Source organism: Cupriavidus sp. GW823-FHT07A04, from assembly GCF_058794615.1.
Map to the genome: position 1 here is coordinate 1 of NZ_JBXAHA010000031.1, position 92,194 is coordinate 92,194.

Below are 92,194 nucleotides of genomic sequence, written 5' to 3' on the forward strand. Positions count from 1 at the left end.
CCCGAGGAGGTAGTCGCCCCATCCGGCGCGCCTTTTTTGCCTACTTTTTTGGCAAGACAAAAAAGTAGGTCGCCGCCCCGCAGGGGCGGTGAAACTGCAGTTGCCTTTGTATTCAAGTAGTTGAAGTTGATTTTGACTTTAGACTTTAGAACCGATCAACCACTAACACCTCCTGAAAGGCCCGCCCCCAGCCCCACCCAATCATGACCACCCTCCCCACCCCCCTGGCCACCCCCCCGATCACCGCCCTGAACCACCTGCTGGAACAGGAGCCCTGGGCAACCACCATGCTCCAGCCCTTCGCCGGGCGCATCATCCGCTTTGACGCGGCCGCGTTCACGCTCGCCTTGAAGGTGACGGGACAGGGCCTGACGGAGCTGGCCGCGGTGGATGAAACCCCGGCGGTCACGCTGACCGTGCCGCTGCAGCTGTGGCCGCTGGTGGCTTCGGATGTGGCGGGCGGCGGCCAGGCGGCGGCGATGAGGCATGTGCGCATCGAGGGAGATGCCGAGCTGGCCAACACGGTCTCCACGCTGGCCCGCAACCTGCGCTGGGATGCGGCCGAGGACCTGTCGCGCGCATTGCGCGGCATCCTGGGCGGCCCGGTGAGCGACAGCGTGGCGCAGCGGGTGGTGGACGGCGTGCAGCAGGTGCATGCCCAGGCCACGCGGGTGGGCCGCGCGCTGGTCGATAACGTGACCGAATACCTGCTCGACGAGCAGCCGACCCTGGTGCGCCACGCGGCGCTCGACGAGTTCGGCGCCGGCGTGAGCGCGCTGCGCGACGACCTCGCCCGGCTGGAAAAGCGGCTGGAAAAGCTGGAGCAGCGCACCCGCTCCGAGCGTGGCGCCGGCACGCTGCCGTCCGCCCATCGCTGATCGCCCGCGGCCTGCCGCCGCCAGAACCCTGCTCAATTGCGCATCCACGGCTTTATCCATTGCCAGACCGGCCAAGCAGCACGGCCCCAACACTGAAGAACCTGCATGACCCGCTTCCTGCGCCTTTGCAAGATCGTTTTCGTCATCCTCTACTACGGCCTCGACGAGCTCGTGCTGTCTGGTTTCAAGAGCCGCCGCATCCGATTCCTGGTGCGTGTCATTACCATTGGCCGCAAGCTCGACATGCCCCGGGGCGAACGCCTGCGCCTGGCGCTGACGCGCCTGGGGCCGATCTTCGTCAAGTTTGGCCAGGTGCTCTCCACCCGGCGCGACCTGATGCCCGAGGACATCGCCGACGAGCTCGCCAAGCTGCAGGACCAGGTGCCGCCGTTCGATTCAGTCGTGGCGGTCAAGATCATCGAGCGCTCGCTGGGCCGGAAGCTGGCGACGCTGTTCGAGAGCTTCGACCACAAGCCGGTGGCCAGCGCGTCCATCGCCCAGGTTCACTTCGCCATCCTGAAGGGCGGTCCCAACCACGGCCGCGAAGTCGCCGTGAAGGTCCTGCGCCCGGGCATGCTGCCGGTCATCGACAGCGACCTGGCGCTGATGCGGGACCTCGCCGCCTGGCTTGAGCGTTTCTGGGCTGACGGCAAGCGCCTGAAGCCGCGCGAGGTCGTCGCCGAGTTCGACAAATACCTGCACGACGAACTCGACCTGATGATCGAGGCCGCCAACGCCAGCCAGCTGCGCCGCAACTTTGCCGACACCAAGCTGCTGCTGGTGCCAGAGGTGTTCTGGGACTGGTGCAGCAGCGAGGTCTTCGTGATGGAGCGCATGCATGGGATCCCCATCTCGCGCACCGAGTCGCTCAGGGCGGCTGGCGTCGACATGCACCTGCTGGCGGAGGAGGGCGTGGAGATCTTCTTCACGCAGGTGTTCCGCGACGGGTTCTTCCATGCCGACATGCACCCGGGCAACATCCTGGTGTCGGTGGCGCCGCAGAGTTTTGGGCGCTACATCGCGTTGGACTTCGGCATCGTCGGCGCGCTGTCCGAGTTCGACAAGAACTACCTGGCGCAGAACTTCATCGCCTTCTTCCGCCGCGACTACCATCGCGTGGCGCTGCTGCACGTGGAGTCGGGCTGGGTGCCGGCCCATACGCGGGTGGAGGAACTGGAGAGCGCGGTACGGGCGTGCTGCGAGCCCTATTTCGACAAGCCGCTCAAGGAGATCTCGCTGGGCATGGTGCTGATGCGCCTGTTCCAGACCTCGCGCCGCTTCAATGTCGAGATCCAGCCGCAACTGGTCCTGTTGCAGAAGACCTTGCTCAATATCGAAGGGCTGGGGCGCCAGCTCGATCCGGACCTGGACCTGTGGAAGACCGCCAAGCCCTTCCTCGAGAAATGGATGCACGAGCAGGTCGGCTGGAAGGGTGCCTGGGAGCGCATCCAGGTGGAGGCCCCGCAATGGGCCAAGATGCTGCCCGACTTCCCGCGCCTGGCGCACCAGTTCCTCGAGCGCCGCGCCCTGGTCGACAATGGCCAGCAGGAGAAGCTGCTGGCCGCCCTGGTCGCCGAGCAGCGCCGCACCAACCGCCTGGTCGGCACGGCCTTGTTGCTGGTTGGCGGATTCATCGCCGGGGTGGTGCTGACCGAGCTGCTGGCCTGGGTTGGCTACTGGTAGCGCACGGGATCGTGCCCCGAATCGCCTGGGTGGCGAGTGCAAAGTTGATGAAATGCAATGCAGTGGAGGCCAGCTTGACCAAATCCGATAACGCGCCGATCAAGGCCGCAGCCCCGCCAGTCTTTGCCACGCGCAACGCGGGGGACCCGGCTTTCTGGGATGAGCGCTTCGAGAAGGGCTTCATGCCCTGGGACCTGGGCGGCGTGCCGGCCGATTTCGAGGCCTTCGCCAGCGCGATGGCACCGTGCCCAACGCTAATCCCTGGCTGTGGCAACGGCTGGGAAGCGGGGTGGCTCCATGCGCGCGGCTGGCCGGTGACCGCCATCGATTTCTCACCCGAGGCCGTAGCCAGCGCGCGCCGCGCGCTGGGGCCGGCCGGGGCTGTCGTGCACGAAGCGGATTTCTTTGCCTTCGCGCCCGAGCCTGCCTGCCAGTGGATCTACGAGCGGGCTTTCCTGTGCGCCTTGCCGCCAGCCATGCGGGCCGGCTACGCCGCTCGTGTGGCGCAACTGCTGCCGCCGGGCGGGCTGCTGGCCGGCTACTTCTTCCTGGACGAGACGCGCGGCGGGCCGCCTTTTGCCATCCCCGAGGCAGAACTGCGCGCGCTGCTTGAGCCGGCCTTCGAGCTGGTGGAGGCGCGGGCCGCCACTGGCTCGCTGCCGATATTTGCCGGCCGCGAGCAGTGGCAGGTCTGGCGCCGCAGGGCTTAGGTTTCAGGATTCAGCGTTCAGCCGCAGGCGCCAGCCTTTGCGTCAGCCGCGCACGCGGGCGTTGTGCTTGTCGTGGTAGATCGCCCGGCTGTCGCGGTTTTCGGCACGCTGGATTCCACGCTGCGCGCCCGCACCAACATGGCCGTTGGCGCCGGCGCGCGCTTCGCGCCGATCCACGTGAGCCTGGCCGCGTTCGAGGCTGCCGGCCTCGCGGTTGGTGAGCGAGCCATTGGCCACGCCGTTCTTGATGCGCTGCTCTTGGTTGATATTGCGCTGCACGTCGGCCTGCATGCGCTGCGATGAGGCGCTGGCGGGGTTGCCGGTGATGCCGTTGTGCGTGTCATGCGCGATGTCGCGGCTCACGTTGTTCTCGGCACGCTGGATGGACGCCTGCTCGCGCGGCGAGACCGAGCCGTTGGCCAGGGCGTGCGCTTCCATGTGGTCCACGCGGGCGGTCTGCTTTTCCAGGCTGGCCGCTTCGCGCGTGCTCAGGCTGCCGGATTTCAGGCCGTTCTCGATGCGCTGTTCCTGGTTGACGTTGCGCTGCACATCCTGCGAGACCGCCGCAGTCTGGGCGCTAGCCAGGCCGGCGCCGAGCAGGCCTGCGGCAATCATCAGGGTCTTGAGCATCTTGGTTTGGCGGTTCGACATGGTGTTCTCCTTTTCCTCATTGGGCCGTGTGCGGCAGCGTGGCTCGTGGGCGCGGCGCCCGATGTTGCTGCCTTGGCTTCCTTAATGCGCGCCGGGCACGGCGCGCTGACGCAGGGTTTGTAAGCTGTGTAACCGCGCGTAAGCCCACGCGTAAGCCGCAAGCCTTGCGCACCACGGCGGGGCGCCGCGGCCGTTGCGGGCATCCACGGCGCAGTCCACGTCACCTGTGGCGCCGGGGCTGCACCGTCCCGGGCAATTTCCGCGTGGTGGCGGGTTTTTTTCTCGCCGCGCGGCAGGCGTCGCTATAATCCGCGTTTTGATTCGGCTACGACCGCAGGCTAGCTCAGCCACCCATGCGGCCCCGACCGATGAATTGGACTCCGGGCAAGGCTGGCCGCAAATCCCGCCTCACCGGCAACCGGTTTCTCGCCGCAAGGGCACTTTGGGATAGGGCAGCAGCATGCTGATCTGGTTCGTCATCATCTATTGGGTAATCTCCGTCGGCATTGGCCTGTGGGCCGCGCTGCGCGTGCGCAACGCCACCGACTTCGCGGTCGCCGGCCGCAGCCTGCCGTTCTACATCGTCACCGCCACCGTGTTCGCGACATGGTTCGGCTCGGAGACGGTGCTGGGCATCCCCGCGGTTTTCCTCAAGGAAGGCTTGTCCGGGGTGGTGTCCGATCCTTTCGGTTCCTCGCTTTGCCTGATCCTGGTCGGCCTGTTCTTCGCGCGCCCGCTGTACCGGATGAACCTGCTCACCATCGGCGATTACTATCACAATCGCTACGGGCGGCTGGCCGAGGTGCTGACCACGCTGTGTATCGTGATGTCCTACCTGGGCTGGGTTGCCGCGCAGATCAAGGCGCTCGGGCTGGTGTTCTTCACCGTCTCGGACGGCGCGCTGTCGCAGGAAACCGGCATGATGATCGGAGCCGCCAGCGTGCTGGTGTACACCCTGTTCGGCGGCATGTGGGCCGTGGCGGTGACCGACTTCATCCAGATGATCATCATCGTGATCGGGATGCTGTATATCGGCTATGAAGTCAGCGGCCAGGCCGGCGGCGTGGCCGCGGTGGTGTCGCATGCGGCGGCGGCCGGCAAGTTCGAATTCCTGCCCTCGCTGGACCTGATCCAGATCATCGGCTTCGCGGCCGCGCTGTTCACCATGATGCTGGGATCGATCCCGCAGCAGGATGTGTTCCAGCGCGTGACCTCGTCGCGCACCGAGAAGATTGCCGGGCGCGCTTCGGTGCTGGGCGGCGTGCTTTACTTCTGCTTTGCCTTCATCCCGATGTTCCTGGCCTATTCGGCCACCATGATCGACCCGGAGATGGTGCAGAAGTACATCAACACCGATTCGCAGCTGATCCTGCCCAAGCTGATCCTGACGCACGCGCCCATGTTCGCCCAGGTGATGTTCTTCGGCGCGCTGCTGTCCGCCATCAAGAGCTGTGCCTCGGCGACGCTGCTGGCACCGTCGGTCACCTTTGCCGAGAATATCCTGCGGCCCTATTTCCGCCATCTCGACGACCGCCGCTTCCTGCGCGTGATGCAGGCTGTGGTGCTGGTGTTCGCCGTGCTGGTGACGCTGTTCGCGCTGAACTCGCATCTGTCCATTTTCCATATGGTGGAAAATGCATATAAGGTCACTTTGGTCTCGTCATTCGTCCCGCTGGCCTTTGGCATGTTCTGGAAGCCGGCCACGCGCCAGGGCGGCCTTGCCGCGATCATCCTCGGGTTGGTTTCCTGGCTGTGCTGCGAAATCGCCTTCGCCGACGCGGCGGTGCCGCCGCAGATGGTCGGCCTGCTGGTCTCCATCGGCGGCATGGTGTTCGGCTCGCTGCTGCCGCAGTGGATCAACGACCATCCGCGTGTCAAGGAAGTCCATCTGGCCTGAGCGTTGCGGGCATCCGGCGGGTCACGCGTGGCTTCGAAGGCACCCCGGCCTCTTTTTCCGCCGGCCCGGCGTTCTCAGAACGGTTTATAATTCAAGGCTTTGCACCGCAAGGTGCGCGCACGGGAGTGGCAACTTCCCGCTCAGCGCGGCCTCGCGGTTCCACCAATTTCCGTTCCAGACTCCTTGCGGAGATCCACTATGCCGATCTATGCCTATCGTTGCGACGCCTGCGGCCACGGGCGCGATGTGCTGCAGAAAATGAGCGATGCCCCGCTCACCGACTGCACATCCTGCGGCGCGAAGGGCACGTTCAAGAAACAACTGACCGCCGCGGGCTTCCAGCTCAAGGGGTCGGGCTGGTACGTCACCGATTTCCGCGGTGGCAACAGTGCCACGTCCGCTGCGCCCGCCACGGCGGCCGCCGGCAGCGCCACCGAGGGCAAGAGCGAAGCAGCGGCACCGGCCTCGTCCGGCGCAGCCACGGAATCCTCCAGCACCGTCAGCACGGCGCCGACCAGTACTGCCGGCGGTTCCGGCAGTGCCGTCGCCAGCCATTGAAGGCAGAACGCATCGTGCCGGCGAAGAAGACTTCCGCCCTCAAGACCTGGTTCCTCACCGGGCTATTGGTGCTGGTGCCGCTGGGCATCACGCTGTGGGTGTTGAACCTGGTCATCAGCACCATGGACCAGAGCCTGGCGCTGCTGCCTGAAGCCTGGCAGCCGGTCCAGCTGTTCAAGGTGCGCATCCCGGGCCTGGGCGCCATCCTGACGGTGGTGTTCATCCTGCTGGTCGGCCTGCTGACCCACAACTTCATCGGCCAGCGCCTGGTGCGCTGGTGGGAAGCGCTGCTGCGCCATATCCCGGTGGTCGGGCCGATCTACACCAGCGTCAAGCAGGTCTCGGATACGCTGCTCTCCTCGTCCGGCAATGCCTTTCGCAAGGCGCTGCTGGTGCAGTACCCGCGTGAGGGTTCGTGGACCATCGCATTCCTCACCGGCCGTCCCGGCGGCGATGTGCAGAATCATCTGCAGGGCGAGTATGTCAGCGTCTACGTGCCGACCACGCCGAATCCGACCTCGGGCTTCTTCCTGATGATGCCCAAGGCCGATACCATCGAACTCGACATGACCGTCGACGCCGCGCTGAAGTACATCGTCTCGATGGGCGTGGTGGCGCCGACCGAGCTGCCGCGCAAGAGCGGCTCCGTGCGCGCCGGCGAGGCGGAGGCAGAAGCCCTCGCCGAGTCCACCGGCTCATCGCATTCAAATTGATCGCCGGCCGCATCGGCGGCCGCGTTATTCCGGGAATTCCCTTATGTCCTCCATGCGTACTCACTATTGCGGTCTCGTGACCGAACAACTGTCGGGCCAAGAAGTGGCTCTCACCGGCTGGGTGCAGCGTCGCCGCGATCACGGTGGCGTGATCTTCATCGACCTGCGCGACCGCGAAGGCCTGGTGCAGGTGGTGTGCGACCCCGATCGTCCCGAGATGTTCAAGGCTGCCGAAGAGATCCGCAACGAGTTCTGCGTGCGCATCACCGGCAAGGTGCGCCCGCGTCCGGCGGGCACCGAGAACGCCAACCTGACCTCCGGCAAGATCGAGGTGCTGTGCCATGAGCTGACCGTGCTCAACCCGTCGGTCACACCCCCGTTCCAGCTCGATGACGACAACCTGTCCGAGACCACCCGCCTGACGCACCGCGTGCTGGACCTGCGCCGCCCGCAGATGCAGTACAACCTGCGCCTGCGCTACAAGGTGGCCATGGAAGTGCGCAAGTACCTGGACGCGCAAGGCTTCATCGACATCGAGACCCCGATGCTGGGCAAGAGCACGCCCGAAGGCGCGCGGGACTACCTGGTGCCGTCGCGGACCAACCCGGGCCACTTCTTCGCGCTGCCGCAATCGCCGCAGATCTTCAAGCAGATGCTGATGGTGTCGGGCTTCGACCGCTACTACCAGATCACCAAGTGCTTCCGCGACGAGGACCTGCGTGCCGACCGCCAGCCCGAGTTCACGCAGATCGACTGCGAGACCTCGTTCCTGAACGAGCAGGAAATCCGCGACCTGTTCGAGGACATGATGCGCACGGTGTTCAAGAACGCCATCGACGTCGACCTGGACGCCAGCTTCCCCGTGATGGAATTCCGCGAGGCCATGGCCCGCTTCGGTTCGGACAAGCCTGACCTGCGCGTCAAGCTCGAGTTCACCGAACTGACCGACGCCATGAAGGACGTCGACTTCAAGGTGTTCTCCGGCCCCGCCAACAGCGAGAACGGCCGCGTGGTCGGCCTGTGCGTGCCGGGCGGCGCCGCCATCTCGCGCAGCGAGATCGATGCCTACACCCAGTTCGTCGCCATCTATGGCGCCAAGGGCCTGGCCTGGATCAAGGTCAACGAAGTGGCCAAGGGCCGCGACGGCCTGCAATCGCCGATCGTCAAGAACCTGCACGACGCAGCCATCGCCGAGATCCTGAAGCGCACCGGCGCCAAGGACGGCGACATCATCTTCTTCGGCGCGGACAAGGCCAAGGTCGTCAACGACGCCATCGGCGGCCTGCGCCTGAAGATTGGCCACTCCGAGTTCGGCAAGACCCACGGCCTGTTCGAGGACGTGTGGAAGCCGCTGTGGGTGATCGACTTCCCGATGTTCGAGTACGACGAGGAAGATGCCCGCTGGGTCGCCATGCACCACCCGTTCACCAGCCCCAAGGACGAGCACCTGCAATACCTGGAAACCGATCCGGGCAAGTGCATCGCCAAGGCCTACGACATGGTCCTGAACGGCTGGGAAATGGGCGGTGGCTCGGTGCGGATCTTCCGCGAGGACGTGCAAAGCAAGGTGTTCCGCGCCCTGAAGATCGGCGAGGAAGAAGCCCGTGCCAAGTTCGGCTACCTGCTGGACGCGCTGCAATATGGCGCGCCCCCGCACGGCGGCCTGGCCTTCGGCCTGGATCGCATCGTCACCATGATGGCCGGCGCCGATTCGATCCGCGACGTGATCGCCTTCCCCAAGACCCAGCGCGCGCAAGACTTGCTCACGCAAGCGCCGAGCTCGGTCGATGAGAAGCAACTGCGCGAGCTGCATATCCGCCTGCGTGCTGCGGAGCCGAAGACGGCCTGAGCCGGGGTTCGGACTGCTTGAAAAGGCCGCGCGACAGCGCGGCCTTTTTGCATTGGCGGCCGCGATGCATGCCAAGTGCCACAGCCGGCACCCAATCCCTGGTTTCCAATTGTTACATCGCGGAACGAAGCCCCCTCCCGTCCAGTCTTCTCCCTTTATAGCGCCAAGCCGCAAGCCCAATTCGAAGGCACGACGGCCGCGCGGGAGGAATTTGCCGTGCACCTGGATGTAGAACTGATTCGCCAGTTTTTACTGGCCCATGCCGAGACCATCCTCACCTGGCTGGCGGCCGGGCTGGTGATGATGCTGCTGGCGCGTTTCGAGCTGCGGCGCGCGGTGCGCCGCTCGGCGGTGGCCATGTCGGAGTCCGTGGCCACCACGGTGGCGGCTTGTGTGCCGGATATCGCGCATGCTGCGAAGACCGGCGGTGGGGGCGTGCCAATGCTGGAGCCGGTGGAGATGCAGCGCGCCGAAGCCCTGCGCCGGGTGGCGCTGGATACGGTGGGCACCGTCATGGCGCGTGGGCGCTGGCTGGAGGACCTTGGCAACCTGAGGCTGCCCGATGACGCTTTGCTGCAGGGCAGCCGCGCGGGCGGCGCGGATCCGTTGCTGGTGGTGGCGCCGCAGCCGGTGGTGCAGTCTTACCTGACGGCCCAGCGCAGCTTCGATGAGTACGTCGTGAAGCTGCGCGACGAGCGTCGCGAAGCGCTGCGGCTGCAGGACGGCTTGCAGGCGCTGGCCGCGGAGGCCATGCATATCGAGCAGGAGACTGGCAGCATCGTGATGCGCTTCGAGCAGGTCAACGCACAGGCCGCCCAAGGTGTCGAAGCCGGTGACTACCAGCGCTTCCTGATCCAGAAGTACAACACGCTGGGCGTGCGCGAAAAAGAGATCGCGCACGAGCGCGCGCAGCTGCAGGCGCAGGTCCAGCAATGCGCGGACCGCCTGGCCGCCCATGCGCAGGTGGCTTCGCGCGAGTACACACGCGCGCTGACGCCGTTGATGCAGCAACTACGCGCTGCGTGGGGCCACGGCGACTCGCCTGGCGTATTCGAGACCTGGTTGCGAGAAACGCCGGCTCAGTCCAGCGTCCACGCAGCATGAAGGGGCCTGGGCGGCAAGGCCGCCGCATCCGTCATTTCCGCCATGTTTCCCATGGTGCCCGGGCGCATCTGCGGTAAGCTTGGGGACGCCGTTTGTCCTATCCCCATGCCCTACAAAATCCCTGAATCCGTCCTGGTTGTGATCCACACGCCAGACCTGCAAGTGCTGTTGATCGAGCGCGCCGACCGGCCGGGCTACTGGCAGTCGGTCACCGGCAGCCTGGACACGCCCGACGAGCCGCTGGCGCTGACAGCCGCGCGCGAGGTGGCCGAGGAAACCGGCCTGGTCGCCGCCGAGCACCGGCTGGACGACTGGAACCACACTATCGAGTACGAAATCTACCCGCAGTGGCGCCACCGCTACGCGCCGGGCGTGACGCGCAACACCGAGCACTGGTTTGGCCTGCGTGTCGCGCAGCCGCTGCCGGTGACGCTGGCGCCGCGCGAGCACTTGCAGTATCAGTGGCTGCCGTGGCGGGAGGCCGCCGCGCTCTGCTTCTCGACCAGCAACGCCGAGGCGGTGCTGCAGTTGGGCTGGCGGGTGCGGGGGCAGCGTGCGGCTTGCGGAGCGGACCTATGAGGCTGCGCGTCGTCACCTACAACATTCACAAGGGCGTGACCGGCATCAAGGGCAAGTCGCGTATCCATAACGTGCGCGATGGCCTGCACGTGGTGAATGCCGACATCGTCTTCCTGCAGGAGGTGCAGGATCGCAATGACCGCCTGGTGGCGGCGGCCTTGTTCGACCCGGATTACACCCAGCTCAACTATTTGGCGACCGACGCGTATCCGCATTCGGTCTACGGCCGCAATGCGGTGTACGACCATGGGCACCACGGCAATGCCATCCTGTCGCGCCATCCGATCCTGATGTCGGAAAACCTCGACATCTCTGACCATCGCTTCGAGCAGCGCGGCCTGCTGCACGCGGTAGCGGATATGAACGGGGTCGAGGCCCACCTGATCTGCGTGCATTTCGGCTTGTTCGCGCGCAGCCGCGCGCGCCAGGCGGAGGCGCTGGTCAAGCGCGTGCAGGACGTGGTGCCAGCCGAGGCGCCGCTGTTGATCGCGGGGGATTTCAACGACTGGAACCACCGGCTCGACAACCTGATCTGCACCACGCTTGGCGCGACGGAGGTGTCCTCCGCCGGTGGCGCGCGGCTGCACACCTTTCCCAGCCACATGCCCTGGTGGCAACTCGACCGCATCTATGTGCGGGGCTTCGAGATCGAGCACGCCAGCGCGCTGACCGGCCGCGACTGGGCCCAGCGCTCGGACCATGTGCCATTGATGGCGGAGCTTGCCCGCATTGCCGTGCCGGAGCGGCCGGTTGTCCACAAGGCCAAGGCAGGCACGACTTCCTGAGGCCCATCCTCAGGCCCCCATTTTCTCCAGCATGACGTCAACAAAGCAGGCCTGCTTGGGCAGCGGCCGCGGGTCGCGCGGATAGAGCAGGTGGACCGGCCTTGGCGCTGGCATGGCGTCTTCCAGCAACGGGACCAGCAGCCCGGCGGCGATGTCCGCCGCCAGCAGCACTTCCGGCTGCATCACCACGCCACAGCCAGCCAGTGCCGCGCGCCGCAGCGCCTGGCCGTTGTTGGCCGCCAGTGGCGCCGATGCCTTGGGCGCCCCGTCATCCTCGGGGGCCGGCCACCCCATGCCTGGCGGCCACAACAGATGGTTCAGGCAGCGGTGCCCGGCCAGCTCCGCGAGCGTGCGCGGATGGCCCGCTTGCGCGAGGTAGGCCGGCGCCGCGCAGATCGCCATGCGATACGGCCGCAACGGCCGCGCCACCAGATGGTCGGAGCTGGCCAGCGTGCCGATGCGCACGGCGGCGTCGAAACCATCGGCAATCAGGTCGGTGAAAGCGTCGTCGAGCACCAGTTCCACCGTGACTTCCGGGTAGCGCAGCAGGTAGGCCGATACCGCTTCGGCGACCGCCGTCTCCCCCAACGTCACCGGCGCGGTCACGCGCAGGCGGCCGCGTGGCTGGCTGTGCAGACGTTCTGCCACGGTCTCCGCTTTGCGCACGCGCTCCAGGATCTGCCGGCATTCCTCCAGGAACAGGTGGCCGGCTTCGGTCAGGCTTTGGCGGCGCGTGCTGCGTTGCAGCAGACGCACGCCCAGATGCCGTTCCAGCTGGACGACATGCTTGCCTACCATCACCGCCGACAGGCCCAGTGCATCGGCGCAGGCGCTGAAGCTGCCGGCTTCGGCAGCGGCGGCAAACACTTCCATGCTGCGCAGCTTGTCCATGGATTGCTAATTAAAAATTAGGGATATGCAAAATCCTAGCCCATTTATCCATCCCGAATCCACTTTCACAATGCATTCCTGATGGCGGTGGAAGGAATGCCGTCTTCCTAGACAACCAGAACCATGGGGAATGCGATGAAGATTGTTGTGATCGGAGCCAGCGGAACGCTCGGCCAGGCGGTAGTAGAGAACCTGTCGGCTCGCCACGACGTGGTGCGGGTCGGCAAGTCGCGCGGCGAACATCGGGTCGACCTGACCCGGCCGGAATCCGTGCAGGCCTTGTTCGATGCGACCGGCCGGGTGGACGCCATCGTCGCCACGACCGGAAGCCTGTTTTTCGGGCCGCTCGCGCTGATGCGGGCCGAGGACTTCGAAATCGGGCTGCAGGACAAGTTGCTCGGGCAGGTGCGGCTGGCGCTGGTTGGCCAGCATTTCCTGAACGATGGCGGCTCGATCACGCTCACCAGCGGCATTGTCGGCAGCGAGCCGATCCGCATGGGCGCCAATGCCGGCAGCGTCAATGCGGCGCTGGAGGGGTTCGTGCGTAGCGCGGCGCCCGAGCTGGAGCGCGGCCTGCGCATCAATGTGGTCAGCCCCACGGTAGTGCAGGAGTCATGGCCCGCGTATGGCGATTACTTCCCCGGCTTTGAGCCGGTGCCGGCGGCGCGCGTCGCGCTGGCCTTCCAGCGCAGCGTGGAAGGGCCGCGCAGCGGGCATGTCTATCGGGTCTGGTGAGGCTGCGCCAAGGCGGCGGCTAGCGCGGGCGTGAGTTCGAGCGCGCTGTCGCGGATGATCTGGCAGATCGCGTCAAGGTCCGCCAGGTCCAGCACGGGCAAGGCGGTGAGCGCGGCCACAGCCTGCGGCTGGTCGCTGGCGACGGCCATGATGCTCGGCACTTCCGGCCATAGCGGCGGCCTGCCCAGGTCAGGGCGGAACACTTCCAGCTTGGGGAAATCGCTGCGCTTGTAACCTTCCACCAGCACCAGGTCCGTGTCGGCGGGCAGCACGGCCAGCGCATCGGCCAGCTCAGGCGAGGCCTCGGCTTCGGGATAGTGGCGCATCAGCGTGAGGTGCCGCGCACCCACCAGCACGACGTTGGCGCAGCCGGCCTGGCGCATACGCCAGGAGTCCTTGCCCGGGGTATCCGGGTCAAAGCCATGGTGGGTGTGCTTGACGCCGGCCACGCGCAGGCCGGCGGCGGCGAAGCGCGGGATCACTTGATCCAGCAACGTGGTCTTGCCGCTGCCGGACGCACCGGAGATGCCGAAAACCTTCACGATGTCGGGGGTTGCGAGGGGATGAAGCGGCGACGATAGCAGAGAACGGCCGCCGCGGCGCGCATGGCCCCACACGCTGTGTGCGCCGCGCGCGTCGCCTGGCGCACGCACAGGACATCGGCGTGCCTGATAATGTGGCTCATGTCATCGATTCCGCCCCCACGCCCGCCCCGCGCGCCGCCTCCCGCGCTTACCGCAAGCCGCGACGATGCCCCCGCACGCGCGCCGCGGCATGCCGGCCCACTGCGCTCCGAATGGCGCCGCGGCAGGCCTCTGGGCGGCAACGCGGTCCGTTTGCTGCGCGGCGGCAATGAGTTCTTCCCGGCCTTGGTTGCCGCGATCGACCAGGCTGTATTCTCGGTTTCGCTCGAGACCTACATTTACGCCGATGATGCGGTCGGCGCAGCGGTGAGCGATGCGCTGATCCGTGCCGCCGCACGGGGCGTGGCCGTGCACCTGGTGGTGGACGGTTTCGGCGCTGGCGACATGCCGGCCGGGCTTGCCGAGCGGCTGCGCGAGGGCGGGGCTTGCCTCAAGATCTTCCGTCCGCTGCGCCGCTTCAGCCTGGCACGGCGCAACCTGCGCCGGCTGCACCGCAAGCTGGCCGTGATCGACCAGCAGATCGGCTTTGTTGGCGGCATCAACATCATCGACGACTACAACCATGGGCCCTTCGAGAGCGCCGGGCTCGGCCCCCGCTACGACTTCGCGGTGGAGGTGCGGGGCCCGCTGGTCAACCAGATCGCGCTGACCGCCGAACGCCTGTGGTGGCAGCTATCGCTGCGTGGCGAAATGCGCAGCGTTGGCCTGGCGGGGGTGGCGGCGGATTTTCCGCTGATCACCGACCTGCCGCTGCCGCGCCAGGACCAGGCCGGCGGCATGCGCGCCGTGCTGCTGCTGCGCGACAACCTGCGCAACCGCCGCGCCATCGAACGCCAGTACCTGCAGGCGTTGGGCGGCGCGCGGCGGGAAGTGATCATTGCCAACGCCTACTTCCTGCCTGGGCACAAGATGCGCCGCGCCCTGCTGGCATGCCGCAAGCGCGGCGTGCGCGTGCGGCTGTTGCTCCAGGGCAGGGTGGAGTACCGTTTGCAGCACTATGCAACCCATTCGCTTTATGCGACCTTGCTCGGCGCCGGCGTGGAAATCTTCGAATACGCCGATAGTTTCCTGCACGCCAAGGTGGCTGTGGTCGACGATGCCTGGGCCACGGTGGGCTCCAGCAACATGGACCCGTTCAGCCTGCTGCTGGCCCGCGAGGCCAATGTCGCGGTCTATGACGGCGCGTTCTGTGCCGAGCTGCGCCAGGAGCTGGAGCACGCCATCGCCTCGCGCAGCATCGAGGTCAAGGCCGCCACGCATGCGCGCCGTTCGGCGGTGCGCCGGATGGCGAACTGGGCCGCCTATATGGTGCTGCGTGTCGGCGTGATCATCGCTGGCGTGACAGGGCGCTACTGATCGCGGGACAATACCCGGTGGGGCGATGCTGCTGTGCATCACTCGCGGCAACAATGATCGTTATCTCGCCGCGTCGCGGCATGTTGCGGCGCACGAGCGCGGCCGCCGCGTTTAGAAACCCCGATCTAATTAAAAGCTTGCTGCCAGCGGGCGCGATCACAATAATCTGAACGGTCGTTCTTTTTTGCCTTAGACTGCGTGCATTCGGGTCTGCCAGGCGGTGAAGCAGCCAGCCGGGCAGCGAAATAAATATGCATTACGTCAGGGTCATAGGCGGCGCGATCCGTTTCGCGCCGCGAAGAACGGAGAAAAAATCATGCGACACCAGTCAGCTCGTCTCGAATCCGCCACTTCCGCGTCCCCCGCGCCCATGCGCAAGGGGGAAATGACGCGCGTGGCGATTCTGGATGCCGCGCTGGAGCTGTCGTCCCGCGACGGGCTCGAAGGCTTGACCATCGGCTTGTTGGCGGAACGCATGCAGATGAGCAAAAGCGGCGTGTTCGCGCATTTCGGTTCGCGCGAGGACTTGCAGGTGGAGGTGGTGCGCGAGTATCACCGCCGGTTCGAGCAGGAGGTTTTCTATCCCTCGCTGCACGAGCCGCGTGGGCTGCCGCGCCTGCAGTCCATGGTGCGCCGCTGGATGGAAAAACGCATCCAGGAAGTGACCACGGGATGCATCTACATCAGCGGGGCGGTGGAGTACGACGACCGCGCGGAAAGCCCGGTGCGTGACGAACTCGTCAAGAGCGTCACCATCTGGCGCGCCGCGCTGACGCGCGCCATCGACCAGGCACGGGAAGAGGGGCACCTGCGCGCGGATTGCGATCCGCGCCTGATGCTGTTCGAAATGTACAGCCTTGAACTAGGCTTGCATCATGACGCCCGCTTCCTGCGCTTGCCCGCGAGTGCCGAGCTTGCCATGGTCGCGCTCAATAAACTGATTCAGTCCTACCGTACCTGACGCCGCCGCGGCGTCCCGTGCCGGATCGTGCACGGGCGGCGTAGCGGCTTTGCAAACCTCCAAGGAGTCTTTGATGGGCCAGTACACCGCACCGTTGCGCGACATGCAGTTCGTGCTCCATGAATTGCTCGGCGTGGAAGCCGAACTCAAGGCGTTGCCGAAGCACGCCGACGTTGACGCGGACACCATCAACCAGGTGCTTGAGGAAGCCGGCAAGTTCTGCTCCGAGGTCGTGTTCCCGCTCAACCAGAGCGGCGACCGTGAAGGCTGTACCTACGTCGGCGATGGCGTGGTGACGGCGCCCAAGGGCTTCAAGGAAGCGTACAAGCAATACGTGGAAGCCGGCTGGCCGGCACTGGGCTGCGACCCCGAATACGGCGGCCAGGGCCTGCCTATCCTGGTCAACAATGCCTTGTACGAGATGCTGAACTCGGCCAACCAGGCGTGGACCATGTACCCCGGCCTGTCGCACGGCGCATACGAAGCGCTGCACGCGCACGGCACGCCCGAGCTGCAGAAGGTCTACCTGCCCAAGCTGGTCTCCGGCGAATGGACCGGCACCATGTGCCTGACCGAGCCGCACTGCGGCACCGACCTGGGCATCCTGCGCAGCAAGGCCGAGCCGCAGGCCGATGGCTCCTACACCATTACCGGCACCAAGATCTTTATTTCGGCCGGCGAGCACGATCTCTCCGCCAACATCATCCACCTGGTGCTGGCACGGCTGCCGGATGCACCGCAGGGCACCAAGGGCATCTCGCTGTTCGTGGTGCCGAAGTTCGTCCCCGATGCCAGCGGCAACCCGGGCGAGCGCAACGGCATCAAGTGCGGCTCGATCGAGCACAAGATGGGCATCCACGGCAACGCCACCTGCGTGATGAACCTGGACGGCGCGCGCGGCTGGCTGGTGGGCGAGCCCAACAAGGGCCTGAACGCCATGTTCGTGATGATGAACGCCGCCCGCCTGGGCGTGGGCATGCAGGGCCTCGGGCTGACCGAAGTGGCCTACCAGAACTCGCTGGCGTATGCCAAGGACCGCCTGCAGATGCGCGCGCTGACCGGTCCCAAGGCTCCGGACAAGCCGGCCGACCCGATCATCGTGCACCCGGATGTGCGCCGCATGCTGCTGACGCAGAAGGCCTTTGCCGAAGGCGGCCGCGCGTTCAGCTACTGGACCGCGCTGCAGATCGACCGCGAACTGTCGCACCCGGACGAGTCCGTGCGCAAGGAAGCGGGCGACCTGGTTGCGTTGCTCACGCCCGTGATCAAGGCCTTCCTGACCGATAACGCGTTCACCGCCACCAACGAAGGCATGCAGGTGTTCGGCGGCCACGGCTACATCGCCGAGTGGGGCATGGAGCAGTATGTGCGCGACGCGCGCATCAACATGATCTACGAAGGCACCAACACCATCCAGGCGCTGGACCTGCTGGGCCGCAAGATCCTGGGCGACATGGGCGCCAAGATGAAGGCCTTCGGCAAGATCGTGCAGGCGTTCGTCGAGGAAGAAGGCACCAACGAAGCCATGCAGGAGTTCGTCAACCCGCTGGCCGACCTGGGCGACAAGGTGCAGAAGCTCACCATGGAAATCGGCATGAAGGCCATGGGCAACCCCGACGAAGTCGGCGCTGCTGCCGTGCCTTACCTGCGCGTGGTGGGCCACCTGGTGTTCTCGTACTTCTGGGCCCGCATGGCCAAGATCGCGCTGGAGAAGCAAGCCAGCGGCGACAAGTTCTACACCACCAAGCTGGCGACCGCACGCTTCTACTTTGCCAAGCTGCTGCCGGAGACGGCATCGCAGATCCGCATGGCACGCGCTGGTTCGGCCACGCTGATGGCGCTGGACGCGGATCTGTTCTGATCGGATTGTTTATCCTGAATTCATGCGGTTGTCTTAGCGCGGGCGCAGGCTACTGGCTCTGACGGTGTCGATGCCAATGGTGTGCTCCCCTCTCCCATGAAATGGGAGAGGGGACGGGGGAGAGGGCCGGCGGTTCAACGAGCGATACCGCTTGATCGACCGCCCGCCCTCTCCCCCGACCCCTCCCGCAAGCGGGAGAGGGGAGCACACCAGCGGCAACACCAGCGGCAACACCAGCGTCACCACCAGCGTCACCACCAGCATCAACGCCGGCGCCACGCGCAGCCAGCCCACCTCATCTCAACGCTCACTTTCCTAGGAGCGCGCATGTCCAATTTCATCGTCAAGAAGGTCGCCGTGCTGGGTGCCGGCGTCATGGGGGCGCAGATCGCCGCCCATCTCGTCAATGCCCGCGTGCCCGTGGTGCTGTTCGACCTTCCGGCCAAGGAAGGCCCCAAGAACGGCATCTCGCTGCGCGCCATCGAGAACCTGAAGAAACTCTCGCCGGCGCCGCTCGGCATCAAGGACGAAGCCGGCCTGATCCAGCCCGCCAACTACGAGGACGACCTCGCGCTGCTCAAGGAGTGCGACGTGGTGATCGAGGCCATCGCCGAGCGCATGGACTGGAAGCACGACCTGTACAAGAAGGTCGCGCCACACCTGGCATCGCACACGATCTTCGCTACCAATACCTCGGGCCTGTCGATCACCGCGCTGTCCGATGGTTTCGACGCGGATCTGAAGTCGCGCTTCTGCGGCGTGCACTTCTTCAACCCGCCGCGCTACATGCACCTGGTGGAGCTGATCCCGACCGCGACCACGCAGCCCGCGATCCTGGACCGCCTGGAAACCTTCCTGACCTCCACGCTCGGCAAGGGCGTGGTGCGCGCCAAGGACACACCGAACTTCATTGCCAACCGCGTTGGCATCTTCTCGATCCTGGCGGTGTTCGCCGAGGCTGAGAAGTACGGCATCCCCTTCGACGTGGTCGACGACCTGACCGGCGCCAAGCTGGGCCGCGCCAAGTCCGCCACCTTCCGCACTGCCGACGTGGTGGGCCTGGACACCATGGCCCACGTGATCAAGACCATGCAGGACACCCTGCTGGACGATCCGTTTGCGCCGGTGTACAGGACGCCCGCCGTGCTCAAGGGGCTGGTGGATGCGGGCGCATTGGGCCAGAAGACCGGCGCTGGCTTCTACAAGAAGGAAGGCAAGACCATCAAGGTGCTGGACCCCAAGACGGGCCAATACGTCGACTCGGGCAAGAAGGCCGACGAGATCGTGGTGCGCATGCTGAAGAAGGAACCGGCCGAGCGCATCAAGCTGCTGCGCGAATCCAGCAACCCGCAGGCGCAGTTCTTGTGGGCCGTGTTCCGCGACGTGTTCCACTACATCGGCGTCTACCTGGAGCAGATCGCCGGCTCCGCCGCCGATATCGACCTGGCGATCCGCTGGGGCTTCGGCTGGAACTCCGGCCCCTTCGAGGACTGGCAATCGGCCGGCTGGAAGCAGGTAGCCGAGTGGGTGAAGGAAGACATCGACGCGGGCAAGGGCTTGTCCAGCGCGGCGCTGCCGTCGTGGGTGTTCGAAGGCCCCGTCGCTGACAACCAGGGCGTGCATGGCGCGCGGGGTTCGTGGTCGCCCGCCGCGCAAGCCTTCGTGCAGCGCAATGCGTTGCCGGTGTACGAGCGCCAGGTGTTCCGCGCCACGGTCAAGGGCACCGCCGCAACGGATCCGCGCAAGGCTGGCCGCACCGTGGAAGAAAACGATGCGGTACGCATCTGGGTGAGCGAGGGCCAGGACGATGTGCTGGTGGTTTCGTTCAAGAGCAAGATGAACACCATCGGCCCGGACGTGATCGATGGCCTGACGCGCGCCATCGACTTGGCCGAAGCCGAGTACAAGGGCCTGGTGGTGTGGCAGCCGACGTCGCTGCAACTGGGCGCGCCGGGCGGCCCGTTCTCCGCGGGCGCCAACCTGGAAGCCGCGATGCCGGCCTTCATGATGGGCGGCGCCAAGGGCATCGAGCCCTTCGTCAAGAAATTCCAGGACGGCATGATGCGGGTGAAGTATTCCGCCGTGCCGGTGGTGTCGGCGGCGTCCGGCATCGCGCTGGGCGGCGGCTGCGAGCTGATGCTGCATTCGGCCAAGCGCGTGGCCGCGCTGGAAACCTATATCGGCCTGGTGGAAGTGGGCGTGGGCCTGGTGCCGGCCGGTGGCGGCCTGAAGGAGGCTGCGCTGGCTGCCGCACGTGCTGCGCAAGCCGCCGGTAGCACCAACTACCTGCAGTTCCTCACCAACCGCTTCCAGGCAGCGGCCATGGCCAAGGTCTCCTCCTCGGCGCTGGACGCGCAGAAGATGGGCTACCTGCAGCCGTCGGACACCATCGTGTTCAACGTGCACGAGCTGCTCTACGTGGCGCAGAACGAAGTGCGCGCGCTGTCCAACGCTGGCTACCGCGCCCCGGTACCGGGCACGCTGGTGCCGGTGGCGGGCCGCTCCGGCATTGCCACCATCAAGGCGTCGCTGGCCAATATGCGCGACGGCGGCTTCATCTCCGCGCACGACTTCCTGATTGCCAGCCGCATTGCCGAGGCGGTGTGCGGCGGCGACGTGGAAGCCGGCTCGCTGGTCAGCGAGGAATGGCTGCTGGCGCTGGAACGCAAGACCTTTGTCGACCTGCTCGGCACGGGCAAGACCCAGGAACGCATCATGGGCATGCTGCAGACCGGCAAGCCGGTGCGCAACTAAGGCAAGCGAGGAACCGACATCATGAAACAACTGCAAGACGCATACATCGTTGCCGCGACCCGCACGCCGATCGGCAAGGCTCCCAAGGGCGCGTTCAAGAACACCCGCCCGGACGACCTGCTGGCCACCATCCTGCGCGCGGCCGTGGCGCAGGTGCCTAACCTCGATCCCAGGCTGATCGAAGACGCCATCGTTGGCTGCGCCATCCCCGAGGCGCAGCAGGGCCTGAACGTCGCGCGCATCGGTGCGCTGCTGTCGGGCCTGCCGAACACCGTGGGCGGCATCACCGTCAACCGCTTCTGCGCCTCCGGCCTGTCGGCCGTGGCGATGGCCGCCGACCGCATCCGCGTGGGCGAGTCCGACGTGATGATCGCCGCCGGCGTGGAATCGATGAGCATGGTGCCGATGATGGGCAATTCGCCGTCGATGTCGCCGGCGATCTTCGAGCGCGACGAGAACATCGGCATCGCCTACGGCATGGGCCTGACCGCCGAGAAGGTCGCGCAGAAATGGCAGGTCAGCCGCGAAGACCAGGATGCTTTCTCGCTCGCTTCGCACCAGAAGGCGATCCGTGCCCAGCAGGCCGGCGACTTCAAGGACGAAATCACCCCGATCGAGATCGTCGAGAAATTCCCCAACCTGGCCAGCGGCCAGGTCGACGTGAAGACACGCACCATCTCGCTGGACGAAGGCCCGCGTCCGGAGACCTCGGTCGAAGGCCTGGGCAAGCTGCGCCCGGTGTTTGCCAACAAGGGTAGCGTCACCGCCGGCAACAGCTCGCAGACTTCGGATGGCGCTGGCGCGCTGATCCTGGTTTCGGAAAAGATCCTCAAGCAGTTCAACCTGGTGCCGCTGGCGCGCTTCGTGTCGTTCGCGGTGCGCGGCGTGCCGCCCGAGATCATGGGCATCGGCCCCAAGGAAGCGATTCCCGCGGCGCTCAAGGCAGCCGGCCTCACGCAGGACCAGATGGACTGGATCGAGCTGAACGAAGCCTTCGCCGCGCAGTCGCTGGCGGTGATGCGCGACCTGCAGTTGGACCCGGCCAAGGTCAACCAGATGGGCGGCGCGATTGCACTGGGCCACCCGCTGGGCGCCACCGGCGCGATCCGTTCGGCCACCGTGGTGCACGCGCTGCGCCGTCACAACCTGAAGTACGGCATGGTCACCATGTGCGTCGGCACCGGCATGGGCGCCGCAGGTATTTTCGAGCGCGTCTAAACGCGCCGCGGGGCAGGCAGCATGGGCGCCAGGTGCGTTCGTGCTGCCTGCCCCGACTCTCGATCAGGTGAAGAAAGCAGTGCCATAACAAGGAGACAGCTGCCGCCTCGACGCGGCTCACCTGACCGGGAGGAAACAACAAGATGCAGGAGACACTCATCCTGGCCGACGCCGCGTGTGACATGCCGCGCGCGCTGATGGCCGAACTTGGCGTGCGCACGGTGCCGTTCCGCATTCGCGCGGGCGACCGCTTTGTGGCCGACGTGCGCGACGAGCCGGCCTTGCCGTCGCTTTACGAGCAGTATCTGGTCGGCAAGCAGGACCACTACGCCGAATCCATCCCCTTGCTAGAGCGCGAGATCGAAGACCACCTGCTCAAGCATGTGGTGACCTCATGCGACCGCGCGCTGCTGCTCACCATCGCCAGCAGCCGCAGCAAACTGTATGCGCACGCCTCGGGCGCCGTGGTCGGCACCGTGGCCAGGAGCTTCAAGGCACGCAAGGACGCGGGGCGCACGGGGTTGTTCGAGCTGAAGGTGATCGACACCGGCGCGATCGGCCCGGGCCAGGCGCTGATCGTGCGCGAGGCGGCGCGCCTGCTTGGCGGCGGCGCCAGCGCGCAAACGGTGGTGCAGGCCGTGGAGACACGCCTGCGCCACGCCGCGCACATGTTCCTGGTGCCCGACGAGTTGCTCTACATGTACACGCGGGCCAAGCACAAGGGCGAGAACAGCATCACCTGGGGCCGCTACATGCTCGGCAGCGCGTTCAATATCCGCCCCGTCGTGCATATGCATAGCGGCCAGACCGAGCCGGTGGCCAAGGCACGCGGCGCGGACGAAGGCATGCGCCGCGTGATGGCGCATGCGCAGCAGTGCATCCGCAGCGGCCGCTTGCTGAGCCCGGCGGTAGCGCTGAGCTATGCCGGGCCACCCGGGGCGATTCAAGTGTTGCCAGCCTATCAGTCGCTCGCGCGCACCGCGCAGCAGCATGACGTGGAGCTGATGCTGGCGCCGATGAGCCTGACGGTGGCGCTCAACGTCGGCGCAAAGGCGTTCGGGATGAGCTATCTTTGCGAGAATCCGCCGGCGTTCGAGTGAACGTGTTTCGGCACGGCGGACAAGTCAACCAAGCAGTGAGGAGAACACGATTTCATGAGCATCCTGACCACCATCGAGCAAGGCATCCTGACCCTCGAGTTCGATCGCCTCGACAAGAAGAACGCCATCACGGCGGCGATGTACCAGGCCATGGCCGATGCGCTGCGCGCCGCCGATGCCGATCCCGCCGTGCGCGTGATCGTGATCCGCGGCAAGCCGGAAGTATTTACCGCGGGCAATGACCTGGAAGACTTCATGCAGCGTCCGCCCACCGCGGGCGAGGGTGACCAGCCGGCACCGGTATTCCAGTTCCTGCAGCAGATCAGCCAGGCCAGCAAGCCGCTGGTGGCGGCGGTGAGCGGCCCGGCGGTGGGCGTGGGCACCACCATGCTGCTGCATTGCGACCTGGTCTACGTTTCCGAGACGGCCAAGCTGTCGCTGCCGTTCGTGCAACTGGGCCTGTGCCCGGAGGCGGCATCGAGCATGCTGTTGCCGCGCCTGCTGGGTCACCAGCGCGCTGCCGAGAAACTGATGCTGGGTGAGGCCTTCAGCGCGCAGGAAGCGCTACAGATCGGCCTGGCCACGCGCGTGCTGCCGGTGGCGGAGCTCAATGAGTTCGTGCTGCAGCAGGCGCGCAAGCTGGCAGCGCTGCCGGCTTCGTCGCTCAGGGAAACCAAGCGCCTGATGAAGGGCGGCGATAAGGCGGCCGTGCAGGCCAGGATGGCGGAGGAGGGAGAAGTGTTCCGGCGCATGCTGCAGGCGCCGGAAGCCAAGGAGGCGTTCAAGGCGTTCTTCGAGAAGCGCCGCCCGGACTTCTCGCGCTTCAGCTGAGCCTGCGGGCATCCCTGGCCGATACGGCGGATGGGCCGCCCCCGCCGCTGCCGCCATTTGCGCGACATCGAGGCGAGGCCAAGGTCAGGGCGTCGCCCATTCGCGCAGCAGGTTGTGGTAGACGCCGGTGAGGCGCACCACGGTGGCGTGTCCATGGCCAAGCGCATGCCCGATTTCCTGGATAGCGGTATCCAGGTCGAACAGGAGGGCGCGCTGGCGGGCGTCCCGCAGCAGGCTCTGGATCCAGAAGAACGCGCAAAGCCGCGTGCCCCGGGTCACCGGGCTGACACGGTGCAGGCTGGAAGCCGGATACAGGATCATGTCGCCGGCGGGTAGCTTGACCTCGTGCGTCCCATAGGTGTCCTCGATGATCAGTTCGCCGCCGTCGTAGTCGTCGGGCTCGCACAGGAAGAGCGTGGCCGAGATATCCGTGCGGATGCTGTCCGAGCCGTCGGGAAGGTAGCGGATGGCATTGTCGACATGGGTGCCGAACGATTGCCCGCCCGCATAGGCGTTGAACAGCTTGGGGTAGATCCTGGCCGGCAGCGCCGCCGAGAAGAACAGCGGATGGCGCCGCAAGGCCTGCTCGATCATCGCGGCGATGTGCTTGCCCTGCGGGGAGTCGTGCGGCAATTGCAGGTTGTCCTTGGCGAGCGAGGACTGGAATCCCGCGGTCGCCTTGCCGTCGGCCCAGTCGGCCTGCGTCAGCAGGCTTACGCTTTCCCGCACCTGTTCCGGCGTCAGCACGCCGGGTATGTGAATCATCATTTGGCTGCCCCCGGCGCGTGGCGTTAGAAGGAGTAGACGGCCGACAGCACCGCGGAGCGGCCATCGCCGTACTCGATCGCGGACGAGCGCGATGCGCTGCCCAGCGTCTGGCGCACCCGCTCCACATAGGCCTTGTTGAACAGGTTGTCGACGTTGAGCTGGAACTTGAGGTTCTTGCTTGGCGCATAGCCGAGCATGGCGTTGTGCACCAGGTAGGCACCAAGCGTGCCGTCCCCCACCGACGTCACGTTGCGCCTGCCGATGAAGCGCGCGCCGTAGCCCAGCGTCCAGCCCGCGGGCAGCTGGTAGGTGGTCCACAGGCTGAAGGAGTGCGCCGGAGTGTTGGCCAGCGCCTTGCCTTCGCGCTCGGGCCGCGACAGTGACTTGAGTGTCTTGCTGTTCAGGTAAGTGTAGTTGGCGAAAACGTCCCAGTTCGGCGTCACCTTGCCAGCCGCGCCCAGCTCGACGCCGCGCACGCGCTGCTCGCCGGCCAGCGCATAGCTGCCATCGGAGAGGCGTTCGCGCGTGTTGTCCTTGTCGACCTGGAACAGCGCCGCGTTCAGCCCCAGGCGCCGCGCCATGAACTCCCATTTGCTGCCGAGCTCATAGGTCTTGTTTTTCTCGGGCGCCAGTCCCCCCGTGGCTTTGTTCACGCCCGAGCCGGTGCTGACCAGGAACTCGGCAGACGGGTTGAAGGAGGTGCCGTAGGCGAAATAGATCCTGCCATTGTCCGTGGGCTTGAACACCAGGCCCGCCCGGCTGCTGAGCTGGTTGGTAGTGCTGTCCGCGCGGTCGGTCGCCTTGCCCAGCGGCGTGCTCTCGGCGCTGCCATCTATCCAGTCGTAGCGCAGGCCGAGGTTCAGGTCCCAGTGCTTGCCCAGGGCGATGGTGTCAAGCGCGTACAGCGCCTTGACGTCAAGCCACGTCTTGTTGCGCGCGCTGTCGCGCCGGTCGGTGGGCGCGCTCCAGTAGCCTGGCGGGCTGGAGAGATCGAAACCGTTGGCGGGATAGTATTTGGAGAGATTGTAGGAATAGGTGGTCCGGTCGTAGGTCTCGCGTGAGATCTCGAAGCCACTGACCAGGATGTGCCCCAACCCCAAGGTGTCGAAGCGGCTGGTCAGGTTGGTCTGGTTGATCCACAGCTCGGTGGCCGAGTCGCGGCCATAGCCCTGCGGTCCCGCCGGCAGGTAGCGGCCTGGCGGTAGCCCCCTTTGGTTCACGTGCGAGGCCGAGATCACGGTGTCGCGGTGCAGGTGCGAATAGCGGGTCAGGTTCTGTAGCTTGAGGTTGTCGTTGAACTCGTGTTCGAACTTGACGGTGGCCGCGTCGGTGGTGATGTTCTCCCGGTCCACGTTGCGCCAACCGAAGTAGCCGTGCCGGCTGACGCCAGCGAGCCGCTGGCCGTTCAACGCTGGCACGCCGTAGTCGGGCAGGTTGTCGTCGCGCTGGTGGAAATAGCTCAGCGTCAGGCGCGTCGGCGATTGCATGCCGAAGGTGATCGACGGCGCGATGCCCCAGCGGCGGCGTTCAAGAGCGTCGCGCCCCGGCACGTCGTTGCCGTGCGCCATCAGGTTCAGGCGGACGACCGCTGCGTGCCCGTCCCACGGCAGCGGCTGGTTGGTATCCAGGGTCAGGCGGTGGAAGCTGGCCGTGCCGAGCCCGCCGCCGACGTGCGTGAACCTGTCCGCCTTGGGTTGCTTGCTGATCATGTTGATGCTGCCACCGGTGGTGCCGGCGCCGCCGAAGACCGAATTCGGTCCCTTGATCACCTCGACCGCTTCGAGATTGAAGAGGTCGGAGCGGTTGTTCTGCCCGCTGTCGCGCAAGCCGTCGATCTGCATGTTCGCGTTGGCGCTGAAGCCGCGGATATTGATGCTGTCGCCGGAGCCGCCGCCGCCCTCGCCGGCGTTGAAGGTGATGCCCGAAACGTTGGAAAGCGCCTGCCGCAAGCTCAAGGCGTTCTGCTCCTCCAGCACATGCTGTGGTACCACCGTGATGGTCTGGGGCGTATCGAGCAGCGGTGCCGCGTATTTGGCCGAGCCGGAGGCTTCAACCTTGGAGCTGGGTGCTTGCGTTCCCGTAACCGTGACTGGCGCTAGTTCGATGGGTTTGCCTTGCCGTTGCAGATCGTCTGCCAGGACTGGTGTGGCGCAGGCCGCGGCCAGGACGACGGAAGCGAGAGGGCGCCGTGGCGGCAGCGCGGCAGACCTGATGTACGAACGCATGCAATTCTCCTTAAATGAAAATGATAATCATTAGCATTTAAGGTTGTGGGGCGAGGCGGAGCAATCAGAAACGGCTGCATGTGCTTGCGGAAATTTCCGATTTTCCTCGCGCCGGCGCCCCGCCAGGAATGCCTGACAGGGGAGCCGGCTTCAGGCGGCCGCCTTATATCGCTGGCAACACCCGCGGTTGCCTTGTATCGTCCGTCGCCACATAGGTCAGGGTGGCTTCGGTCACCTTGACGATCTCGTTGCTGTGGCGCATGCGTTGCGCATAGACCTCCACCGATACGGTGATCGAGGTGCGGCCCGTCTTCTCGATATCTGCGTAGAAACTCACCAGGTCGCCGACAAAGACCGGATGCTTGAAGAGGAAGGAGTTCACCGCCACGGTGGCCACGCGGCCTTGGGCGCGCTCCACCGCCGGAATCGAGCCGGCGATGTCCACCTGGGCCATGATCCAGCCTCCGAAGACGTCGCCATGCACATTGGCATCCGCCGGCATGGGGACCACGCGCAGTGCGGGATTCTTGCCAGGGGGCAGGCAGGGGAGGACGTTGGGTTGATTCATGATGGCTGCTTGATGAGGCTGGATAGGGTTGGGGCGGGGTAGCAAGGGCTGCGGCGGGGTGCTGGCGCGCCGGTGCGCATGCCGGAGTGACCTTGCCGGCGTGCGGTCCGGGCGTCGAGGCGGTTCCGTGACGGGGATAAGCGGCGTGGCGCCGGCTAATTATGTCGATCTCTGCCACAATCGCATATTCGCCCGAATTCTAACGTATGCGACGCTACTCTACGTCGGCCGAGCCGTCCCCCGCCCAGCCTTCCTCCCTCTTCGGCAAATCCAACGTTCCCCGCAGCGATTGGCAGACCGTGCGCAACCTGTTGCCCTACGTCTGGCATTACAAGTGGCGAGTGATCCTGGCGCTGGTGTGCCTGGTGGCGGCCAAGGTGGCCAACCTGGGCGTGCCGGTCCTGATGAAGAAGCTGGTGGACAACATGAATGTTCCCGCCGGCAGCGCGAGCGCGCTGCTGGTGGTGCCGGTGGGGCTGATCGTCGCCTACGGGATACTGCGCTTGTCCGGCACGCTGTTTACCGAGTTGCGCGAGATCCTGTTCTCCAAGGTCACGCAGAGCGCGGTGCGCGAGATCGCGCTGCAGGTGTTTCGCCACCTGCACGCGCTGTCGCTGCGCTTTCACCTGGACCGCCAGACCGGCGGCATGAGCCGCGACATCGAGCGCGGCACGCGCGGCATCCAGTCGCTGATCTCCTACTCGCTCTACAGCATCCTGCCGACCCTGGTCGAGATGGGGCTGGTGATGGGCTTCTTCATCCTGCACTACGACATCTGGTTCGCTGCCATCACGGGCTGCGCGCTGGTGAGCTACATCGTGTTCACCATCGTGGTGACCGAGTGGCGCACGCACTTCCGGCGCAAGATGAACGAGTTGGATTCGCGCGCCAACCAGAAGGCGATCGATTCCCTGCTCAACTTCGAGACCGTCAAGTACTTCGGCAACGAGGAGTACGAGGCCGGCCGCTATGACGAGAACCTGCGCAAGTACCGCACTGCGGCGATCCGCTCGCAAAATTCGCTGTCGTTCCTCAACTTCGGCCAGCAGGCCATCATCGCCACCGGCCTGATCCTGATCCTGTGGCGCGCCACCGTGGGCGTGGCGGCGGGCAAGCTCACGCTGGGCGACCTGGTGCTGGTCAATACGCTGATGATCCAGCTGTACATTCCGCTGAACTTCCTCGGCGTGATCTACCGCGAGATCAAGCAGGCCACCACCGACATGGACCGCATGTTCGTGCTGCTGGGCACCAACCGCGAAGTGGCCGATGCGCCGGACGCAGCGGCCTTGCGCGTGCAGGGCGCGGCGGTGCGTTTCAACCATGTCGGCTTTGGCTACGAGAGCAATCGCGTGATCCTGGACGAGGTGGGCTTCGCCATCGCCGCCGGCACTACTACCGCGGTGGTAGGCCACAGCGGCTCGGGCAAGTCCACGCTGGCGCGGCTGTTGTTCCGCTTCTATGACGTGAGCAGCGGCGGCATCGAGATCGACGGCCAGGATATCCGTACGATCACGCAGGACAGCCTGCGCCGCGCCATCGGCATCGTGCCGCAGGACACCGTGCTGTTCAACGACAGCATCTACTACAACATCGCCTACGGCCGCCCCGACGCCAGCCGCGACGAAGTCATCGAGGCCGCGCGCGCGGCCCAGATCGACGGCTTTATCCGCGAGCTGCCGCAGGGCTACGACACGCCGGTGGGCGAGCGCGGCCTCAAGCTGTCGGGCGGGGAGAAGCAACGCGTCGCCATTGCCCGCACGCTGCTGAAGAACCCGCCGATCCTGGTCTTCGATGAAGCCACCTCGGCGCTGGACTCCCGTACCGAGCAGGCCATCCAGGCCGAGCTGATGCGCCTGGCGCAGAACCGCACCACGCTGCTGATCGCGCACCGGCTCTCTACGGTGGTGCATGCCGACCAGATCCTGGTGATGGACCGAGGCCGCATCATCGAGCGCGGCACCCATGCCGAACTGATGCGGCTCGACGGCCGCTACGCCGAGATGTGGCACATCCAGGCGCGCAGCGCCGCAGAGAGCGAGGCCCCCGTGGAGGATGCCGCGCTGGCCATCGAAGCTGGCGACGCAACCCAGGACGCCTGACGCGGCAATCGCCGGGGCCGCAATGGATTGTCAACAATCCATTGCGGCAAACCGTCCCGAAACATCCGGTTGCACGAATTTGGTTCGACAATAGGTGGCGTATCAGCCCCATCGTGGTGCGTGTTTGCATGGCACGCGCCTTGCAGACGAACTATCCAGGAAGACGACTAACTGGAGAGAGTTCAATGCCGCTATTCCGTGCCGCCACCCCGTTCGAGGCCACTGCCGCTCACGCCGGCGCCGAGCCCGCCCATGCCACGTCCGGCGCTGCCGCATCCACCGCGCGCCGCCGCTGGCTGCAGCTTGGCTTGGCGCTGGGCACCGCCCTGGTGCTGTCGACACAATTTGCCGGCGAGGCGCACGCCCAGACCAAGGTCCGCTTCCAGCTCGACTGGCGCTTCGAAGGCCCGTCGGCGCTGTTCCTGCTGGGCGAGCAGAAGGGCTACTACAAGGCCGAGAAGCTCGACGTGTCGATCGACGCCGGCAACGGATCGGGCAACGTGGTCAACCGCGTGGCCTCCGGCACCTACGACATGGGCTTTGCCGACCTGGCCTCGGTGATGGAGTTCTACGGCAACAACCCGGATGCCAAGAACAAGCCGGTGGCCGTGATGATGGTCTACAACAACACCCCAGCCGCCGTGCTCGCGCTGAAGAAGTCCGGCATCAAGACCCCGCACGACCTGGCCGGCAAGAAGCTCGGCGCACCGGTATTCGACGCCGGCCGCCGCGCCTTCCCGATCTTCGCCAAGGCCAACGGCCTGCAGGCATCGAGCTTCAACTGGCAGGCGATGGACCCGACCCTGCGCGAGACCATGCTCACGCGCGGCGACCTCGACGCCATCACGGGCTTCTCGTTCACCTCCATCCTCAACCTGAATGCGCGTGGCGTGAAGGACGAGGACATCGTGGTGCTGCCTTACCCGCAATACGGCGTGAAGCTGTACGGCAACGCCGTGATCGCCTCGGAGGACTTCCTCAAGAAGAACCCGGAGGCCGTCAAGGCCTTCCTGCGCGCCTTCGCCAAATCGGCCAAGGACGTGATCGCCAAGCCGGAAGAGGGCATCAAGGCGGTCAAGGCGCGTGACGGCATCATCGACGAGAAGCTCGAGACCAAGCGCCTGAAGATGGCGCTGGACAGCGTGGTCAAGTCGCCCGACGCGCGCGCCGAGGGCTTTGGCCGCGTCAACAAGCCGCGCTTGTCGCTGATGGCTTCGCAAGTGGCTGACGCCTTCGGCACCAAGGGCCGCATCAACCCCGACAACCTGTGGACCGACGCCTACCTGCCATCCGCTGCCGAACTGGATGTGCTGCGATGACCGCCGGCACGATCTCCATGCGCACAGGGGCCGTGGCCCCGTCGGACCTGCCGGCCGAGCCGGCAGCGCAGCCCTTCGTCGAATTCAACCGGGTCTGGCTCGCCTATAACGACGAACTCGCGCGCCAGGGCGAGTTCGCGATCGAGGACATCTCGCTGCAGGTCGAGCCGGGCGAGTTCATCGCCATCGTCGGGCCGTCCGGCTGCGGCAAGTCCACCTTCATGAAGCTGGCGACCGGCCTCAAGCCGGCCACGCGCGGCGTGGTCAAGATCGCCGGCGAGAAGGTCGCCGGCCCGCTCAAGATGGTTGGCATGGCCTTCCAGGCGCCGACGCTGCTGCCCTGGCGCACCACGTTGCAGAACGTCATGCTGCCGCTGGAGATTGTCGAGCCCTACCGCTCCACGCTGCGCCAGAAGCGCGATGAGTACACGGCGCGCGCACGCGAGCTGCTGCGCACCGTGGGCCTGGCCGGCTACGAGGACAAGTACCCGTGGCAGCTCTCCGGCGGCATGCAGCAGCGTGCCTCGATCTGCCGCGCACTGATCCACGAGCCGCGCATGCTGCTGCTCGACGAGCCCTTCGGCGCGCTCGATGCCTTTACCCGCGAGGAGCTGTGGTGCGTGCTGCGCGACCTGTGGCAGGCCCAGCGCTTCAACGTGATCCTGGTCACCCACGACCTGCGCGAGGCCGTGTTCCTGGCCGACACGGTCTACGTGATGAGCCAGCGCCCGGGGCGCATCCTCACGCGCAAGGAGATCGACCTGCCGCGTCCGCGCGACCTCGATCTGACCTATACCGAACCCTTTGCCGACCTCGTGCATTCGCTGCGCGAGAAGATCGGCCACGTACGGCAGCACTGACCATGAGCACTTTTTCTTCCTCGATGAACGCGGCTCAGCAACGCCGCGTGCAGCGCGTGGCGCCATGGCTGTTGCTGGGCACGTTCCTGCTGCTGTGGCAGGGCGCGTGCCTTGTGTTCAATGTGTCGGACTTCATCCTTCCCAGCCCCAGCGCGATCGTCACGTCGCTGTTCGAATACTGGGATGTGATTGCCGGCCACGCCTGGCGTACCTTCTGGACCACCATGGTCGGCTTTGGCCTCGCCATCATCGTGGGCGTGGTGCTGGGTTTGCTGATGGGCTCGTCCAAGCTGGCGTACGCCGCCGCGTATCCGCTGATGACGGCGTTCAATGCGTTGCCGAAGGCAGCCTTCGTGCCGATCCTGGTGGTGTGGTTTGGCCTGGGTGCCGGCCCGGCGATCCTGACCGCCTTCCTGATCTCGTTCTTCCCGATCATGGTCAATATCGCCACGGGGCTGGCCACCTTGGAGCCGGAACTGGAGGATGTGCTGCGCGTACTTGGTGCAAAGCGCACCGATGTGTTGCTCAAGGTCGGGCTGCCGCGGTCGATGCCTTACTTCTTTGCTTCGCTCAAGGTGGCGATCACGCTGGCTTTCGTCGGCACTACCGTGTCCGAGATGAGTGCTGCCAATGAAGGCATCGGCTATTTGCTGGTGTCCGCCGGATCGGCGATGAAGATGCCGCTGGCGTTTGCCGGGCTGGTGGTGATTGCTGTGATGGCGATGGTGATGTATGAGTTTTTTGCTGTGGTGGAGAGGCGGATGACGGGGTGGGCGCATCGGGGGTGAAGGGGGATGAGGGGGGATGAAGGGGTTGCGTCTTTGGCTGTTTCTTTGAGCGGCGTTGGTTTTTGGACCCAAAGGCCATACGACATCCCCCTGCGGGGGCTGCCGGTCACTCTTCTTTGCGTCGGCAAAGAAGACTAACGAGAAGAAAGCCGACCCTGCCGGGGGCAGAGCAATCGCGGGGGCGCAGGGCGCTGGTTTCGTCGTATGGCCAGTGGTACTGCTGGTATCTGCCGTTACCGGCTCACAGATCACCGCAATGGCATGACCCATGGGTTTCGTCGTGGGGCCCCTGACCTCGGGCGCGGCGCCCATTCCCACATCTGCCGTTCGCGGGGCGAAGTGCTGCGCCATTTCGGGTGTGGCTGGTTTCGTGGTTTTGTCTCGGAGGACGAGCGTCGTGATATGCGAGCGCTGCCCCCGCGAACCGGGCCACGGTGCCCACCACGAAACCAGGGGCGTTAAGAGCAAGGAACCGGCAGCGCCGGTACGGCAGGGCCTCAAATGGCCGGGCGCCCGCCGCTAGAGACAAAACCACGAAACCACCAATGCAGGCAGCGTCGTGGCGCTCGGCACCGCGAACGGCAGATGGCCGAACGCTCACCGAGCACGAGGTCAGGGGCACCACCACGTGACCATTGGGTCATGCAGTTACGATGCCCTTCAAGCCGGTAAGATACGCCAGCCAATACTCAGGGCCGTACGACGCAACCACCGAGGCCCACAAGCCTGATTGCTCTGCTCCCGGCAGGGTCGGCTTTCTTCTCGTTAGTCTTCTTTGCCGACGCAAAGAAGAGTGACCGGCATCCCCCGCAGGGGGATGTCGTACGGCTGTTGGGTGCAAAAACCAACACCGCTCAAAGAAACAGCAGACCAACCCCGCAGGGCGATGTCATATGGCACCGTGGGCGCAAAAACCAACACTGCTCAAAGAAACAGCAACCAACCCCAATCACGCATAATCCAAAGGCAAAGCCGTCGTGTACTTGATCTGCTCCATAGCAAAACTAGAACTAACATCCGCCAGCTCAGCCCCCTGAATCAGCTTCTTGTAGACCCGGTCATAGGCCGCGATATCCGGCACCACCACGCGCAGCAGGTAATCGGTATCCCCGGCCATCCGATAGAACTCAGTCACCTCGGGGATCGAGGCGACCAGGTCATGAAAGGTCTTGAGCCATTTGACGCTGTGCTGGCTGGTGCGGACCGAGACGAATACCGTCACGCCCACATTCAGCAGCGCGGGGTCCAGCAGCGCCACCCGCTTGCGTATCACGCCGCTTTCCTCGAGCTTCTGCACGCGCCGCCAGCACGGCGTGGAGGTGAGGCCCACCCGCTCGCCCAGCTCGGCCACCGGCACGGTGGCGTCTTCCTGGAGAGCGGCAAGTATCTGGCGGTCGTATCGGTCCATGGCAAATCCTGTTGGCGCGCAGCGTCGTTCGGGTGCCTGGCCGCCCGCAAGACTCAGGCCGCGTCCACCAGCAGGTTCACACCGCTGCAGATGTGTTCCTGGTCCACCCCATAAATATGCAGCGACACGGCCACCGCGTCGCTGTCGTTGCCGAGCGCATGGATATGGCGCAGCCCAGCCGGCACGCTGAAGGTATCGCCCACCGTGCGCGTGATCTCGCCGCACGGATGCGCCTGCCGCGCTTGCGCGTCCCAGCGGTAGTGGCGCTCATGCAGCGTGCCGCGCAGCACCCGGTAGGCGCACCAGGTCTGGTGTCCGTGCACCGGGCTGTGCTGTCCCGGCCGCCAGACGATCAGCATGGCGGAGAAGCGCGCCAGTGGATCGGCGTGCACCAGGTGGCGCACATAGCCCTCAGCCGAGCCTTCGCGCAGCGATTCCGGCAGCAGCGCCAGCAGCGTGGCGGCGTCCGGCAGGCTGGCTTCGATGCCTTGCGCCACCATGCGCGCACTGGCGGCAAAGGCGGACGACATGCCGTCGGACAGCGGGGCAAAGAGATCCGGCTGGCCGTCGGCCGTGTCGAGGGTGCCAAGCACGCCAGCGTTGCGTGCGTGGCTGGCAATATCGGTAACGGCGGCTTGCTGGGTGGCCATGAAGAGCTCCTTGTTGGTTTGCGACCATCATAGCGTCCGTCCCGTAGCAAGCACGTGCGTCTTGTCGTGCAAATCTGGGAGTGAGTGTAATCACATTCCAATAAAAATCAAATAAATAGAATATTGTTCCTGGCGGTGGCGAAGCGGCGGGCAGCCGGTGGATAATGCCGCCTCATGGAAATCAAGTGGCTTGAAGACTTCGTTAGCCTGGCCGAGACGCACAGCTTCTCGCGCTCGGCCGAGCAGCGTCATGTGACGCAGCCCGCGTTCTCGCGCCGGATCCAGTCGCTGGAGTCCTGGGTGGGCACGGAGCTGATCGACCGCTCCAGCTATCCCACCAGCCTGACGCCGGCGGGCAAGGTGTTCTACGAACAGGCCCTGGCCATGCTGGCGCAGGTCAGCGAGACCCGCGCGCTGATGCGGGGGCAGCGTTCGGCCAATGCCCAGGTGCTGGAATTCGCGGTGCCGCACACGCTGTCGCTGACGTTCTTCCCCGAATGGCTCAAGGCGGTGGAGCGCGAGATCGGCACGCTGCCGTGCCGGCTGCGTGCACTCAACGTGCATGACGCCGTGCTGGCGCTGGTCGATGGCGGCTGCGACCTGGTGATGGTCTACCACCATGCGCGCCAGGCCATCCAGCTCGATCCCGCGCACTACGACATGATGGTGCTGGGCACCGAGCGGCTGTCGCCATACAGCGTGCCGGACGCCACCGGCAAGCCTCTGTACCGGCTGCCGGGCACGGACAAGAAACCGGTGCCCTTCCTCAGCTATACACCCAATGCCTTCCTTGGCCGCATGGTCGACATGCTGCTGTCAGAAACCACCGACGCGCTCAAGCTCGACAAATGCTACGAGACCGATATGGCCGAGGCGCTCAAGGTGATGGCGCTGTCCGGGCATGGCATGGCCTTTCTGCCGGAGAGCGCGGTGCGCGAGGAACTGCTCCAGCACCGGCTGGTGCGCGCGGAGGCCGCGCGCGGCGCGCCGTTGTCGATCGACATGGAAATCCGGCTTTACCGGGAGAAGCCGGGTGAACACGTCAACGAGCGGCGCAGCGCGCAGGTTCGCAACAAGCGCCAGCTGGTGGAGCGCGTGTGGTCTTCGCTGGCAGCGCAGGCCTTGCCCGCACAGCCGAAACCCTGAAGGCGTGCAGCGGGTGCGCCGGGCACACCGCCACAGAGCAGGTAAGGCTGGCACAGGGCAGCATGGGGCCTTGGTCAAAGGTTATGCAAAGCATGCATAACGGGATAATCAAACGGCATTGGCTTCGGCGGGGCCGCCTCCCCTAAGCTGGCGGCACCTTCACACCGGAACCAAACGATGTCTTCCGCAGCGCCGTCCAATCCTGCCGTCAAGAACCACACCTTGCCTTCGTACCTGAACGCCGATGCGCTCGGGCCCTGGGGCATCTACCTGCAGCAGGTCGATCGTGTCACGCCTTACCTGGGCTCGCTGGCCCGCTGGGTCGAGACCCTGAAGCGCCCCAAGCGCGCGCTGGTGGTGGACGTGCCGATCGAGATGGATAACGGCACCATTGCCCACTTCGAAGGCTATCGCGTGCAGCACAACATGTCGCGCGGCCCGGGCAAGGGCGGCGTGCGCTTCCACCAGGATGTGACCCTGTCGGAAGTGATGGCCTTGTCGGCCTGGATGTCGGTCAAGAACGCCGCGGTCAATGTGCCGTACGGCGGCGCCAAGGGCGGTATCCGCGTCGATCCGCGCACGCTCTCGCGCTCGGAGCTGGAGCGCGTCACGCGCCGCTATACCAGCGAAATCAACTTCATCATCGGGCCCAACAAGGACATCCCGGCGCCCGACGTCAACACCAATGAACAGGTGATGGCATGGATGATGGACACCTACTCGATGAATTCCGGCAGCACCGCCACCGGCGTGGTGACCGGCAAGCCGATCTCGCTGGGCGGCTCGCTGGGTCGCCGCGAGGCAACCGGCCGCGGCGTGTTCGTGGTGGGTTCCGAGGCGGCGCGCAACCTTGGCCTTGAGATCAAGGGCGCACGCATCGCCGTGCAGGGCTTCGGCAATGTCGGCGCCGTGGCCGCCAAGCTGTTCCATGAGGCAGGCGCCAAGGTGGTGGCGGTGCAGGACCACCGCACCGCGCTGTACAACCCGGCTGGCCTGGACGTGCCCGCCATGATGGAATATGCCTCGCACAGCGGCACCATCGAAGGTTTCCAGGGCGAGACCATCTCCGCCGAGCAATTCTGGCAGGTGGATTGCGAAATCCTGATCCCGGCCGCGCTGGAAGGCCAGATCACAGCCCAGAACGCGCCCCACATCAAGGCACGCATGGTCATCGAAGGTGCGAACGGCCCGACCACGCCCGAGGCCGACGACATCCTGCGCGAGCGCAATATCCTGGTGGCGCCCGACGTCATCGCCAATGCCGGCGGCGTTACGGTCTCCTATTTCGAATGGGTACAGGACTTTTCCAGCTTCTTCTGGACCGAAGAGGAAATCAACCAGCGCCTGGTACGAATCATGCAAGAGGCATTCCGGGCGATCTGGCAGGTCGCTCAGGACAACAAGGTTACCTTGCGCACGGCCGCTTTCATCGTGGCGTGCACGCGGATTCTTCAGGCGCGCGAAATGCGCGGTCTCTATCCCTGATGCCTGACGCGGCTTGGCGCCGCAGCGTCGCTACCTGGCGATGCTGCGGCGCAACAAGCCTATCCAGGATTGGTAACGCGGCTGCCGGGCTTCCCGGCAGCCGCGTTGTCGTATGCGCTCGCTGCCCAGCGCGCGCCAGGGGGCTCCCGGGCTGGCGAGGCGTTGCCGCAAGGCCGGCCCGACGCGTTAGCGCAACGGCTTTACGGCAGTGGAGGCATGCCTCGTTTGCCTTGCAAACCATGCCTTAGATGGCGCTGTTAGGGGAAAAACCCGTTGTCTTGAGTGCTTGCCTGCGCAATACTATTTCGTCGGCGGGTGGTTTTTTGTTAGAGTCCCGCCTTTCTCTTCATGGTCAAGGAGATGTTATGAATGTTGCCAAGTTGGCTTCCCTGATGATTGCTGCTGGCGTGCTGTGCGGTACCGCGCAAGCTGCCGAGCAACTGACGGGCACGCTGCAGAAGATCAAAGACACCGGTGTGATTACGCTTGGCGTTCGTGAGTCGTCGATTCCGTTCAACTACAACCTCGGCGGCGTGCGCCAGGTCGGTTATTCCTACGACATCAATGTCAAGATCGTGGAAGCGATCAAGGACCAGCTGAAGCTGCCGAACCTGCAGGTCAAGGAAATCCCGATCACCTCGCAGAACCGCATCACCCTGCTGCAGAACGGCACCATCGACATCGAGTGCGGCTCGACCACCAACAACCTCGAGCGCCAGAAGCAGGCATCGTTTACCACCAGCATCTTCATCATCGGCACCCGCATCATGGTGAAGAAGGATGGCGGCATCAAGGACTGGGCCGACCTCAAGGGCAAGAACGTGGTGACGACCGCCGGCACCACCTCGGAACGCCTGCTGCGCAAGATGAACGATGACCAGAAGCTGGGCATGAACATCATCAGCACCAAGGACCATGGCCAGTCGTTCCTGACGCTGGAATCGGGCCGCGCCGTTGCCTTCATGATGGACGATGCACTGCTGTATGGCGAACGCGCCAAGGCCAAGAACCCGGCCGACTGGATCGTGGTGGGCAAGCCGCAATCGCGCGAGTCCTATGGCTGCATGATCCGCAAGGACGATGCGCAGTTCAAGAAGCTGTCGGACACCGTGATCACGGGCATGATGAAGGATGGCTCGATCAACACGCTGTACACCAAGTGGTTCCAGCAGCCGGTCCCGCCCAAGGGCCTGAACCTGGACTTCCCGCTGTCGGAAGACATGAAGGCACTGTTCAAGACGCCGAACGACAAGGCGCTCGACTGATACTGGGATTCCGGTTGTGTGAAACGGAAGGCATGTCCTTCCGTTTCTTTTTGAGGACACATCATGAACTACAGCTGGCATTGGGGTGTATTCCTCGAACAAGCGGCCCAGAACGAGACCTACCTGGACTGGATGATTTCCGGCCTGAAGGTCACCATTGCACTCGGGCTCTCGTCGTGGATCATCGCCCTCGTCATCGGCTCCGTACTCGGCGTACTGCGCACGGTGCCCAACAAGTGGCTGTCCGGCCTGGCCGCCACCTACGTAGAGATCTTCCGTAATATCCCGCTGCTGGTGCAGTTGTTTATCTGGTATTTCGTCATGCCCGAGCTGTTGCCCGGTGGCGAGGCGATCAAGCAGATGAACCCGTTCGCGCAGCAGTTCATTGCAGCCATGCTTTGCCTGGGCACGTTTACCGCAGCCCGGGTCTGCGAGCAGGTGCGCTCGGGGATCAACTCACTGCCGCCGGGCCAGCGCAACGCCGGCCTGGCGATGGGTTTCACGTTGGCCCAGACTTACCGTTACGTGCTATTGCCGATGTCGTTCCGCGTCATCGTGCCGCCGCTGACCTCGGAGTTCCTGAACATCTTCAAGAACTCCGCTGTGGCGTCGACCATCGGGCTGCTGGAGCTGGCGGCGCAGGGGCGCCAACTGGTGGACTACACGGCGCGCCCGTATGAGTCCTTCATCGCGGTGACCATCATGTACGCGTTGATCAATATCGTGGTCATGCTGCTCATGCGCTGGGTCGAAGGCCGCACCCGCGTGCCCGGCTTCATCGGCGGCAAGTAAGAGGACACGTCATGGCATATACATTCGATTTCAGCTCGATCAACGCGACCACGCTGGACGTGCTGGGCGAGGGGATGCTGGTCTCGCTCAAGATCACCGTCACTGCGGTGGTGGTCGGCATCGTCTGGGGCACCATCCTGGCGATGATGCGGCTGTCCTCCGTCAAGGCGCTGAACTGGTTCGCGCAGGGCTACGTCACCATCTTCCGGTCGATTCCGCTGGTGATGGTGCTGTTGTGGTTCTTCCTGATCATCCCGCAGCTGCTGCAAAAGGCGTTCAACCTGTCGCAGGCATCCGACCTGCGCATGACCTCGGCGCTGATTGCCTTTGCCTTGTTCGAGGCGGCGTACTATTCCGAGATCATCCGCGCGGGTATCCAGAGCGTGTCGCGCGGGCAGATGTTCGCCGCGCAGGCCATGGGCATGACCTACGGGCAGTCGATGCGTCTGGTGATCCTGCCGCAGGCCTTCCGCAACATGGTGCCACTGCTGCTCACGCAAGGCATCATCCTGTTCCAGGATACGTCGCTGGTCTACGTGAGTGCGCTGGCGGACTTCTTTGGCCAGGCCTACGGCATCGGCGAGCGTGACGGCCGCATCGTGGAGATGCTGCTGTTCGCCGGGCTGGTGTATTTCATTATCTGTTTCTCCGCATCGCTGCTGGTCAAGCGTTACCAGAAAAAGGTGGCCGTATGATTGAAATCAATAACGTCTCCAAGTGGTATGGCGCCTTCCAGGTGCTGACCGATTGCACCACCAAGGTCGCCAAGGGCGAAGTTGTGGTGGTGTGCGGCCCCTCGGGCTCGGGCAAGTCGACGCTGATCAAGACCGTCAACGCGCTGGAGCCCTTCCAGAAGGGCGACATCACGGTGGACGGCACCTCGGTGGGCTCACCCAAGACCAACCTGCCCAAGCTGCGTTCGCGCGTGGGCATGGTGTTCCAGAACTTTGAGCTGTTCCCCCACCTGTCGATCACCGAGAACCTGACCATCGCGCAGATGAAGGTGCTTGGCCGCTCGAAGGAAGAGGCAACGGCGAAGGGCCTGAAGTACCTGGATCGCGTGGGCCTCAAAGCCCAGGCGGCCAAGTTCCCGGGCCAGCTGTCGGGCGGCCAGCAGCAGCGCGTGGCAATTGCCCGCGCGCTGTCGATGGATCCGATCTGCATGTTGTTCGACGAGCCGACCTCCGCGCTGGACCCGGAGATGGTCAACGAAGTGCTGGATGTGATGGTGCAGCTGGCGCAGGAAGGCATGACCATGATGTGCGTGACCCACGAAATGGGTTTCGCGCGCAAGGTCGCCAACCGCGTGATCTTCATGGACCAGGGTAAGATCGTCGAGGACTGCGCCAAGGAAGAGTTCTTCGGCAATATCGAAGCGCGCTCCGAGCGGGCCAGGCAGTTCCTGTCGAAGATCCTGCATCACTGATGCGGGTGGCCGCCTCGCCGCGCTGATGGGTGGCAGGCAGGATGCAAAAAGGGACGCCTCGGCGTCCCTTTTTGCATGGCTTGCCCGCAATGGCTCAGGTGCAGTCGCTGTTGGCCGCGTTCTTGGCCTGGACTTCCGGCGGGATCGGCACGGTCAGCGTCATCACCGAGCGGCCTTCCTCGAACATCATCAGCTCGCCGGGCGCGAAGGCGGTCCAGGTTTCGTTGTCGGTCAGTGGCGCGGTGGCGATCACCGCCACGCGGTCGTCGGGCGTGGTGACCTGGGCGAAGTCGATCGACAGATCGGCATCGATCAGGTGGGCGGTGGAGAAGGGCCACTGGCGCACGATGTAGTACAGGCGCGTGGAGCAGTGGGAGAACAAGGCCTGGCCATTGGACAGCAGGTAGTTGAACACGCCGTGCTGCGTGATCTCGCGCGTGATGTCCGCCAGCGCGTGGCACAGCTCGTTGAGCGGCGGCTGCGAGCCGGGGAAGCGCTTGCGCAGCCCCTGCATCAGCGTGCAGAAGGCGAGTTCACTATCGGTGTCGCCGACCGGCTGGTAGACCCCCGACAGGAAAGGCGAGAAGTCCTTCAGGTCGCCGTTGTGGGCGAAGATCCAGTGCCGCCCCCACAGTTCGCGCATGAAGGGGTGGCAGTTTTCCAGCCGCACCGTGCCCTGGGTCGCCTTGCGGATATGGGAGATGACGTTCTTGGACTTGATCGGGTAGCGCTTGACCAGCTCAGCCACGGGCGAGGTGCCGGCGGACTGGTTGTCGATGAACAGGCGGCAGGCCTTGTCCTCGAAGAACGCTACGCCAAAGCCATCGGCATGGTGATCCGTGACGCCGCCGCGGGCGGCGAAGCCGGTAAAGGAGAACGTCACGTCGGTCGGCGTGGCGCAGTTCATGCCGAGCAGCTGGCACATGGCGGGCACCGGACCGGCAGCAGGCTGCCGGATTGCAATAGAATGTTCCATTATCCGGCCTGCCCGGGTTATCTGCCAAGCGCAGCGCGTTTTTCCCCGATTTCAATACCATTCAGCGGGCCCTCGAGACATGAGCAAATACAAGATCGCAGTCATCCCCGGCGATGGCATCGGCACTGAAGTGATGCCTGAGGGCCTGCGCGTAATGGACGCCGCCGCGCGCCGGTTCGGCATCGACATGCAGTTCGATCACTTCGACTTCTCCAGCTGCGACTACTACGCCCGCCACGGCAAGATGCTGCCGGACGACTGGTTCGACACCCTGGTCAAGTACGACGCCATCTACTTCGGCGCGGTGGGCTGGCCGGACGCCGTGCCCGACCATGTCTCGCTGTGGGGCTCGCTGCTGCAGTTCCGGCGCTCCTTTGACCAATACGTCAACCTGCGCCCGGTGCGGCTGATGCCCGGTATCCGCAGCCCGCTGGTGGACCGCGACGGCAATGCGCGCAAGCCGGGCGACATCGATTTCTACGTAGTGCGCGAGAACACCGAGGGCGAGTACTCCAGCATCGGCGGGCGCATGTTCCCCGGCACCGAGCGCGAGGTGGTGATCCAGGAAACGGTGATGACGCGCACGGGCGTGGACCGCATCCTCAAGTTCGCCTTCGAGTTGGCGCAAAAGCGTCCGGCCAGGCATCTGACCTCGGCTACCAAGTCCAACGGCATCTCCATCACCATGCCGTACTGGGACGAGCGGGTGGAGGCCATGGCTACCCACTACCCCGGCGTGAAGGTTGACAAGTACCACATCGACATCCTCACCGCGCACTTCGTCCAGCATCCGGACTGGTTCGACGTGGTGGTCGCCAGCAACCTGTTCGGCGACATCCTGTCCGACCTGGGGCCGGCCTGTACCGGCACCATCGGCATCGCGCCCTCGGGCAATATCAACCCCGACCGCACCTTCCCCAGCCTGTTCGAGCCGGTGCATGGCTCTGCGCCGGACATCGCAGGGCGCGGTGTGGCCAACCCGATCGGCCAGATCTGGTGTGGCGCCATGATGTTGGAACATCTGGGCCAGCCGGAAGCCGGCGCGGCCGTGCTGGGCGCCATCGAGAAGGTGCTGTCGGCCGGGCCGGAGCATGCCCCGCTGACCCGCGACATTGGCGGCAAGGCTGGCACGGCCGACCTGGGCCAGGCCATCGCGCAAGCGCTGTGAGCACGACCGCCCAACCTTTGCCGGTCGCCGCGGCCGACGCGCGTGCCCTGCTGCTCGATAGCTTCCATGCCGCGGTGGCGGCAGCGGATCCGCTGCGCATCGTGGCGGACCACCTGCCGTCGCCCCAGGCTGGCGGGCGTACCCTGGTGGTAGGCGCCGGCAAGGCTGCGGCCTCGATGGCGCTGGCCGTGGAGCGGGCATATGCCAGCCAGAACAGCGCGGTGCAGCTCGACGGGCTGGTGGTGACGCGCTACGCCCACGGCCTGCCGACCGAACACGTGCGCGTGATAGAGGCCGGCCACCCGGTGCCGGACGAGGCCGGCGAGCGCGCCGCGGCCGAGATCCTGGCGCGGGCGGGCGAGCTCGGGCCGGATGACAGGCTGATCGTGCTGGTGTCCGGCGGCGGCTCCAGCCTGCTGTCGCTGCCGGCCGAGGGCATCGGCATGGCGGACCTCAAGGCCACCACGCAGGAGCTGCTGCGCTGCGGCGCTCCCATCACGGACATGAATATCGTGCGCAAGCACCTGTCGCGCATCCAGGGTGGGCACCTCGCCCAGGCTTGCCGCGCGCCGGTGACCACGCTGATCGTGTCGGACGTGGCCGGGGATGACCCCAGCGCCATCGCCTCCGGCCCCACCGTGCCCGACGCCAGTACCTACGCCGATGCCCTGGCGGTCCTGCGCCGCTACGGTGCGGTGGTCCCGCCCGTGGTGCAGGCTTACCTGGAGCGCGGTGCGCGCGGCGAAGTGGCGGAAACGCCCAAGCCTGGCGATCCGCTGTTCGCGCGGGTTGAGAATCGTGTGATTGCTACCGCCCACGGCAGCCTGATGGCGGCAGCGGATCACTTCCGCGCGCGCGGCATCCAGCCGGTGGTGCTGGGCGACACGGTGACTGGCGAGGCGCAGGAAGTTGCCCGGGTCTACGCGGCGCTGGTGCGCGAGATACGCGCGTACAATGCGCCATTCGCGGTGCCCGTGGTGCTGATTTCCGGTGGTGAGTGCACCGTCACGTTGCCGCAGGGCGGTGGCGGGGCGGCTGGAAAGCCCCGTGGCGGCCGGTGCTCGGAATTCCTGCTGTCGCTCGCCCTGGAGCTGGATGGCGTTGATAATGTGTACGCCATCGCGGCGGACACCGACGGCATCGACGGCTCCGAGGATAATGCCGGCGCGTTGCTGGACCCGTCCACGCTCGCGCGTGCGCAGGCTGCCGGTGCACCGGCGCGCGCCCGGCTCGATGCGCATGATGCCTGGGGTTTCTTCGAAGCCGCCGGCGACCTCGTGGTGACGGGCCCCACGCGGACCAATGTGAATGACTACCGCGCCATCCTGATTCTGTAATCCCTGATAAGCGCCAGCCGCGACTGCCGGCCGGCCCCCGAAAGCCATGACCCAGACTCTCACCATTACCCGCCCGGACGACTGGCACCTGCACCTGCGCGACGGTACGGCCCTCGCCGCCGTCCTGCCGGATACCGCCCGCCAGTTCGCCCGCGCCATCATCATGCCCAACCTGAAGCCGCCCGTGACCACGGTTGCGCAGGCCGCGGCCTACCGCGACCGCATCCTGGCCGCGCTGCCGGCGGGCATGGCGTTCGAGCCGCTGATGACGCTGTACCTGACCGACAAGACTACCGCCGAGGAGATCGTCGCTGCCAAGGCCAGCGGCTTCGTGCACGGGGTGAAGCTGTATCCGGCCGGTGCCACCACCAACAGCGATGCCGGCGTGACCGACCTGCGTCACTGCGCGGCAGCGCTGGAAGCCATGCAGCGCGTGGGCCTGCCGCTGCTGGTGCACGGCGAAGTGACCGATCCGGCGATCGACATCTTCGACCGCGAAGCCGTCTTCATCGACAAGGTCATGACGCCGCTGCGCCGCGATTTCCCGGCGCTCAAGGTGGTGTTCGAGCACATCACCACCAAGGATGCGGCCGGGTACGTGCGCGACGCGGAAGGCCCCGTCGCCGCCACCATCACTGCGCATCACCTGCTGTACAACCGCAACGCCATCTTCACCGGCGGCATCCGCCCGCACTATTACTGCCTGCCGGTGCTCAAACGCGAGACCCACCGCGAAGCCCTGGTGGCCGCGGCCGTGTCCGGCAGCGAGCGCTTCTTCCTCGGCACAGACAGCGCGCCGCACGCGCGCGGGCTGAAGGAACATGCCTGCGGCTGCGCCGGCTGCTATACCGGGCTGCACGCCATGGAGCTCTACGCCGAGGCCTTCGAAGCCGCCGGTGCCCTGGACAAGCTGGAAGCCTTCGCCAGCTTCAACGGCCCGGCGTTCTACAGCCTGCCGCGAAATAGCGGCACGCTCACCCTGGTCCGCGAGGCGTGGGAACTGCCGGCCGAACTGCCCTATGGCGACACCACGCTGGTGCCGCTGCGCGGCGGCGAGACGCTGCATTGGAAGGCCCGCTAAGCCGCACTGGCGAAGTGCAAGTGCAAGCAGAAAGCCAGGTCCGGCTGGCGCTGGCTGCGGCGGTGGCGCAGATCGACTGGGCACAGCCGTGGTTCCGGCCGTTCGCCACCATCGGCTCGGCGCTGGGCAGCGCGTTGCGAGGCGGCGCCGACCTGCGCGCCGTCCTCAGCGAAGTGGCCACGCAGCGCGCGCTGCGCAACGCCCGCGGTGTGCCGCTGCGTTTCGTTGCGCAAGCCGAATTGCCCGCCGGCACGGCCTACGAGGCACATATTTACGCCACCGGCGCCGTGCCGACGCGCGACAACCTGCACGATTTCTTCAATGCGCTCATCTGGCTGCATTTTCCCCGTTCCAAACGCGTGCTGAACCGGCTGCAGGCCCACGCTATCGCGGTGGCGGGCGTGCAGGGCCGCCGTGGCAGCCTGCGCGATGCCGCGACCTTGTTCGACGAGAACGCCATTCTGTTCCTGAGTGCCGACAGTGGCCTGGAGTCCGTTTTGCGCGGTTTCGGCTGGGAGCACCTGTTCGTGGCGCGGCGGGATGTCTGGGACGGTAGCGAGCATGCCGGCAGCCGTGACAGCACCGCCCGCTGCAGCGTGGTGCCCTTCGGCCACGCCTTGCTGGAGAAGCTGGTGCGGCCCTATAAGGCCCTGACCGCGCATGCATGGCCGCTGGCCGTCCCGCCGGCTGCAGGCGCCGCGCTCCCCGGCTCGCTCGACGATTCCGTGTGCGCCTCGTTGGAAGCGGCCGAGCTGCACAGCGGCCGCTTTGCGCCGTTGCCGGTGCTGGGCATTCCCGGCTGGTGCGAAGCCAATCGCGATCCGGCCTACTACGCGGATACCACGGTGTTCCGTCGCGGGCGCCGCGCGCAGGCCGCATGAGGGTGGCCGGTTCGTGGCCAAACGGTGTTAGACTGCGGGCCGCAAAGCAGGCCAGACAATCGCTGCTTGCACCCTCGTGGTGCAAGGGGAGGAAAGTCCGGACTCCATAGGGCAGGGTGTTGGCTAATAGCCATCCACGGCAACGTGCGGAATAGGGCCACAGAGACGAGTCTTGCCATCGGGTTCGCCCGATGGGAAGGGTGAAACGCGGTAACCTCCACCTGGAGCAATCCCAAATAGGCAGGCATTGAGGCGGCCCGCTGAGCCTGCGGGTAGGGAGCTTGAGCCGGTCGGTAACGACCGGCCTAGAGGAATGATTGTCACGTGCCGGCAACCGCAAGGAAGCCGGCGCGCACAGAATCCGGCTTATCGGCCTGCTTTGCTTCTGATTCTTTAGCGTGGCGCGCACCCATCCCAATTGGGCGCGCCACCGCCGGCTCCCCCGGGGCTGGGCAGGCGCCAGGCGCCTACACCTCTACAATTTCCATCGTGTGCGTGATTTCCGCCGTCTTGGCCAGCATGATGGAGGCCGAGCAATACTTGTCGTGCGACAGGTGGATGGCACGCTCGACCGCGCCGGGGTTCAGGTTGCGCCCGCTCACCGTGAAATGGAAGTTGATCTTGGTGAACACCTTCGGGTCTTCGCTGGCGCGCTCCGCTTGCAGCTTCACGCTGCAGCCGCGCACATCCTGCCGGCTCTTCTTCAGGATCAGCACCACGTCATAGGCGGTGCAGCCGCCGGTACCCAGCAGAACCATTTCCATCGGACGCGGGGCAAGGTTGTGGCCGCCGCCCTCGGGCGCACCGTCCATCGCCACGATATGGCCGCTGCCCGTCTCGGCCACGAAGCTCATGCCGTCGGTGCCCATCCAAGTTACTTTGCATTCCATTTTGTTCGATCCTGCGTTCTAGTGAGTGCGTATTCGATCATGAACACGCGATTTCAAAGCTTGCTTTTTGAGTATAGGCCACTTAGCTAGAAGCGCCGTAACTCGACATTTTTCCCGAAAACTGAAGCTTTCTTCTAAGATGACAGTGCTGTGACAACATGATCAATCATTAAGTTGTTGATTTTATTATATAAAAAATCTCCCTATGCCTCTTGATGGTTTTTCACAATGCGGAACAACATTTCGCACTGCAAATTTCCTTGCGCTGGGAGAGCGCTCATGTATAATTTGAATCATTGAACGACGGCGCACAACACGGCGCAGAGTGCGAAAGCGAATCGGATGGTTTCAGCCACATTCGCCGGCCCGCACCACGATCCAGCCCCGTCGATCTCCCGGTGTCTCCTCCACCCTCCTCCTTTGGTGGATTCAAACCCAAGCTCAATAGCTTGGGTTTTTTTTATTCTGCGCCAGCCAGGCCGGATGCACATCCTGCTGTGAAGTGCTTCATGGCTTGCTTTTATGCTGTTTGCTGCCATTCCGGATGGCGAGCAGCGCACGGAGCGGCACCATCTTGGCGTTCTTCCCTAACTTTCCTTGTGCTCCGGCCTCAGTCCGCAGTATACTCGTAGGCTTTTCCGTCATGCCCGCGGGAAGGAATTCAGGGAGAGCCTGCACATACAAGCAGGAAGGTCAGATCCTAAGGGTCGGCCGACGACGTAAAGTCAATGTTTCGGGCAGGTTCTACAAGTCTCAGGAAAAATCATGAAGACCTTTTCCGCAAAGCCTGCAGAGGTTAAGCGCGACTGGTACGTGATTGACGCGACGGACAAAGTCCTCGGCCGTGTTGCCAGCGAAGTGGCACGCCGACTGCGCGGCAAGCACAAGCCGGAATTTACTCCGCACGTCGACACGGGTGATTACATCATCATCGTCAACGCAGGCAAGCTGCGTGTCACGGGTACCAAAGAAACCGACAAGAAGTACTATCGTCACTCGGGTTACCCGGGCGGCATTTACGAAACGACGTTCGGTAAGATGCAGCAACGTTTCCCGGGCCGTGCCCTGGAAAAAGCTGTGAAGGGCATGTTGCCGAAGGGCCCGCTGGGCTATGCGATGATCAAGAAGCTGAAGGTTTACGCCGAAGCCGAGCATCCGCATGAAGCGCAGCAGCCTAAAGCGCTGGAAATCTAAGGGGGCCATCCATGATCGGAAATTGGAATTACGGTACTGGCCGCCGCAAGAGCGCAGTGGCTCGGGTCTTCATCAAGTCGGGCAAGGGCGATATCATCGTCAATGGCAAGCCCATCAATGAGTATTTCGCTCGCGAAACCTCGCTGATGATCGTGCGCCAGCCGCTCGAACTGACTGCCAACGCACAGACCTTCGACATCAAGGTCAACGTCACTGGCGGCGGTGAAACGGGTCAAGCCGGCGCAGTGCGCCACGGCATCACCCGTGCACTGATCGACTACGATGCCACCCTGAAGCCGTCGCTGTCCAAGGCCGGTTTCGTCACGCGCGATGCGCGTGAAGTGGAACGTAAGAAGGTCGGTTTCCACAAGGCGCGTCGTCGGAAGCAATTCTCGAAGCGTTAATGTGTGTTCGGCGGGTCCGGTTCAACCGGATCTGGCCGTTCAGAAAAAACCGCACGGTTCGCCGTGCGGTTTTTTTTTCGCCGCTAGCGCCGGTGAAGGCGCGTGCAATGCCGCGCAACGGCAGGCTATCACCACGTTTTACAAATACTTTGCATCTCCCCGGATACAATCCCTGCTCTTGCCGTCCGGAGAACCCGACCATGATGCATTGGATGCGATGGCCTGCCGACCTGCACCGCGCCCGCCTGACGGTGCCGCGAGCCCGCGGCGCATGAAGTATCGCGTGCTGCGCCCGCGCCGGGGCTCGCTATCCGGGAGCCTGGCGGTGCGTTCGCATCTGCCGTGGCCGCTGCGCGTGCTGGGCGCCGCCGCGGCGCTCGTCGTCGTGCTCGTGGTGGTGGTGGTCGCCGCGCGTTGGGCGTACGACGCTGGCCGGCGGCTGACGGGTGCGCCGGATATGACGGCGGAAAACAAGGCGCTGCGCGAGCAGGTGGCGGCGATGACGGCTCAGCACGAGCGCTTGCAGGCGGTGGCCAACACCGCCGAGGCGCAGTTGCAGATGGCCCGCAGCGCCCAGGAGGCGCTGGCCGGGCAGTTGAAGACGGCGGAAGGCGAGGTCGCTCAACTCAAGGAAGACCTGGCATTTTTCGAGGGCCTGCTCCCGGCCAGCGGCAATACGTCCGGCATCCATGTGCGGAGTTTTCGCGTGGGTCTTGATGAAGCCGACCCACTGAAGATGCACTATCGATTGCTGATAATGCAGGGTGGATCCAAGGCTTTTTCATCCTTGCCGGAGTTCCGCGGTGAGTTACAGTTGGTCGTTTCGCTGTTGCGGGATGGCAAGCCGGTCACCCTGAGCCTGCCGGAAAATGGCGCCGGTTCGTTGCCTGGCCTGCAGGTCACGCACTACCAGCGGATCGAAAGTGCCTTTGCGCTGCCTGCCGGCGCCACAGTGCGGGCGGTCACGGTACGAATTTTGCAAAACGGTCAGTTGCGCGCGACCCAGACGGCCATGCCGTGAGGGTGCGCTGGGCCAGCAACGAAAAAAGGGACCTATGTTGTTTTCCAAAAAGAAGGGCTTGTCGATCGATACCCTGATTGGCCAGCACAGCGTGATCCAGGGCGACCTGACGTTTTCGGGTGGCCTGCGCCTGGATGGCCGGGTACGCGGCAACGTGACGGCGGCTGCCGACCAGGCGAGCATGCTGGTCATCAGCGAAAAAGGTGTGGTCGAGGGCGAAGTCCGGGTCGGGCACCTGATTCTCAACGGCACGGTCACCGGGCCTGTGCACGCGACCGAGCTGCTGGAGCTGCAACCGCACGCCCGCGTGCAGGGCGAGGTGCACTACGCCGCGCTGGAAATGCACCAGGGGGCATTGGTGGAGGGCCGTCTCGTGCCGCTCGGCAATGCGCAACCCAAGGCGCTGCCCAACCTGGTTCTGGCATCCGGCACGCAAGAATCCGCCTGATACGGCACCCGTGGCCTGGTTGCATCAACAGAACCCCTTGAATTCACGGGGTTTCGGCACGATCTTCCCGGAGCGCTTAAAATACAGGCGTATCTACATAGGAGAACCCCATGAACGCAGTCGCAGAGGCACCCGTTACCGAGGACATGCCGGCCCCGTTCGTCTTTACTGACAGCGCTGCCGACAAGGTCAAGCAGTTGATCGAGGAAGAGGGCAATGCCGATCTGAAACTGCGCGTGTTCGTGCAGGGCGGCGGCTGTTCCGGCTTCCAGTATGGCTTCACCTTCGACGAAGAGGTGAACGAGGACGACACCACGCTGGACAAGAATGGCGTCACGCTGTTGATCGATTCGATGAGCTACCAGTATCTGGTGGGCGCCGAGATCGATTACAAGGAAGACATCAACGGCGCACAGTTCGTGATCAAGAACCCCAACGCAAGCACCACCTGCGGTTGCGGCTCTTCGTTCTCGGTATAAGGCTCGCAAGGGCGCCGCGGCTTCCGACAGGTTCTCGCGGCAATAAAAAAGCGCACTTTGGTGCGCTTTTTTATTTATGCGTCCCGGCGCCAGACCACCGGGAACCAGTCCTCGCGCATCCGCTCGCCGCTGGCCAGGCCGATTCCGGGGAAGGGCGGCGAGGTGCGGCCAGGCCGCTCCAGGTAGCGCACGTCGTCGCCCAGGAAGCGTGCCGAGAAGGCGCGGCGGCGTCCCGTGCCGGTATTGCCCGCGGCACCATGTACCGTGCGGAAGTCGAACACCACGGCATCGCCCGGCTCCAGCTCCGGTATCAGGATTGTGTGGCTGCCGTCGTCCACGTCCGGCATCTCCATGAAGCGGTCGCTGCCAGCATAGAAATTCTCATTGCTGGCCCAGCGCTTGGGCCTGACCAGTTTGGGCCAGCGGTGCGAGCCCAGCACCACGCGCAAGGTATTGGCGGTGGTGACAGGGTCCAGTGGGATCCAGTAGCTCGCGGTCTGCAGGCCATCCACGCAGTAGTAGGGCAGGTCCTGGTGCCACGGTGTGGGCTTTGCCGTGCCCGGTTCCTTGACCAGGATGTGCTCGTGGAACACCTGGACGGCCTCGGCCTGCATGATGTGGCCGGCGATGGCTGCGGCCGGTGAGCGCCGGATGAAGTCGGCGAACGGCTGGATGCGCTCCCAGTTGCAGTAATCCTCGAAAAAGCGGCCGCGCTCACCGCTGCCGACGTTCTCGATGGCAAAAGGGCCCGGCTTCGCGAGATTCTGCTCGAATCCTTCGCGCAGCGGCGTCACCCAATGAGTGAAGGCGCCGCGCAACACCAGGGCGCCGTCGCGCTGGTAGGTCTCGATTTCGGTTGCGGTGATGTGCATGAGGGTCCCGTGGATGGCTGGCTTGGGACGAGTATCGGGGCAGCATGGCAATAGGAAAAGAATATATTTCCTATGCTGTAGTATAGGAAATCATGATTGGATTCTCCTTCCGCCAGCTCGAGTATTTTGTCGCGGCCGCCGAGCACGGCAGCATCAGCGCGGCTGCCCGTGCGCGCCACGTATCGCAGCCTTCCGTGTCGCAGGCCGTGGCGCAGCTTGAGGAAACGCTAGGCGAGACCCTGTTTCGCCGCCAGGTCAGCCGCGGTCTGGAGCTGACGCCGGCTGGCCAGCGCCTGCTGGGCCGCGCCCGCGACATCCTGGCGCTGGCCGCCGGCCTGGCAACCGATGGCGTGGACCAGGCACAGGCGCGCGGCCTTAGCGGGCAACTGTCGCTGACGTGCTTCCAGGATCTTGGCGCTTACTACGCACCGCGGCTGCTGGCCGGCTTCCGGCGGCTGCATCCGCATGTTGCCGTGACGCTGTTCGAGGCCGACCTGGCCACGGTGCATCGCACGCTCGCTGCCGGCAAGGCGGAACTGGCGCTGACCTACGATCTCGGCTTCGACCAGCGCATTGCGCGCTGGATACTTGCCCGGCTTGCGCCTTACGCGCTGCTGCACCCCGGCCATGCGCTGGCCGCCCAGCAAAGCGTAAGTCTGAAAGACCTTGCTGGCGAACGGCTGATCCTGGAGGATATTGCGCAAACACGTGAGTACTTCCTCTCGCTGTTCTGGGCGCACGGCTTGCGCCCGCAACTGCACCAGTACACGCAGACCTTCGAGATGCAGCGCGGCCTGGTGGCGCACGGCTATGGCGTGGCGCTGTCATGCACGCGCCCCGCGGGCGACCACAGCTATGACGGGCAGCCCATCGTTTGCTTGCCGCTGCGCGAGGCCGTGGCGCCGCAGCGCGTGGTGCTGGCGCGTTCGCCAGCCATGCGGCCTTCGCCCGTCGCGCAAGCGTTTATCCAGTGGGTTTGCGAGGCAGGCCACGCCGAGCCGGCGTGAGGGTGGCGAGGTGTGGCTATCGAGGGTAGAGCGCGCCCAAGACACGCGGGCCGGCCGCGCCAGTGACGGTAGGCACATTGCCCGGCGCCCCGTGCAGCATCTGCCGCGCCAGCCACGCAAAAGCGATGCCCTCCACCTGTGATACCGGAACGCCCAGTTCGTCCGAGCTTTGCACCGTGACAGCGGGCAGCGCCTGCGCCAGCAACGCCATCACCAGGCGGTTGCGGGCGCCGCCGCCGCACACAATCAGCCGCGCCGCGTCGGGCGCGTGCTGCTTGACATCGCGGGCGATGGCTTCGGCGCTCAGCGCGGCCAGCGTGGCCTGCACGTCGGCGGGATCGAGTGCCGTGCCGTGCTGGGAAAGATGATTTTCCAGCCAAGCAGGATGGAACAGGTCGCGGCCCGTGCTCTTGGGCGGGGCCACGCTGAAATAAGGCTCGGCCAGCAGGCGCGCCAGCAGCGCCTGGTCGACCTTGCCGCTGGCGCCCCAGGCGCCGTCGGCGTCGTAGGCCAGGCCGTGATGCCGGTCGATCCAGTAGTCGAGCAGCACGTTGCCCGGGCCGCAGTCGAAGCCGGTGACCGGCCGCGCCGCGCCGCCTTCGCTGGCGGCGGGCAGCACGCTGATATTGGAGATTCCGCCGATATTGCAGGCCACCCGTGTCTGGGCGGCGTCGCCGAACAGCGCCTGGTGCACCGCCGGTACCAAGGGTGCGCCCTGGCCGCCGGCCGCCACGTCGCGGCTGCGGAAATCCGCCACCACGTCGATGCCCGTCAACTCTGCCAGCAGCGCGGGTTGCTGGCTCTGGCGGGTATAGCCGATGCCGTCGTACAAGCCGGGCCGATGGCGCACGGTCTGGCCGTGCGCACCGATTGCCGCGATGGCCTCCGGCGCCAGCCCGGCATTGCGCAGCAGGGTTGCCACGCAAGCCGCATAGACGCGCGCCAGCCCATTGGCGGCCAGCGCCTCGCGGTGGATTTCATCATCGCCGGGCTGCTGCAGCGCGCTGAACGCGTCGCGCAGTTCGGCCGGGAAGGACTGGAAGGCCGCCGCCAGCACCGTGGGCCGTGGCCCCGAGAAATCGACCAGCACGCCGTCCGCGCCGTCCATGCTGGTGCCGGACATGATGCCGATAAAGCAGTCTGGGGACGAAGTTGGCATGCTGGGCAGGCTCGATGGATCAATTGCTGGCCGAAGCCACGTTGTAGGTACGCAGCGCGTTGATGCGGCTGAGCATCTCGCTGGTATAGCTCAGGAACTGCTGGCGCGCCGGGCCGGACAGAGCGGGCGTGTCGAGCGCGGCGATGGCCAGCGGGTTCAGCGGCACATCGTTGACGCGGAACTCGTAGTGCAGGTGCGGGCCGGTGGCCCAGCCGGTCTGGCCGACGTAGCCAATGACCTCGCCTTGCGACACATGCTGCCCGCGCTTCATCGTGGCAAAGCCGGACAGGTGCGCGTAGTAGGTGGAGTAGCCGCTATGGTGCTTGAGGATGACGATGTTGCCGTAGCCGTTCTGCTGACCGACAAACTCGACTTCGCCGTCGCCGGTGGCCATCACCTTGGTGCCCGTAGGTGCGGCAAAGTCCACGCCCTTGTGCTGTGCCCAGTGGTGGTGCAGCGGATGGTCGCGCCCGCCAAAGCCCGACGACACGCGCGAGAACTCCACCGGCGAGCGCAGGAACGGCCGCTTCATGCTGCGCCCGTCAAAGGTGTAGTATGCGCCCTGCTTGCTGCCTTCCGGTGCGTACCAGAGCGCCTGGTGCAACTGGTTGTGGTTGATCAGCTCGACCGCCATCACGCGCCCGTTGCGCACGAACGCACCGTCGCGGAAGCCCGCTTCGTAGACGATGCGGAAGCGGTCTCCGCTGGTGATGTCATGGTGGAAATCGATCACGCCGGAGAAGATCGATAGCATCTGCTGGACGATCTCGTCGGGCACATTGGCCGCGTCCATGGCCTTGAAGAAACCACCCGAGGCAATGGCGCCGGACAGCATCTCATAGTGCAGCTCGTTCTTCACCGACTGCACGCGGGCCTTGTAGACCGGATCGGCAGGGTCGCCCGCGCGTTCGATCACCAGTTCGCGGGAGGCGTTTGCGTCACCACCGAGATTGGCTTGCAGCGACACCAGCAGGTTGTTCTCGTCAACCTCGGCCTGCACCGTCTGGCCGGGATTGAGGTCGAACAGGCCGCGCGCGGTGGTGTTGCGGCGGATAAAGGCCTGCGCATCGGGGTCGTCCACACCGAGCCGCTTGAGCAGGCTGGCAATGGTGTCGCCGCGCTGCATGCGCTCTTCGCGCACAAAGGTGGCGTCGGTTTCGGTAAGCTGTTCGAGTTGCGTGCGTAGATCGGGCAGGCGTATCGCCTCCCGGACACGCGGAGCCTGGGGGTCGTCGAAGGCGCTACGGGGGGCCACGCCCATGGCGGCTGCCATGCCCAGCGTGAACACCGTACCCACCGCCGCTGTCAACTGCTTGCGCCGACGGGCGTGCAGGGCATTGGTAGGATCGACCAGAACCACCAGCTCCCGCGCGAAAACTTCGCGGAGTCTGGACCACATCACGTAAAATTCACTCTTTGTTTCGGGCTGCGTTGCCGCGACGATTTTTTGCCTCGTCTGCCTTCCTCCCCGGAGGTGCGGCGCCTGCCATATTGGTTTGCCGCCTAGAATGGCGGTTGGCCCACGGGAACATTCCCGTTTGCACAAGAAGCGCGGATTATACCAAAACCGGCCGCAAGCCGTTTTGTGCCGCGGTCTGAATTCTCATGTTTTTCAAAGACTTACGTCATGACTGAAGTTTCCTCCGGCGCTGCCACTTCCTACCCCCTCACGCCCACCGTGATGCACGCCCTGGAGGTGTCCAAGCGCGGTTGCGACGAACTGCTGGTCGAATCCGAATGGCTGGCCAAGCTCGCGCGCAGCGAGGCCACCGGTGTGCCGCTGCGCATCAAGCTGGGGCTGGACCCGACCGCGCCCGATATCCATATCGGCCACACGGTGGTGCTCAACAAGATGCGTCAGTTGCAAGACCTGGGCCACCAGGTCATCTTCCTGATCGGCGATTTCACCTCCACCATCGGCGATCCGTCCGGGCGCAACGCCACCCGTCCTCCGCTCACGCGCGAGCAGATCGAGGCCAACGCCCAGACCTACTACAGCCAGGCGAGCCTGGTACTGGATCCGGCCAAGACCGAGATCCGCTACAACAGCGAGTGGTGCGATCCGCTGGGCGCGCGCGGCATGATCCAGCTGGCGGCCAAGTACACCGTGGCGCGGATGATGGAGCGCGACGACTTCACCAAACGCTTCCGCACTGGGATTCCGATTTCGGTGCATGAGTTCCTTTACCCGCTCATGCAGGGCTACGACTCCGTCGCGCTCAAGGCCGACCTGGAACTGGGCGGCACCGACCAGAAGTTCAACCTGCTGGTGGGCCGGGAGCTGCAGAAGGAATACGGCCAGGAGCAGCAGTGCATCCTGACCATGCCGCTGCTGGTGGGCCTGGATGGCGTGGAGAAGATGTCCAAGTCCAAGGGCAACTACATCGGCGTGACCGAAGCCCCGAGCGAGATGTTCGGCAAGCTGATGAGCATCTCGGATGACTTGATGTGGAAGTACTACGAGCTGCTGTCGTTCCGCCACATGAGCGAGATCGACCTGATGAAGCAGGAGATCTCGCTGGGCCGTAATCCGCGCGACTGCAAGGTGATGCTTGGCCAGGAGATCGTCACGCGCTTCCACAGCGCGGCCGATGCCGACCGCGCGCTCGAGGATTTCAACCACCGCGCGCGCGGCGGCGTGCCCGACGAAATCCCCGAGGTCAGCCTTTCCGGCGCACCGCTGGGCATCGGCCAGTTGCTCAAGCAGGCCAATCTGGTGCCGTCCACGTCGGAAGCCAACCGCAATATCGAACAGGGCGGCGTCAAGATCGACGGTACCATCATCAGCGACAAGGGGCTGAAGGTCGAGGCCGGCAGCTACGTCGTGCAGGTGGGCAAGCGCCGCTTCGCACGCGTGACGCTGGCTTGAGGCCGGGCAGGAACGGCTCATGATTGCGTTGATCCAGCGGGTCGCCCAGGCCCGCGTCACTGTCGATGGCCGCACCACCGGGGAGATCGGCGCCGGGCTGCTGGCGCTGGTCTGCGCCGAGCGCGGCGACGCCGAAGCGCAGGCCGAACGCCTGCTCGCCAAGCTGCTGGCCTACCGTGTGTTCTCCGATGAGGCCGGCAAGATGAACCTGCCCGTGCAGGACATCGATGGCCGCGGCACGCGCGGTGGCCTGCTGGTGGTGTCGCAGTTCACGCTGGCCGCCGATACCAACAGTGGCACGCGGCCCAGTTTCACCCCGGCCGCGGCGCCCGCCGATGGCGAACGCCTGTACAACCATTTCGTGGCGCGTGCGCGTGCTGCGCACGGCGAGGTGCAGACCGGCGAGTTCGGCGCCATGATGCAAGTCAGCCTGGTCAACGACGGTCCGGTCACCTTCTGGCTGCGCGTGCCGCCGGCCGCGCCGTCCGCCCACTCCCAGCCAGCCCAGCCCAGGCCAGCCGCTGATGCGGCGACGGCCTGACCGGACATGACCCAGGACATGACCCAGACAGTCACCCTCTACATCGCCACCAGCCTCGACGGCATGATCGCTTCGCCGGATGGCAGCGTGGACTGGCAACTGGCGGCGCACCGCGCCTTCGACGACGGCCTGCTGCAGCTCAGCTACCGCCGCCGCACGTCACCGCCGGGACCGGCCTTGGCCTGATCCCGCATGCCGCGCAGTGCGCGGCGCAACCCAGCAAGGAGAGAAACATGAAGCTCTGGAGCAAGGCATTCAGCGACAACGGGCCGATTCCGATCGAGTTCGCTTTCGGTGCGATCGACCCCGCCACCCACGTGACGCTGTCGAGCAACCGCAATCCCGACCTGCACTGGGACGAGGCCCCGGCCGAGACGCGTTCCTTCGTGCTGATCTGCCACGATCCGGATGTGCCCAGCCGTGGTGACGACGTCAACCAGGAAGGCCGCGAAGTGCCCGCTTCGCTGCCGCGCGTGGACTTCTTTCACTGGGTGCTGGTGGATATTCCGATGGGGCTGCGCACCATCTCCGCGGGCACCCACAGCGATGGCGTGATCGCGCGTGGCAAGCCGGGCCCCGAGGCCACCGGCGGCACGGCCGCGGCAGGTGGGCTGCGCCACGGCCTGAACGACTACACCGGCTGGTTCGCCGGCGACCCGGACATGAAGGGCGACTACTACGGTTACGACGGCCCTTGCCCGCCGTGGAACGACAGCCTGGTGCACCACTACGTGTTCACCGTCTATGCGCTCGACCTGGACTGCCTGCCGCTAGAGGGCACCTTCACCGGCGCCCAGGTGCGCGAGGCCATCCAGGGCCATGTGCTGGCGCAGGCTGCCTACACCGGCACCTATACCCTCAACCCGAATCTCGCCGGCCAGCCGGCGAAGTAAGCACGGGCCGCGCGGCGCGCAAGCGCTGCGCGCCCGGGGGCGCCATGACAGCACAGCGTAGCGCCGCCAAGATCGCCTAAAGGAAACGGCATGTCGCAATTGCCCGGGCCGCATTCGCTGGCCTTCACCCACCTGATCCTGATCCGCCACGGCGAGACAGCATGGAACCGCGAGCGGCGCCTGCAAGGCCAGCTCGACATTCCGCTCAACGCCACCGGCGTGGCGCAGGCGGATGCCCTGGCCCAGGCGCTGGCGGTCGAGCCGATCGATGCGGTCTACGCCAGCGACCTGTCGCGCGCGATGCAGACGGCGGCGCCGCTGGCCGAGGCGCTCGGCCTGGCGGTGCAGCCCGATCCCCGCTTGCGCGAGCGCTGCTACGGCTCGCTCGAAGGCATGACCTACGCGGAAGTGGCCGAGCAGCTGCCCGAGGATTTCGCCAGGTGGCAAGCGCGGGTTCCCGACTACGCGCCCGATGGCGGCGAGTCCCTGCTGGCGTTTCATGAGCGCGCGGTGGAAGCCGCGCTGGCGCTCGGGCGCCGCCATCCCGGCGAGCGCATTGCCCTGGTGGCCCACGGCGGCGTGCTGGACTGCCTGTACCGCGAAGCCAATGACATGACGCTGGAGGCGCCGCGCCGGCACGAATTGCTCAATGCCAGCATCAACCGGCTGCGCTGCGACAGCGTGCGGCTCACGGTTATGCAATGGGCGGACGTGGGCCACCTGGAAGCGCTCACCCTCGACGAAGTCGACCGCAGGGTGCCCTGAGCCGCGCTGGCTGCGCCAGGCGCGTCTTACACCCGCAGGCGGAAGGGCGTGAAATCGGTATTGCGGTCGTAGTAGTCTTCGCGCTCGGCGCGCTTGAGGAAGTTCACCACCTTGTAGGTGACCGGCGTCATCACCACTTCCCACGTGGTCTTGAGGAAGTACTGGGCAATGGCGACCTGGATCACTTTCTCCAGCGGCCAGATGCCGTAGAAGGCGATCACGTAGAACAGCGAGGAATCGACCAGCTCGCCGGCCAGCGTGGAGCCGATGGTGCGGGTCCACAGCCAGCGGCCGTTGGTCCACAGCTTCATCTTGGCCAGCACATAGCTGTTGGTGAAGCTGCCGCAGCAGAACGCGATCAGCGAGCCCAGCGCGATGCGCCAGGTATTGCCGAAGACGTCTTCCAGGCTCTTTTGGTAATCGCTCATGAAGGGCGCCACCGGCATCTTCAGCACCACCAGGCTCATGAAGGTGGCGAACGCCAGCGCCGCGAATCCGGCCCAGACCACGCGGCGATCGCGCCCGTAGCCGTAGACCTCGGTCAGCACGTCCCCAAAAATGTACGAAATCGGGAAGAACAGCACGCCCGCGCCGAAGGTCACCGGGCCGATCACCGGCAGCGTGACCTGGGCCGCCTTGGCCGCGCCGATCAGGTTGGAGCACAGCAGGACCGTGACGAAAGCCACCATCACGAGATCGTAGTAACGATAGACGCGCCCGCTGTGGGCGGGCGTGGCGCTTGACATGGTCATCGGGGTGTTCCAGGGGCGATTTTTGGGCGATTATGCCAGCCGCGCCGCCGCCTTGCCCCGCCACACTGTAGACGAGCGCGTGCCCTGGCCGGGTCGCCCCGGGCCAGGGCTGCCTGCGCGGGCTGCGGCTAGATGTTCAGCTTGCTGATCTTGGAGCCGTCCAGCGACACATCGAACATCAGCCCGGCATTGGTCTGCACGAAGCCGATCACAGGCTGCTGCCCGGTGATCGTATCGAGTTTGCCGTTGGCACCGACCTTGGCTAGCGCCACGCCGGCATCCGCACCGACCGTCCAGCCGCTGCTGTTGACGAACTTGTTGTAGGCATCGGGCGTCATGAACATCAGCACCACCGATTTGGACTGGCCGCCGGCGGTCGCGCCGACCGAGGCCGAGGTGGTGCGGTAATAGCTCACCGAGGCGCCCTTGGAGCGCAGCACGCCCTCGCCGTATTCGCCGCCGACCACCAGCCCTGCCGACAGCACTCGCGGGAACACGAGGATGCCCTGGGCGCGTGAGGCCAGCTCGCGCGAGCTGTCGACCGTCGCGAACAGCCGGTTGAGTGCCCCGTCGGCACCCGCGTCGATCTCTTTCTTCTTGGCCGCCGCGTCGGTTGGCGCATTGGTGCCGGTGGTGGTGCAGCCAGCCGCGAACGCGGTGGCCACGACCAGGCCCGAGCCCGCCAGCCGGCTGACAAAGTGGCGTCGATTCATGTGCTCTCTCCTGTCTGGGATCAGTTAGCCGGCCGTCGGGCATCTGCCGTCAGTTGTCGCCTTGCCTTGGCGGTCGGGGCTAAGTCATTGTGGACAAGGAGGAAGCAGCCAGCAATGCACGACAAAAGAATTGTCTGCGGGCCTCGAAACTACTTAATGCGGGTTTCGATGTGCGGGTTTCGATGCCGCTCAGGCCGGGGCCGAATCGCTCTCGCCGGGCGCCGCCAGCCCGAAGTGCCGGTAGGCGGCGGCCGTGGCCATGCGGCCCCGCGGCGTGCGCTGCAGGTAGCCCTGCTGGATCAGGAAGGGCTCGAGCACGTCCTCGATGGTGTCGCGCTCCTCGCCGATGGCAGCGGCCAGGTTATCCACGCCCACCGGGCCGCCGCTGAACTTGAGCAGGATCGCTTCCAGCAGCTTGCGGTCCATCAGGTCGAAGCCGACCGCGTCCACGTCGAGCATGGCGAGGGCGGCGTCCGCGATAGTGCGAGTGATGTTTCCGTCTCCTTTGACTTCCGCGAAGTCGCGCACGCGGCGCAGCAGCCGGTTGGCGATCCGTGGCGTGCCGCGCGCGCGGCGTGCGATTTCCAGCGCGCCCAGCGGGTCGATGCGGGCACCCAGCAGCTGGGCGGAGCGCGTGACGATGCGCGACAGCTCCTCGGCGGTGTAGAACTCCAGCCGCGCCACGATGCCGAAGCGGTCGCGCAGCGGGTTGGTCAGCATGCCCGCGCGGGTAGTGGCGCCGACCAGCGTGAAAGGTTGCAGGTCCAGCTTGACCGAGCGTGCAGCCGGGCCTTCGCCGATCATGATGTCGATCTGGTAATCCTCGAGCGCCGGGTACAGGATTTCCTCGACGACCGGGGATAGCCTGTGGATTTCGTCGATGAACAGGACGTCGTTGGCTTCCAGGTTGGTCAGCAGCGCCGCCAGGTCGCCCGGGCGTTCCAGCACCGGGCCGGAGGTCTGGCGCAGGTTGACGCCCATTTCGCGAGCGATGATGTGCGCCAGCGTGGTCTTGCCCAGCCCCGGCGGCCCGAACAGCAGCACGTGATCGAGCGCTTCGCGCCGGTTGCGCGCGGCGTGCATGAAGATGTCGAGCTGGCCGCGCACTTTTTCCTGGCCGACATATTCGTCGAGCAGCTTGGGACGCAGCGCCCGCTCGAAGGCCTCCTCGTTGGGGGAGACGGCGGTGGGGGCGATCACGCGATCGGCGCCCCGCTCGGTGGCTAGCTTGTCGGTTTCGATCATGTTACGGATGCGGGCAAAGTGGTTGGATTGTAGCCCTTCCGGGCATGGCGCCGGACGCGCGAGCCCTGCGCCGGCCGCGCAGGCTCAGCGCCGGGAGCCTCCTTGGCCCGGCCGGGTCAACCCTTGGATAGCGATTTCAGCGCCATCTTGATGCCGTCGGACACGCCGGTGCCTGCGGGCACCTGCTTGATCGCCAGCGCCGCCTCTTTCTCCGAGTAGCCGAGCGCAAGCAGCGCGTTGAGGATGTCGACGGCGTTGTCGTGCACCGGCGTGCTGCCGGGTGCTGCCCCAAGCTCGGCGCCCAGCTTGCCTTTGAGTTCGAGCAGCAGGCGCTCGGCGGTCTTCTTGCCGATGCCCGGCACGCGCGTCAGCCGTCCGGCTTCCTGCAGCGTGATGGCCTGCGCTAGTTCGCTGACCGACATGCCGGATAGCACCGCCAGCGCCATGCGCGCGCCGATGCCGGTGATCTTGATCAGCTCGCGGAAGGTGTTGCGCTCGGTGGCGCTGCCAAAGCCGTACAGCAGGTGCGCGTCCTCGCGCACGATCTGCTGGGTCAGCAGGGTGACGGGATGGCCGACGGCGGGCAGGTTGTAGAAGGTGCTCATCGGCACGTCAATCTCGTAGCCGACGCCGTGGCAATCGACCAGCAGGTGCGGGGGATTCTTCTCGATGAGGGTGCCGGCGATGCGTCCGATCATGGTGTAGTGTCTGCAGCGAATTACGGCGCGCGCGCCGGGATGGGAAGGGAGTGCGGCGGCCAGCGCGGGGAAAGGCCCGCCATCGCGAAGGCCGCCAGTGTAGCCCAGCGTGCGGAGTACCGGCGCGGCCGGGCTGCATTAGCTATCGGCTATCTGCTATCTGCTATTGGCCCAGCGTGTCCACCGCCTGGCGTCCCAGCGCGGGATCGTCGGTGAAAAAGCCGTCGATGCCGGCGGCGAGGAAGGCTTGCACCTCGCGCACCATGCCGCTGGGGCTGCGCGTGGCATCGTCGCCGCCGGTGCGCAGGTTGCGCGGCAGGAAGGTGTTCTCGGGACGGAAAGTATAGGGATGAACCAGCAAGCCTGCCGCATGCGCGTTGCGCACCAGCGCGGTCGGCGTGCCGAGGTTGCCGTTGGCGTCGCGGGGCACCACGCTGGACTTCTCCGGGCCGATGCCGTTGGCGTAGCTGGCCACTTCGCGCAAGCCGATCGGCGTCATCATGTCGGCGTAGGTGCGGGTGTCGCCAGCCAGGCGCCAGTCGGCAGGCCGGTTCTTCGCGCCGCCCATCAATTGGATCAGCTTCACATTCGGCATGCCCTGGGCCAGGCGCTGGCGCATCTCGCGCAAGTTGCCGGTCTCGAAGGACTGCACGAACACCGGCGCGCTGCGCGTGTACGCATGGGCTTGCAGCGTGGCCACCAGCTTCTCCTCCAGCGGCAGGCCAATGCCGTGGAAATAGCTCGGGTGCTTGGTTTCCGGGTACAGGCCGATCACGCGGCCGCTGCGTTGCGATGCCTTGGCCACCAGATCGATGATTTCGTCGAAGGTGGGAATCTCGAACTTGTCGTTGTACTGGGTATTGGCCTTGCGCACCTGCGCAATACGCTCGCGCGCGCGCAGCGTCTTGAGCTCGGCCAGCGTGAAGTCTTCGGTGAACCAGCCATCCAGGCGTTCGCCGTCGATTACCTTGATGCGCTTGCGGCTGGCGAACTGGGGCAGCTCCGCCACGTTGGTCGTGGTGCCGATCTCGTTCTCGTGCCGGGCCACCAGTACGCCGTCGCGCGTCATCACCAGGTCTGGTTCCACCACGTCGGCACCGTCGTCGATGGCGCGTTGGTAGGACGCCAGCGTGTGTTCAGGGCGCAGCGCGCTAGCGCCGCGATGCCCGATCACCAGCGCCTTGGGCACGGCCGGGGCTGGGGCCGGGGCCGGGGCTGCCGGGACAGTGGCCACGGGCGGCGGCGCGGCGCAGCCGGCGAGAACCGCGGCGGCCAGCGCGGACAACAGCGCCGGCAGGCGAGCGGAGCGAGGCGGATTCAAGGCGCGGAACGCGCGAGGCGAGCGGAGCATGCGGCATCCTTTGACGGGCGATCGCTCGATTGTAAGAGACTTGAAGGTGCAAGCGGCTGCCTGGCCGCCTGGGCTCGCTCAGCCGATCAGGCGCCCACGCCGTACCCGCATGCCCTTGCGCACCAGGTCCGGGGCCAGCCCGGTCAGGGCGGTGAGCGTGTTGCTGCCATTGGCATGGCAGATTGCCATGCCCAGGGCGTCCGCCGCATCGGAACTGGGGCGTCCCGTCAGGCTCAACAGGCGCATCACCATTTCCTGCACCTGCTCCTTGTTGGCGCGGCCGTAGCCGACCACCGCCACCTTCAACTGAAGTGCCGTGTACTCGAACACCGGCAGGCCATGCGTGACCAGCCCGCAGATCGCCGCGCCGCGGGCTTGGCCCAGCAACAGCGTGGATTGCGGGTTGACGTTGACGAATACCTTCTCGATTGCGGCGCAATCGGGCGTGTAGGTGCGGGTGACTTCGCTGATGCCGTCGAAGAGGGTTTTCAGCCTTGCCGGCAGGCCGCTGTCGCCGTCGCTCTTGATGGTGCCGGAGGCGATGTAGGTTAGCTTGTTGCCGTGCTTTTCCAGCACGCCGAAGCCGGTGGTACGGAGGCCGGGGTCGATGCCGAGGATACGCATGGGGGTCGGGCTCGGCTTTTAATGGGTGATGGGGGATTGTAACGTTGGGAGGGGAGGGGCGGCTGCAATTGCTACTTCGACTGCAACGGCCTGAAGTCAAAAGCAACTGCAACTGCAACTGCAGTTTCACCACCCCTGCGGGGCGGCAGACCTACTTTCTTGTCTTGCCAAGAAAGTAGGCAAAGAAGGCGCGCCGGATGGGGCGACTACCCCCTCGGGCTTCGACGAAAAGAGCGGCCGGGACCCAAACTCGCATCGCCTTAAGGCGATACTCAGACATGGGTCCCTCTTTTCCGCTCTTTTCGTCGAATCCCGAGGCGCCCCATACGGCCTTGGCACACCTTCACGGCTCGCTTCGCATCGCGCTTGGGTGATTTCCGCCCCTCGGGCGGGAATCACGGCTACACCGAATCCTTCACCTTGTCCGCTGGTTGGCTCCCCTCTCCCGCCTGCGGGAGAGGGGCCGGGGGAGAGGGCGGGCGCTCGCGATGCCGCGATGAGTTCGTTTGCCAAGCCCGCTGCAACCGCACGGACCAGGCCCGGACCTCAATGGCGGAAGTGGCGAACGCCGGTCAACACCATTGCGATATTGCGCTCGTCGGCCGCGGCGATCACTTCGTCGTCGCGCATCGAGCCGCCCGGCTGGATGACGCAGGTGGCACCTGCGTCCACCACGACGTCCAGGCCGTCGCGGAACGGGAAGAAGGCGTCCGATGCCACGGCCGAGCCCGCCAGCGTGAGGCCGGCGTTCTGCGCCTTGATGCTGGCGATGCGGGCCGAGTCCACGCGGCTCATCTGGCCGGCGCCGACGCCTAGCGTCATGCCGCCGCCACAGAACACGATGGCGTTCGACTTGACGAACTTGGCCACGCGCCAGGCGAACATCAGGTCGTCCATTTCCTTGGGCGTGGGCTGGCGCTTGGTCACCACGCGCAGTTCGTCCCGCTGGACGTTCCTGGCGTCGGGGCCTTGCACCAGCAGGCCGCCGCCGACGCGCTTGAAGTCATACGGGTTGAGGCCGTTGCCCAGCGGGATTTCCAGCAGGCGCACGTTCTGCTTGGCAGCAAACACGGCGCGCGCGCCGGCGCTGAACGACGGGGCGATCAGCACTTCGACGAACTGCTTGGCCACGGCTTGGGCGGCGGCTTCGTCCAGCTCGACGTTGAAGGCGATGATGCCGCCGAAGGCCGAGGTCGAGTCGGTCTTGAGGGCTTTTTCGTAGGCTTCCAGCGCATTGGCGCCGATTGCCACGCCGCACGGGTTGGCGTGCTTGATGATCACGCAGGCCGCGCCGGTGGCAGCGCCGAAGGTCTTGACGCATTCCCATGCCGCATCGGCGTCGGCGATGTTGTTGTACGACAGTTCCTTGCCTTGCAACTGCGTGTAGTTGGCCAGCGCGCCGTCGGAGGCTTTCAGGTCGCGGTAGAAGGCGGCTGACTGGTGCGGGTTCTCGCCATAGCGCATTTCCTGCACCTTCTCGAAGGCCAGGTTCAGCGTCTGCGGGTAGGCGCTGCGGGTCTGGTGCGCCTTGTCCGCGCCGAGGCTGGTCAGGTAGTTGGTGATGGCGCCGTCGTACTGCGCGGTGTGGGCGAACACCTTGGTGGCCAGGCGGAAGTTGGTGTCGTAGCCGACGCTGTTGGCGTTGGCGCGCATTTCTTCCAGCACCGGCGCGTAGTCGGCCGGGTCCACGATGACGGTGACGTCGCGGTGGTTCTTGGCGGCCGAGCGCAGCATGGTGGGGCCGCCGATGTCGATGTTCTCGATGGCGTCCGGCAGGGAGCAGTCATCCTTGGCCACGGTTTGCTGGAACGGGTACAGGTTCACGACCAGCAGGTCGATGGTGGGGATGTTGTGCTCGGCGAGAGCCGCCATGTGCTCGGGCAGGTCGCGGCGGGCCAGGATGCCGCCGTGCACCTTCGGGTGCAGGGTCTTGACGCGGCCGTCGAGCATTTCGGGGAAACCGGTGTAGTCGGCCACCTCGGTGACGGGCAGGCCGGCATCGGCCAGCAGCTTGGCGGTGCCGCCGGTGGAGAGCAGCGCGACGCCGAGCGAGTTGAGCTCGCGGGCAAATTCGACGATGCCGGTCTTGTCGGATACGGAGAGGAGGGCTTGCTTGATCATGGCTATGGGGAGACGCTTCAAAGTAAACCGTGCTGCTGCAACTTCTTGCGCAGCGTATTGCGATTGATGCCCAGGTAGGCGGCCGCGAGCGACTGGTTGCGCTCGGCGCGCGCCATCACTGCTTCCAGCAGCGGCCGTTCCACGGCTTCGAGCACCATGTTGTACATATTCGACGGCTCTTCACCGTCCAGGTCGCGAAAGTAGGCACCCAGGCTGTCCCGGATGCACTGGTCGATAGCGTTGCGGCTCATGCGGCAAGCAACTCCCCGTTATTGTTGTTGTTCGACTTGTTGCATTTCTCGTCGTCGGCGTCATCCGTGCCGTCCGCGCCGTCTTCCACATAGACCAGGCGCTCGGACAGCAGCGCCTGCTCATCGAAGAATTCGTTGACCGCGGCGAGCTGGGCCGTGGTGCTGTCCAGCGTGTTCATGCGGTGGCGGAACAGGTTGGCGCCGGCCAGGCCGCGCGTGTACCAGGCAATGTGCTTGCGCGCGGTGCGCACGCCGGTGAACTCGCCGTAGAAGTCGTAGTGGTCTTCCAGGTGCGCGTTCATGATGGCGCGGATCTCGGCCACTTCCGGTGACGGCAGCAGCTCACCGGTGGCCAGGTAGTGCTCGATCTCGCGGAACAGCCAGGGCCGGCCCTGCGCCGCGCGGCCGATCATGATGGCGTCGGCGCCGGTCACGGCCAGCACATGCTTGGCTTTTTGCGGCGTGGTGACGTCGCCATTGGCGACCACGGGGATGGAGAGCGCTGCCTTGACCGCGGCAATGGTCTCGTACTCGGCTTCGCCCTTGTACAGGTCGGCGCGCGTGCGCCCGTGCACGGTGAGCATGCTGATGCCGGCGTCTTCCACCATGCGCGCGATGCGAAGCGCATTGCGGTTCTGGCGGTCCCAGCCGGTACGGATCTTGAGCGTGACGGGCACGCGCGGATCGACCTCGGCCACGGCGGCGACCACCGCCTGGACGATGCGCACCACCAGCGGCTCGTTTTGCAGCAGCGCCGAGCCGGCGGCCACATTGCACACCTTCTTGGCCGGGCAGCCCATGTTGATGTCGATGATCTGCGCGCCGCGCTCCACGTTGTGGCGCGCGGCCTGCGCCATCATGGCCGGCTCGGCGCCGGCGATCTGCACCGCGATGGGCTCGACTTCGCCCGTGTGGTTGGCGCGCCGCATGGTCTTTTCGCTCTTCCACAACTGTGCGTTGGAGGCGACCATTTCGGACACCGCATAGCCCGCCCCCAGCCGTTTGCACAGCTGGCGGAATGGCCGGTCCGTCACACCGGCCATGGGCGCGACGAACAGGTTGTTGCGGAGTTGGTGCGGTCCGATTTGCACGATAGAGACTGGTAGCGACTGTAGCGACTGACGAGGGGCCGCAAGGCGGCCCGCAACTAGACAAAAATGAAAATGGCATGCCCTGCCGAAACAGTGCTCGGCGTCATTCAGTGGGCATGTGTGAGGGCAGGATTTTACCGCCAAACGCCCCGGGTTGCTCAAGATTTGAGCAAATATTGCACCGGGCCGGATTGCAAACAATGTTGACAACAGGGCCGCCGGCGGCCCTTGGCAGCCTTTAGCGGCGCATGCCGTACATCATCTGGTGCGCCAGCGTGTCCTTGAGCGGTCCCAGGCAAGCGAGCGCCGCCAGGGACGCCCCACGCGCGTGGGCAGCGAGCGGGTAGGAAACGCCAAACACGCGCGGCAGCAGGTCGGTCACGCCGATGGTGACGGCCCGATCCAGCTTTTGTTGCGCCGCAAACGCCTGCAAGGCCTGCGGGCTGCAGTCGGCGCGCAGCGCGAGCGCCAGGGCAAAGGCGTCGCGCAGGCCGAGGTTGAGACCCTGGCCGGCTACCGGATGTAGCGTCTGCGCCGCATTGCCGACCGCTACCACGCGGCCCTGCACGGTGACGGGCGCCGCGTTCAGCCCAAGCGGGAAGGCATGGCGCTTGCCAATGCCGGTGAAGCGGCCCATGCGCGGGCCGAAGGCTTGTTCCAGTTCAGCCAGGAACTCCCCTTCGGGCAGCGCGAGCCGGCGCGCCGCTTGTTCCGGCGGGCAGCACCAGACCAGGGCGTAGCCGGGTGTGCCGTGCTCTTCATGCGGCAGCAGTGCCAGCGGGCCTTCCTCGGTAAAGCGCTCCCAGGCCCAGCCGGGCTGCGGGCGCGAGCAGGCCACGTGGGCCACGATGGCGGTCTGCCCATAGTCGCGCCGGTATTTCTGCCCCTGCACGCCACGCTCCGCGCGGGTGGACTGCTGGTGGAACAGGCCGCCTTCGGCCTGCACCACCAGGCGCGCGCCGAAGGCGGCGGGCTGCTGGTCATGCCCATGGCCGCAGAGGCGCACCAGGCTGGCTGCAGCCGTATCGGGACCAGGTTGCTCCAGCTGATCGATGCGCGTCTCGTAGACCCGTCGCAGGCGTTCGCCAGCGGGGGCGGGGCTGGCCTGGACGGCCTGGGCCAGCGCACGCTCGAGTGCCTCGCACAATTCGCCGTAGCGCACCACATAGCCCAGCGCAGGTACGTCGTAGTCGTGGCTGTGGAGCTTGACGTGGCCGAACCGCCCGCGTTGCGACACATGGATATGCTCGATCGGGGTGACAGCGCGGGGCCACGCGCCGATCTGCTCGAGCAGCTGGCGGCTGCCGTACGACAGCGCGATGGCGCGCGGATCGCGGGACGCGCGCGCCGGCGTGGCGGCGTCGATCAAGGTCAGGCGCCACGGGCTCTTGCGCAGCAACAGGCAGGCCAGCGCGAGCCCTACCGGCCCTGCGCCGACGATGGCGATATCCGTGTCCGCGCAGGCTTCAGTGCTTGCCGGGCTCATGCGCGCTGCCTGGCTGGGCGACGAGGTTGCTGTCGTTGCTCGCATTGCCCATGGCGCCGGACTCCGCCGGCTGTACGCCGCGCTTCCAGCAGTTGGCGTCGGTGCGGTGCTTGCCCGCCGCCGCGTCGCTCAGGGCGTTGTCCAGCTTCTGCTGGTTGAAGCCGGGAAATGCCTGCAGGCGTTCCACCAGCGCCGCATGGTTGGCCGCGTCGAGCGGTACCACGCAGCCCCGGGGCGTGCCGTCGGCCTTGGGGTCTCCCACCAGGATCAGCCAGGCCTTCCCGGCCCATGGCTCGCGGTTCGAGACCCGCACCACCACGCGTTCGATCACGTCCCATTCGAGTTCTTCGCGCTGACCATCGGGGCGATGCACGACCAGGCGGTCATCATAGAGGTTGACCACGAACGGTTGCGCGGGATCAACGGCGCGTGCGCGGCTGGTCTGTGGGCGCTCGCCGCTCGGAAGTATCTTGCGTAGCCAACTGATCATCGTGTACCTCCCGCGTCGCGCATCAGCGCCTCGATTTCGTCCGCCTTGACCGGCACGCCGCGCGTCATCAGCTCGCAGCCGCCCCCGGTGACAACCGCATCGTCCTCGATGCGGATGCCGATATGCCAGAAGCGCTCCGGCACTTCCGGTGCCGGGCGCACGTAGATGCCGGGCTCCACCGTCAGCACCATGCCGGGCGCGAGGGGACGCCAGGCGCGTTCGCCCTCGGCCGGCGCGGCGCCGGGCACGCGGTACTCGCCCACGTCATGCACGTCCATGCCCAGCCAGTGGCCGGTGCGGTGCATGTAGAACTGGCGGTAGCTGCCGCTGGCGAGTACCTCGTCCAGGCCGCCGCAACGGTTCGCGTCGAGCAGGCCGGTATCAAGCATGCCCTGCGCCAGCACTCGCGTGGCGGCGTCGTGCGGCACGTTGTAGGGCACGCCGGGGCGGGTCTCGGCGATGGCGGCTTCCTGCGCGGCCACCACCAGGTCGTACAGCTCGCGCTGGGCTGGCGAAAAGCGGCCGGAGACGGGGAAGGTGCGGGTGATGTCGGACGCGTAGCCATCGAGCTCGCAGCCGGCGTCGATCAGGCACAGGTCGCCATCGCGCAGCTCGGCGGGGCCGGCGCGGTAGTGCAGCACGCAGGCATTGGGGCCGGTGGCGACGATCGAGTTGTAGGCGACGCTCTGCGCACCGTGGCGGCGGAATTCGTAGAGCAGCTCGGCTTCCAGGTGGTATTCGCGCAGGCCCTCGCGCGAAGCACGCATGGCGCGCACATGGGCCTGGGCCGAGATCTCGGCGGCGCGGCGCATGGTGGCGATCTCGCCGGCATCCTTGAACAAGCGCATCTCGTCGAGGATGGTGCGGATGTCGATCGCCGTCGATGGCGCGGTCACGCCGGCACGGCCCTGCATGCGCACCGTTTCGAGCCAGCGCCGCACCTGCATATCGGTGCGGGTGTTGGCGGCCAGCGGGTAGGCCACCACAGCGTGGTCGGCCAGCAGCGAGGGCAGCAGGGCGTCGATTTCCTCGACCGAATGTGCCTCGTCGAAGCCGAAGGCCGCCTGCGCGCCTTCCGGGCCATAGCGGAAGCCATCCCAGATCTCGCGCTCCTCGTGCTTGGGGCGGCAGAACAGGATGCTGCGCTCGGCGCCGCCCGCCTGCGCCACCAGGACCAGCACGGCCTCCGGCTCGGTGAAGCCGGTCAGGTAATAGAAATAGCTGTCATGGCGATAGGGATAGTCGCTATCGCGGTTGCGCATGGCTTCCGGCGCGGTGGGCAGGATCGCCACGCCGCCGCCGGCGGCGCGTAATTGCTGCAGCACGCGGGCGCGCCGGTCGCGACAGGCGAGAAGGAGGGCGGAGTCGGGTGCGGACATGTGTTGGGCCACGTGGATGGGGAATAGGACGATTCTAACGCCGTCGGATTGCCGGCGCGGGGCTGGACTGGCCGGACCCGCTCAGGGCAAGGGTGCGCAAGCGGTGCCGGCTCGCGCTAGCACCAGGGCATCGAGGGCCGCCAGCTGGGCCGGCGTGCCGACGTTCTCCCAGGCGCCGTCGAAGCGCTCGCCGCTGGCCAGCCCGGCCGCCACGGCGGCGCGATAGTAGGGCGTCATGGCAACTTTCTGGCCGGGCTCGATGGCGGTGAACAGCCGGGTGTCGTACAGGCCGATATTGCCGAAGGTCAGGCTCGGCGCCGTCGCCGTGGGCGTGAGCGACAACAGGCCGTTGGCGCCGAGCGCAAAATCGCCGCCCGGATGGAACGGCGGATTGGGCACCATCACGAGGTGCATGCGCGGCTCGGGCGCACCGGCCATGGCGCGCGCGCGGGGCAGCAGGGCGCGGAAGTCGTAATCGGTGAAGATGTCGCCGGATACCGCCAGGAAGATCTCGCCGCGCTCGGGTGCGGCCGACAACAGCGGCAGCGCCTGGGCGATGCCGCCGGCGGTTTCCAGCGCGCTGGGCTCGGCTGAGTACGCCAGGCGAACGCCGAAGCGGTTGCCATCACCGAGCGCCTGCTCGATCTGCTCGCCGAGCCAGGCGTGGTTGATCACGATGTCCTTGAAGCCGGCGCGCGCCAGCGCCTCGATCTTCCAGACGATCAGCGGCTTGCCGCCCACCTGCAGCAGCGGCTTGGGATGGGCATCGGTCAGCGGGCGCATGCGTTCGCCGCGCCCGGCTGCAAAAATCATGGCTTTCAATGCAGGGTCTCCGGCGCTTATTTCAGCGCGTGGTTCAGCAGGTATGTCAGCGCGATCAGGGTGCCCATGCCGCCAGCGATGGTCCAGCCAATGCTGCGCGTCCTGGCGGCGATGACAATGGCCACCAGCCCTGCTACCAGGCGCGCATTGCCGGGGCCGATGTCGACGTGGCCATCACGCATCAGCAGGTCGGGCGCGATCAACGCCGACAGCATGGCGGCCGGCACGAATTGCAGCGCGGTGCGGAACCACGACGGCAGCCGCACCCGGCCTTCCACGGCAATGAAGGACAGGCGGATCAGGAAGGTGGCGAGGCCGGCGCCGATAAACACCAGCAGCAGGGTGAGCTGGCTCATGCGGCGGGCTCCGTCGCGGCCGGCTTGCGCTGCCTGCGGTCCTTGCCAAGCAGCAGCATGCCCGCGGCAATCCCGCCCAGCGCCGCGACCATCAGGCCAAGCTTGTGCGGCATGCCGTAGCAGGCCACCGCCAGCGCCGTGGCCGCCAGCGCCGCCGCGGCGTGCGAGCGGTGCTTGATGCCGGGCACGATGATGGCGATGAAGGTGAGCGGCAGGAAGAAATCAAGCGGCCAGTCGCGCGGGACCTGGGCGCCCACCAGCACACCCGCCAGCGTCGAGACCTGCCAGCTGGCCCACAGCGCGAAGCCGGCGCCAAAGAAGAACCAGTGGCGGTAGCGCTTGTGTTCGTCGTCGTCACTGAGGCGCCGCGTCATGGCGGCGAAGGCCTCGTCGGTCAGCAAGTAGGAGATGAGTGCCTTCCAGCGGCCCGGTAGGTGCGCCAGCGCCGGGGCCATGGTGGCCGAGTACAGCGCATGGCGCAGGTTGACCATGGCGACCGTCACGGCGATCAGCACCGCCGGCGTGCCCGCCGCCCACAGTTGCGTCAGGATCATCTGCGAGGCGCCGCCGAACACGATTGCGCTCATGGCGCAGGCCAGCCACGCGGGCATGCCGGCGTTGACCGCCAGCACGCCGTAGATCAGGCCGAACGGCGCCACGCCAAGCAGCATCGGCGCCAGCGCCCGCACGCCAGCCCACCACTCGCCGCCGCGGGTGAGCGTGGCCGTGGGATCGCCGCCGGATGTCATGGCTGTGCGTCCGTCATGGCTTGCACCGGCATCAGAACGTGTAGCCGACCGGGCGTTCGACGCCGTCGAGGGCGTCGAACAGCCGTACCAGCCTGCGCAGCTCGATGTAGCGGCCCGCCACCTGGCGCGCGTACTTGAGCACCAGCGGCAGGTTGGCCAGGTAGCCATCCTTGCCGTCGCGATGGTACAGGCGGGCAAAGATGCCGAGTACCTTGAGGTGGCGCTGCAGGCCCATCCACTCGAAATCCCGGTAGAAGTCACCAAAATCGGGCGCCACCGGCAGCCCGGCCATGCGCGCGCGCTCCCAGTAGCGGATCAGCCAGTCGAGTTGCTCCTGCTCGTCCCATTCAATATAGGCATCGCGCCACAGCGACACCGCATCATAGGTAATGGGGCCGATCACCGCGTCCTGGAAATCCAGGATGCCGGGATTGGCCTCGCCCTCAAGCACCATCAGGTTGCGTGAGTGATAGTCGCGATGCACATACACCTGCGGCTGTGCCAGGTTGTTGGCCAGCAGCGTCTGCATCACTTCGGCCAGCCCGGATTCCTGGTCGGGCGTCAGTGTCACGCCCAGGTGCCGGGCCACGTACCACTGCGGGAACAGGTCGACTTCGCGCTGCAGCAGCACGCGGTCGTAGGCGGGCAAGGTGCCGGGGCGGGTCGCGAGCTGGATCTTCACAAGCGCGGCGGCGGCATCGCCATAAAGGCCGCGCGCGCTGGCCGCGTCCAGCCGCGACAGATACGTGGTGTTGCCCAGGTCGCTGAGCAGCAGGAAGCCTTGCTCGAGGTTCTGCGCCAGTACCTTGGGCACGCTCACGCCGGCAGCGCCGAACAGTTCCGCGACATGGATGAAGGGGCGGCAGTCCTCCTGCGCGGGAGGCGCATCCATCACGATCACGCTCGGATGGTCGGGGTGGCTGGTGCTGGCCCGGAAGTACCGCCGGAAGCTGGCGTCAGCCGATGCGGGGGTACAGGAGTCGGGGTTAATGGACCAGGCCGGACCGAGTCCGGACACCCAGACTTTGAGCTGGTCGAGACGCGGGTCGAGAGGATGTGCTGCCATGCCGGAAAGGGAGAATAGGATGCCCCGTATAATACCCGACCAGACCCGGGCCCCGGGGCGGCTCCCAGGCGGGCCTCCTACAGCCCGACAGCCTGCTTCGGCGGTGGCTGGCGGTTGCTGGGCCGCCGCCGCCGCTCTGACTCATGACCCGCTCGCATGACCGAACAACGACGATCACCGAACCAGAAGGCTAGCAAGACACCGGCACGACTCCCCGGCAGCGCGTTGCGCCCGCTCGTGTTGGCCATGGCCGGCTGGTCGGTGGGTGCGCACGCGCAGGCCGTGAGCTCCGCCATTCCCGACCTGCCGGTGGCCGAGCCGACCGTCGAAGCGGCACCCGAGGCCCCGCCGGTAGCCGGCGAACTGGTGCCGCGTCTGGCCGAGCCGGGCACGGCCAAGACCAAGACGGCCGAGCCGGACGACAACCCGCCCACCTTTGTCTCGGGCGATCGCATGACCGGCTATAACCAGCGTGGCGTGGAGCTCGAGGGCAACGCCGAGCTGCGCCGCAATGGCGGCGTGGTCAAGGGCGACAAGCTCACCTACGACCAGGACAGCGACGAGGCTTTTGTCCACGGCAATGCCCGCATTGCCCGCGACGGCTCGCTCTCGGTCGGGCCGGAAGCCCGGCTGCGGGTCGAGGCCAACGAAGGCTACATGCTGTCTCCGGACTACTATTTCCAGCAGACCGGTGGCTCCGGCAAGGCCGAGCGCATCGATTTCATCGACAAAAATCTCAGCACGATCAAGCGCGCCACCTACACGACCTGTTCGCCCGACAACGCGGACTGGTATTTCAGCGCGCGCGAGCTCGATATCGACAGCGACCGCCAGGTCGGCACTGCCTATGGCGGCGTGCTGCGCTTTTTCGACGTGCCGATCATGGCCGCGCCGGTGTTCAGCTTCCCCTTGAACAGCGAGCGCCGCAGCGGCGTGCTGCCGCCGCTGTTCGGCTATAGCTCGCGCTCGGGCATGGACCTCACGGTCCCGTATTACTTCAATATCGCGCCCAACCGCGACCTGACGATCTTTCCGCGCGTGCTGAGTTCGCGCGGGGTGCAGCTTGGCACCGACTACCGCTATATCGGCAGCGGCTATTCCGGGCGTATCCGCGGCGAATTCCTGCCGGACGACCAGAAGACCAAGACCAACCGCTGGGCGTATTCGATCCAGCATGTCCAGAACATAGCGCCGGGACTGAATGCGTACGTTAACCTGAACAAGGTGTCGGACGGCCAGTATCCCGACGACCTGACCCGCTCGGTGACACAGGCGACGTTGCGCCAGTACACGCAGGAAGGCGGCGTCACCTACAACTGGCAGGATTTTGCCCTGCTGGCCCGGGTGCAGAAATTCCAGACGCTCGCGCCTAGCCAGCCTTCTTATGAGCGTGTGCCTCAGCTCAATGGCAAGTACACGCGTTATGACCTGGGTGGCTTCGATATCCAAGTGGAAGCCGACTACACGCGCTTCCGCATTCCTTTGGGCACGACAGGTACGCAACTGCCGCAGGGTGAACGTGTCTTCATCCAGCCCTCGATCAGCTATCCGATCATTCGGCCAGGCTGGTTCGTCACGCCCAAGGTGACGTTCAATGCCACGCAGTACCAGATGGAGTCCTCCACCAACACCGCGGGCACGCCCAATACGCTGAACCGCGCCTTGCCGACCATGAGCGTGGATTCGGGCATGACGTTCGAGCGCGAGGCGCCGACCGTGAGCCGGCTGTTCGGCGTCAATTACGTGCAGACGCTGGAGCCGCGTCTGTTTTATGTCTACACGCCGTTCCGCGACCAGAGCCAGTTTCCGATCTTTGACACGGTGCAGTCGGACTTTGGCTACGGCCAGATTTTCAGTGAGAATCCGTTCACGGGCTATGATCGCATTGCCGACAACAACAAGCTGACTGGCGGCGTGACCACGCGCTTGATTGAGGCGAGCAGCGGCATCGAACGTTTCCGCGGCACTATTGCGCAGCGCTTTGACTTCACTGGCCAGCGGGTGCAGCTCAATGGCACCGATCCGGCCAAGGCAGGCTATTCTGATTTGCTGGCAGCGACCACGATCCAGATGTTCAAGGGTTATTACCTTGATGCTGGCGTGCAGTACAACCCGGACAGCGATCGGGTGATCTACTCGAACATCGCCTTCTCGTGGCGGCCGGAGCAGCGCAAGACGCTGAATATCGGCTATCGCTACCGGCGCCCCACTTCGGTGACGGACAATACCGCCATCGACCAGTTCGAGGTTTCGAGCCAGTGGCCGCTGACACAGCGCACCTACGGCATCGGCCGGGTCGCGTTCGACCTGAGCGCAAGCCAACTGGTGGACGCGCTGGCCGGCTTCGAATACGCAGCGGATTGCTGGGTTGGCCGTGTGGTCTACCAGCGCTTCCGCAATACCACGCAGGGCTACACCGGACGCATCTTCTTCCAGGTGGAGTTCCGCGGGTTGTCCAAGATCGGTTCCAATCCGCTGGATGTGCTGCGGCTGAACGTGCCGGGTTATGAGCCCGTCCTCGCCAAGCCTGTTATCCCATCCCAGCTCGACCACTATGAATGACGGACCATGATGAAACGTCAAGAATTCAACGCGCTCTCCTCGATGTCTTCCCGCCTGACCGGCTGGCAAAGCCTGCTGCTGACCGCACTGCTGGCCGCCTTCGCACTGCCGGCTTCGGCACAGCTGAAGGCGCCCGGGCAGAAGGCCACCGGCATCTTCATGCCCCAGGCCGGCGACAGCGCTGCCGCCTCGCCCAGCCAGCCGCGCCTGGGCGTGACGCAGCCGGGCACGAGCGCGCAGCGCTCGCAACTGGTGGACGAGGTGGTGGCGATCGTCAACAACAGCGTGATCACGCGGCGCGAATTGCTGGACCGCGCCGACGAGATCGAATCGCAGCTGCGCCAGGCCAACCGCCCGGTGCCGGCGCGCGCCGACCTGCTGGGCGAAGTGCTCGAGCGGCTGGTGATGGAGCGGGTCCAGACGCAAGCGGCGCAGGATGCCGGCATCAAGGTGACCGACCAGGAAGTCGATCGCGCCATTGAGTCGGTCGCGCAGCAAAACCACATCAATGCGACCGACCTGCGCAGCCAGGTCGAGCGCAGCGGCATGACCTGGACCAAGTACCGTGACGAGCTGCGCAAGCAGGTCCAGGTGATCCGCCTGCGCGAGCGCGAGGTGGATTCCAAGATCCAGGTCTACGACGGCGAGATCGACAACTATCTCGCGGCGAATGGCGCACCGGGCGCGGCCGCCACCGCCACCGGCCCCACCGAATACAACGTGGCCCAGATCCTGGTGCGCGTGCCGGAAGATGCCTCCGAGGCGCAGAAGGCAGCCTTGCGCGCCAAGGCCGAAGGGTTGCTCAAGCAGGCTCAGGGCGGTGCGGATTTCGCCCAGCTGGCGCAGGGCTCCGACGGCCCTGAGGCCGCTCAGGGAGGCTCGCTCGGCTTCCGTGAAATCGGCCGGCTGCCGGCGCTGTTTGCCAATGCCGTGCTTGACCTGCAGCCTGGTGGCGTGGCGCCCCAGGTCATCGAGAGCGCCAACGGTTTCCATGTGCTCAAGCTGGTGGCCAAGCGCACCGCGCCGCCGGCAGCGTCGAACCCGGCGGCCAGCGATCGCATCACGCAGACCCAGGTGCGCCATATCCTGATCCGCACCGGCCCCAACATGCCGGAGGCCGAGGCACGCCGCCAACTGGCCACGCTGCGCGACCGGATCACCCACGGCGGCGACTTTGCCGACGCGGCCAAGCGCTTCTCCCAGGATGGGTCGGCGCAGAACGGCGGCGATCTCGGCTGGGTATCGCCGGGCGAGCTGGTGCCGGAGTTCGAGCAGGCCATGAGCCGCCTGCGCCCGGGCGAGGTGTCCGAGCCCATCGTCACGCAGTTCGGCGTGCATCTGATCCAGGTGCTCAATCGCCGCGAGACCGAGATCACGCCGGAGAAGCAGCGCGACTTCGCCCGCGCGGAGATTCGCGAGCAGAAGGTGCGCGCGGCGTATGAAGACTGGCAGCGCCAGTTGCGCCAGGCCGCCTACGTGGAATACCGCGTCAACCGCCAGCGCTAACCAGAACGCATCGCCACCATGTCCGAGCCGCTCGCGCTAGCCATCACCACCGGGGAACCCGCCGGCATTGGCCCCGACATTACCGTCGGCGCCTTGCTGCAACTTGCCGGCGAGCATCCGCAGGTGCGTTTTCACGTGCTTGGCGACGCGGGCCTGCTGGCGGCGCGCGCCGCCGCGCTGGGTGTCGCGCAAGCCTGGGCGCACCGGCTTGCGGATGGCAGCGTGGTGTGCGACGACATCCCTCTGGCCGTGCCTTGCGATGCTGGCCGGCTGGATGCGCGCAACGGCGGCTATGTGCTCGCCTTGCTCGATGCAGCCATCGATGGCTGCATGGGCGGGACCAGCGGCACGCGGCGTTTTGCCGGCATGGTGACCGCGCCCGTGCAGAAGAGCACCATCAACGATGCCGGCGTGCCCTTCACCGGGCACACCGAATACCTGGCCGAGCGCGCCGGCGTGCCGCGCGTCGTGATGATGCTGGCCGGCCCGCAGCCCGCGCATGGCAACGCCATGCTGCGCGTGGCGCTGGCCACCACCCACCTGCCATTGCGCGCGGTGCCCGACGCGCTGACCGTGTCCATGCTGGAAGAAACGCTGGCCATCGTCGACCACGACCTGCGCCGGCATTTCGGCATCGCCCGGCCGCGTATCCTGGTGACCGGCCTGAACCCGCATGCCGGCGAAAGCGGCCATATGGGCCGCGAGGAGATCGATGTGATCATTCCCGCGCTGGCCCATGCCGTGGACGCGGGCATCGATGCCCGCGGCCCGTACCCGGCCGACACGCTGTTCCAGCCCCGCCATCTAGATGGGGCTGACTGCGTGCTGGCGATGTACCACGACCAGGGCCTGGCCCCGCTCAAGTACGGCACATTTGGCCACGGCGTGAACATCACGCTGGGGCTGCCTTTTATCCGCACCTCGGTCGACCATGGCACTGCGCTCGACCTGGCCGCAAGTGGCCAGGCCGAGCACGGCAGCATGATCGAGGCGATCCGCAACGCCATCGTCATGGCCGGCCACGCCAACGGCCGGCCGCGCGCCGCGCCGCTGGTGGCAACACGCTGACGCCCGAGCGAGACCTAACTATGCGTTCCAACGTACACCAGGGCCATGTGGCCCGCAAACGATTCGGACAGAACTTCCTGGTCGATGACGGCATCATCCACGGCATCGTCAGTGCCATCGACCCGCAGCACGGCGATACCCTGGTCGAAATCGGCCCCGGCCTCGGCGCGCTGACCCAGCCGCTGCTGGAGCGCTTGCCGCAGATGCAGGTGGTCGAGCTTGACCGCGACCTGGTGGAGCGCCTGCGCCGCCGCTACGGCGAACGGCTGGTGATCCACGCCGGCGACGCGCTGGCCTTCGATTTCGGCAAGCTGTGCGAAGCCGGCAAGCCGCTGCGCATCGTCGGCAACCTGCCCTACAACATCTCCAGCCCGCTGCTGTTCCACCTGGCCGAGTTTGCCGACCAGGTGCGCGACCAGCACTTCATGCTGCAAAAGGAAGTGGTCGAGCGCATGGTGGCCGAGCCAGGCAGCAAAGCCTTCGGGCGGCTGTCGATCATGCTGCAGGTGCGCTATCACATGGAGCATGTGCTCGACGTGCCGCCGGCCTCGTTCAACCCGCCGCCCAAGGTTGACTCCGCCGTGGTGCGCATGATCCCCTGGCCGCGCCAGCCCGATGGCCAGTTGCGCTCGCCGTATCCCGCGTGCAACCTGACGGTGCTGGGCGACGTGGTGGCCGCGGCGTTCTCGCAGCGGCGCAAGGTCCTGCGCAATACACTGTCGATGCTGCGCGACCAGGTCGATTTTGAAGCCCTTGGCTTCGACCTGGCGCGGCGCGCCGAGGAAGTCCCCGTGGCCGAGTACGTCGGCCTGGCGCGCCAGCTTGAAACCCCGGCTACATGATGCGCGCGACCGGCTCTCGTTCCCATTGGCGGCGCTGCTGAACGCAGCGGCACGTCGTCATCCCCTGATCCCGACTCCAGCCGCCGCAGCCCGGTTGGCAGCACTCTGCCTGCGCTGACCGGCACCGCGGCGCTTCTCTTACCCAAGGAAATGCCATGACTAGCGAAACGCAGGCGCCCCAGCGCAAGGTCATCCTCACCGGCGACCGTCCCACCGGCCAGCTTCACCTGGGCCACTACGTTGGCTCGCTCAAGAGCCGCGTGGCGCTGCAGGATACCCACAAGCAATATCTGCTGCTGGCCGACACCCAGGCCATGACCGACAACGCGCACGATCCGGACAAAGTGCGGCGCAACGTGCTGGAAGTGGCGCTCGACTACCTCGCGGTCGGCATCGACCCGGCCAAGACCACCATCACGGTGCAGTCGCACCTGCCCGCGCTGGCCGAGCTGACCCTGATGTACCTGAACTTCGTCACGGTCGCCCGGCTCGAACGCAACCCGACCATCAAGGAAGAGATCCAGGCGCGCGGCTTCGGCCGCGATATCCCGGCGGGCTTCCTGTGCTACCCGGCTTCGCAAGCTGCCGACATCACCGGCTTCAAGGCCACCGTGGTGCCGGTCGGCGAGGACCAGGCCCCCCTGATCGAGCAGACCAACGAGATCGCGCGCCGAATCAACCACCAGGTTGGCCGCGAAGTGCTGCCGGAAGCCGCCGCGCTGATCCCGCGCTTTGGCCGGCTGCCCGGCGTCGACGGCAAGGCCAAGATGAGCAAGTCGCAAGGCAACGCCATCTCGCTGGCGGCCTCGCCCGAGCAGGTCAAGGAAGCGGTCATGCGCATGTACACCGACGCCAACCACCTCAAGGTGTCCGATCCGGGCCAGGTGGAGGGCAATGTGGTGTTCACCTACCTCGACGCGTTCGACGAGGCGGTCGATGAAGTGGCCGAGTTGAAGGAGCACTATCGGCGCGGCGGCTTGGGTGACATGGTCCTCAAGCGCAGGCTCGATGGTGTGCTGCAAGGGCTGCTGGCGCCGATTCGTGAGCGGCGCGAGGAGCTGGCCAAGGATCCGGCCTCTGTGTTTGACATTTTGAAGCAGGGGACGGAGCAGGCACGGTTGGTGACGCAGGCTACGTTGGATGAAGTGCGCGAGGCGTTGGGGACTTTTAGGTTTTGAGGTTGAATTGTTGGGGGTTGTAGGTTAATGGCAACTGCAACTGCAACGGCTTAACGTCAAGGTCAACTTCAACTGCCGTTTCACCGCCCCTGCGGGGAGGCGACCTACTTTCTTGTCTCGCCAAGAAAGTAGGCAAAGAAGCGACCCGGATGGGGCGACCCCCCCTCGTCGGCAGGCAAAAAGAGCGGCCGGGGGCCAAACTCACATCGCCTCAGGGCGATGCTCAGACATGGCCCCCTCTTTTCCGCTCTTTTTGCCTGCCGACGAGGCGCCCCATAACGGGAGATGAAAACCCAGACGGCTCGCTTCGCATCGCGGGGAGGTGATTTCCGCCTGGGGGCGGAAATCACGGCTACACCGAATGGTGTTTGATCCCAACGGCCACTGGTTCTGCCGTGTTTCCCGCCTGGGGGCGGGAAACACCCATGGCGATGCGAAGCGAGCCGTAAAGGTTCACCTAGGCCGTATGGGGCGCCTTCTTTGCCTACTTTCTTGGCAAGACAAGAAAGTAGGTCGCCGCCCCGCAGGGGTGGTGAAACTGTCGTTGAATTTGCAGTTAAGCCCTTGAATCTGAAGCTGATTTTGCAGGTGCAGGTGCAGTTGCAGTTGCAGTTGCAGCCACTACACCCAGCCCCTTTACTCCCGCCGATTCACCAACCCAATCCCCCCCAACACCAGCACCGCGGCAATCGCAAACCGCATGCCCACGGCGTCATGCATCAGCACCACGCCAAACGCCACCCCGAACAGCGGCGTCAAAAACGAAAACACCGACAAGCGCGAAGCCAGGTACTGGCGCAGTAGCCAGAACCACGTCAGGTAGCTGGCGAATGCAATCAGCACCGACTGATAGAACAGGCTGGCGACCACCATGCCGTCGACGCGCGCATGCAGATGCTGCCCGGCTGCAAGCGCCATGGACAGTAGCATCACCGCGGACACTGCGAGTTGATAGAGCAGCGTCTTGCTGGGCGCTGCCGAAGCCAGCCGGCTGGCGCGCACCACCACCGTGGTAGCGGCCCAGAGGAAGCCGGCCAGGATCCCCAGCGCATCGCCCAGTAACGTGCTGCCGCCATGCACGGCCGGTGTGGCGATGCCATCGGCAAAGGCCAGGGCCATGCCGCAGAAGGCTAGCCCGACGCCCAGCCATTGCCCGCGCCGCAGGCGTTCGCCGGCGACGCTCAGATGCAGGCCGAGTGCGGTAAAGATGGGCGCGGTGTAGAGGAACACCGCCATGCGCGAAGCCGTGGTGTGGCCGAGCCCGACGAAGATGCAGAAGAACTCGGCGCCGAACAGCAGGCCAGCCAGCAGCCCGGCGCCCAGCGTGCCGTCGTGTTGCCACAGCGGCGTGCGGCGCCAGGCGGCAAAGCCGAACACCAGCACGGCTGCCACCGCCGAGCGCACGCCAGCCTGGAGCACGGCGCCCATCAGTGGCGCCGTCGCCTTGATGACCACTTGCTGCAGTCCCCAGGCCACGCACAGGACCACCATCAACGTGACGGCTGTGCCGTCGAGCGGGCGCCGGCTTGGCAGCGACGCGCTCACCTCAAGGACGGCTGGCGTCGCGCGTGGAATTGCGCTCGATCAGCTCGATCTTGTAGCCGTCCGGATCTTCGACGAAAGCGATCACCGTGGTGCCGCCCTTGACCGGGCCGGCCTCGCGCACGACGTTGCCGCCGGCGGCGCGGATGCGCTCGCAGGTGGCTGCCGCGTTATCGGTTTCCAGCGCGATATGGCCGTAGGCGGTGCCCATCTCGTACTTTTCCACGCCGTAGTTATAGGTCAGCTCTAGCACGGCGGTTTCGGATTCCGGGCCGTAGCCGACGAAGGCGAGGCGGTACTTGTATTCGGTGTTGTCGCTCTCGCGCAGCAGCTGCATGCCGAGGATGCGGGTGTAGAAGTCGATCGAGCGTTGCAGGTCGCCGACGCGGAGCATGGTGTGGAGGAGTCGCATTTTGGGAGAGGCCTGATCTTGTTTTGGGATAGGTCGATTATTCTAAACGGGATGGAAGCAATCGGTTTGCCTTGGCCCAGGTGTGCCATTTCCCCGTTTCAAATCAAAGGCCCAGCCTAGAACGTGGGCAGCAACTCGGGCGGGTGGGCCCGCAATTGCGCGCGGGCATCACGGAACTCCGGAAAGATCGATGCCACCGTATCCCAGAACCTCGGGCTGTGGTTCATCTCCTTGAGATGCGCCAGCTCATGGGCGGCCACGTAGTCGATCATCGACAGCGGAAAATGCATCAAACGCCAGTTCAGGCGGATCTTGCCGTCGGCGGTGCAACTGCCCCAGCGCGTGGCGGCGGAGGTCAGCGCAAACGCGCTATGCCGCACGCCGAGCTTTTCCGCGTAGATATCGAGCCGCTGTGCCAGCAGGCGTCGCGCCTGGTGTTGCAGCCAGCCTTGCACGCGATCCTTGATCTGCTGCTCGTCGGCATGCACGGGCAGCGCGAGATGAAGGATGCAGGTCTGGGCATCGAACAGCAGCACGCCGGCCGGAGACTCCAGCTGCAGCGTGATGGGCTTGCCCAGGAAGGGCAGGCTGGCGCCGTCGCGCCATTGCACGGTGGGCAGCACGCGGCGGGCTTCGCGGTGCTGCCATTCCCCCAGCTTGTTGAAGATCCAGCGCTGTTTTTCCAGAATGGCCGACTCGATGTCGGCCAGCGTGACCCAGCGCGGCGCCGTGATGGACAGGCCGCGGTCGTCCACGGTGAAGCCGATGGTACGGCGCGACGAGCGCTTGAGCGTGTAGTGCACGGCGCGCTCGCCCACCAGCAGCCGTCGTGCATTGGGCTGCGGCTGGGGCCAGGGCTGCGCCGTCGGGGAGTTGGGCTGCGCCGGCGCCAACCCGCCTGGCACCATGCCGGGCGCCCTGTCTTCGCCTGTGAGGGCGTCGGACAGCGGCAGCTCCATCTGGGAACCGGGGGAGTCGGGGGTCGGGCGCAGCAATTTCATGCGGGCGTTCTGCTCCGGTAGCTCTCGGCGTCGATTCTACGCATATCTTGTTCGATCCACGCCTCAACCTCTTGATTGACCTGGTCGGCCGTCTTGTTGGCCGACGAGATCGGCGCGCCGACGGAGACCGTGATCAGGCCCGGGTACTTGAGGAACGAGTTGCGCGGCCACAGGCGGCCGGAGTTGACCGCCATCGGGATCACCCATGCGCCGGTCTCCACCGCAAGGCGGGCGCCGCCGCTCTTGTAGCGCGTTTTCTCCAGGCCCGACGGGGTGCGCGTGCCTTCCGGGAACATGATGATCCAGGCGCCTTCGGCCAGCCGCTCGCGGCCCTGGCGCACCGCCGAGGCGAAGGCACGGGTGCCTTCCTTGCGGTTGATGTGCACCATCTTGAGCATGCCCAGCGCCCAGCCGAAGAAGGGCACCATCAGTAGTTCGCGCTTGAACACGAAGCACATCGGCTTGGGCATGGTGGCCAGGTAGGCCACGGTTTCCCACGCCGACTGGTGCTTGGACAGCACCACCACCGGCTTGTCGAGCATGGCATCGAAATGCTCACGGCCTTCATAGCGGTAGCGGATGCCGCAGATCAGCGCGGCCGCACCGGTCACCAGCCGCGGCCAGCCGCGCACGAAGCGGTAGCGGCGGTCGGCGTTCATGAACGGAAAGACGATGAAGCACGCGCAGGCATAGGGCGGCGTCAGTACCAGGAGGAACAACGCGAACAGCAAGGAGCGGAGAAAAATCATCGGTACGGGAGTTGGGTTCAGGAGCCGGCCTGGCGCGGGGCGCCATCGCCGGTGAGCAGCCAGCGCGCAAAGGCGCGCAGGTCGTCGTGGATCAGCGTGCCGGTCGGCAGGCCGCCCTTTTTCTCGGTCTTGGGGCCTTTGCCGGTCAGTACCAGGTGCGGGGCGCAGCCTACCGCCAGCCCGGCTTCGAGGTCGCGCAGGGAGTCGCCCACCAGCGGCACGCCCTTGAGCTCGACGCCGAAGCGCTCCGCCAGCTGCTCAAGCATGCCGGGCTTGGGTTTGCGGCAATCGCAGCCGTCCGCCGCCGTATGCGGGCAGAAGAAGACCGCGTCGACGCGCCCGCCAAGGTTGGCCAGCGCCTTGTGCATCTTCTCGTGCATGGCGTTGAGCGCGCTCATCTCGAACAGGCCGCGTCCGATGCCGGACTGGTTGCTGACGATCACCACGCGATAGCCGGCCTGGTTGAGCGCTGCGATCGCTTCCAGGCTGCCATCGATGGGGATCCATTCGTCCGGCGTCTTGATGAACTGGTCGCTGTCAAGGTTGACGACCCCGTCGCGATCGAGCACGACAAGCTTGGGCGGTGTCTGCGGCATGATGGCTTCCCGTTGTGGTGCCGGCCCGCTTACGCGGCCAGCTTGGAGATGTCGGCCACGCGATTGGCCAGCACGTGCAGCGAGGCCAGCAGCGCGAGCCGGTTGGCGCGCAGTTGCGGGTCTTCGGCCATCACCATGACATCGTTGAAGAACTGGTCGACCGCTTCGCGCAGTTGTGCCAGGTCGCGCAGCGCGGTGGCGAAGTCGCCGTTGGCGAAGGCGGCATCCACTTGCGGACGCACGCTTTCCACCGCCTTGTGCAGCGCGCTTTCGGCGGCTTCCTGGAGCAGGGCCGGCTGCACCGTGCCTACGGGGTCGGTGTTCTTGCGCAGGATGTTGGTGATACGCTTGTTGGCCGCGGCCAGCGCTTCGGCCTGGGGCAGGGCGGCAAAGGTGCGCACCGCTTCCAGGCGGGCCAGGATATCGTCCAGGCGCTGCGGGCGCAGGCTCACCACCGCTTCGACCTCATGGGTGGTGTAGCCCTTGTCCTTCAGGTAGCCGCGCAGGCGGTCGTAGAGGAAATCGGCAATCGCGGCTTGCGCGGGCTTGACCGCGGCAATGCCGGCGAAGGCTTGCTGGGTGAGTTCCAGCAGCGCGTCGATCGACAGCGGCAGCGGGGTTTCGACCAGCATGCGCAGGATGCCCAGCGCGTGGCGGCGCAGCGCGAACGGGTCCTTCTCGCCGGTGGGCGACAGGCCGATGCCCCAGATGCCCACCAGCGTTTCCAGCTTGTCGGCCAGCGCCACGGCCAGGCTCACCGGGCTGCCCGGCAGGGCATCGCCGGCAAAGCGCGGGCGGTAGTGCTCTGAGCAGGCCAGCGCCACGCTCTGCGCTTCGTCGTCGTGGCGCGCGTAGTACGTGCCCATGGTGCCTTGCAGTTCCGGGAATTCGCCCACCATGTCTGTCAGCAGGTCGGCCTTGGCGAGTTCGGCGCCACGCATGGCGGCCGCCTTTTCCACGGCAATGCCGGCTGCGGCCAATGCGTCGGCGATGTGGCCGGCGATCTGCTGCAGGCGCTGCACGCGGTCGAGCTGCGTGCCGATCTTGTTGTGATAGACCACGTTGGCCAGTTGCGGCACGCGCGAGGCGAGGGTCTTCTTGCGATCCTGGTCGAAGAAGAATTTGGCGTCCGCCAGGCGCGGGCGCACCACGCGCTCATTGCCGCTGATGATGGACTCCGGCGTATCGGTGGCCAGGTTGGAAACCACCAGGAAGCGGTTGCGCAGGTGGCCGGCGGCATCGGTCAGCGCGAAGTACTTCTGGTTGGTCTGCATGGTCAGGATCAGGCATTCCTGCGGCACTTCGAGGAAGGCCTCCTCGAAGTGGCAAGGATAGACCACCGGCCATTCCACCAGCGAGTTGACTTCATCGAGCAGCGCATCGGGCATCACGACCTGGTCGGCGCCCGCCTGCTCCAGCAGTGCGGTGCGGATGCGTTCGCGGCGATCCGCGTAGCTGGCCAGCACGTGGCCTTGCGACGCCAGCACGGCGGCGTATTCGCCTGCATGCGCGATCTCGATCTCGCCGCTGGAGAGGAAGCGATGGCCGCGCGTGGTGCGGCCCGCCTGCAGCCCCAGCACGCTGAGCGGCACCACCTCGGTGCCAAGTAGTGCGATCAAACTGTGCGCGGGGCGCACGAAATGCACCGTGCTGCCGTCCGGGCGCTGGTAGCTCATCACCTTGGGGATGGGCAGCTTGGCGATGGTGTCGTCCAGCGCTGCCTGCAGCCCGGCGCCCAGTTCGGCGCCGCGCGCGGTGTAGCGGTAGAAGAAGGCGTCGGCCTTGCCGTCGGAGGCGCGCTCCAGGGTTTGCCAGTCGATCGCCTCGACGCCTACCGATTTAGCCAGGGCGACCAGTTTCTTGGCCAGCGGGGCGGTGGGCTGGCCGGTGGCGTCCAGCGCCACGGTCAGTGGCAGCACTTTCTCGCGCTGCTCGCGGTCGGGCGCGTTACGGCGCACTTTGGTGACCAGCGCAGCCAGCCGGCGCGGCGTGGCGAACGCGGTCACGGCGGCGCCGTCACCTACCAAGCCACGCTCGGAGAGGCCGGCGAAGAGGCCCTGCGCGAAGGCGTCGCCCAAGCGTGCCAGCGCCTTGGGCGGCAGCTCTTCGGTGAGCAGTTCGATCAGCAGCGTATCGTTCGAATCGGTCAGGAGTTGCGACATGAATCGTTTCCAACAAGTTGTGGCACGCGCTGCGCTTTAGCAGCGCGGTGCAATAGTAGGTTCTACGCCGGACAACAGCCACAGGCCGTTTTGCTGGCGGAATTGCAGCGTGGTTGCTACGCACTGCGTGTCTGCGCTGGTGCCATTGGTGCCGTTGCTTGCGCTGCTGCCACGGCCGCCGGGGGCGGGACGAGGCGCGAAGAAGCGGGCATCGAGGCGGCGCAGCCGCTTGTCGTAGCGGATCTCGTCGATGCGGCCGCTCACCCAGAAGTCGATCCTGGGTGGCAGCTGCGCGGCCGAGTAGTATGTCCTGATCTGCCTGCGCACCCGCCCGTTGACCGTCTCGGTCTCAATCCACGAGAGCGGGTAGCGGATTGCGCTTTCATAGGCGCGCAGCGGCACGCGGTGCCAGCCAAGGTCCTTGGAGCCCGAGAGATCGCACGAGAACGTGCGCACCAGCTGGGTCCATTGGTCCAGCGAGTTGTTCGGGCCGAAAGCGCCATGCCAGTGCCGGTCGATCGCCTGCTGCAGGGCCTGCGGATTGGCCTCGCATACATTGGACAGGTCGGCCGGCAGGTACAGCACTTGCGGGCTCGGCATCGGCGCGGTGGCCTGGGCGGCGCCATGCGCTCCCAAGGCCAGCAGTGCCAGGGCAGCGCCTCGGCATAGCGCGCTGCGCGCTGTGCGGGTCATGCGGTGGCCTCGCGGTCGCACATCGGGAAGCCGAGCGACTCGCGCGAGTCGTAGTAGGCCTGGGCCACCAGCCGCGACAGGTTGCGGATGCGGCCGATGTAGGCCGCGCGCTCGGTGACCGAGATCGCGCCGCGCGCATCCAGCAGGTTGAATGTGTGAGCGGCCTTGAGCAGTTGCTCGTAGGCCGGCAGCGCCAGGCGCTTGGTGACTTCGGCCGATGCGTCCTGCTGCGTGGCTTCGGCGGCACCCATCAGGCGCTTGGCCTCGGACTCGTACTCGGCGAAGTGGCGGAACAGGATCTCGGTGTTGCTCTGCTCGAAGTTGTAGGTGGATTGCTCCACTTCGTTCTGGTGATAGACGTCGCCATAGGTCAGGCGGCGCGTCTTGCCGTTTTCTTCCCACTCGGTCCACACCAGGTCATAGATGTTCTCGACCTTCTGCAGGTACATCGCCAGGCGCTCGATGCCGTAGGTGATCTCGCCGGTGATGGGCTTGCAGTCGATGCCGCCAACCTGCTGGAAGTACGTGAATTGAGTGACTTCCATGCCGTTGAGCCAGACTTCCCAGCCCAGGCCCCAGGCGCCGAGGGTGGGGTTCTCCCAGTCGTCCTCGACGAAGCGGATGTCGTTTTGCTTGAGGTCCAGGCCCAGCGCTTCCAGCGAGCCGAGGTACAGCTCCAGGATGTTCTCGGGGGCCGGCTTGAGCACCACCTGGTACTGGTAGTAGTGCTGCAGGCGGTTGGGGTTCTCGCCATAGCGCCCGTCCTTGGGGCGGCGCGACGGCTGCACATAGGCGGCTCGCCACGGTTCCGGGCCGATCGCGCGCAGGAAGGTGTGCACGTGCGAGGTGCCGGCGCCGACCTCCAGATCGATAGGTTGCAAGAGTGCACAACCCTGCCGGTCCCAGTAGGCCTGCAGGGTGAGGATCATTTGTTGGAAGGTCAGCATAGGCGAAGACTAGTAAGGGCCTGCACGCAGGCCAGCAAGCAAGGGCGGACGGCGTGGCGGCAAAGTTGCCGCGGCGCCTCACGAAGATCGTGCCAAACCCTGAATTCTATCGGTTTTTTTGCCGCCGCCAGCCATCGGCACGGCCCTTGCATACGTCAGGGCGTCCAATCCCGCCCGCGGGGCTGGCATGTGGTGTCGGCGTTTTGCAACGAATCGGGTAAACACCGAAGGGTGCTAAAGGCCTGCCGGATACTGGCCGTTAGTGTTTTTGTATACAGTATTAGGCAGAGCTGTGCATAACAGCCGCAACCGTTTGAATCAATCCAGTTACGGGGACACCGGTCATGTCGCTACTTTCTCGCAAGCCTTATCTCGTCGCCATTGCAGTGATGATTGCCGCCGCCTTGCTATCGGTAGCAGCGGGGGCGTCTGCCTGACGACTGGCCCGGCGCAGGCCCGCCCGCCCGCCGTCAGCCCTGCCGGCGGCGGCGCCAGGCCGCCAGTGCCAGCACCAGCAGGCATGCCGCCAGCGCCGGTACATTGCCCCAACGCACGTAGGGGGTGAAACCCTGCGTGCCCTGCACATTGGCGGTGAGCGTGCCGACGGTGAAGGTCGGCAGCTGTCCCGCCACCACGCCGTCCGGCGTCACCACGGCCGTCATGCCGGTATTGGTCGAGCGCAACATCGGCCGGCGCGTTTCCAGCGCGCGCATGCGCGAGATCTGCAGATGCTGGTCCAGCGCGATGGTGTCGCCGAACCACGCCAGGTTGGTCACGTTGGCCAGGATATTGGCCGGCACCTTCTGGCTGCGCAGGGTCTCGGCGATTTCCTCGCCGAACAGATCCTCGTAGCAGATATTGGGCGCCACCAGGATGCCGCGCACGGGCAGCGGCGCCTGGTCCAGCCCGCCGCGGCGGAAATCCCCCAGCGGCATCTTCATCATGTCCACGAACCAATGGAAGCCGAAGGGAATGAACTCGCCGAACGGCACCAGGTGGTGCTTGTTGTAGCGGTACAGCCGTTCGGTCAACGGGCCCAGGCCAAAGACGCTGTTGGTGAAATCGACCGGCGAATCCGCGCCGGCGGCGCCGAACAGCACGGTGGTACCGCTGGCCACGGTGAAATCGCGCACCGCGATGGCGATGTCCACAGGCAGGTCCTGCAGGATCACCGGGAACGCCGTCTCCGGCGTCACGACCAGATCGGCCGGAGCGGCGGTGATCAGGTCACGATAAAGCTCGAGCGAGCGCTGCACGCCGACCGGCTCGAACTTGATGTCCTGCGCTACGTTGCCCTGCAGCAGCCGCACCGAAATGGGCTTGCCGGCAGGCGTGGTCCAGGCGATCGGCACCAGCGCGGCGCCGGCCAGCGGCAGCGCCACGGCGGCCGCCAGGGCGATCGCGCCGGCACGCATGCCATGCGGGTTGGCGTGCTCATTGCGACCACGGCCAAAGCCACGCGCGGCGGCCACCAGCAAGGCGGCCACGGTCGCGGCCAGCGCGCCGATGCCATAGACGCCCACCAGCGGCGCAAAGCCGGCCAGTGGGCCATCGGTATGGGCGTAGCCGCTCGACAGCCACGGAAAGCCGGTGAAGACCACGCCGCGCAGCCATTCCGACAGCCCCCAGGCCGCCCCAAAGGCGAGTGGCGCAAGCAGTGCCAATGAGGTTGTCCGCGTACGGCGGGCAGCCAGCCAGTGCCACGTGGCGGCGGCCAGTGCCGGATAGAGCGAGAGGAAGGCGCTGAACAGCAGCACGGCAAGCATCGCCATCCACGCCGGCATCTCGCCATAGACGTGCATGCTGATATAGAGCCACCAGATGCCGGAGAGGAACCAGCCGAGGCCGAAGGCGTAGCCGGTGGCGGCCGCGCCACGGGTGCGCGGCGCATCGGCGACCAGTGCCACCAGCCCCGCCAGCGACAGCAGTTGCAGCCACCACCAGGTGTGCGGCGCGTAGGCCTGGGTATGGGCCACGCCCAGCACGGCGGCCAGCAGCAGGCGGGGCAGGCTCACGCCGCGCGCGTCGTCGCGTCCGGCGCTAGCGGCGCCGGACCATGCCTGGACAACGCGCTTCATGCGCCGTCCACGTCGGGCGGGGCCTCGCGGCGCACCAGCATCAGGTGCGCCTGGCGGGCGTCGGCACGCAGGACTTCAAAGCGCATCGGCGGCAACACCACCACTTCGCCACGATGCGGCACGTGACCCAGGTGGTTGCTCAGCAAGCCGCCCACGGTATCGACGTCGTGATCCGAGAATTGCGTGCCGAAGGTTTCGTTGAACTGCTCGATTTCGGTCAGTCCATGCACGCGCCAGCTGCCATCGGGCAGCTGCACGATATTGTCATGGTCTTCGTCGAGGTCGAACTCATCCTCGATGTCGCCCACGATCTGCTCCAGCACGTCCTCAATGGTGACCAGGCCGGCGACGCCGCCGTACTCGTCCACCACCATGGCGATGTGGTTGCGGTTGATGCGGAAGTCGCGCAACAGGATATTGAGGCGCTTGGACTCGGGAATGAACACCGCCGGGCGCAAGGTCTCGCGCAGGTCGAACTCTTCATCGGTGTAATACCGCAAGAGGTCCTTGGCGAGCAGGATGCCGATGATGTTGTCGCGGCTGCCTTCATAGACCGGAAAGCGCGAGTGCGCTGTCTGCCGCATGAAGGGAATGAAGCTCTCCGGCGCATCGGCGATATTGACGGTGTCCATCTGGCCGCGGGGGACCATGATGTCGCGCGCGGTGAGTTCGGATACCTGGAACACGCCTTCGATCATGGAAAGCGAGTCGGCGTCGATCAGGTTGCGCGCATGCGCATCCTGGAGCACCTCGAGCAATTCGGCACGGGAGTCTGGCTCCGGAGAGATGAAATCCGAGAGCCGTTCGAGCAGGGATCGGGGACGGTCGGCTGACTTCGAACTGGGATAAGGGTCGTTCATGGCGCGACGAGCGCGGGGTGGATATCGGTTGAAGGATACACTAAAAGGGTTTGGGGGCAGTGATAGGGGAGGTTTGGCGGGGTTTGAAATGGCGACTGCAGCAGCAAAATTGGCTTCAGCTGGCTTGACGTCAAGGGTAACTGCAACTGCTTAACTGCGACTGCCTAACGTCAAAAGCAACTGCGGTTTCACCACCCCTGCGGGGCGGCGACCTACTTTCTTGTCTTGCCAAGAAAGTAGGCAAAGAAGGCGCGCCGGA

General features: G+C 65.7%; 88 protein-coding genes and 1 other RNA gene. 50 read left to right on the forward strand and 39 right to left on the reverse strand.

The annotated features are described in order from the left end of the window. Window positions 1-203: 203 nt before the first annotated feature. The 3 genes from AC1Q7Q_RS36995 to AC1Q7Q_RS37005 all read left to right on the forward strand — a co-directional run bounded on the left by AC1Q7Q_RS36995 (window position 204) and on the right by AC1Q7Q_RS37005 (window position 3,271). Window positions 204-878 (forward strand): ubiquinone biosynthesis accessory factor UbiJ, encoded by a 675-nt coding sequence (locus AC1Q7Q_RS36995; RefSeq protein WP_492387280.1) that lies wholly within the window; start codon window positions 204-206, stop codon window positions 876-878. Between the two features lie 105 nt (window positions 879-983). Beyond that, window positions 984-2,561: a ubiquinone biosynthesis regulatory protein kinase UbiB gene (ubiB, locus tag AC1Q7Q_RS37000; RefSeq protein WP_416047571.1), complete on the forward strand. Its 1,578-nt coding sequence runs from the start codon at window positions 984-986 to the stop codon at window positions 2,559-2,561. 47 nt (window positions 2,562-2,608) lie between these two features. Next, window positions 2,609-3,271, forward strand: coding sequence for a methyltransferase domain-containing protein (locus AC1Q7Q_RS37005; RefSeq protein ID WP_492376550.1), 663 nt, complete (start codon window positions 2,609-2,611; stop codon window positions 3,269-3,271). Window positions 3,272-3,313: 42 nt separating this feature from the next. On the opposite strand, the gene AC1Q7Q_RS37010 is transcribed toward AC1Q7Q_RS37005, so the two are convergent. Further along, window positions 3,314-3,922, reverse strand: coding sequence for a hypothetical protein (locus AC1Q7Q_RS37010; protein WP_492376551.1), 609 nt, complete (start codon window positions 3,920-3,922; stop codon window positions 3,314-3,316). A gap of 460 nt (window positions 3,923-4,382) precedes the next feature. Between AC1Q7Q_RS37010 and AC1Q7Q_RS37015 the strand changes: the two genes are divergently transcribed. The 7 genes from AC1Q7Q_RS37015 to AC1Q7Q_RS37045 all read left to right on the forward strand — a co-directional run bounded on the left by AC1Q7Q_RS37015 (window position 4,383) and on the right by AC1Q7Q_RS37045 (window position 11,407). Further along, window positions 4,383-5,819 (forward strand): high affinity choline transporter 1, encoded by a 1,437-nt coding sequence (locus tag AC1Q7Q_RS37015; protein WP_253933021.1) that lies wholly within the window; start codon window positions 4,383-4,385, stop codon window positions 5,817-5,819. A gap of 198 nt (window positions 5,820-6,017) precedes the next feature. Continuing rightward, a complete protein-coding gene (locus tag AC1Q7Q_RS37020) occupies window positions 6,018-6,377 on the forward strand; it encodes an FmdB family zinc ribbon protein (RefSeq protein WP_492376552.1) in 360 nt (119 codons plus the stop codon). Window positions 6,378-6,391: 14 nt separating this feature from the next. Beyond that, on the forward strand, window positions 6,392-7,090 hold the full coding sequence (locus AC1Q7Q_RS37025) for a DUF502 domain-containing protein (RefSeq protein WP_492376558.1): 699 nt from the start codon (window positions 6,392-6,394) through the stop codon (window positions 7,088-7,090). Between the two features lie 43 nt (window positions 7,091-7,133). Beyond that, window positions 7,134-8,939, forward strand: a complete 1,806-nt coding sequence (aspS, locus tag AC1Q7Q_RS37030; protein WP_043343591.1) for an aspartate--tRNA ligase — start codon at window positions 7,134-7,136, stop codon at window positions 8,937-8,939. Window positions 8,940-9,155: 216 nt separating this feature from the next. Further along, window positions 9,156-10,043 carry a hypothetical protein gene (locus tag AC1Q7Q_RS37035; protein WP_492376553.1) on the forward strand — a complete coding sequence of 296 codons (888 nt, stop codon included), beginning with the start codon at window positions 9,156-9,158 and terminating at the stop codon, window positions 10,041-10,043. Between the two features lie 105 nt (window positions 10,044-10,148). Further along, window positions 10,149-10,622, forward strand: coding sequence for a dihydroneopterin triphosphate diphosphatase (gene nudB, locus AC1Q7Q_RS37040; protein ID WP_492376554.1), 474 nt, complete (start codon window positions 10,149-10,151; stop codon window positions 10,620-10,622). After that, window positions 10,619-11,407, forward strand: a complete 789-nt coding sequence (locus AC1Q7Q_RS37045) for an endonuclease/exonuclease/phosphatase family protein (RefSeq protein WP_492376555.1) — start codon at window positions 10,619-10,621, stop codon at window positions 11,405-11,407. Before nudB ends, AC1Q7Q_RS37045 begins: the two co-directional genes overlap by 4 nt. Window positions 11,408-11,416: 9 nt before the next feature. Here AC1Q7Q_RS37045 and AC1Q7Q_RS37050 read toward each other — a convergent pair whose 3' ends face one another. Continuing rightward, complete coding sequence (locus AC1Q7Q_RS37050; protein ID WP_492376556.1) at window positions 11,417-12,298, reverse strand: LysR family transcriptional regulator; 882 nt, start codon at window positions 12,296-12,298, stop codon at window positions 11,417-11,419. A 135-nt stretch (window positions 12,299-12,433) separates the two neighbouring features. Between AC1Q7Q_RS37050 and AC1Q7Q_RS37055 the strand changes: the two genes are divergently transcribed. Further along, complete coding sequence (locus AC1Q7Q_RS37055; protein WP_492376557.1) at window positions 12,434-13,033, forward strand: short chain dehydrogenase; 600 nt, start codon at window positions 12,434-12,436, stop codon at window positions 13,031-13,033. On the opposite strand, the gene mobB is transcribed toward AC1Q7Q_RS37055, so the two are convergent. Beyond that, complete coding sequence (gene mobB / locus AC1Q7Q_RS37060) at window positions 13,018-13,575, reverse strand: molybdopterin-guanine dinucleotide biosynthesis protein B (protein WP_416047582.1); 558 nt, start codon at window positions 13,573-13,575, stop codon at window positions 13,018-13,020. The genes AC1Q7Q_RS37055 and mobB overlap by 16 nt on opposite strands. 141 nt (window positions 13,576-13,716) lie before the next feature. On the opposite strand from mobB, the gene clsB reads away from it, so the two are divergent. The 8 genes from clsB to AC1Q7Q_RS37100 all read left to right on the forward strand — a co-directional run bounded on the left by clsB (window position 13,717) and on the right by AC1Q7Q_RS37100 (window position 23,758). Then, window positions 13,717-15,033 (forward strand): cardiolipin synthase ClsB, encoded by a 1,317-nt coding sequence (gene clsB, locus AC1Q7Q_RS37065; RefSeq protein WP_492387281.1) that lies wholly within the window; start codon window positions 13,717-13,719, stop codon window positions 15,031-15,033. 370 nt (window positions 15,034-15,403) lie between these two features. After that, complete coding sequence (locus tag AC1Q7Q_RS37070) at window positions 15,404-15,994, forward strand: TetR/AcrR family transcriptional regulator (RefSeq protein ID WP_043343612.1); 591 nt, start codon at window positions 15,404-15,406, stop codon at window positions 15,992-15,994. Between the two features lie 73 nt (window positions 15,995-16,067). Further along, a complete protein-coding gene (locus AC1Q7Q_RS37075) occupies window positions 16,068-17,855 on the forward strand; it encodes an acyl-CoA dehydrogenase C-terminal domain-containing protein (protein WP_492376810.1) in 1,788 nt (595 codons plus the stop codon). A gap of 151 nt (window positions 17,856-18,006) precedes the next feature. After that, the gene (locus AC1Q7Q_RS37080) at window positions 18,007-18,174 is read left to right on the forward strand and encodes a hypothetical protein (protein WP_492387282.1); all 168 of its coding nucleotides are present in this window, start codon (window positions 18,007-18,009) and stop codon (window positions 18,172-18,174) included. An 8-nt stretch (window positions 18,175-18,182) separates the two neighbouring features. Continuing rightward, window positions 18,183-20,609 carry a 3-hydroxyacyl-CoA dehydrogenase/enoyl-CoA hydratase family protein gene (locus tag AC1Q7Q_RS37085; RefSeq protein ID WP_492376511.1) on the forward strand — a complete coding sequence of 809 codons (2,427 nt, stop codon included), beginning with the start codon at window positions 18,183-18,185 and terminating at the stop codon, window positions 20,607-20,609. An 18-nt stretch (window positions 20,610-20,627) separates the two neighbouring features. Next, the gene (locus tag AC1Q7Q_RS37090; RefSeq protein WP_492376513.1) at window positions 20,628-21,827 is read left to right on the forward strand and encodes an acetyl-CoA C-acyltransferase; all 1,200 of its coding nucleotides are present in this window, start codon (window positions 20,628-20,630) and stop codon (window positions 21,825-21,827) included. A gap of 143 nt (window positions 21,828-21,970) precedes the next feature. Beyond that, the gene (locus tag AC1Q7Q_RS37095; RefSeq protein ID WP_492376510.1) at window positions 21,971-22,927 is read left to right on the forward strand and encodes a DegV family protein; all 957 of its coding nucleotides are present in this window, start codon (window positions 21,971-21,973) and stop codon (window positions 22,925-22,927) included. Window positions 22,928-22,981: 54 nt separating this feature from the next. After that, a complete protein-coding gene (locus AC1Q7Q_RS37100; protein WP_492376509.1) occupies window positions 22,982-23,758 on the forward strand; it encodes an enoyl-CoA hydratase in 777 nt (258 codons plus the stop codon). Window positions 23,759-23,842: 84 nt separating this feature from the next. Here AC1Q7Q_RS37100 and AC1Q7Q_RS37105 read toward each other — a convergent pair whose 3' ends face one another. The 3 genes from AC1Q7Q_RS37105 to AC1Q7Q_RS37115 all read right to left on the reverse strand — a co-directional run bounded on the left by AC1Q7Q_RS37105 (window position 23,843) and on the right by AC1Q7Q_RS37115 (window position 27,319). Next, window positions 23,843-24,526: a Fe2+-dependent dioxygenase gene (locus tag AC1Q7Q_RS37105; protein WP_492376508.1), complete on the reverse strand. Its 684-nt coding sequence runs from the start codon at window positions 24,524-24,526 to the stop codon at window positions 23,843-23,845. Between the two features lie 23 nt (window positions 24,527-24,549). Continuing rightward, the gene (locus AC1Q7Q_RS37110; RefSeq protein WP_492376507.1) at window positions 24,550-26,751 is read right to left on the reverse strand and encodes a TonB-dependent receptor; all 2,202 of its coding nucleotides are present in this window, start codon (window positions 26,749-26,751) and stop codon (window positions 24,550-24,552) included. 163 nt (window positions 26,752-26,914) lie between these two features. Continuing rightward, on the reverse strand, window positions 26,915-27,319 hold the full coding sequence (locus AC1Q7Q_RS37115; RefSeq protein WP_150987934.1) for an acyl-CoA thioesterase: 405 nt from the start codon (window positions 27,317-27,319) through the stop codon (window positions 26,915-26,917). Window positions 27,320-27,525: 206 nt separating this feature from the next. Here AC1Q7Q_RS37115 and AC1Q7Q_RS37120 point away from each other — a divergent pair, with 206 nt between their 5' ends. The 4 genes from AC1Q7Q_RS37120 to AC1Q7Q_RS37135 all read left to right on the forward strand — a co-directional run bounded on the left by AC1Q7Q_RS37120 (window position 27,526) and on the right by AC1Q7Q_RS37135 (window position 32,388). After that, a complete protein-coding gene (locus AC1Q7Q_RS37120) occupies window positions 27,526-29,421 on the forward strand; it encodes an ABCB family ABC transporter ATP-binding protein/permease (protein WP_492376506.1) in 1,896 nt (631 codons plus the stop codon). A 185-nt stretch (window positions 29,422-29,606) separates the two neighbouring features. Beyond that, the gene (locus AC1Q7Q_RS37125; protein WP_492376505.1) at window positions 29,607-30,740 is read left to right on the forward strand and encodes an ABC transporter substrate-binding protein; all 1,134 of its coding nucleotides are present in this window, start codon (window positions 29,607-29,609) and stop codon (window positions 30,738-30,740) included. Window positions 30,741-30,757: 17 nt separating this feature from the next. Further along, window positions 30,758-31,600 carry an ABC transporter ATP-binding protein gene (locus tag AC1Q7Q_RS37130; RefSeq protein WP_492376512.1) on the forward strand — a complete coding sequence of 281 codons (843 nt, stop codon included), beginning with the start codon at window positions 30,758-30,760 and terminating at the stop codon, window positions 31,598-31,600. A gap of 2 nt (window positions 31,601-31,602) precedes the next feature. Beyond that, window positions 31,603-32,388 (forward strand): ABC transporter permease, encoded by a 786-nt coding sequence (locus tag AC1Q7Q_RS37135; RefSeq protein ID WP_492376504.1) that lies wholly within the window; start codon window positions 31,603-31,605, stop codon window positions 32,386-32,388. Window positions 32,389-33,337: 949 nt separating this feature from the next. Here the strand turns inward: AC1Q7Q_RS37135 and AC1Q7Q_RS37140 are convergent. Next, entirely contained in the window at window positions 33,338-33,796 is a 459-nt protein-coding gene (locus AC1Q7Q_RS37140) for an Lrp/AsnC family transcriptional regulator (RefSeq protein WP_043343633.1), read from the reverse strand. A gap of 53 nt (window positions 33,797-33,849) precedes the next feature. Further along, window positions 33,850-34,446, reverse strand: a complete 597-nt coding sequence (locus AC1Q7Q_RS37145) for a cysteine dioxygenase family protein (protein WP_492375712.1) — start codon at window positions 34,444-34,446, stop codon at window positions 33,850-33,852. Between the two features lie 174 nt (window positions 34,447-34,620). Between AC1Q7Q_RS37145 and AC1Q7Q_RS37150 the strand changes: the two genes are divergently transcribed. The 6 genes from AC1Q7Q_RS37150 to AC1Q7Q_RS37175 all read left to right on the forward strand — a co-directional run bounded on the left by AC1Q7Q_RS37150 (window position 34,621) and on the right by AC1Q7Q_RS37175 (window position 40,560). Then, entirely contained in the window at window positions 34,621-35,592 is a 972-nt protein-coding gene (locus AC1Q7Q_RS37150) for a LysR family transcriptional regulator (RefSeq protein WP_492375711.1), read from the forward strand. A gap of 177 nt (window positions 35,593-35,769) precedes the next feature. After that, entirely contained in the window at window positions 35,770-37,077 is a 1,308-nt protein-coding gene (locus tag AC1Q7Q_RS37155) for a Glu/Leu/Phe/Val family dehydrogenase (RefSeq protein WP_043343639.1), read from the forward strand. A gap of 365 nt (window positions 37,078-37,442) precedes the next feature. After that, a complete protein-coding gene (locus AC1Q7Q_RS37160; protein WP_150987958.1) occupies window positions 37,443-38,342 on the forward strand; it encodes a glutamate/aspartate ABC transporter substrate-binding protein in 900 nt (299 codons plus the stop codon). 63 nt (window positions 38,343-38,405) lie between these two features. Continuing rightward, the gene (locus AC1Q7Q_RS37165) at window positions 38,406-39,134 is read left to right on the forward strand and encodes an amino acid ABC transporter permease (RefSeq protein WP_441640555.1); all 729 of its coding nucleotides are present in this window, start codon (window positions 38,406-38,408) and stop codon (window positions 39,132-39,134) included. Window positions 39,135-39,145: 11 nt separating this feature from the next. Further along, a complete protein-coding gene (gene gltK / locus AC1Q7Q_RS37170) occupies window positions 39,146-39,829 on the forward strand; it encodes a glutamate/aspartate ABC transporter permease GltK (protein WP_492375710.1) in 684 nt (227 codons plus the stop codon). After that, window positions 39,826-40,560: an amino acid ABC transporter ATP-binding protein gene (locus AC1Q7Q_RS37175; protein ID WP_150987966.1), complete on the forward strand. Its 735-nt coding sequence runs from the start codon at window positions 39,826-39,828 to the stop codon at window positions 40,558-40,560. Before gltK ends, AC1Q7Q_RS37175 begins: the two co-directional genes overlap by 4 nt. 94 nt (window positions 40,561-40,654) lie before the next feature. Here the strand turns inward: AC1Q7Q_RS37175 and AC1Q7Q_RS37180 are convergent, their stop codons facing one another. Then, a complete protein-coding gene (locus tag AC1Q7Q_RS37180) occupies window positions 40,655-41,485 on the reverse strand; it encodes a class II glutamine amidotransferase (protein ID WP_492375709.1) in 831 nt (276 codons plus the stop codon). Window positions 41,486-41,615: 130 nt separating this feature from the next. On the opposite strand from AC1Q7Q_RS37180, the gene AC1Q7Q_RS37185 reads away from it, so the two are divergent. The 5 genes from AC1Q7Q_RS37185 to rnpB all read left to right on the forward strand — a co-directional run bounded on the left by AC1Q7Q_RS37185 (window position 41,616) and on the right by rnpB (window position 46,388). Beyond that, window positions 41,616-42,704, forward strand: a complete 1,089-nt coding sequence (locus AC1Q7Q_RS37185) for a tartrate dehydrogenase (RefSeq protein ID WP_492375708.1) — start codon at window positions 41,616-41,618, stop codon at window positions 42,702-42,704. Continuing rightward, window positions 42,701-44,041, forward strand: coding sequence for a glycerate kinase type-2 family protein (locus tag AC1Q7Q_RS37190; protein WP_492375707.1), 1,341 nt, complete (start codon window positions 42,701-42,703; stop codon window positions 44,039-44,041). Before AC1Q7Q_RS37185 ends, AC1Q7Q_RS37190 begins: the two co-directional genes overlap by 4 nt. A gap of 46 nt (window positions 44,042-44,087) precedes the next feature. Further along, window positions 44,088-45,122 (forward strand): dihydroorotase, encoded by a 1,035-nt coding sequence (pyrC, locus tag AC1Q7Q_RS37195; RefSeq protein WP_492375706.1) that lies wholly within the window; start codon window positions 44,088-44,090, stop codon window positions 45,120-45,122. Between the two features lie 14 nt (window positions 45,123-45,136). Beyond that, window positions 45,137-46,003 (forward strand): DUF3025 domain-containing protein, encoded by an 867-nt coding sequence (locus tag AC1Q7Q_RS37200; RefSeq protein ID WP_492375705.1) that lies wholly within the window; start codon window positions 45,137-45,139, stop codon window positions 46,001-46,003. A gap of 43 nt (window positions 46,004-46,046) precedes the next feature. Beyond that, an RNA gene (rnpB, locus tag AC1Q7Q_RS37205) (RNase P RNA component class A) lies at window positions 46,047-46,388 on the forward strand. Between the two features lie 82 nt (window positions 46,389-46,470). On the opposite strand, the gene AC1Q7Q_RS37210 is transcribed toward rnpB, so the two are convergent. Continuing rightward, window positions 46,471-46,893: an OsmC family protein gene (locus AC1Q7Q_RS37210; RefSeq protein WP_150987978.1), complete on the reverse strand. Its 423-nt coding sequence runs from the start codon at window positions 46,891-46,893 to the stop codon at window positions 46,471-46,473. 765 nt (window positions 46,894-47,658) lie between these two features. Here AC1Q7Q_RS37210 and rplM point away from each other — a divergent pair. From rplM to erpA, 5 genes are all read left to right on the forward strand, one after another. Continuing rightward, a complete protein-coding gene (gene rplM, locus AC1Q7Q_RS37215) occupies window positions 47,659-48,087 on the forward strand; it encodes a 50S ribosomal protein L13 (RefSeq protein WP_006156415.1) in 429 nt (142 codons plus the stop codon). An 11-nt stretch (window positions 48,088-48,098) separates the two neighbouring features. Beyond that, a complete protein-coding gene (gene rpsI / locus AC1Q7Q_RS37220; protein WP_006156414.1) occupies window positions 48,099-48,491 on the forward strand; it encodes a 30S ribosomal protein S9 in 393 nt (130 codons plus the stop codon). A gap of 271 nt (window positions 48,492-48,762) precedes the next feature. Beyond that, the gene (locus AC1Q7Q_RS37225) at window positions 48,763-49,512 is read left to right on the forward strand and encodes a DUF6776 family protein (RefSeq protein ID WP_492375704.1); all 750 of its coding nucleotides are present in this window, start codon (window positions 48,763-48,765) and stop codon (window positions 49,510-49,512) included. Between the two features lie 34 nt (window positions 49,513-49,546). Then, a complete protein-coding gene (locus tag AC1Q7Q_RS37230; protein WP_174427448.1) occupies window positions 49,547-49,960 on the forward strand; it encodes a bactofilin family protein in 414 nt (137 codons plus the stop codon). A 110-nt stretch (window positions 49,961-50,070) separates the two neighbouring features. Beyond that, window positions 50,071-50,439 carry an iron-sulfur cluster insertion protein ErpA gene (gene erpA, locus AC1Q7Q_RS37235; RefSeq protein ID WP_017225530.1) on the forward strand — a complete coding sequence of 123 codons (369 nt, stop codon included), beginning with the start codon at window positions 50,071-50,073 and terminating at the stop codon, window positions 50,437-50,439. Window positions 50,440-50,513: 74 nt separating this feature from the next. Here the strand turns inward: erpA and AC1Q7Q_RS37240 are convergent, their stop codons facing one another. Continuing rightward, window positions 50,514-51,311, reverse strand: coding sequence for a phytanoyl-CoA dioxygenase family protein (locus AC1Q7Q_RS37240; protein ID WP_492375703.1), 798 nt, complete (start codon window positions 51,309-51,311; stop codon window positions 50,514-50,516). A 92-nt stretch (window positions 51,312-51,403) separates the two neighbouring features. Here AC1Q7Q_RS37240 and AC1Q7Q_RS37245 point away from each other — a divergent pair, with 92 nt between their 5' ends. After that, the gene (locus AC1Q7Q_RS37245; RefSeq protein WP_492375702.1) at window positions 51,404-52,318 is read left to right on the forward strand and encodes a LysR substrate-binding domain-containing protein; all 915 of its coding nucleotides are present in this window, start codon (window positions 51,404-51,406) and stop codon (window positions 52,316-52,318) included. A gap of 16 nt (window positions 52,319-52,334) precedes the next feature. Here AC1Q7Q_RS37245 and AC1Q7Q_RS37250 read toward each other — a convergent pair whose 3' ends face one another. After that, complete coding sequence (locus tag AC1Q7Q_RS37250; RefSeq protein WP_492375701.1) at window positions 52,335-53,477, reverse strand: anhydro-N-acetylmuramic acid kinase; 1,143 nt, start codon at window positions 53,475-53,477, stop codon at window positions 52,335-52,337. A gap of 19 nt (window positions 53,478-53,496) precedes the next feature. Beyond that, on the reverse strand, window positions 53,497-54,876 hold the full coding sequence (locus AC1Q7Q_RS37255; RefSeq protein WP_043343687.1) for a M23 family metallopeptidase: 1,380 nt from the start codon (window positions 54,874-54,876) through the stop codon (window positions 53,497-53,499). Window positions 54,877-55,104: 228 nt separating this feature from the next. Between AC1Q7Q_RS37255 and tyrS the strand changes: the two genes are divergently transcribed. From tyrS to AC1Q7Q_RS37280, 5 genes are all read left to right on the forward strand, one after another. After that, window positions 55,105-56,346, forward strand: a complete 1,242-nt coding sequence (gene tyrS, locus AC1Q7Q_RS37260; RefSeq protein ID WP_492375700.1) for a tyrosine--tRNA ligase — start codon at window positions 55,105-55,107, stop codon at window positions 56,344-56,346. A 19-nt stretch (window positions 56,347-56,365) separates the two neighbouring features. Beyond that, entirely contained in the window at window positions 56,366-56,887 is a 522-nt protein-coding gene (gene dtd, locus AC1Q7Q_RS37265; RefSeq protein WP_492375699.1) for a D-aminoacyl-tRNA deacylase, read from the forward strand. Between the two features lie 18 nt (window positions 56,888-56,905). Further along, window positions 56,906-57,073, forward strand: coding sequence for a hypothetical protein (locus AC1Q7Q_RS37270; RefSeq protein ID WP_492375698.1), 168 nt, complete (start codon window positions 56,906-56,908; stop codon window positions 57,071-57,073). 47 nt (window positions 57,074-57,120) lie between these two features. Then, window positions 57,121-57,780, forward strand: a complete 660-nt coding sequence (locus AC1Q7Q_RS37275; protein ID WP_492375697.1) for a YbhB/YbcL family Raf kinase inhibitor-like protein — start codon at window positions 57,121-57,123, stop codon at window positions 57,778-57,780. 90 nt (window positions 57,781-57,870) lie between these two features. Further along, complete coding sequence (locus AC1Q7Q_RS37280; RefSeq protein ID WP_492375696.1) at window positions 57,871-58,545, forward strand: histidine phosphatase family protein; 675 nt, start codon at window positions 57,871-57,873, stop codon at window positions 58,543-58,545. A 26-nt stretch (window positions 58,546-58,571) separates the two neighbouring features. Here AC1Q7Q_RS37280 and AC1Q7Q_RS37285 read toward each other — a convergent pair whose 3' ends face one another. The 16 genes from AC1Q7Q_RS37285 to AC1Q7Q_RS37360 all read right to left on the reverse strand — a co-directional run bounded on the left by AC1Q7Q_RS37285 (window position 58,572) and on the right by AC1Q7Q_RS37360 (window position 73,739). Further along, window positions 58,572-59,297, reverse strand: coding sequence for a queuosine precursor transporter (locus AC1Q7Q_RS37285; protein WP_492375695.1), 726 nt, complete (start codon window positions 59,295-59,297; stop codon window positions 58,572-58,574). Between the two features lie 128 nt (window positions 59,298-59,425). Next, window positions 59,426-60,010 (reverse strand): BPSL1445 family SYLF domain-containing lipoprotein, encoded by a 585-nt coding sequence (locus tag AC1Q7Q_RS37290; protein WP_492375694.1) that lies wholly within the window; start codon window positions 60,008-60,010, stop codon window positions 59,426-59,428. Window positions 60,011-60,199: 189 nt separating this feature from the next. Next, window positions 60,200-61,255, reverse strand: coding sequence for a Holliday junction branch migration DNA helicase RuvB (gene ruvB / locus AC1Q7Q_RS37295; RefSeq protein ID WP_043343714.1), 1,056 nt, complete (start codon window positions 61,253-61,255; stop codon window positions 60,200-60,202). A gap of 116 nt (window positions 61,256-61,371) precedes the next feature. Beyond that, the gene (gene ruvA / locus AC1Q7Q_RS37300; RefSeq protein ID WP_150988018.1) at window positions 61,372-61,953 is read right to left on the reverse strand and encodes a Holliday junction branch migration protein RuvA; all 582 of its coding nucleotides are present in this window, start codon (window positions 61,951-61,953) and stop codon (window positions 61,372-61,374) included. 163 nt (window positions 61,954-62,116) lie between these two features. Further along, window positions 62,117-63,304: a glycerophosphodiester phosphodiesterase gene (locus tag AC1Q7Q_RS37305; RefSeq protein ID WP_492387283.1), complete on the reverse strand. Its 1,188-nt coding sequence runs from the start codon at window positions 63,302-63,304 to the stop codon at window positions 62,117-62,119. Window positions 63,305-63,382: 78 nt separating this feature from the next. Beyond that, entirely contained in the window at window positions 63,383-63,928 is a 546-nt protein-coding gene (gene ruvC / locus AC1Q7Q_RS37310; RefSeq protein WP_492376855.1) for a crossover junction endodeoxyribonuclease RuvC, read from the reverse strand. Between the two features lie 546 nt (window positions 63,929-64,474). After that, entirely contained in the window at window positions 64,475-66,049 is a 1,575-nt protein-coding gene (purH, locus tag AC1Q7Q_RS37315) for a bifunctional phosphoribosylaminoimidazolecarboxamide formyltransferase/IMP cyclohydrolase (RefSeq protein ID WP_183034453.1), read from the reverse strand. A 17-nt stretch (window positions 66,050-66,066) separates the two neighbouring features. Beyond that, entirely contained in the window at window positions 66,067-66,300 is a 234-nt protein-coding gene (locus tag AC1Q7Q_RS37320; protein WP_006156396.1) for a Fis family transcriptional regulator, read from the reverse strand. Further along, complete coding sequence (gene dusB / locus AC1Q7Q_RS37325) at window positions 66,297-67,391, reverse strand: tRNA dihydrouridine synthase DusB (RefSeq protein WP_492376410.1); 1,095 nt, start codon at window positions 67,389-67,391, stop codon at window positions 66,297-66,299. The genes AC1Q7Q_RS37320 and dusB overlap by 4 nt, the downstream gene beginning before the upstream one ends. A gap of 238 nt (window positions 67,392-67,629) precedes the next feature. After that, window positions 67,630-68,877 carry a UbiH/UbiF/VisC/COQ6 family ubiquinone biosynthesis hydroxylase gene (locus tag AC1Q7Q_RS37330; protein WP_492376411.1) on the reverse strand — a complete coding sequence of 416 codons (1,248 nt, stop codon included), beginning with the start codon at window positions 68,875-68,877 and terminating at the stop codon, window positions 67,630-67,632. Beyond that, window positions 68,858-69,367 (reverse strand): hypothetical protein, encoded by a 510-nt coding sequence (locus AC1Q7Q_RS37335; protein WP_492376412.1) that lies wholly within the window; start codon window positions 69,365-69,367, stop codon window positions 68,858-68,860. Before AC1Q7Q_RS37335 ends, AC1Q7Q_RS37330 begins: the two co-directional genes overlap by 20 nt. Further along, on the reverse strand, window positions 69,364-70,746 hold the full coding sequence (locus tag AC1Q7Q_RS37340; protein ID WP_492376413.1) for an aminopeptidase P N-terminal domain-containing protein: 1,383 nt from the start codon (window positions 70,744-70,746) through the stop codon (window positions 69,364-69,366). The genes AC1Q7Q_RS37335 and AC1Q7Q_RS37340 overlap by 4 nt, the downstream gene beginning before the upstream one ends. 81 nt (window positions 70,747-70,827) lie before the next feature. Next, a complete protein-coding gene (gene murU / locus AC1Q7Q_RS37345; protein WP_492376414.1) occupies window positions 70,828-71,568 on the reverse strand; it encodes an N-acetylmuramate alpha-1-phosphate uridylyltransferase MurU in 741 nt (246 codons plus the stop codon). 17 nt (window positions 71,569-71,585) lie between these two features. Continuing rightward, on the reverse strand, window positions 71,586-71,924 hold the full coding sequence (locus AC1Q7Q_RS37350) for an AzlD domain-containing protein (protein WP_043343742.1): 339 nt from the start codon (window positions 71,922-71,924) through the stop codon (window positions 71,586-71,588). Further along, a complete protein-coding gene (locus AC1Q7Q_RS37355) occupies window positions 71,921-72,673 on the reverse strand; it encodes an AzlC family ABC transporter permease (RefSeq protein WP_492376415.1) in 753 nt (250 codons plus the stop codon). The genes AC1Q7Q_RS37350 and AC1Q7Q_RS37355 overlap by 4 nt, the downstream gene beginning before the upstream one ends. A 31-nt stretch (window positions 72,674-72,704) precedes the next feature. Further along, complete coding sequence (locus tag AC1Q7Q_RS37360; protein WP_492376416.1) at window positions 72,705-73,739, reverse strand: aminoglycoside phosphotransferase family protein; 1,035 nt, start codon at window positions 73,737-73,739, stop codon at window positions 72,705-72,707. Between the two features lie 156 nt (window positions 73,740-73,895). On the opposite strand from AC1Q7Q_RS37360, the gene AC1Q7Q_RS37365 reads away from it, so the two are divergent. The 5 genes from AC1Q7Q_RS37365 (at window position 73,896) to trpS (ending at window position 80,895) form a co-directional block, all read left to right on the forward strand. Continuing rightward, window positions 73,896-76,301 carry an LPS-assembly protein LptD gene (locus AC1Q7Q_RS37365; protein WP_492376417.1) on the forward strand — a complete coding sequence of 802 codons (2,406 nt, stop codon included), beginning with the start codon at window positions 73,896-73,898 and terminating at the stop codon, window positions 76,299-76,301. Between the two features lie 9 nt (window positions 76,302-76,310). Beyond that, window positions 76,311-77,807: a peptidylprolyl isomerase gene (locus tag AC1Q7Q_RS37370; RefSeq protein WP_492376419.1), complete on the forward strand. Its 1,497-nt coding sequence runs from the start codon at window positions 76,311-76,313 to the stop codon at window positions 77,805-77,807. A gap of 18 nt (window positions 77,808-77,825) precedes the next feature. Then, on the forward strand, window positions 77,826-78,875 hold the full coding sequence (gene pdxA / locus AC1Q7Q_RS37375) for a 4-hydroxythreonine-4-phosphate dehydrogenase PdxA (RefSeq protein ID WP_492376418.1): 1,050 nt from the start codon (window positions 77,826-77,828) through the stop codon (window positions 78,873-78,875). 20 nt (window positions 78,876-78,895) lie between these two features. Beyond that, window positions 78,896-79,717, forward strand: coding sequence for a 16S rRNA (adenine(1518)-N(6)/adenine(1519)-N(6))-dimethyltransferase RsmA (rsmA, locus tag AC1Q7Q_RS37380; protein WP_174427471.1), 822 nt, complete (start codon window positions 78,896-78,898; stop codon window positions 79,715-79,717). A gap of 155 nt (window positions 79,718-79,872) precedes the next feature. Continuing rightward, entirely contained in the window at window positions 79,873-80,895 is a 1,023-nt protein-coding gene (gene trpS / locus AC1Q7Q_RS37385; protein ID WP_416047618.1) for a tryptophan--tRNA ligase, read from the forward strand. 636 nt (window positions 80,896-81,531) lie between these two features. Here trpS and AC1Q7Q_RS37390 read toward each other — a convergent pair. The 10 genes from AC1Q7Q_RS37390 to AC1Q7Q_RS37435 form a co-directional block, all read right to left on the reverse strand. Beyond that, on the reverse strand, window positions 81,532-82,386 hold the full coding sequence (locus tag AC1Q7Q_RS37390) for a DMT family transporter (protein WP_492376016.1): 855 nt from the start codon (window positions 82,384-82,386) through the stop codon (window positions 81,532-81,534). A 55-nt stretch (window positions 82,387-82,441) separates the two neighbouring features. Next, window positions 82,442-82,849: a lactoylglutathione lyase gene (gene gloA / locus AC1Q7Q_RS37395; protein WP_006162781.1), complete on the reverse strand. Its 408-nt coding sequence runs from the start codon at window positions 82,847-82,849 to the stop codon at window positions 82,442-82,444. Between the two features lie 116 nt (window positions 82,850-82,965). Continuing rightward, window positions 82,966-83,850 carry a M48 family metallopeptidase gene (locus AC1Q7Q_RS37400; protein WP_492376006.1) on the reverse strand — a complete coding sequence of 295 codons (885 nt, stop codon included), beginning with the start codon at window positions 83,848-83,850 and terminating at the stop codon, window positions 82,966-82,968. Further along, on the reverse strand, window positions 83,847-84,599 hold the full coding sequence (locus AC1Q7Q_RS37405) for a lysophospholipid acyltransferase family protein (RefSeq protein WP_043343766.1): 753 nt from the start codon (window positions 84,597-84,599) through the stop codon (window positions 83,847-83,849). The genes AC1Q7Q_RS37400 and AC1Q7Q_RS37405 overlap by 4 nt, the downstream gene beginning before the upstream one ends. Window positions 84,600-84,616: 17 nt before the next feature. After that, the gene (gene gmhB / locus AC1Q7Q_RS37410; RefSeq protein ID WP_492376005.1) at window positions 84,617-85,195 is read right to left on the reverse strand and encodes a D-glycero-beta-D-manno-heptose 1,7-bisphosphate 7-phosphatase; all 579 of its coding nucleotides are present in this window, start codon (window positions 85,193-85,195) and stop codon (window positions 84,617-84,619) included. 29 nt (window positions 85,196-85,224) lie between these two features. Then, complete coding sequence (glyS, locus tag AC1Q7Q_RS37415) at window positions 85,225-87,357, reverse strand: glycine--tRNA ligase subunit beta (RefSeq protein ID WP_492376004.1); 2,133 nt, start codon at window positions 87,355-87,357, stop codon at window positions 85,225-85,227. Between the two features lie 36 nt (window positions 87,358-87,393). Beyond that, the gene (locus AC1Q7Q_RS37420; RefSeq protein WP_492376003.1) at window positions 87,394-88,050 is read right to left on the reverse strand and encodes a hypothetical protein; all 657 of its coding nucleotides are present in this window, start codon (window positions 88,048-88,050) and stop codon (window positions 87,394-87,396) included. Further along, on the reverse strand, window positions 88,047-88,997 hold the full coding sequence (gene glyQ, locus AC1Q7Q_RS37425; RefSeq protein WP_492376002.1) for a glycine--tRNA ligase subunit alpha: 951 nt from the start codon (window positions 88,995-88,997) through the stop codon (window positions 88,047-88,049). The genes AC1Q7Q_RS37420 and glyQ overlap by 4 nt, the downstream gene beginning before the upstream one ends. A gap of 470 nt (window positions 88,998-89,467) precedes the next feature. After that, window positions 89,468-91,075, reverse strand: coding sequence for an apolipoprotein N-acyltransferase (lnt, locus tag AC1Q7Q_RS37430; RefSeq protein ID WP_492376001.1), 1,608 nt, complete (start codon window positions 91,073-91,075; stop codon window positions 89,468-89,470). Next, window positions 91,072-91,935 carry a CorC family transporter gene (locus AC1Q7Q_RS37435; RefSeq protein ID WP_492376000.1) on the reverse strand — a complete coding sequence of 288 codons (864 nt, stop codon included), beginning with the start codon at window positions 91,933-91,935 and terminating at the stop codon, window positions 91,072-91,074. The genes lnt and AC1Q7Q_RS37435 overlap by 4 nt, the downstream gene beginning before the upstream one ends. Between the last annotated feature and the right edge of the window lie 259 nt (window positions 91,936-92,194).

Excerpts from the sequence above, each read along its gene's own strand:
- AC1Q7Q_RS36995 (WP_492387280.1), top strand. The coding sequence starts at position 204 with ATGACCACCCTCCCCACCCCCCTGGCCACCCCCCCGATCACCGCCCTG.
- ubiB (WP_416047571.1), top strand. The coding sequence starts at position 984 with ATGACCCGCTTCCTGCGCCTTTGCAAGATCGTTTTCGTCATCCTCTAC.
- AC1Q7Q_RS37005 (WP_492376550.1), top strand. The coding sequence starts at position 2,609 with ATGAAATGCAATGCAGTGGAGGCCAGCTTGACCAAATCCGATAACGCG.
- AC1Q7Q_RS37010 (WP_492376551.1), bottom strand. The coding sequence starts at position 3,922 with ATGTCGAACCGCCAAACCAAGATGCTCAAGACCCTGATGATTGCCGCA.
- AC1Q7Q_RS37015 (WP_253933021.1), top strand. The coding sequence starts at position 4,383 with ATGCTGATCTGGTTCGTCATCATCTATTGGGTAATCTCCGTCGGCATT.
- AC1Q7Q_RS37020 (WP_492376552.1), top strand. The coding sequence starts at position 6,018 with ATGCCGATCTATGCCTATCGTTGCGACGCCTGCGGCCACGGGCGCGAT.
- aspS (WP_043343591.1), top strand. The coding sequence starts at position 7,134 with ATGTCCTCCATGCGTACTCACTATTGCGGTCTCGTGACCGAACAACTG.
- nudB (WP_492376554.1), top strand. The coding sequence starts at position 10,149 with ATGCCCTACAAAATCCCTGAATCCGTCCTGGTTGTGATCCACACGCCA.
- AC1Q7Q_RS37045 (WP_492376555.1), top strand. The coding sequence starts at position 10,619 with ATGAGGCTGCGCGTCGTCACCTACAACATTCACAAGGGCGTGACCGGC.
- AC1Q7Q_RS37050 (WP_492376556.1), bottom strand. The coding sequence starts at position 12,298 with ATGGACAAGCTGCGCAGCATGGAAGTGTTTGCCGCCGCTGCCGAAGCC.
- AC1Q7Q_RS37055 (WP_492376557.1), top strand. The coding sequence starts at position 12,434 with ATGAAGATTGTTGTGATCGGAGCCAGCGGAACGCTCGGCCAGGCGGTA.
- clsB (WP_492387281.1), top strand. The coding sequence starts at position 13,717 with ATGTCATCGATTCCGCCCCCACGCCCGCCCCGCGCGCCGCCTCCCGCG.
- AC1Q7Q_RS37070 (WP_043343612.1), top strand. The coding sequence starts at position 15,404 with ATGCGCAAGGGGGAAATGACGCGCGTGGCGATTCTGGATGCCGCGCTG.
- AC1Q7Q_RS37075 (WP_492376810.1), top strand. The coding sequence starts at position 16,068 with ATGGGCCAGTACACCGCACCGTTGCGCGACATGCAGTTCGTGCTCCAT.
- AC1Q7Q_RS37085 (WP_492376511.1), top strand. The coding sequence starts at position 18,183 with ATGTCCAATTTCATCGTCAAGAAGGTCGCCGTGCTGGGTGCCGGCGTC.
- AC1Q7Q_RS37095 (WP_492376510.1), top strand. The coding sequence starts at position 21,971 with ATGCAGGAGACACTCATCCTGGCCGACGCCGCGTGTGACATGCCGCGC.
- AC1Q7Q_RS37100 (WP_492376509.1), top strand. The coding sequence starts at position 22,982 with ATGAGCATCCTGACCACCATCGAGCAAGGCATCCTGACCCTCGAGTTC.
- AC1Q7Q_RS37105 (WP_492376508.1), bottom strand. The coding sequence starts at position 24,526 with ATGATGATTCACATACCCGGCGTGCTGACGCCGGAACAGGTGCGGGAA.
- AC1Q7Q_RS37110 (WP_492376507.1), bottom strand. The coding sequence starts at position 26,751 with ATGCGTTCGTACATCAGGTCTGCCGCGCTGCCGCCACGGCGCCCTCTC.
- AC1Q7Q_RS37115 (WP_150987934.1), bottom strand. The coding sequence starts at position 27,319 with ATGAATCAACCCAACGTCCTCCCCTGCCTGCCCCCTGGCAAGAATCCC.
- AC1Q7Q_RS37120 (WP_492376506.1), top strand. The coding sequence starts at position 27,526 with ATGCGACGCTACTCTACGTCGGCCGAGCCGTCCCCCGCCCAGCCTTCC.
- AC1Q7Q_RS37125 (WP_492376505.1), top strand. The coding sequence starts at position 29,607 with ATGCCGCTATTCCGTGCCGCCACCCCGTTCGAGGCCACTGCCGCTCAC.
- AC1Q7Q_RS37130 (WP_492376512.1), top strand. The coding sequence starts at position 30,758 with ATGCGCACAGGGGCCGTGGCCCCGTCGGACCTGCCGGCCGAGCCGGCA.
- AC1Q7Q_RS37135 (WP_492376504.1), top strand. The coding sequence starts at position 31,603 with ATGAGCACTTTTTCTTCCTCGATGAACGCGGCTCAGCAACGCCGCGTG.
- AC1Q7Q_RS37140 (WP_043343633.1), bottom strand. The coding sequence starts at position 33,796 with ATGGACCGATACGACCGCCAGATACTTGCCGCTCTCCAGGAAGACGCC.
- AC1Q7Q_RS37145 (WP_492375712.1), bottom strand. The coding sequence starts at position 34,446 with ATGGCCACCCAGCAAGCCGCCGTTACCGATATTGCCAGCCACGCACGC.
- AC1Q7Q_RS37150 (WP_492375711.1), top strand. The coding sequence starts at position 34,621 with ATGGAAATCAAGTGGCTTGAAGACTTCGTTAGCCTGGCCGAGACGCAC.
- AC1Q7Q_RS37155 (WP_043343639.1), top strand. The coding sequence starts at position 35,770 with ATGTCTTCCGCAGCGCCGTCCAATCCTGCCGTCAAGAACCACACCTTG.
- AC1Q7Q_RS37160 (WP_150987958.1), top strand. The coding sequence starts at position 37,443 with ATGAATGTTGCCAAGTTGGCTTCCCTGATGATTGCTGCTGGCGTGCTG.
- AC1Q7Q_RS37165 (WP_441640555.1), top strand. The coding sequence starts at position 38,406 with ATGAACTACAGCTGGCATTGGGGTGTATTCCTCGAACAAGCGGCCCAG.
- gltK (WP_492375710.1), top strand. The coding sequence starts at position 39,146 with ATGGCATATACATTCGATTTCAGCTCGATCAACGCGACCACGCTGGAC.
- AC1Q7Q_RS37175 (WP_150987966.1), top strand. The coding sequence starts at position 39,826 with ATGATTGAAATCAATAACGTCTCCAAGTGGTATGGCGCCTTCCAGGTG.
- AC1Q7Q_RS37180 (WP_492375709.1), bottom strand. The coding sequence starts at position 41,485 with ATGTGCCAGCTGCTCGGCATGAACTGCGCCACGCCGACCGACGTGACG.
- AC1Q7Q_RS37185 (WP_492375708.1), top strand. The coding sequence starts at position 41,616 with ATGAGCAAATACAAGATCGCAGTCATCCCCGGCGATGGCATCGGCACT.
- pyrC (WP_492375706.1), top strand. The coding sequence starts at position 44,088 with ATGACCCAGACTCTCACCATTACCCGCCCGGACGACTGGCACCTGCAC.
- AC1Q7Q_RS37210 (WP_150987978.1), bottom strand. The coding sequence starts at position 46,893 with ATGGAATGCAAAGTAACTTGGATGGGCACCGACGGCATGAGCTTCGTG.
- rplM (WP_006156415.1), top strand. The coding sequence starts at position 47,659 with ATGAAGACCTTTTCCGCAAAGCCTGCAGAGGTTAAGCGCGACTGGTAC.
- rpsI (WP_006156414.1), top strand. The coding sequence starts at position 48,099 with ATGATCGGAAATTGGAATTACGGTACTGGCCGCCGCAAGAGCGCAGTG.
- AC1Q7Q_RS37225 (WP_492375704.1), top strand. The coding sequence starts at position 48,763 with ATGAAGTATCGCGTGCTGCGCCCGCGCCGGGGCTCGCTATCCGGGAGC.
- AC1Q7Q_RS37230 (WP_174427448.1), top strand. The coding sequence starts at position 49,547 with ATGTTGTTTTCCAAAAAGAAGGGCTTGTCGATCGATACCCTGATTGGC.
- erpA (WP_017225530.1), top strand. The coding sequence starts at position 50,071 with ATGAACGCAGTCGCAGAGGCACCCGTTACCGAGGACATGCCGGCCCCG.
- AC1Q7Q_RS37240 (WP_492375703.1), bottom strand. The coding sequence starts at position 51,311 with ATGCACATCACCGCAACCGAAATCGAGACCTACCAGCGCGACGGCGCC.
- AC1Q7Q_RS37245 (WP_492375702.1), top strand. The coding sequence starts at position 51,404 with ATGATTGGATTCTCCTTCCGCCAGCTCGAGTATTTTGTCGCGGCCGCC.
- AC1Q7Q_RS37250 (WP_492375701.1), bottom strand. The coding sequence starts at position 53,477 with ATGCCAACTTCGTCCCCAGACTGCTTTATCGGCATCATGTCCGGCACC.
- AC1Q7Q_RS37255 (WP_043343687.1), bottom strand. The coding sequence starts at position 54,876 with ATGTGGTCCAGACTCCGCGAAGTTTTCGCGCGGGAGCTGGTGGTTCTG.
- tyrS (WP_492375700.1), top strand. The coding sequence starts at position 55,105 with ATGACTGAAGTTTCCTCCGGCGCTGCCACTTCCTACCCCCTCACGCCC.
- dtd (WP_492375699.1), top strand. The coding sequence starts at position 56,366 with ATGATTGCGTTGATCCAGCGGGTCGCCCAGGCCCGCGTCACTGTCGAT.
- AC1Q7Q_RS37270 (WP_492375698.1), top strand. The coding sequence starts at position 56,906 with ATGACCCAGACAGTCACCCTCTACATCGCCACCAGCCTCGACGGCATG.
- AC1Q7Q_RS37275 (WP_492375697.1), top strand. The coding sequence starts at position 57,121 with ATGAAGCTCTGGAGCAAGGCATTCAGCGACAACGGGCCGATTCCGATC.
- AC1Q7Q_RS37280 (WP_492375696.1), top strand. The coding sequence starts at position 57,871 with ATGTCGCAATTGCCCGGGCCGCATTCGCTGGCCTTCACCCACCTGATC.
- AC1Q7Q_RS37285 (WP_492375695.1), bottom strand. The coding sequence starts at position 59,297 with ATGACCATGTCAAGCGCCACGCCCGCCCACAGCGGGCGCGTCTATCGT.
- AC1Q7Q_RS37290 (WP_492375694.1), bottom strand. The coding sequence starts at position 60,010 with ATGAATCGACGCCACTTTGTCAGCCGGCTGGCGGGCTCGGGCCTGGTC.
- ruvB (WP_043343714.1), bottom strand. The coding sequence starts at position 61,255 with ATGATCGAAACCGACAAGCTAGCCACCGAGCGGGGCGCCGATCGCGTG.
- ruvA (WP_150988018.1), bottom strand. The coding sequence starts at position 61,953 with ATGATCGGACGCATCGCCGGCACCCTCATCGAGAAGAATCCCCCGCAC.
- AC1Q7Q_RS37305 (WP_492387283.1), bottom strand. The coding sequence starts at position 63,304 with ATGCTCCGCTCGCCTCGCGCGTTCCGCGCCTTGAATCCGCCTCGCTCC.
- ruvC (WP_492376855.1), bottom strand. The coding sequence starts at position 63,928 with ATGCGTATCCTCGGCATCGACCCCGGCCTCCGTACCACCGGCTTCGGC.
- purH (WP_183034453.1), bottom strand. The coding sequence starts at position 66,049 with ATGATCAAGCAAGCCCTCCTCTCCGTATCCGACAAGACCGGCATCGTC.
- AC1Q7Q_RS37320 (WP_006156396.1), bottom strand. The coding sequence starts at position 66,300 with ATGAGCCGCAACGCTATCGACCAGTGCATCCGGGACAGCCTGGGTGCC.
- AC1Q7Q_RS37330 (WP_492376411.1), bottom strand. The coding sequence starts at position 68,877 with ATGAGCCCGGCAAGCACTGAAGCCTGCGCGGACACGGATATCGCCATC.
- AC1Q7Q_RS37335 (WP_492376412.1), bottom strand. The coding sequence starts at position 69,367 with ATGATCAGTTGGCTACGCAAGATACTTCCGAGCGGCGAGCGCCCACAG.
- AC1Q7Q_RS37340 (WP_492376413.1), bottom strand. The coding sequence starts at position 70,746 with ATGTCCGCACCCGACTCCGCCCTCCTTCTCGCCTGTCGCGACCGGCGC.
- AC1Q7Q_RS37350 (WP_043343742.1), bottom strand. The coding sequence starts at position 71,924 with ATGAGCCAGCTCACCCTGCTGCTGGTGTTTATCGGCGCCGGCCTCGCC.
- AC1Q7Q_RS37355 (WP_492376415.1), bottom strand. The coding sequence starts at position 72,673 with ATGACATCCGGCGGCGATCCCACGGCCACGCTCACCCGCGGCGGCGAG.
- AC1Q7Q_RS37360 (WP_492376416.1), bottom strand. The coding sequence starts at position 73,739 with ATGGCAGCACATCCTCTCGACCCGCGTCTCGACCAGCTCAAAGTCTGG.
- AC1Q7Q_RS37365 (WP_492376417.1), top strand. The coding sequence starts at position 73,896 with ATGACCGAACAACGACGATCACCGAACCAGAAGGCTAGCAAGACACCG.
- AC1Q7Q_RS37370 (WP_492376419.1), top strand. The coding sequence starts at position 76,311 with ATGAAACGTCAAGAATTCAACGCGCTCTCCTCGATGTCTTCCCGCCTG.
- pdxA (WP_492376418.1), top strand. The coding sequence starts at position 77,826 with ATGTCCGAGCCGCTCGCGCTAGCCATCACCACCGGGGAACCCGCCGGC.
- rsmA (WP_174427471.1), top strand. The coding sequence starts at position 78,896 with ATGCGTTCCAACGTACACCAGGGCCATGTGGCCCGCAAACGATTCGGA.
- trpS (WP_416047618.1), top strand. The coding sequence starts at position 79,873 with ATGACTAGCGAAACGCAGGCGCCCCAGCGCAAGGTCATCCTCACCGGC.
- AC1Q7Q_RS37390 (WP_492376016.1), bottom strand. The coding sequence starts at position 82,386 with ATGGTGGTCCTGTGCGTGGCCTGGGGACTGCAGCAAGTGGTCATCAAG.
- gloA (WP_006162781.1), bottom strand. The coding sequence starts at position 82,849 with ATGCGACTCCTCCACACCATGCTCCGCGTCGGCGACCTGCAACGCTCG.
- AC1Q7Q_RS37400 (WP_492376006.1), bottom strand. The coding sequence starts at position 83,850 with ATGAAATTGCTGCGCCCGACCCCCGACTCCCCCGGTTCCCAGATGGAG.
- AC1Q7Q_RS37405 (WP_043343766.1), bottom strand. The coding sequence starts at position 84,599 with ATGATTTTTCTCCGCTCCTTGCTGTTCGCGTTGTTCCTCCTGGTACTG.
- gmhB (WP_492376005.1), bottom strand. The coding sequence starts at position 85,195 with ATGCCGCAGACACCGCCCAAGCTTGTCGTGCTCGATCGCGACGGGGTC.
- glyS (WP_492376004.1), bottom strand. The coding sequence starts at position 87,357 with ATGTCGCAACTCCTGACCGATTCGAACGATACGCTGCTGATCGAACTG.
- AC1Q7Q_RS37420 (WP_492376003.1), bottom strand. The coding sequence starts at position 88,050 with ATGACCCGCACAGCGCGCAGCGCGCTATGCCGAGGCGCTGCCCTGGCA.
- glyQ (WP_492376002.1), bottom strand. The coding sequence starts at position 88,997 with ATGCTGACCTTCCAACAAATGATCCTCACCCTGCAGGCCTACTGGGAC.
- lnt (WP_492376001.1), bottom strand. The coding sequence starts at position 91,075 with ATGAAGCGCGTTGTCCAGGCATGGTCCGGCGCCGCTAGCGCCGGACGC.
- AC1Q7Q_RS37435 (WP_492376000.1), bottom strand. The coding sequence starts at position 91,935 with ATGAACGACCCTTATCCCAGTTCGAAGTCAGCCGACCGTCCCCGATCC.